Origin of the sequence: Methylocystis bryophila (assembly GCF_027925445.1) — a bacterium.
Classification (GTDB): domain Bacteria; phylum Pseudomonadota; class Alphaproteobacteria; order Rhizobiales; family Beijerinckiaceae; genus Methylocystis; species Methylocystis bryophila.
Window position 1 is genome coordinate 1,640,776 of record NZ_AP027149.1, and the last position, 111,416, is coordinate 1,752,191.

A 111,416-nucleotide genomic window follows, 5' to 3' on the forward strand; every position below is an offset into this window, starting at 1 on the left:
GACGAGATCGGCCATGAGCGTCGGCCATTGCGCGAGGAGATATTCGCCCGTGACGCAAGCGGAGGCCGTGCAGCCGGGCGGCAGGGGCGCATAGGAGCCGGCGAAGGCGCCGGCGATGAAAAGCGCGAGGCCGCACAGGAAGAGGGAAATCGCCGTCGACCAGCGAAGAAGTTGGACTAGGCGCATCGTCACCATGCCGGCGTCAGAGTTTGGCCCACGCCGATGAAGCTCGGGCTCGCGAAGTCGATGAGATAATTGCTGCCGCTCCCGCAGAGCGGATTGGCGTAAGCATTCCCAGACAGGCCGGCGTTGGCGACGACCGTGCAATCCTTGTTGGCGACATTGTGAGCGAAGAGATGCACATTGGCGGCGCCCCAAATCGTGACGCCATTGCCTTGCGCCTGCGCGCCGAGGCTCACCGTCGGATTGGTCGCCGTGTTGGGGTCGCCGGAAAGAGGAATGTCGATCTGGTTCGCCGCGCCGGGGAGATTGGTGTTATTGACGGATAGGATCGGCGCGCTCGCGATCGTGATGGTGCTCGCCGAGGCCGCGCAATAGTTGAAGAAGGTCGAGCCCCCGGCCGGATAGGCGCCGTCCGTGTAGCAAAAGCCATAGGACTTCGTTCCGCTCGTCGTTCCGCCGAGATAGAAGCTCGGGATATTGCTGTCAGTGAAAAACTGCAAAGCCTGCTGTTGCGCCGCCGTGACGTTCGACGCGCAGGACATGCCGTTCGCGCCGGGCGCGACGCAGGGCTGGCTCGGCGGCATTTGGAACGTCACGCGCACGCCGTAATGCGTTCCGTCCATCTGCGACGGCGTCAACCGCGTGGCCTGGATCATCGCGAAGGGCGGCGTGCGGATGCCGGCCCGATACCAGCTCGCCCATTTCCCCATATAGGCGCCGACGATGGCGTTCCCCTGCGGCTCTTGGTGGACGGAATCGCTTTGGTAGGTTCCGACGAAGCTCGGCCCCGTCGCGACGAAGCGGCGATCGGCGAGCGCTTCTGTCACCATCGCCGCATCGACGACGAACTGAAAGAATTTCTGGTTGCTGCCCCAGTTCGACGAGGACGGCGCCGGCGCGAAAATCGGCACGCCGGCCGGGTCTGGCGCGTCGGAGACATCGGACGCCGTGAATTGCGCGACCATCGACTTCAATTCGGCGAGATAGCCGGGATAGCAGGGCGAGAGATAGATCGTATCGCTGACGGCGCCACTGGCGAGGCTGTTCGCCTGCAAAGTGATCATCGTCGATGCCCAGGAAGTCGCATAGCCCAGGAAGGCGCTCGTCGTCGCATCATAGACGCACCATCCGGCGACGGATTGCGAAACGCCGTTGAGGGTTTGCGGCGACGTCGTGACGAGGAATGTCGCCGCGGTCGTCGAGGGCGGCGTCGCGCCGACCGTGGCGCTCGCCGCCGCCGCGGCGCTCTCGCCAAGGCGCAGTGGAACGCCGCCGAGCCGATAGGCCCAAGGCCCTGTGAGCCCGGGGAGCGCGCTTGAAGAACTCTGCACGGCGTTCTTGATGTATTTTTGCGCCGTGACGAGATTGGCCCAGTCGTTATTGCCGCCCGGGGCAAGAATGTTGGGGAGCGAGGCAGTCCAATCCTGGCCGCCATGCGACATATTCTCGGCGACGATCGCATTCGGCGCGGCCCAGCCGGTCATCGCGATATATTGCGCGACGAAGCTCGACATCGGCGTCTCGATATAGAAGCCGCCGTTGCCGCAGTTCGTCGCATAGGCCAGCTCTTTGAGTGGCGTGAAGCCGAACCAATAGGCGGTGCTGAGCGGCTTCGAATTCGTGCAGTTCGTCGCCGGATCGAGCGTCTCCCACATGCCGCGCGGGCCGAGCAGCGGGGTTACGTTCGCCTTTGGGTAGATCATGAAGGCGTTGGAATTGATGTTCGACCCCGTGAGGGAGGTCATGAAGATCGTTTCGGTTGCGATCGCGCAAGTGAGCGGGCCAAGCGCGATGGAGACATTGGTCGCATAGACGCCGTTCGAGCCGTTAGGGCCTCCATTCGTTCCAGAGACGAACGCCGTCGTCATAGGATTAGAGCCAGGCGCTATGCCGGCAGCGGAAATAGCGCTCCCCGGGGCGCCGGCGATGATGGGCGTGCTGGTGATGTAGTTGACGACAACTGAAAAGCCGGCGACGTTGCCAATGTTTCCGGACGCTGCGGAAAGCGAGTTCCCGATTCCAAATCCGTTTCCCGCCGTGGTGATAGCGACCGCTGTCACCGCACCGCCAAAAACAGTGATTGTGGCTTTGGCGTTGGCGCCGGAGCCCCCGGTAAGGGGCACATTGGCGTAGGTTCCGTCCGTCCCTCCAGAGCCGCCAGTTATGGCTCCGAGCCCGGCCGTCGAAAGCGGCCCTGTTATGCCGCTGATTGTGACCTGGCCGCCGCCTGTCGTCGAAAACTGGCAGGTTTCGTAGAGGAAGGTCGTGCCGGGCGCCTGCATCGTCGACTGGCCGTAGCCGATGAAGGTCAAGGCGGTCGGCGGATAGCTCTGCGCGCTGGCCGCGAGGGCGAGCAGAGAGAACAGGGCGGCGAGCGCGCCAATCGCGAACTTCTTCATGCGACACGCTCCCTAGTAGCCGATGCAATCTGCGTAGAGAACGTCACTGTTCGCGCCGGTCCCCGCTTCCGTCAGCGTGGCCGATGTTGTCGAGTCCCCCGTCTGCGTGAAGGTGCTCGCCGGCGTCGTTCTGTTTTGCAGGTGACACACATAGCCATTTGCCGAAGCGGGCAGACCGCTGATGATGATCGTCTGCCCTGCCGTGCATCCCGTCGCCGTCGTGAGATGTCCGACCGTCGCGCCGCCCGTCCAAGCCGATCCCGCGCACGTTCCCGTCGTGAGGGTCGGCGCCGTTCCGCCCGATGCTTGGAGCGACGCGAGCTGCATCGTTCCGTTCTTCGCGCAGCCCGTGCTGGAGCCGACTTCGACGACGCCCGCCGCTTGACGGCATAGCGTCGTGTCGATGGAACCCGCGACCGGGACCGACCCGCTGGAAATCCAGCCGAATATGTTCCCGGCGGCCCCTTCAAACGCGGCATTTCCCTTATTGACGCACCATGCCCCGGTAAAGCAGACATGCGCAGATCCGTTATAGCCAAGATTGATCGTGCCCGAATAATACAGCCCGTAGTCCAGGACGATGTTCGCCACGGCAGACGTCGGCCCGACGAAGAGGCCGAAATTGCGCTGCGTGATCGACCCGCCTGCGTCGCCGGTTCCCGACCCGTTTTTCGTGACTTGCAGGACCGCAGTCGGCGTGTTGGCCGCCTGATTGTTGGTCAGGACGATAGACGACGTGAAGCCTGCAAAGACCTGCTCGCTGTTCGTGGCGCAGGCCGTGAGGCAGTTGCGATAGACGTCATAGGCGAAATTGGTCGTGTCGACCGTGAATTTAGAGTTTTCCTGCAGGACGCCGGTCGTCGCGGCGCTGTCAAACATAAGCGCGCCTGCCGCCGCGCCACCGCTCGTCGCCGTCGAGCCGATCGTGAGCGACGTTCCAGAGCCGGAGCAAGAGCCCCAAGAGGGCGCGGAGCCGTTGCTCGTCAAGCAGGCGCCGTTCGCGCCGATGGCGAGGCGAACCGCCGAGCCCAGCGTGCCGCCGATGATCAGATCGCCCGCCGTCGTCATGGGCGAGAGGGCGTTGAAGGCGGCGAGCGCCGTCGTCTGGCCGCTGCCGCCATTGCCGATCGGCAGCGCCCCTGTGACCGCCGAGGCGAGGTTGATGTTCGTGAGCGTGTTCGACGCGCCCGAGATCGTCTTGTTCGTGAGCGTCTGCGTCGCGGCCGCGCCGACGAGCGTGTCATTCGCAGCACTCGGCGGCAGCGAGAAGGCGAAGGAGCCCGTCGTCGATGCGAGGATCTGGGAGTAATAGCTCGCGCCATAGATTTGCAGCGTGCCGGGATTGCTGGGATTGCCGACGCCGATCACGAAGCCGTTGATCGTCAGGCCTGGGCAGGCGCTGATCGTCGTTCCCGCCGTGAGATAGCAGCCCGCGTAATATTGGGAGCCCGAGGCGACCGTGCCGGAACCGCCGCCCCCGCCGCCGGGGGCATAGGCGCCGCCCTGTTGCGCGAGGACAGGCGGGGCGAGCAGCGATAGGAACGCCGCCGCGAGAAGAAGGAGTTTCCTCATCACTGCACCTGCCCGGAAATGAAGGCTGTAGTGGAAGCCGTCTTGTTGAAGGGGCCGGTCGTCGAGAAGACTGCGACGATTCCGGACGCGAACGCCAGTGGACTCGGCCAAGCCATATTGAGCGCGCCATTGGCGGCGATCGGATAGACCCATTTCGGCGTCACCGCACCATCGGCTGGAGCGGCGGTCGCGTCGAAGAGCAAGAGCCAGCCCGAGACGGTCGACGTCGCCATCAGACTCAGAAGATTGCCGGCAGAGGCTTTGAGCTGAAGCGCAGACGCCGCGGACGAAGTGACGACTGGCGCGAGCGCCGCGCTCTGGACGATCGGCGTTCCTGATATTGAAACTGCCCACGCGCCGCTTTGCGTCACGCCGCCGATGATGTTCGAGCCCGCTGGCAAAGCGGGCAGCTGTCTGACATTGACGAAGAGCCCGTTGCTCTTGTCGCCATAGGCGCGATCATAGGTCGCGCCGTTCCACAGCATCAGCGCTTTGACGGGGATGCCGGTGGCGCTCTGGGCGTCGCTTGAGACCGCGCGCGGCCGGTCATAGCTCGTCCCGTTCCACAGCAGATCGACCGAAGCCTCGAGCCCCGTCGTCGGCATCGCGTCGCCGGAGACGGAGCGAAGGCGGTCGATGCTCGCGCCGTTCCACAGGCCGCAACTCTCAAGGACGACGTTTTGCGGCGCGCAGCCGTCCTGAGTGGCGGCGCGCTCGATGTAATATTTCGCCGAAACGGGATCGTAGAGCGCTTCCTCCCCGACACTGACGCCGGCAGGCGTGAAGCCGTTGAGGCCGGGGCCGGCAGAGGCGAAAATGTCCCAGGCGACGGCCGCGCCGTTTGCATGCGGATTTGCCAGCGCCAATTGCAGCGGAACGGAGAGGGAGCCGATCGTGAAGCTCTGCGAGACATAGGCCGACTCTTCTGCGCCTGCCCCCGCATCCAGACGAATCTGCTGGCCAGGATTGAGCCCGACCACAGCGTTGAGCGTGATCGATGTGACGCCCCCCGCGACGGCGCCGTTGAGGGTCGAGCCGCCAGCGCCCTTGCCTTGCAGGTTGCGCGCGCGATCAAAGGCAAGTCCGGAAATCGCGCCTGTATTGGTGAGCGGGCCGCCGCCGTTCCATTCATATTCGGCTGCGACGGCTGTTCCGATTCCCGAGGCGCCGTCCAGCTCGCCAGCGGCCGACCGCTCCATCTCGACGGTTTGATTTGGCGCGTTGTAGAAATAGGCTGCGCTCGCGGCGATGCCGGCGGGCGTCGAGCCGTCGGGGATCGTCGCGTCGCGCGCCTGATTATAGCCGAATGCGTAAACGGCGACGCCGGCCGAGTGGCTGTTCTTGAAGACGCCATTGACGACTTTCGTCGCTATGTTCACCGCGCTCAGATATACGAGCTCCTGATTGAGGCCCGTGTCGACGACGAGAGTCGAGCCCGCTTGAAGCGAGGTCGTCACCCCGCGGTTGGAGAAGTTCACCGCGGCAAGGGTGACGTTCTGCGGCGAAGCGGAGCCTGTTATCGCGCCGCTCGTCACCGTCGTAGCCAGCGGCGGTCCCGCGAGCTGTTGCGCGCCGGCGGCGACGCCGACGGCAGGCGCGCCGTCCAGGCTCGTTTCGCGCTGGCGATCGAGATTGCCCGAGCCGTTGACGAGTTGCGCAACGCCGCCGGTGTTGAGCCCGTAAGTCGTTGCGCCGAGGGTCTGGTTGTCCGTGTTGTGGAAGGCGAGAACCGCAGATTGAAAGCCGGTCGTGGGGTCGGTGATGACGTCCGGCAAAGGCGAGGTTTTCGATGGGGCGCGTAAATTGCCGGAGCCGTCGATGAACCCGAGTTCCGTAGCCAAGCTCGGGGCGGTCGCGCCCGTGGTTCCGATCGAAGCGTTGGAGCCGCCGCCGCCCGAGCTCCCGCCTGAAAGCGCGAGGCCGAGGCCCGATCCGCCCGTGATGTTGAGGCTCGTTCCGCCGCTTGCCGCGATTGCGGCGATATAGGTCGCCCCACCGGGCGCGAAGGGCAGGGCGCCGCCAGCAGGCACTTCATCGCCTGCGCTCGTCGCCACCACGCCGCTGCCGCCGAAGGCGACGAAGGCGGGCTGGGCGCCGGTGTTGTAGACCATGACGGTCACGCCGGCCGGCAGCGCGACGCGTGCGCTGGTCGTGGAGACAGAAAGCTGCGTCGTATTGCCGTTCGGCGCGAAATTGGCGTTTGAGCCGCCGCCGCCCGAGAAGGATGTGATTTTGGCTCCGGCGCCATCCTCGATCACGACGCCTGTCGTGATCGATCCGTCGGGATTCTTCCACTGCATCAAGGGCTCCTTATTGAGCACGCGCGAGAGCAGCGCGCGGGAGATCGCGCGCCGACGTTTCTTCTGTTGTGAACGAAGGGTTCGTCGATTTAGGAAGAGGCGACGCTCGGCATGAGATAATGGATCGTCATGCGGACTTGGCCGCCCGTGAAATTACCGCCTGCCGCCGTGAACAACACGGACGTTGCTGCGTAATAGGGATTAGGGCCGATGAGGCCGAGATTCGTCGAGCCTGCGCCTATGCCGAGAGACGAGCCGAATTGCGAAGGGTTGCCGGAAACGCCACAGCTGTATGACGTTGCGCCGGTGATGGTCGTGACGACTCGATTGGAGACGGCGAGCACGATTGCGCCGCTGGGGATTTGAACCGTCGAGGCGGTCGTCGCGCCGGAGAGCGACACGAGCTGTTCAAGGCAAGCGATGCTGACCGCGCCGCCATGCGGCGCCTGCGCGAGCAGCGAGTTGGCGCCGAGCGTGACGACCTCGGAGAGCTTCGCGGCCGGAAACCCGCCGGCGGTCGCGCCATCTTGCAAGCAAAGGCGGTTGTTCGTCGTGTCGACGACGACCTCGCCGGGCTTGCCCGTGAAGGCGGCGACATTTGCGGCGTTGTCGCGCCGCAGTTGAACTTGCGTGCTCATCAGATGACGCTCCCCAGATCGATGGTCGTATAAGCCGCTCCCGACACCGTGCCGAAATCGTCAAAGAGGCTCGCGGCGACGCTCGCTTGACCCCAATCCTGCGCCTGACCCAGCAGCAGGGAGGTCGCGATCGGCCCGACCGCGCCGCCGCCGCTCGGGGCATAGCTGTAAAGGGCGCAGGTCGAGAGATCCTGCAGCCCGCCGCCGAACACGTTGAAGCTTTGGAACTTCAGATAGAGGGTCTGTCCGACGAAGTCGCTCGGCAGAGCATATTGCACGACCGCGCCGTCGAGACGCGCGAAGGGCGCGCCGATCGCATGCGCCGAGGGCGTCGTGCCGTACATGCCGCGCGGCAGCCCTGAGAGCGCGTATTTGCTCGCAGCTGTGAGCGTGGCGGTCGTATAGCCAAGGAGCTCGCCGTCGACGAGGCAAAGGGTCTGTCCAGCGAGGGCCGCCGCCTGCGTCGCGCCGCCCAGCGCGCCGGCGCTCTCGGTCAGATCGACGGCGAGCGAGCTCGTGCCGTCATATCCGCTCGCGGACGGCAGCGGCGCGGTGAGGAAGCCTTGTCGAAGCGGATTTTGGATCGTGACGAAGCGCTGATAGGTGGTGTTGTCGAGCGAAGCCCAGACCACGCACCCGCCCCAATTGGCGTCAGGGACGCCACCCGTTCCGCCCGAGGCGCCGAGCCAGATTTCGGCAACATTGTTGGTGACCTGCGGTGGCGGCTCGAAGATGAGCGGCGTGTTCACCGCGGCGGCGGCGACCCCCATGTTGAGCGAGGCGCCGCCCGCGGCGCCTGTCGGATTGGGCGCTGGCGTCGAGACGCCGATCACGAGCTCCTCGGCGAGAACCGAGAGCTTGCCTTGGTCGTCCTCTTCTATCTCGACGATGCGCACCGGCGCGCCGGTCAATCCGAGATTGGGATCGGAGAGCGTGACGACATCCATCGGATCGAGCAGGCAGAACTCCCAGGAGAGATCGAATTTGAACTGCGCGCGCACATAAAGGCCGCGCTGCAAGATTGTTTGGGCGATAATCGACGCGACTTTGAGATCGCAAATCTCATGCGCCGTGATCGTCGAGCCGACCCGCAGACCGAATTGCTCGATCATCGACTGGTCGCGCGCCTCGATCGGCGTCGGCTGATATTCGGGCAGGCCTTGCCCGCTCGTGACGCCGGTGCGATTCAACGCTTCGACGCGCAGCAGATTGGGAAGCGAGAAAGGATCGACGCGCGTCGACTTGATGGGATCGACGCCAGGGCAATAAACGAGATCGTCGTCATCGAGCGCGAAGGCCGGCGCCACATTGGGGACGTAGGCGCCGCCATTTCCGGTGACCGATTGATCGCCGTATGGAATGAAACGTAGGCGATCCCCGGACCAAACCGCCGCCGTGTTCAAGAGCTGCAGCCAGCGCGTCAACACGCTCGAGGCCGTCTCGACCTGATTGATCAAAGGACTGAAACAGAGTCCCAACGCGCGGCAATAGCTCTGCAGCGACGCATCGCCGCCTGCGCCAAAGAGCGTCGTGGCGTCGATGTTGGCGCCGGGAAAGCCCACGCCATATTGGTCATTGACGAGAAAATCGGCGACGACCTGCGCCGGATCGGCGTCGAGGCCGTTCGCGCCGGTGCCGAAGAAGACGCCCTTCACCTCGAAATTGAGCGTGCCGATGCTCGCCGATTGTCCGAGGCCAAAATTCGCCGCGCAGACATAGGCGAGGCCGGGATAGGAGAGACTCGCGCTCGGATTGCTTGCCGCGAGATAGCCCCAGGGCGATTGCGGCGTCGCGCCAGGAAAAAGCGTGAGCCCCAGCGAGGATAGTCCCGAGCCTCCTCCCGTGACGACACCATTTGCGCTCGAATAGGCCGATCCATAAATCGATTGGCCCTGATAGACTTGGTTCACTCCAACGATTGGGCCCTCGCAAAGCGCCATCATCAAATCGGCGCTGTATGTCCAGCCGGAGATTGACCAAGTGTATCCGTGGCCGCCCTTGGAGCCGCTCAGCGCGCCCCCTTTGCCCGTGACAGGCGTCGGCGAATAGACGGGGTTTGCGCGAAAGTTCGCGTAATAGATGATGTTGACGGCGAGCTTGTTCATTCCCCACAGCAGCGGAATGGGCAACACATTCGTCGCCGTCTGCAACTGCAAGCCGGTGTAGCTCGGCCAGATCATCGCCGAATTCGGCGAGGATTTCTTTGCGGCGAGAAAGCTCATTTGCCGACGCCCACGAGGCTTGCGAAAATCGCCTTGTCCATTCGTTCTCGCATCATTGCGTTTCCGCTCACGACTTCCTCGAGCACGACGCCTGCGGGAAAGGAGGCGTGCACGACCGTGAGTGGCGCAGGGCGGCTCACGATCGCGCCGTGGCTATAGCAGCGTCCAACGCGAAAGAGCATCACGTCGCCCGGCTGCGGCGTCTCGACTTTGATGGCGCGTGATAGGAGCGCGTCGAGGTAGCGTTCTTCGCCGCGATGCAAATGCCAGTCATGAGCATAGGGGCGCGGGTCGAAGGTCTCGACAACGCCCAAATCGACGAAGACACGCACGAGCAGCATGCCGCAATCACAACCGACGCCCTTGATGTCGGCGCAATTGTGATAGGGCGTGCGGATCCAGCTCTTCGCCTCGGCGACGATTTTTTCGCGCATGAAGAGGTCCTGCTGGGTTGATGCTTCACACCGCCATCTGCGGCGGCGGAACGAAGGGAAAGCCGCGGAAATTTGCGATGTTGTTGAAGCGCGATTGGCAAGTTCCCTGCGTGTGGTCGCAGCCGAAATAGACCGTGAAGGCGTCGCCGCTCGCGGGAGCAAAAGGCAGCGGATAGGCGAGCGTCAGCGAGACGCCGGTCGCGACGAGCTTTACTGTCGCGGCGACCCCGGCGTTTGTCCCCGAAGAAAAGAGGAGCCTGCCTTGCGCATGCGCTGCGAGCGCCGATGCGCAAAAGATGCGGCTCGCGGTCGAGCCCGCGCCGACGCTCGCTTGCGTCGAAAAGGCCCCTGCAGGCAATCCACAGATCGAGTCATAGAGCGTGTTCTGGCAGGTCGCGCCGAAAATATTGCGCGGCATGTCGACGTCGAGCAGCACGAGCTCATTGGCAACGGTGATTTTCGCGCGGGTGCGGCCCACCTCGTCGATCGTCGAGATGCGGCCATAAAAAAGCGTGACCCCACCCACGAGCGTTCCGCCGATGAAATCGGAAAAGAACACGCGGTCGCGGCGCACGCGTGCGCCGTCGAAAGCGCCATCGCGCAAAGAGACCAGAAAGGACGCGCCGCTCGTCAGATCCCCCGGACGCGCCGCGATCGAGATCTCTTGCCGATCGACGTTGAGGCCGATCGTCGCACGATATTTGAGGCCCGAGACGAGCGGCCCGTCGGCGCGAAAGAGCTTGCCGCCATAGAGCACTGGAACGTCAGCGTTGGTGTAAGTCAGCGCGAGGCCGTTCGCCTGCGTGAAGGAGAAGCAGTCTGCGAAGGAGATGGTGAGGTCTCTTTGCGCGCGCGCCGCGGCGAGAAAGGACACGAGTGCGGGAGAAGCGGTCTTCATGGGCGCAGACTTCGGAATTTGACGCTTTTCGACGACCATAGATTTTGCATGAAATTCTCGAGCTCCAATGTGTCGTCCAGGAATCGGCATTGGAAGGCGTAGGAGAAGCTCGCTGCGATCTGCACGCCGGCGCCGGGCGGCATGGAGAACTCCAAGATGTTGGGAGGAACGAGGCTCCAATTCGAGGCGGCGCCGCCATTGAGCATGACGGCGGAGATGGCCGTCGCATAGGAGACGACATCGGTCGCTGCGCCGACGCTGCGCACGAGCCTGAAGGCTGTCGTCGCGCCGTCGCCCACGGCGATGGGCTGATGGATCGCCATATTGTCGTTGGGGTCGGTGTAGAGAAAAGTCCCGAAGGCGCCGCCGCATTGCAGATAAAGACCCAGAAGCGCTTGCAGCGATTGTGCGACGAGCCCGGGATTAGTCGTTGCGTCGGCGGCGAGGCCGTCGAAGCCGACCTCGAACTCATAGACGCCGCCATAGAGCGCGCTTCTGACGGTCCTGCCCGATTCATGCTCGGCGATAAGAGAGACGGCGATCGGTCTTTTGGTCGCAAAGCCTTGGCCCGGCAATGCTGGGAAGAGGAGAAGGGTCATGTTGCTGCCGTGATCGGTTGCAAGCGCCGCGTCCTGGGATCAGAGAGCAGCGGATCGCCTTCGGCGTGACTGGAAGTGAATTCGTCGAAGCGCGCGCATGTCTTCGAGGACGAGTCCAGCGCCAAGGGCGCGGCCGCCGGTCAGATGCGCGCCGTTAGGCCTGGCTCGCGAAATCGTGCAGGGATAGCTGGGCGCCGAGGTCAGCGGGCGGATCGGTCGTCGAGGGAGTCGAACACGGATCGCATTGTTTGCAGAAATTTCGTCGCGCTTTTCCTCGAACCGAACCGAAGCTCGGCGCGGGTCTTGCGCCAAATGCTGCTCAAGTCCCCGTTGCTGTATTTGCCGCTTAGCAGCTCATCGAGATAGGCGCGAACCAGCTCGCGTTGCGCAGTGGATAGATCCGCGCTGCAGCAAGTGGAACGCCAAATTGACAAAATACTCCTTTGAGATCGCAAAGGGCCGCCGTCATTCAGATGATGCGCTTTGATATCCGCGTGCGAGGCCGTTTAAGTCTTCAATCGCAGATCGGATCAACCGAAGGAACGCCGCAGGGTTCCCTTCCTGATCGGTGAGTATGGATACTCTTGCGCCCAATGCGTTGGGCGGTGGCGTCAATGAGCAGAGGGACGGGTCAAATCGTCAATCATCGATCGAAGCCCTCGAAGAAAGCCGGCTGCGTTTCCTTCGTCTTCAGTCAGGATCGAAACACCAGCGCCGCTCTTACGCCAAATGCGCTCCAGCTGTTCGTCCTTATACTGACCGCTCAGCAGCTCGTCGAGATAGGCGCTCACCACCTTGAGTTCCGCAGCCGATAGATTGGCGTTGGAAATTGCGGCTTCGACTGCTTGTTCTCCAGTCTCATGGCCCCAGAAGCAGTCCTGATGAAACCAACGGCAGAGGGTGACGAATTCCTTCGGGGTATGCATCGTTTCAGTCCTCCGGATTGATCGGGAAGGCTGTGAAAATCCTGAATCCCGATGAAAACGCCAAAAGTGTCCCGTATGGTCGCTTGCGCCCCCGATCTCGGCTTATAGCCGCGCCGCAACCATCTGGGCGCCAGCGTCAATGGGTAGAGCGGCGGTCCAAGGCGTCAATCGCCGATCGAATCTTTCGAAGAAAGCGAGCTGAGTCTCCCTCCTGACCAGAGGTGATTGAAACGCCGGCGCCGGCCGTACGCCAGATGCGATGCAATTCCTCGTCATTATATTTTCCGCTCAGCAATTCGCTCAGATAGGCGCTGACCACGTTGAGTTTTGGAACGGAAAGATTGGCATTGGAAAGCGCATCATCGATGACTTGCTCTGCGGTCTCGTGACCCCTGGTTACGCCCGGTTGAAACCAAATGCACAGCTCGACAAATTCTTTCGGCATTGCTGTCACGTCAGTTCTCCGGATTGATTGGAAAGGCGGCAAAAAATCCTGAATCCTCTGCTCGATTGCGAATCGTGTTTCAGCACGACGCGAACGCCAAATGTGTCCCGAATGGTGGGTTGCGCCCTCAAGTCCGGCTTGTAAGATTCATAGCCGGTCGGCGACTTGAACCACGACTCGATCTTCGCGCCTCCTACTCTCCCAGTGGCCACGTCATCTACGACGGAAGCATTTTGCGCGAGAGTCGAATTCACAAGCTTGTTTGCTGCCGCCAAGGACGAGAAGGAGCCAACGCGGTCCTCCCAAACGCCGATCCCCCGAAAACTCATTGTGCTGCTTTCCGAGTCACGAATCAAATATTCCCGACTCTTGCCGACATGATCGCGAATCGCGTGCCCTCCGTGCGCGCCCCCTTCCTCCTCGGCAAGATCGACCAGGGATTCCGACTTCGGTCGGAACTGCCCACCTTTCCCGTCCGGCGTTCCCGCAGGATAGCCTGGATGCTCGGGATCGTCGGGAGAGGCCTTGAGCAGCCGGATTTCTAAGAGCGCCGTCGCGCATTTTGCGAGCGCGTCCAGTGAATGCTCCGGAATTTCCGGCAGGCGGAGGAACACGGCGGCGATGCAGGCGCGCGCGGGGTCGCCCTCGTTGAGCGCTTTGGCGACCGCGCCGATCCCGTCCATTTTCGACGAGATGTCGACCGGAAAGCCGTAGCAGCCTTCGAGATCGCGGTTGAGATCGGCGACTGAACGCGGCGCAAAGTGCGCTGCGACGCTAGCGGGATTGATCTCGAGCAGCGGCGCCGGGCCGACGAAGAGGCCCTCAGGGCCGCAGAAGACTCCGCGATCATCGGGGCACTTCGAGAGCGTGTGCGCGCGAACGAACATCAGAAATTCCGCTCTTTGAGAAAGGAACGCCGCGCCTGCAGCGACTTACAATTTCACCGTGATCAGCTTCACGCTTTTCAGCTCGAAGAGCTGATAGGCGAATTGCTCGAGAACCAGCGCGTCTTCGGCAAAGCGGCAGAGCCAGAGCGCGACGCCGTCAACAGCGACCGGCGCGCCGCTCGCCGGCGGCGCCGAGAGTGTCAGCACCGGCTGATATCCGGCAGAGAGCGTCCAGCCGCCGGCGGGAAGCGGCGAGCCATTGACGCGCACGGCAGAAACACTCGCGACACCTGCCAGTGGCTCTGTGAAAGCGCCCGTCGTGCGCTGCATTTGGAAAGACGTCGTGACGCCGTCGCCCACGCCGACAAGCTGGCTTTGCAAAGCGGCAAGGCCGGGCGGTTGAAGCCAGAAGGGCTGCGTCTGGCCCTGCATCGTCTCGAAGAAGCCCATGATCTGCTGGAGCTCCTGATTGACCGAGTCGCTCCTCAAAAAGTCGTAGATGAGCTCGACCTCATAGAGCGGCCAGCGCATGTGCATGCGCCGCGCCGATTTCCCGGAGGCGCGTTCGAGCGTGGCTGTCGAGAATTTGGGCGTGACCTTCGTCGACCATCCGAGACCCAAGAGCGACGGAAAGGACGCGAAGGGGCCATAGCTTGGCGGCGGAGACGGCGTGGGCGTCGGCAAGGCGGGAAGCTTGCCGTTGAGCCAATGGCCATAGCGCCAATTGCCCGCATCGCCCCAAATGTCCATGCGTAGCGGGAACTCGGGAAGCGGGCGCGCATCCCAGCACCAGGCGAACATCAGATCGGTCGCGATCATTTTGACCCCGCCGCCTGATGTCTCGTTGTTCGCGGACCAATAGCTGTAGAAGGCCTGATGCGCGAGGAGAGCGAGTCTGTTGTCGACGAGCGGCGCCTTGTCGGCTGCGTTCCAGATCGACCAAAAGGGCGCGCCGCCGCTCGAAGCGCTCGGGTCGAAAAATCTATTGGGTTGGTTCACGCATTTGTCGACCGTTGGAAAGCCATATTCGAGAAAGCAGACGCTTTTCGATTGCGGCGTCCATTGCGTTTGCGGACCGCGCGGAACAGTTCCCTGCCCATCGCCATTGTCATAGACGGCGCTGTGCGCGTTATTCCACCACCAGCGGATCTGCTTGAAGGCGAAGAGCTGCTGACCCGCGTAATAGACGCTGCGCGATTGCGTCAGACGGTCGCCTTGCGGCGCCGAGACCCATTGCAGCGTCCCATTCGGATCGAGGGTCTGCGCGACCGCGTAGCTCGTGTAGAAGTAATCGAATTTCTCGCCCCCCTCGATATTGGCTTGCAGATAGGCGAGCGTGTCGATGTCGGGCGAAGAAGCGAGCGCGATTCCTCGTGTCGCAGGCGCCGCGACAGGCCAGGAGGAGGGCGCCGGCGCTCGCCAATTTTGCGCGTCCAATCCGCCGTCGCCCGTCGTCCAATCTGCGAGCGGCATGTAATTGTCGAAAGAGACGAGATCGATATTGCTCGAGGCGTAGAGACTGTCGAGATGGGGCCAGATGCCGGAGACACCCGCGCCCGAATGCTGCGCGCCCATCCACTGCGTCCAGTCCGGCGAATAGACGATCAGATTTTCCCGCGTAGCCAGGTTTTTGGCGAGCCCGGCGGCGTCGAAGATGGCGCGGCAATCATTGGCGAGCGCGATCAGGCCCGCGACGAAGGGATAGTCCCACACGGCGTGACCATTGGCGTCGCTCGTCCCGGCAGGGGTCCAGGAGGATCCGCGGATCGCCTCCAGGCCGCCGAGTTCCGAGCCCATCGCGAAGAGCGAGACGCCGCCGGCGAGCACGGCGAGATGGGCGTAGTGCAGCACAAAGCGGCGATAGGTGAAGTCGAGCACGCTCCCCGAGTAATGCACGGTCAAATTCGTCGCGTCACGCGTGAACATCGCGGGCGTCGCTGAACCCAAAAAGCTCGCGACGGCGCTGCTCGCGGCGCTGGAGACATCCGGGGCGTAAGTGACGCCTGCGCGCCAGGGCTTTCCGGGCAGATCGACGCCGAGGAAGAGATAGAGCGCGACATTGAGCCCGCGCGCTTTGATCGCCTGAATACAGCGAACGATCGACTGATCGGACGGCGTGCCGCCATAGGCGGCGTGGACGCCGTCGGGTCGGCTGATCGGCATGAGTCCCGCGGTGGCAATGGTAACGTCGCTGACGCGCCAGCTGTCCGCTCCGCCTGCCGTCGGCTCAAAAGCTCCGCCGATGAATGTCGAGGAGGGGTAAATCTTGCAACTGGCGGCGTCGAGCGAATTGGCGATCCATTGCACGACGACGGCGACGCTCGCGCAATTTGGGAGTGTCGCCTGCAATTGATCGAGCGCGAATTCGACATCGGTCTTCGTCCCGCCCGGCGCGTGATATGTGTTGATCGGCGCCATGGCGCCGCCAGGCTGCTGGCCGCTGTATGCGACCGTGTCATAGGTGAACTCGCCGGTCGCGGGAATTAGGTTGATTGCGCCGATATAGGGGAAGCTCATGCCGGATTGAGCCCTTTCATCCCGAGATGCGCGCCGTCGCGCACATGCGAGGCCATCGCCTTCATGATCGTGCGTCCATTGCCTTGCAGGAAGCTCGCGACGCCCTGCGCATCGAGCGCCTGGATGTTGAAATTGACGGGCGCATGCACCTGCGACGCGCTCGCGCTTCCAGTCGCGCCATTGGCGATCAGATTGCGGAAGGCGTCGCCTTGCGCGGCGGTCATCACCAATTCGTTCTTATGCACCAGGGCGAGCTGATCCTGCGGCACGCTCCAGGCGCCGATGTCGAAGCTCGCGATCGACGCGGCGCTCGCCACTGTCGCTTCCGCCGCCGCCGCGGGACCCGCCGCCGCGGGCCCGAGCATAGGCGCGAGAAAGCCGAAGACGCCGGCGAAGGCTTCTGCCGAGGAGGCGAGAATGCTGCGCACGACCGCAGCCGCTTTCTCTGCGCTTTCGGCCACGGCGCCCGAGGCCGCGCTCGCCGTGCGCTGCGCCGTGCCGAGCTGGGTCGCCGCGGTCATCGTCTCCTCGCCGAGCACATGCGTCGCGATGTTTTTGGCGATCGTCGCCGCAAAGCTCGCGACCCACCGCGTTCCCATGTCGACGAAATATCCGACCACTGAGAGCGCCATCTGACGTTGCGCCTCCCGGAAGCTCGTCGTGTGCTGGAGCAGACCCATGGTTGAGGAGCTCATGGAACGGCCGATCCGGTTGCCGAGATCCTGCCAAATCCTGTCCTGCTCCTCGGCCGAACGATAGGAAAGCTGCAGCATCTGGCGTTCGTGCGAGGCCTCTAACGTTGCGAGCCTGTTCAAGGCCTGCTGCCTTTGTTGCAGGGAGAGTCCGTCGAGCTGAGCCTCTTGCTCCATGAGCGCGCGCCGCGCCTGATACTCTTCTTCGGTCGCTTGTCTGACGAGCGCGATCTTTTCGCCCTCGCTGATGCGCTTGAGTTGCGCCTCGCCATCGTAGATTGTCTTCTTGGTTGCGAGCTGCTCTTGCAGCAAGCGGATCTCTCCATCGAGCGTCATCTTGACGAGTCTCTCCTGCTCTTCCGTGTCGGCGCCGAGCTTCGTCAATGCTGCGGAGGCCGGGCCGAGCGATGCGGTCAAGCCGTCACTGACGCCTTTGCCGATTTGCGAGAAGGCGTTTGTTGCGGGGGCCGTCTTCTGCGCCGCCTCGCCAATTCCGTCCGAGAGCTTCTTGATCTCCGGCGTCACGCCGCCGAGCGCGCCGCGAAGCTCGCTCAAGCCGTCTTCGAAGTCGCTCGTGTCGGCGCCAAAGCGGATCGTCACCTCATCGGCCATGTGGGCGGCTCCTTCTGTGCTATTGGAGAAGCATTTGTTGGGCGATTTCGCAGAATCGAAGGAAGAGGCCTAAATCTTCCCGCCCGGGAACATCGCCTTCAGCGTTCCCATCGCATCCGTCGTGTTGGCGGCTGGCTTATAAACGCCGAGCCCCACCGCGATCGCGCGCATCAACATCGGCGGCGGCGGAAACTCGCGCCAATAGGCTTGGCGCGCGAAGAGGCGCGGGAAGGTGAGTTCCGCTTCGAGCACGTCGCTCCAGGCTTCTCCCGAGCACTGGCAATAATGCGCGATCAAGCGGTCGAAATGTTTGGGGGAGCCGTCGAAGCTTTCGCCGTCTCCCCTCAGGCCTCCCCCGCGGGAGCCTCAGCTTCCGCGGGCTTGAAGAAGCCCGTCTGCCGCGTCACGACCGCGAGCGCGGCGATGAGTTCCGGCGTGGAGGCGGGAAGGTCCAGAAACGCGTCGCGCGAGAGGCGCGGATAGGCGCGCGTCAGCGCCGCGTATACGACGTCGAGGATCGCGTCGAACTCCGCTTCGGAGAGCTGCGCCGCGCCCTCGGCGGCGCCGTTCTGCAAATTCTGCAGCACCGGCATGAGTCGCATCAGCGCCGGGACGACAATGCGCGCCTGGCGCATCGCCAGCACGGGCACGAACCATTCGCGCCCGGCGAGCGTGACGACGGCGGCGTTGGCGCAGTCGATCTGAGGATCGGGGCTCATAGACACCTCAAATCGCCGTGTTGATCTCGCCGAGATTGTTCGAGGCGTTGGCGAAGGCCTCGAAATCCATCTCGGGTATCGTGAAATCCTCAAGCTTGCTGGCGAGGCCGAGCTTAGAGGAGATGCAGGAATAGAGTCGCACCGACCATTGCGCGCCGGCGATGTTCGGATTGCTCTGGTAGAAGTCGATCTGGAATGTCGGCGCAACGCCCATGAGCTTGTTGCCGATGACGGCTTTGGAGCCGGCAATCGACTGCGTGTAGCTGTAGGTGATGAGCACCGCCTTGCCGCTGTCGGCCGCGTTGAACGTGTAGACGCCGGCCGCGACGCTATATTGTCCCTGCGCCGGACTCGAGGCCACTTGCGTCAATTGCAGGCCGCTCGCCGCATAGGCGACGCCGAGATTCTGGTCGAAGGAACCGGCGTTGGCTGCCGTCGCCGTATAGGGCGAGGCCGCGGCGACGCTCGCGCCTTCGTTATAGGACCAGAGCTTCTGACCCGTCGTCGGCGCATTGCCGAAGAAGATCTGATTCAAGGTCGGGCCGTCGATATTGGCGAATTTCGCCTTGCCGGAAATTTTGCCGGCGCCGCGCGCGACGGCGACGGGAAATTGGAACTGCCCCATCAACTGCTTGACCGAGAAGCTGAAGTCGACGGAGACGTCCTGCAGCGTGCCGAATTGCAAGGGCGACCCGCCCGTCGGCGTGCCGATCAGGACGCCGGCGCCGAAGGCGAGCGAGGTGTTGCTGGACATGCTATGACTCCTTGAGCGTGCGAACGGTGGAGCGGGAGGAAAGGCTCAGATCGCGAGGATCTTGAGGGGAACCCAAAGCAGGCCGTCGCCGTCGAGATCGCCGGGATCCTTGAGGACCGCGCCGTCGATGCGACAATGCGAGACGAGCCCGCCGAGCGTCTGGCGCGAGCCGTTGACGGGCCTTAACGCGGCCTCCAACGCATCCAGGATCGTGTTGAGCGCAATCGCCGGGATCGTATTTTTGTCGCCCGCGTCGATATAGACAAAGAGATCGACGGCGAGCGTCGTCTTCGCCGGCAGCGCCTCGTTCTGATAGGATTGCTGCTCGCGATGCTCGGCGACGAAGAGGGCAGGGCGTTGCGATTTCGGCACGTCGGACCAGAGCTTCAAGCGCCGCGACACGGACACGAAGCCGCTCTGCCCATTGACGGAGAGCGCGAAGCGCGTCCCCGCGAGCAAGCCGACCAGCGCCGTCATCACAGCCTCGCGCGCGACATTCATGCGCTTAATCCTTCCTCGACCGCCTCAGACAACGCGGCCGCGATCTCGTCCTGCATCTCGTCAAGCGCCGAGCGCATGTAGCTGCGCTCGGGCAGATCCATGACGCGAGCGAAGGCGCGAATGAAGATAGTCTTGGGCGCGATCGCGCGGCCGAAGGCTTCTCTGATCGCGCGGCTATGCGCTGAGACTCTTTCTTCGCCCGCGAAGCCGTATTCCTGCGCGGCGGCATATTTTGTCCTGGCGACGAGCGCGGCGGCGGAAGGCGCGAGCCTCACCTCGATCGAATCGCGAAGCGTCCCGCTTTTCGCCTGCATTACGGCGCCGGAGAGATTCTCCTTGATCTTTTGCTCGAGACGCGCGGCGAGGTCCTCGATCTTGCGGGCGAGGGCCGCGCGCATTGCATCCGGAAGCTTCTCGAAGCGCTGCTCGAGCGCGTCGACGCCTTCGATCTTGACGCTGAGCATGATTCAATTGGCGATGATGCGGCGAAAATTAACGAGCGACGCGAGAACGAAATCCGGAGCAGCCCGATTCTGATAGGCGGTCGTCTCCTGGCCGCCGAGACTTCGACTGGAGACGCCGATGCGGTCCTTGTAGCGATAGCGGTCGGCGACCCATTCGAGCGCGCATTGGGCGAGATCGGCGGGGATGTAGCCGTAAGAGAGGGAGAGCATTGCGCCGGCGTCCGCGGCGGAAAGGCTATAGGTTCCGCTCGCCGCGTCGACGCTATATTGACCCGCGCCCGGATTGGCGGCGACCGCGTTCAGTGACACGCCATTCGCATAGGCGACGCCCGTATCCTTGGCGAAGACGCCATAGGGCGAGAGCGCCGTGAGCTGAAAAGGCGCCTGCTGCGGCGCGACTTGAGTCTCTCCGATGATTTCGTAGCCGGCGCGGTACGAGACGACGACGTTCTGGCGACCTTTATGGAAACGATAAGGGCCGCGTAGAAAGAGCTGCTGCATGGCGCCCGGAGGCTGATCGTCCGCCTGCTCCAGCACATAGCCCGGCGCCGTTTCAACGCCCGCGACCATCAGCGGCGCTGGCGGAATGAGCTTGCCGTCGACGACGACCGCGCTGATCGAACCGACGGGCCAGTTGCGCAGGATAAGACTGTCGCGGCCGGAGCCGTCATAGGCCTCGGTCACATTGGCCGGGAGCACGAAGGAGCGGTTGATGTAATTGTAGATCGCCCGGCTGATCTGGGTGATGAGCCCGCTGAGCAGCGCGTCGTCGACGGATGAGGTCACGCCCAGCCAGCTCTTGACCGTCGCAAGCTGCACGAGATCGCCCGTCGTCATGACCAGTCGCTCCATTGATACGAGGATCGGGATTCGGGGAACATCCCCTTTGCCTCATCCGATTGGTCATTTGAGCCATCGGGATCAGGCGCCGGCGCTCCGCTCGACTGCGTTCTGGTCGCCAGAATTGGCGCCTGACGCGGTGGTGAAGCGGCCGGCTTCATCGTGAAAATGGTTGTATTTGCCGAGCGTCCCTTCGCCCGCCGCAAGCTTCGGCAGCGGCGCCGGGCCGCTTCCCGTCGTCACCAGCAGCGCGTTGGCGGCCTCGCTCTCGACCGGCGCCGCGCCAAGCTGCGCGCGCGCTTCGTTGCGCGTCAAAATCCCCGCCGCCACATAGCTCGTCAGTATCTGCGCCTGTTTGGCGCCGTTGATCTGCGCGTCCTCGCCCCAGGCGAATTCGAGATCCTCCTCGCCAAAATCCTCGACGAGCACGCGGTCGCCGCACCAATCCTGTATAAGCAGCTGCTTGTCGCTGAATTAATCAATCTATCACGGCTTCAATGCTTCACGGTTCCCAGAGCCAATTGCACCTGTTCCGGGGTCACCGTGAACCAATCAATGGTGTTTCCGTCGGCATCAAAAAACTCCACCTCGTAAGCCGCCGTTGGTTGCTCGTGTACGTCGATGATCGCGCCGCGGGTTCCGGCCTTCAAACCTTTTTCTGGTAAGTCTACGGCCAGCACGACCGACTCATACAGCGAAAGGAGCATTGGATCAGTCCCAGGCAAGCGCGCACGTTTCGTCACCGGCGAGAATTCCGGCGTACGGAGGGGGGAAGGTGAAGTTTGGACCGCCATCAGGATGGAATTTTGTACCTGTCGTATAACTCCTGCCGTTCTCCTGGCGCCATAAAGCGCAAGTCGTTTTGTTTCATAGCTTCGAAGGCCTGTTTTGCCGCAGCTATGATCGCCGGCCACTCCGGCGTGGCCATATAGCCCTTGTCAGACAGCTTCTTGCCATATTTGGCGAAGAGCGCGTCTATCAAGTCCATCACCGTCTTGATGCGATCGGCCTCGCCCTCTTCGAACAACAAGGCGCCAACGGCCGAGCGGGGTCCGTCCTCGAAACTGCTATCGTCGAAGAGAGCGTGGATCACTTCATCGAAGCAATCATATGCTTCATGCCGTACCCAACATCGCTCTTGATGTTCTCGATCGGCCAAAGCCTCAAGATTGCCTAAGACGTTCATGCGCATGTCGGGGAATCTGATGTTCGGCATGGTGGAGACCTTCAATCTCGCTCGCGGTAGCTCGTGTGCCTCAGGGTGCGACTGGAAACTAAGTCTGTGCGTCGTCCTGTAAGAGATGCTCGTCCGTCTCCTTTTCGCTCTCGGGCGTGAACGGGCCGCCAAGGAACAGTTCCTGCGATTCCGTGAGCGCGATTTTGGGGAGATGCGCGATCAGCCGATCGTATGTTTGGACTTCTATCAAGCTCCACTCCAGGAGAGCAGCCAGATAACCCTTCCACAAGAGCACTACCTCAATTGAGCCCTGGCGCCACTGAAGATGCCTAAGGAGACGATTGCTCAGTTCCTCTTCGGTAGGCAGGCAAACAATCTTCTTGTTCACAGTCATCTCAGTTTCGGTTCCTTCGCCTGGAGGCACAGTTTCGCCACATCGTCGGGCGGGAATTCGACGCGTCGCCCCTCGCGAAAGCGCTCGTGAAATGCGTCCGCCCTCGGTGGTGACGACGCGCAAGAATTTATTTTGCGTCAGGTGCTCTCCGATGAGAAGCTACTTATATTCGCCAGAGGCGATCAGCCTGTCGCAGTAAGCGCGCCATTCGGGAGACCAACGGCTCGACTCGCCAGGACCATCAGGAACCACGCCCTCCCGGATCGCTTGGCCTAGCAAATGCACGTGAAGCCAGGGGTCGCGATGCATCTTTTCAACGACTCCCGGCTCAAACAATTCAGGCAGGTATCGCCTCACGTGCGGAAAGCCATGCTGCATCTCTTCGTCGAACACGTGTATGAAAATCTTTCCCTCGTCCTCCAAGCGGTCGACTTCTTGGCGTGTGAGATGGTCAGGCGCAAATGCGCGGTAGAAGTCGTCGCCGGCGCCGGAAACGACACCTTTGGGGTTCGCCGCTGCGAAGCGGTTGTATAGTAGGTCAAGCTGTTCCGGAGAGAGGTACAGCACTCGACTCGGCCTCACCCCAAAGAACCGCGACCAAATCTTCGGCCCTTCGCGTTGCGCTAGAGGCATGGCTTCAAATTCCCGCCCGCCGCCGTAGCCGACGCCGAGGATGTCGAACGTATCGAGCCCGAGCAAATTGAACATATGGCTCATCGGTCACCTCAAAAGTGGGCTTAATCTGATCAGGATCTTCCCTCTGGAGTCCACGACCACGATCGACTTCCCGGCAGCCTCTTCAGGGTCGAAAGGAAAGTCTCTTATCGCGCCTCGAACCGCACCACTGGCTGTGCCTTCCGGCGCCTGAACAGCGATAATCGTGCTCGGCTGCTTTGAAACCAGATCGTTTCGGATTAGTCTCGGGATAGCCTTGACGCTATTCGCAACTTTTATCTGAACGCCGGTCACCGGCTCCTTGGTCTCGACGTCCCTGTAATCGACGTCCGGCCCTGGGGCGCCTTTACCTCCGGGCCTATCGGGCGCTGTCCCGGTCGGTTGCGTCGTTTCCTCGATCGTTTCAAGAGCCTCGCGTGTAAGACCCGGATGCTCGTCCAGGATAATACTTCTACACTCGAATGGTTGGCTTCTCGCTTTGATCGCTGCGTTTCTTCTCGTCGTCGGGCTTTCGATCTCCCGGGTCTGGCGCGCCCGCCGCTGCGGCCGGGGGCACGCCGATGAGGCTCTCGGGGATATTGCCTTCGGTGAATGCGTCAGCGTGAAGATCTGGCGCTTCAGCGCGATATTCGCAGTCATCACGATCTGCTCGACAGGCGAGAAGCCGGACGCGGCCCGGGCGCAGATTGCGCGGCGCATAGATCAGATCGCGCGCCGTCGTCGCCGATGAAGGCCTGCGGCGTGCGTCCCCAATCGTCGGTGACGCGCTTGATCGTGGCGCCGCCGAGCGGATGCAGCGCGACGAGCGAGCGCGTCCTGTGGTGTCAGCGGCAAGAGGCCCTGGTTCACGTGAGCCAGGGGGGAGACTGTAGGGTTGCCACTGTAGCCCACGCCGACGGGCGAGCGCCGAGATTTCGACTAGACTAGTGACTCACGCCAGCGGAGCGCAGCATCTCGCCAATTTCAGCGAGCTCCGCGTCGACTTTGGGGTCGGATAGCGCCGAGGCGTCGTCGCCGAGCTTCAACAGGACGCCGGAGCGATAGGGGATCGCCTTTCCGATGTCGTTGAACACCTCCATGATTTTGGGATCTCGAGTGTAATTCAACCAGCCGATTATGTACTTTGGAAGATGTGAGTTGCTCTCTCGGGAAAGCTCACGGGCCTGACGGTTCCCAAAAACAACACACTTCATTGGATCGAAGGTGTCTATGAAATAGTTAAAAATGCGGAAGACGATCGTCGGATCGGACCAGTTCGAATTTTTTTCACCTTTGCCGTAGAAAGGGATACGAATAACGTAAACAGAGTTCTCTCTGGAGATGCCATCCCGAAACCCCGCCGCTTGTATGCTGAAGGGAATGCTTTTCCATGCGTCTTTATCGTGATGAATGTCGGAGAAGGTTAAGCTAAAACCATAGGGTGAGCGGGAATCAGGTGTCAGCTTCCAGTTATCCGGATCATTGTCATTGAAGTATCGAACGTCATCATAACTTTGCAGGGCGTGCATGAGCACTTCTTCGAAGTTGGAAAGGTCCTCCGCGATGGGCATATCATCGGTTTCTTCGGTGCAGCCATTGACCATGAAAGGACGGCGCCAAGGAGAGATCCTCTCGAAGTCAAGAAGCACCTTCTTTGCGTTTTCGATCGATTGCCGCGCGGTTAAGGACCTGCCGAAACCGGAGGCCTGGATGACCATCGCGTCGGGATAGGACTCGCTCATTCTGTTCTCCGATGACTAGGGTTTGAAGAGCTCTACAATGATGCTCTCGATCTTTGCATTGTCGAGTAGGTCCTGAACCCGCAGAACGCGCTCGTGTGTCGGGAGTCTCCAAACAACCCTTGTCCCGTCTGCCGCCTCAATCTGCGCCCTGGCTTGTCTGATGACAGCATCGCGAGAGAAACTTTTGTCGATCGGCCATTTGTTCCAAAATTTCGCGTCGATCAAAGTGTTAGTCGCCGGATCGTATCCGTCGAAGCTCGTCGAGCCAGACGCAGCCCTGTCGTTCGCAACATTATAGACCCGACCCTGGGGCGCGCCAGTCGCCCTTTGTTGATAGGCTGCCTCCTCAGGCGTCAGACCTTCGTTGGCCTCAGCCCACTTGCCAGGCCCGCCATCCGAGGCGCCGATTTCGTAGCTTTCTTTTCGCGGAGTGCGGTCACTGGCGTCATCCTCGCGTCGAGAACCTTCTGGATCGTCCGGACCGGGATCAGGCACCGCTGCTGCGGCGCCTGATGCTTTCGGTTCATTGACGGGGGCGGGCGGAGCCTCGTGCTTTGAGGAGTCTTCGGATGGGCTCGAAGGGAAGAGTGGCGGCGCAGCACCCCGCGCAGAGCGAGGGGAATTCGCCCAACTTTGATAAGCTCGATAAGCGCTTGCCGCCGCAGCGGCGGCGGCGACCCCGACCGCGGCCGCGGCCGCGGCTGCGGTCGCGGGTTCCACTTGCGCCACCTGCACGTCCTTGGTCTTGGGGTCGTTGTTGCGCATGTTTGGCGCGGGCGAGACGCTGCTCGCGCCGGAGGCGGTGGTGAAGCGGCCGGCTTCATCGTGAAAATGATTGTATTTGCCGAGCGCCCCTTCGCCGGCCGCAAGCTTTGGCAGGGGCGCCGGACCGCTTCCCGTCGTCACAAGCAGCGCATTGGCGGCGGCGTCTTCAACGGGCGCTTGCCCAAGCTGCGCGCGCGCTTCATTGCGCGTCAAAATCCCCGCCGCGACATAGCTCGTGAGTATCTGCGATTGCTTCGCGCCGTCGATCTGCGCGTCCTCGCCCCAAGCGAATTCGAGATCCTCCTCGCCGAAATCCTCGACGAGCACGCGGTCGATGAGCCGCTTCACCCATTTGAGGATCGGCCACAGCCCTTCCTCTTCGGCGAGCTCCTTCTGCGTCTCGCCCGTCGCGCGATTGAGCTGATGCACGAAAGCCTGCGGCGAGACCGAGAAGGCGTAGCAGACGACGCGCGCCAGCCATTCGTCGAAGAGATTTTTTAGCTCCGGCTCCTTCGTCTGAATGAAGGTTTTCGCGACGCCGCCGGGCACGAATTTGGCGCGCCGCCGCGCCGCGAGATCGCCGGTGAAGTAAGCGTCCCAATAGTCCTGAAAATTCTTGATCTGATCGGGCGTCCAGCTCTCCGGCACGCCGATGAGGCTTTCGGGAATATTGCCTTCGGTGAAATGCGTCAGCGTGAAGATCTGGCGCTTCAGCGCAATATTCGCCGTCATCACGATCTGCTCGACGGGCGAGAAGCCGTAGACGCGGCCGGGTCGCAGATTGCGCGGCGCATAGATCAAATCGCGCGCCGCGTAATCGACGGCGGGATAACCTTTGAGCACCTGCTGATAGGCGCAAGGATGAACGAGCGCGCCGTCGTCGCCGATGAAGGCCTGTGGCGTGCGTCCCCAATCGTCGATGACGCGCTTGATTGTCGCGCCGTCGAGCGGATGCAACGCGACGAGCGACCCGTTGCGGGCGCGTTGCTTCCAGAGCGTCGGGGCGTCGATGACGAGCAGGTCCTCGAGCAGCATTCTGAGCCAGGCGGAAAAAGCGTGCTCGCCGTCCGGTCTCTGGAAGAAGCGCGTGAGTTCTTTGATGCGCACGGCGCCGGGACCTTCGCACCCGTGGCGCGGACGCAGCGACCAGCTCATTCGCTCGATCTGATCCTTGCGCGTCTCGATGACGAGGCGCAGCAGATCATAGGTCTCTGCGAGCGCGCGCAGATCGTGAAAGGTGATGGGCTCGAAGGCGCGCGGGCTGACGGCGATATTATAGCCCGAGGGAAAATCGAAGCCGCGTCCGGCTACCTCTTTCGGCGCGATAGGCGCGAGCGGCGTCAGCGGCCCGAACCAGCCCGCCGCATCGGCCGCGCCGCGCGAGGACATGAATTGCGCCTGTCCGTAAGAGACCGTGAGGTCTTGCGGCGAGAGCGACCATGTCGGGCGCCCGGCTTGGCGATCGCGCGCGCTCATCGGCGATCGCTCCCGGCGGCGCCGTTCAGCGCCTGGCTTACTTGCGGCATCGGTGGGGCTCTTTGCGGGGAGAGGTGGGGGGTCGTGTTCAGCTTTCGCCTAAGCGTCAGCGCTGGTGGCGGGATAATCCGCGAAGTCGCAGTGCGCCTTACATCTCTTGGCGGAGCATTGTCGGCGAGACGGATCGGTTTTTGTCAATGACGGCCCGAAGGGCCGCCGCCGAAGGCGGTGCGCCATAGGGCGTCCTCTTGGACGCCCGTCATCGATGACGGGCTATGGCGCATCATTGACAAAGCCGACCGCTCGCCATGCTCGCCGCCATGAGATGTAAGCCGCTTCAGAGGCGTCGGCTCGGTGCGCAGGCAGAGACTGTCATTCGCCTAGGTGGTCTTCGTCTCGCTCGCGAGACGCCGGTAGAAATCGATGATCGCCGAGCCGTCGGCGGGCGCAAAGACGAGCTCCGAGACGGCCCAGACCAGCGCATCCACGCGATCGGGCGAGAAGCCTGCCGAGGCGCGGTCGAAATCCGGCGTCATGAGGCACATCTGGTCCTCGAGCTTGGCGAAGACGCCGATGTGGCGCGCGCGGCCTTGTTCGTAAAGCGCGGCGACGGGCTCGGCGCGCGTGAACTTGCCGCGGCTCGCGCGCACGGACTTCACGCGGATGTCGGCGTCGACCTGGCGGATCACCGCCTCGACCATCTCGCCGCCATTATTGACCTCGGCGACGATCGCGTCGGCCTCATAGCGGCGCGCGGCGGAGATGGCGCGCTCCGCCCATCGCAAAGGCGTGTCGCCCTGCGAGGTCAGATCGGCGAGCACGCAGATTTCCTTCTCGGCGCTCAGGCCCGCGACGACGATCCCACATTCGTCGGCGCGTTCCGACGAGCTTGCCGGCGGGTCGATCGCGACGACGATGCGCGTGAGCTTCGGCGGCGCCGGCCGATAGGCGGCCTCGATCATGGCGCGCGTCCAGAGCGCGCCGGGCGTGTCGAGCAGCAACTCGGCTTCGAGCTCCTGTCGGCCGAGCCTTGTGCCCTCATAGGCGCGCAGAATCTTATGCGCAAAGGCTTCGGGAAGATTGGCAAGATTGGCGTAAGTCGCGCTCTTCGTCGTGAAGGTCAGCGGGCTCTCGAGCAATTCGCGCATGAGCTTCGTTGGGCGCGGCGTCGTCGTGATCACCGCTTGCGGCTTGTCGCCGAGACGCAGGCCAAACACCGCCTGATCCCAGGCTTCCGGATAGCGCCAGGCGGCGAGCTCGTCGCACCAGAGCTTGGCGTGCTGCTTGCCGCGCAATCGCTCGGGTGACTCCGCCGAGAAGAGAAGCGTCTTGGCGCCGTTTGGCCAGTCGAGACGATTGCGCGCCGCGACGAATTTCGGCCGCTCGTCTTGCGGGCAGATGTTCAATATCCCCGATTCGCCCTCGACCATGACGTCGCGCACGTCGTCGGCCGTCGCGCCGATGATGTTCACATGCGCGTGGGTCTTGATCCAGCGCCGCACGGTCTCGGCGCCTGTTCGCGTTTTGCCGCAGCCGCGCCCGCCGAGCGGCAGCCAATAGACCCAATCGCCCGCGGGCGGGAGCTGCTCGGGGCGCGCCCAAAATTCCCACAGATAGGGAAGCAGCGCCGCTTCTTCCGGCGAGAGCCGCGCGATGAATTCCGCGCGCGCTTCTTGCGGCAGTCTGGCGAGGTCAGAGGCGCGGATCACGGGCGGCGGAGACTGTCTTGGAGTCAGCGAGATTCGTCGCCAGCGGATGGCGTGCCCGCGAGCCGCGCCGCCATGGCGTCGAGCTTTTGCTGCAGGATCGTTTTCGCGTCGGCGCCGGACTCCGGCGGCGCGGGCGGCAGCGCGCCGACGCCGAGCAGTTTGGCGCGGCGGTCGAGAATGGCGAGCACTCGGTCCACGGCGGCGTTGTCGCCTTTGAGCGCCTTGGCGTGCAACGCTTCTTGCAGCTCGGCGAGACGCGCCAGCTCTCGGGCGCGAAAGTCGTCGGAGATCTCGGCGCCGCCCGACGGCGCGCGCTTCATGATCGCGATGAGCCGCGCGCGCGAGATGGGCTTGAAGCCCGCGGCCTTGAGCGCCTTTTCTATGCTCTGCGCGGATTGGCCTTTCGCCGCGGCCTTGAGGATGCGCGCGTCGCGCCGCGCGCGGTCCGTAGATTTTTGCGTCGCGGCGAGCTTCGTCATGACGTTGGAGAGGCCCCCCAAGCCGCAGAAATGAAAAAATCCGGAAGCATCAGCCCCGGGCGCATTTCTTGATGATGATGTTTTTATACCGCAGCAGCCCACGCGCGTCAAGCGGGAAAATCAAAAATCGTCGAAAAATCCGCGTCGCTCTTCCGGAATGTTGTTCTTACACATCAAATCAGCGCGATCGCCGAGACAAGCCGCCCATAGTCCTCCTCTCCGCGATGCACGCTGCGGCGATAGGAGAAGCAGCTTTCCTCATGGGCGTAGGTGCTGACGCGAATGTTCTCGAAGGAGGCGACGCCGGCCTGGTCCGCCCGCATCTCGATGAAGGCCGGCAGGTCGAACATGGCGTGGCCCGGTTTCGGCGAAGGCTTGAAGAAGCGTCGGAACCCTGCGTCCTCGGCGGCGAAGCGCTCGACGAATTCGGGTCCGACCTCATAGCTCTCGCCGTCGATCATCGGTCCGAGCGCGATGCGGATTTGGTTTCGCCGCGCGCCGAGCCCCTCCATGGCCGCGAGCGTCGCCTCGATCACGCCATAGAGGGCGCCCTTCCAGCCGGCGTGGGCGGCGCCGATCACGCCCTCCGCCGCGTCGACGAAGAGCAGCATGCCGCAATCGGCGCCGGTCACGCCCAGCGCGAGGCCGCGCGCGCGCGTCGCCAGCCCGTCGCAACGCGGCCGCGCCTCTAACGCCCAGGGCTCCGAGACGGCGAGCGCTTCCGCCGAGTGAATCTGATAGGGCACGAGCAGACGTTCGGCGGCGACGCCGAGCTTTTGCGCCATGCGCGACTTATTCTCCTCGACGCGCTCCGGGGCGTCGCGCGAGCCGACCCCGCCGTTGAGCGAGGCGTAGACGCCCGTCGAGACGCCGCCGCTGCGGCCAAAGAACCCATGCGCGAGGCCGGGCAGGGCGAGGCTTTCGGCTTCGAAGGCTTGCAGAGAGGCCGTCAAGACTCGATCTCCGCGAATCCGGGCGGATCGGGCATGTCCGGGTGGGTGACCGCCATCACCTTGAAAAGATCGCCCATGACCTCGCGCGGGTCGCCCGAGCCGGTCAATCGGTGGAGGGCGGAGTCGATGTCCGCCTTCTGCCGGTCATTGGCCCGGCCGCGCAAGGCCGCGGCGCGCCGCTCGATCCCGATCTGCGTCAGAAAACGGCCCTGCGTGGTGGGGCCCAGCACCTTCGCGCCCTCAGCCCTTGCGGCGCGAGCGAGAGCCGCAAAGTCCACATGCGCGGTCAGATCGGCCTCGCCGGGAGTCGTCAGCGGATCGACATAGGCGTGGCGCGAAACGGCCTGCAAGCTCTCGCCGAGCGTCGTTTTCGTGTAGCCGTAATCGATGATGAGCGCCGCGCCGCCGTCAGAGGCGATGCGCTGGGCGATCTCCGCCATCACATTTTGCCCCACGGGGCTGATCTCGATCATCGCGTGCAGCGGGGCGTTCAGCGGCAGGTCCGGTTCGACCCCCGGGGCGAGGCCGAAGGCGAGACGTCGTTCGCGGTTAAGGCCAACCACGCGTTCGCGCCAGCCCGGCGCGGTCCGCACGAACTGGCGCACCGGCAGCGCGTCGAAAAATTCATTGGCGATCAGGAAGAGGGGGCCGCGCGGCGCCTCGGCCAGCGTGTCGCGCCACTCGATCGGGATTGTCTCCCCCGCCAGGGTCTCGCGCTGAACCTGCCGCAGCGCCGGGCTGGTCTCGACGAGATCGACCGCGAGTCTCTCGCTCAGGCCCGGCGCGACGCGCAGCGCCCGCAACACATCCGTCATCAACGTGCCTCGGCCAGGGCCGAGCTCGACGAGCCGCGCCTGTTGGGGGGCGCCGCAGAGCGACCAGGCGTCGGCGAGCCAGAGGCCGATCATCTCCCCGAACATTTGGCTGATCTCCGGCGCGGTGATGAAATCTCCCAGCGCGCCGAAGGGATCATGCGTCATGTAATAGCCGTAGCGGGGGTGTTGCAGGCAGAGCGTCATGTAACGATCGAGCCGCAGGGGGCCTTCCCGCTCTATGGCGGTCGCGATTTCGTCGCCGAGCGCGGTCATGCGAAAACACTCCGGCGCCGCAGCGCGAAGCCGATGAGGAGCAAGCCGGCGATCGCCATGGGAAGCGACAGCGCCATGCCCATCGTCAATCCATTGCCGAGCGCCTCCTGATCTGGGTCCGGCTCGCGGAAGAACTCGCAGAAGGTGCGGGCGAGGCCATAGCCGAGGCAAAAAATCCCCGTGGCCAGTCCCGGCCTCTTCAACGCGCCGGCGCGCAGCGCCACCCAGAGCACGAGCCCCAGCGCCAAGCCTTCGAGCCCGGCTTCATAGAGCTGGCTCGGATGGCGCGGGAGGTCTCCCGCGGCGGGATCGGGAAAGACCATGGCCCAGGGAACGTCGGTCGGCCGGCCCCAAAGCTCCGGCTTGATGAAATTGGCGATGCGACCGAGGAAAAGCCCGATCGGCGCGGTGATGGCGCAAAGATCGCCGACCGTCAGCACCGGCAATCCTTGGCCGCGCGCGAAGAGCGCCATGCCGACGGCGGCGCCGAGGAACCCGCCGTGAAAGGCCATGCCGCCCTTCCAGAGCATAAAGGCCTCGAGCGGATGCTGAAAAAAATGGTGGGGGTCGTAGATGAGCACATGCCCGAGCCTTCCGCCGATGATGACGCCGAAGGCCACATAGACGATCAGATCGTCGACGCCGATCACTGAGGGCCGCGGTTGATCCTTGCTCCAAAAAGCGTCGCGCACGACGATGAAGCGCATGTAAGCCCAAGCGAGGACGAAGCCGCCGATATAGGCGAGCGCGTACCATCGTAGAGGCAGGCTGCCGAGCCCGAAGGGCAGCGGCCCGATGTCGATCGCGACGGGGTTTACAACCGGAAAGGGAAGAATCAGCACTGACATCAGATTCCCGGGCGGGTAAGACGCGAAAGGCCCGAGATTCTTTAGCCGCTCCCCGCGCCGATGTCATGTGGGCCGGCGAGGGAGCGGCGGGGGTGGTCAAAATCTCACGCTTTGCGCCCAACAGCCACGAGAGTGGCATGCCTGCGCGCGAGACTTGTCGGCGGCGAAACCTTCGCCACGGAGGCCTGCGTCATTGAAGCCGATGCGCGTGTGGCGCTCTCTGTGATCGCGCAGCCTTTGCAGAGGTGACAAATTTTGAGGAAAGATCATCCGAGCTGAGGCTTAGCCGGTAAATGCCGGTCGATTTCAACTTCGCCGCGCGACGGGGAAATAAGTGAATTCGGCTGTTGTGACGAATCGTTCTCTCAGCGAGGCTGTGTTGCAAAGATGTCACGCCGAAACTCTTTTTTAGGACGAAATCCTCGTCCGCGTTTTCGAATTCCAATTTAATTGTATACCACTTTGCCCGTCCGTTTAGTCTTCCACCCTGGTCGGGCGCAACAGCAAAGAGGCGCACCAGTGGCCCGCGCAGGGTCTGCTGAAGCTCCTCCAATCATGGAGTATTTCAATGAAGAAGCAGGGAATAGCGGATAAAATTCGCGTAATTGCCACCGCAGCGTTTGGGGGCGTCGCCGTTATCGGAGGCCTTTCAATCCATCCTGCATACGCAGGGGGGCCCACGCTAACCGCTCAAGGCATCGCGGATGGCTTCCAACTCTCGACATTCGCGACAACCAATCCGGGGAACACGGGCTGTTGCGGCGGGCCGTTCGGCATCGGCGTCAATGGCCAAGGCAACGTTCTCGTCGGCACGGGCTCCGGAGCCTTGTATGTCTTCAAGGACGTCAATGGCCAGACTCCAGGCTCGGCGCTCTTCACGCAAAGCTCGAGTAGCTTCACGAGCGCATACACGGCGTCAGGCGGCGTCGTCTATGGTGGGGTTGGAGGACATTTTGCGTCGTTCAATCCCGACGGCACAGTCGCAAACCCAAATGTAGTCCCGGGGGCTTCCCCTTACCTCGGCATGTGGACGAACCCGGTGACGGGCGACATCATTTCCACCAGCGGGCAGGGATTGATCGACATCAATCCAACGACCGGAACTTTCCGCGTCATCAATGGCCAATTCGGCGACGGTGTGTCCGTCTCCCCAGACGGCAAGACGGCTTACTTGGCGCAGGGCAGTATCAACGGATATGATATCGCGACGGGCAGCCTGGTGTATAGCTCACCCTCCATCAGTGGCTCGGATGGCACCGGCGTGATCAGCGGTGGAAAATTCAATGGCGATATCGTGGTCAACACCAACTTTGGCGAAATCTATCTGCTGGATCCAACCACAAACACCACGACCCTGATCGCCACCGGAGGCACGCGCGGCGACTATACGCAGGTCGACCCCACCAACGGCAGCTTGTTTTTAGATTACGCTGACGTCGTTGATCGCCTGACCTGCCCGGGCTGCTCCTTTGTGCGCGCCGCTCCCGGCCCCGTCCCGGGGACAGGCCTCCTGGCCTTGGCTTTCCTGGGCCTCGCCGGGGTCGCTGCCCGGGCGCGCCGCCGGCTCAACGGCTGACGCCGAGGCCGACCGCAATTCTTTGAAACCCGCGCCGCTCGAAAACCTCCGCGGCGGCGCGGGGCATGCATGAAGCTGGATCGGCGCAGCCGCTTAATGACCGCTTATGGCGCATTCCTGCCTCCAGCAGGGGCCCGCTTAGGGCGTCTTACAGGGCGCCAAGCGTTGCATTAATCCCCAGAGCTGAGACCCGGCCCGTCATGCCCGCGCTTGTCGCGGGCATCCACGCCGTGACGCCTCATGGCGCTCGGGGAAGGGGCTCTGCCTTTCGATGGTTGCTTGTTGCGCAGCGGCGGCGCGGCTTGGATGGCCAGGACAAGCCCGGCCATGACGCGACCCAGAGCGACACTCAAAGCGTTCCGCCGCCTAACGCGCCTCGAAATGCTTGGAGAGCTTGAGGCCCTGTCCCTGGTAATTGGAAAGGCCCGCTTCTCCATACAGGGCTTCAGGAACTTGCAGCATCGGCTCATAGACGAGGCGGCCGATGGCCTGTCCGTCCTCGAGGATGAAAGGCACCTCTCGGCTCCTGACCTCCAGCACGGCGCGCGCGCCCGGCCCGCCCTGCGTCGATCGGCCGAAGCCGGGATCGAAGAAGCCTGCATAATGCACGCGAAACTCGCCGATCGCGGCGTCCATGGGCGCCATTTCGGCGGCGAGATCGGCCGGAATCTGAATGCGTTCGCGCGAGGCGAGAATGTAAAAATCGCCGGGATCGAGGATGAGCCGCTTGTCCGGGCGAACCGGCAGGCTGTCCCAAAAGTCCTCGACTCTGTAGAGCCCGATCTTGTCGAGATCGATGACATCCGTGTGCTTTTGCGCCCTATAGCCGACGACGCCCGCGGCGAGCGGCTCGGAGAGATCGACGCGCAGCACGACGCCGTCGCGAAGATTTAAGGGACCGTCGACGAGGGCCGCCTGCGCATGCACACCGGCGAGCGCCTCGTCGGAAAGCGCGAAGCTCGTCTTGAGCGGCGCGTCGGGATCGTGGCGGCGAAAGCGCAACTGGTTGAGCTTGGCGCCCGCGCGGGCGCGCACGGAAAAGGACCGGGGCGAGACCTCGGCATAGAGCGGACCCCGATAGCCCCGCTCGACGAGGTCGAAGCGCTCCGCTCGGTCGGCGATGAGCCGCGTGAAAATATCGAGCCGCCCGGTCGAGCTCTTGGGATTGGCGGCGCCGGAAACGCCCTCGGGCAAAGCGAGGTCTTCGAGGAGCGGGATGACGTAAAAGCAGCCGCGCTCCAAGACCGCTCCGTCTCCGCCAAGCTCGATCTCGTCGGATTTGAGCTGCGACAGCATGTCGGCCACGCTGCGGCTCGGCCCGGGAAGAAAGCTCGCCCGCACGCGATAGGCCTTGGGACCCAGGCGCAAATCGAGGCTCGCCGGCTGAATCTGGCTTTCAACGAGCGGTGCGGCGGCGCGGATCGCCCCGTCGCGCATGAGCTCCCCAATCTGTCCGCCCGATAGGACGCCGGCGCGGATAGGCTCGACCCTTTGATTCAATTCGTCCCCGATGTCTTGTCACCCAAACGGTTCCGCTCGAGCGGAAAGCGCGCTAGCGGCTGCATAGCACGGAAAGCCTCAGCCGTGGCATAAGCCCCCGCCACTCATCTCCCACAGACTCTGGTCCCATGATCCGCATCGAAAACGTCAGCAAGCAGAACGGCCATCAAATCCTGTTCATCGAGGCCTCGGCCTCGCTCCTCAAGGGCGAGAAAGCCGGGCTCGTCGGGCCGAACGGCGCCGGCAAGACCACGCTTTTCCGGATGATGACCGGGCGGGAAGCGCCGGACGAGGGCCAGATTGGCGTCGATCGCGGCGTCACGATCGGCTTTTTCAGTCAGGATGTCGGCGAGATGGCCGGCCGCAGCGCCGTCGCGGAGGTGATGGACGGCGCGGGTCCCATCAGCGGCGTCGCCGCCGAGTTGAAGGCGGTGGAGGCGGCGCTGGCCGATCCTGAGCGCTTAGACGAGATGGACGCGTTGATCGAGCGTTATGGCGAGGTGCAGGGGCGCTTCGAGGAGCTCGGCGGCTACGCGTTGGAAGGCCGCGCGCGGGAGGTCCTTGCCGGCCTGAACTTTTCTGAGGAGATGATGGACGGCGACGTCGGCGCGCTCTCGGGCGGCTGGAAGATGCGCGTCGCGCTCGCCCGCATTCTGCTCATGCGCCCGGATGTGATGCTGCTCGACGAGCCGAGCAACCATCTCGACATTGAGAGCCTGATCTGGCTCGAGCAATTCTTGAGAGGCTATGACGGCGCGCTGCTCATGACCTCGCATGATCGCGCCTTCATGAACCGCATCGTGAACAAGATCGTCGAGATCGACGGCGGCTCTCTCACGACATACTCCGGCGATTACGAATTCTACGAGGCGCAGCGCGCGCAGGCGGAACGGCAGCAGCAGGCGCAATATGAGCGCCAGCAGGCCATGCTCGCCAAGGAGATCAAATTCATCGAGCGATTCAAGGCGCGCGCCTCGCACGCCGCGCAGGTGCAGAGCCGCGTCAAGAAGCTCGAGAAGATCGAGCGCGTCGAGCCGCCACGACGACGCCAGACCGTGTTGTTCGAGTTCCAGCCGGCGCCGCGCTCCGGCGACGACGTCGTGACGCTCTCCGCTGTGCATAAGGGCTATGGGGCGAAGCGCATCTATGAGGGGCTAGACTTCCAACTGCGTCGCCGCGAGCGCTGGTGCGTGATGGGCGTCAATGGCGCTGGCAAATCGACGCTGTTGAAGCTCGTGGCGGGCGCCGCCACGCCGGACGAGGGCGGGGTCGCGCTCGGGGCGAACGTCAAGATGGGCTATTTCGCCCAGCACGCGATGGAGCTTTTGGACGGCGACCGCACAGTGTTCCAATCGCTGGAGGATTCTTTTCCGCAGGCGGGGCAGGGGGCGCTGCGCACGCTCGCGGGCTGCTTCGGCTTTTCCGGCGACGACGTGGAGAAGAAATGCCGCGTGCTGTCGGGCGGCGAGAAGGCGCGGCTCGTGATGGCCAAAATGCTTTTCGATCCGCCGAATTTTCTCGTGTTGGACGAGCCGACGAACCATCTCGATATCGCGACGAAAGAAATGCTGATCCAGGCCCTGTCGAGCTATGAGGGCGCGATGCTCTTTGTCTCGCATGACCGGCATTTTCTGGCGGCGCTCTCCAACCGCGTGCTGGAGCTGACGCCGGAAGGCGTGCACAAATATGAGGGCGGCTACACGGAATATGTGGCCCGCACGGGCCAGGAGGCGCCGGGCTTGAGGGGGTGAGGGGATTGGAAGGTCCATTTTCCGCCGACCGACCTTTAGGTAGTATGTGTAAGACCTAGAGCGTCATCGGGCGGAAATGCCCAGGGGCGTCCGCAAAGCCGGTACGAATGCTCAACGTGAGTCGCCATTTCGAGGCGCTGCAAATGAATGAAATCAAAGCTTTTGTCGGACATAGTTTCACAGCGGACGACAAAGACGTCGTTGACAGATTCACGGCAATATTCAACGAGATCGAAAAGTTGCATCCATCATTCTCTTGGGTGCACGCAGAATCTGCAGAGTCATCAGGCATTGATGAAAAGGTATTAGCGCTATTTTCAGAAAAAAATGTTTTCATTGGAATATGCACAAAACGAGAATGCGTCGTTCCAATCGATTTTTCACTGAAAGATCACATTTTGAGTCGATTGACGAACAATACTCCGACGTGGAAAACATCGGATTGGATCATTCAGGAGATTGGTCTAGCTATAGGACTAGGCTACAAACTCATTCTTTTAGTCGAATCAGGCGTGCGGCTCCCAGGTGGGCTTCAGGGCAGCGTAGAATATATTCCCTTTGAGCGCGCGGCACCAGAAAGGAGCTTTACGAAGCTTGCTCAGATGATCAGTAGTATTGCTCCATCAAAAATGGTTGTTGAGAGCGTTGCCGCCCAGTCAGCTAACGAAAGTGAGCCGGCTGCAACGCCCCCATCCAACTCGGATTGGAAAACCCCGAAGCCTGAGTGGCGTCTTCAAGATTATCAATTCGCATTTCGGGGTGCGCTCGTTTTCGGCGACAAGGCCGCTGAAATTGATCTCGATAAAAAATATCTCGCAACAGCTGAGGTGAACGAGGACGAAAATCGTACTAAATGGGTGGCATTCCGTGAATATGAGCGTATTCTGTTTGGAACAAATGGAAGTATTCAAGTTTTAAAGCAATTATCCGAATCAAATCCTACATGTGCGGCCGTTTTCGAGTATTTGGCAAAATCTTTTCTGGAGTTTCGTCAATTCTCTGATGCGTCAAAATATTTTAAGATAGCTTCTGATCTCGTAATGGATCAGAAATCTAAAGCTCGGTTGTTCGGTGATTCTATCGTGATGCTGGCGAAGGCGAAAGCTGAAAGCTCGGAGATAAGTGTAGCTGTTGAAAAACTTAAAGAGTATATTTGTGAAAACGAAATAGATAAATATGAGCTGTTTGTTGTTATGAGGCGGCTCGCGGAGGTAAATAGACAGAGCTACGAAGAAATAGCATATATGCAGTTGATGTTAGAGTGCGACCCTTCAGACACAAAAACTAGATTTTTGCTGGCTTTTGAGCACGCTCAGCTAGGAAATGATGAGTTAGCGGTCTACCACTATAATATGATTCCATTTGCTGACCGTAATCCAATAACCTGGAATAATCTAGGAGTAGCTTTCGACAAAATAAAGCTCCCCGCGATGTCTGTGGATGCCTATCGGATGGCGCGCAAATCGGGCGAAACTCTTGCGATGAGCAACCTTGCCTTCAAGTTCCTATCTGCGGGGTTCCTAGCTGAAGCAAAAGAAGTCATCGACGATGCTATGAAGCGCACGGAAATACATGGAAATATACCGCGCGCGCTTACTCTTCTGAAAGAGCAAGAAGCAAATGAATCTAAATTGTTGGAAGAGATAATTGAGAGAAGCGCAAAAGTAAATGCGTTCCTGATAAATTATGGATACGCGATTTTTCGTAAACCGGCTCGTAGCATGGAGGGCAGTTGGAAAGATATAAATTGCGAATTGCGTATTAGTATATTAGGAAAGTCTCTGTCTGCTGAAGGGCGTTATCAGAAGAGTATCAATGCATTTGGCTTGGGCGGGCTGGTGGTTCCCGGGCTTATCCATCCGGCTCCGGAGACATGGATCGTTGAGTATGTAGGTACTGTACACGGTTCTGCTGTTGAAGCAATGCAATATACATATAAAGACGGAGATCAGCCAAGCTTGTTGTCCCGAGCTAGCACCGGTAGGAAAACGTTTCTAATACTTTCTGAAAATGAAATGGAGTTTCAATGTATGATCGATCTAAATGAGCAAGTAAAAAGCTTTAGCCGAATTTCCAGAATAAGCTGAGTTTAAGAACGCTTAGGCTATCCTGCCTCCCGAGCTTCGCCGCCACAAGGATCATCCCCCTGTCCGCCTACGACTTTTCCGCGCAACGCCTCTTCGTCGAGGACGACCTCACCGAGGGCGCCCGCGTCGCTCCCACTCCAGATGCGCAGAACTACCTTCTCAACGTGCTGCGGCTGCGGCAGGGGGAGGCGATTCTGCTCTTCAATGGGCGCGACGGGGAGTGGCGGGCGCGGATCGACATGGTCTCGAAGCGCGCGGCGGCGCTTCGCGTCGAGCAGCGGCTGCGTGAGCAGACCGCGCCGGGCTACGTCCACTATGCCTTCGCGCCGCTCAAGCAGGCGCGCCTCGACTATATGGTCCAGAAGGCGACCGAGATGGGGGCGGCGCGGCTGACGCCCGTCTTGACCAAACGCACGCAGATGCGCCGCGTCAGCGCCCATCGGCTGCGCGCCAATGCGATCGAGGCGGCGGAGCAGTGCGGTCTGCTGACGATCCCGGAAACGATGGAGCCCCTAGAGCTCGACCGCTATCTCGCGGCGCTCGAGCCGGAGCGTGTGCTGGTCTTCTGCGACGAGGACGCGCCCCTGGCCGATGCGCTCGCGGCGCTACGCGGCAAGCAAGCCGAACTTGGCGCGCCCCCTCCGCTGGCCGTGTTGATCGGTCCGGAAGGCGGCTTTGACGAGACGGAGCGCGCGATGATCTTAGCTCGCAGCAACGTCCTGCGGCTTTCCCTTGGCCCCCGTATCCTGCGCGCCGACACGGCGGCCGTGGCGGCGCTCGCGCTGGTTCAGGCGACCCTGGGCGACTGGCGGTAGCGATTTTCCGCTTCGACACGATCCCGCCAGTTTTTTCGTCTCGAAAATCGTTGGACGCCGCGGGTCGGGCGGAGACACTTTGTGTCTGGCCGCATTTTCGCCCGCTATCGCGCGTTAGAGTGAATCCAAAGCACGGATGTCGGCCCTTTGGGCTGACGCAACCAGGGTCGGCGCCAATGCGAGCTCTCTCTCGACCGACACGCGCTCCAACGGGCGGTGGCGCATGGATTGGCGTTGCGCCGATTCTCGCGCTTTGCTTGTGCGCATCGGCCTCGGCGGAGCCGGTTGCTAAAAGCAACCATTGCGCCGTCCGCGGCCCCGATTATGCGCCAGTCGCGGGCGGAGAGCGTTGCGTTCGGATCGGCGAGCATGTGCGCGCGGATATGGCTCATAAGACCGAGAGCGCTCCGGCCCCGCTGATGGGGAACTCCGGCGGCTTGGCGCGCGCCGTCGCCGATGGGGTCAAAGGCGTTTCAGACTCACTCGATAGGCCTGCGGCTCCCGATGCGCGGCTTTATCGACGATGAGATTCTCGGGCGGAAACCGGTTTTTCGCACGGATGGCGCTCTAAACTTTTGGAATCGATCACGCTGCGTTCAGCGGGCTGAACGCAGCGTGATCTCGAGCGCGATGCGAAAATCGGTCAGCCCCAGGACGCCGCCGTTGCGGGCCCCAGATTCATCATCCGTGCAAGCTTCCGGATGGCGCGAACCGCGAACATCAAAGGCTGCGGAACGGGCTGACGAAGGAACGCGACCTTGCGGACATATTTGTCGACGCGCCACACGGCATGCGAGCCGGCGCGGAAAAGCGCGTGGTCGCCAGCGACCAACGTCCGCTCCACCCCATTATCGTCTCGAATGGTCACCGAGCCCTCCAGGATGTAGACGGTCTCATCGATATCATAATACCAATTGAATACTCCCGCGGTGCAGTCCCACATGAAAGTATAACTGGATCTGTCGAGGCTTTGAGAGACGAGAAAATTTCGCGTTTCCGGCGCGCCTTCGATCACCCAAGCCGGGTTGATCGGCGCCGGCCTCCACTGCACCTGCTCTCCCTTGAACAACTCAACATCGCTCATGCAGCGATCCTCTCCTTTTGGATTTAACCACAAACTATATGCGAGGATCGGCGCGCTTCCCAGCCTCTTGCCGGCTCGATCAGGAGAAAAGCCAAATGTCGCGGCTATCGGCGGGAACCATATAGATTATTTTTTTCGGGCGCCGCCCGCGTCGGGATTTGCGAGTGCTTGTGGCGGCCTTTTTAAAACTATTCCAATTTTTGGATGCGACTGACGCTCTTGCTGTCGAGCCCTCCCATTCCAATGGCGACCGGGCGCTGCGGCTGAAGCGCTTGGAAGCCATTTCAGCGGTCATTGAGGATGGGGAGCAATGCCCGGCGCCCTTGGCGGCAGTCGATCTTCGGGCCGTGGTCATGCAAGCTCAGTTTCAGAGCCTGTCTCGGAAGAGCGCGAAGCGGTTTCCGGTCAGGGCATGACCTCAGTATTTAGAGCAGCACACACTCCTCGAAGCTCGGATCGACGCTTCTTCCCCAGCGCCCGTTGTAGGCTTCCAGTCTTTCGACCGCGAGCGGACGGCCCGTTTCTGCGATGGCTTCGAGAGGCGCGAGGTAGACGCTCTCATCGGCGCCGTTCGCGGCCCGCAGCGCTCGGCGCTGCAACCCGCCTCTCGCCAGCGCCAGCATGTCGAGGGCGACCTCGCGCAGCCCCCGACCCTTGATTCGACTCTGAAGCGCCTGGAAAGGGACCACGGCGCGCAGCTCCTCGCGCTCCTCCCCGGTCCATCCGGAAGCGAGCTCCAAGGCGCCGTCGAGCGCCGTTGCGTCGTAGAAGAGCCCGACGAACAAAGCCGGCAAGGCGAGGATGTGCTCGGCGGGGCCGCCATCGGCGCCGCGCATCTCGAGATAGGTTTTCAGGCGCGCTTCCGGGAAAATCGTCGACAAATGATTCGCCCAGTCGGAGATCGTCGCCCGCTCGCCCGGCAATTGCGGGAGTCGTCCCGCCAGAAGATCGCGAAAGCTCGCGCCGGCGACATCGTGATAGACCCCGGCGCGTTTCACGAAATACATCGGAACGTCGAGCGCATAGTCCACATAGCGCTCGAACCCCATTCCGTCCTCGAAGACGAAAGGCAGCATGCCCGTCCGCGCGGCGTCGGTGTCGCGCCAGATGATGGAGCGCTGGGAGAGCGCGCCGGTAGGTTTGCCGTCCATGAAGGGCGAATTGGCGAAGAGCGCCGTCACGACGGGCTGCAAGGCGAGGGCCGCCCGATACTTCCTCACCATGTCGGCTTCGCTCGTGAAGTCCAGATTGGCCTGGATCGTCGCGGTGCGAAACATCATGTCGAGACCGAGCGCCCCGACTTTCGGCATATAGGCCGACATGATCTGGTAGCGCTGCTTGGGCATGACGGGCGTCTCGGCGCGCGACCATTTTGGGCTGGCGCCGAGGTCGAGAAAGGAGACGCCGAGCGGCTGCGCGATCGCGGCGACGGCGCGAAAATGCGCGTCGAGCTCGACTTTCGTATCATGCAGGCTGTCGAGAGGGGCGCCGGAAAGCTCGAATTGCCCGCCCGGCTCGATCGAGATCGCCGCGCCGCCCTCGGGATCATAGAGTCCGATCGGCTGATCGCGATCGAAGATCGCCGTCCAACCGAGCGAAGCCTCGAGGCCCTCGATCAGCGCGCGAATCCCGCCATTCTCATAGGGGACCGGCGCGCGCGTTTCTTTATAGAAGCCGATCTTCTCGTGCTCGGTCCCGACCTTGAGGCGGGAACTCGGGTTCTTGAGGCCGGACTCGAGCCACTCCACGAGCTCCCGACGCGACGAGATCGGCGTGGCGTCGTCTGCGTCGCGGGCCATGTCTTCCCTTCCCTCGAAAATCGGAGACCTTGCAAGAAGGCGCCCGGATCCGTGCAGGGACGATCGATCCCCCAATGCCGATGAGCCGGTGACTTGCCGCAAATCCCGCCTTCGCGCAAGCGGGGGTTGCGAGCGTTCAGGCGCCCTTGTCCGGTCCCATCACGTCGCCGTCGCCATGCAGCACGCGGGCCACGAAACTTTTTGCGAGCGCGGAAACAGTGTCGGAGCGGGATCGGGCGGACAAGACGCCTGCGGCGACGCCCAAAGCGGCGCCTATGAGCGAAGCTTCCGCGACAACAACGAAATGGGCGCTTCCCGCCACCAGAATTGTCACTGTCATGCCGAGAAGCCCGCCGAGCAGCCCCACCACGGCGTCGCGATCCTGGGCGCGGGGCCACAGCGCGAGCGCGGTGACCGGCGTCCCCGCCGCGGCCGAAAGTCCGAGCGCCAGCACGAGCAACGCCTTCGCGTCGAAGAGATTATGCGCGCTCGCCAGATAGCCCGCCGTTGTTATCAGCAGGAGCGCCAAGCGCGTCGTCGCTAGCCTTCGGCTCGTCAAATCCGTGCCGCCCCGCAGCCTGTAGACCGCCTCGTGGCCGAGCGCCGTGCCAAAAGCCTGGAGGCCAGCCGCGGCGAGAGCGAGCGCCAGCGCGATTTGCGCTGCGGCGAGCAGCCCGGAGGCGGCGGCGCCCATGCGTTCCATCGCGGGCAGGCCCGTGACGAGAAAGTCCTCGCGCGGACGAATGTCGGCTGCGCCCAGCGGCGCGCCGGCGGGCAGTCCTTTCTCGGCGCAGGCGCGTCTGGCGCTGGCCGGATCGGGCGCCCGGGCGCCGCAAATCGTCACGAGCCCTCGCGCGCTGGCCTGATAGACTGCCTCGGGCAGGCGTTCCGCCGGTTGGCCGCCGGTCTGGCGCGCAAAGGAGAGCGTCGCCCCGCCGACCACGGCGGCGACGAGCCAGGCGAAGATCCAGGTCCAGGCGAGCGCGGCAAAACCCGCGCTGCGCGTGCTCGAAGCCCGCGGCGTGACAATGGCGGGCGCCAGCAGCGGGGCGAGCATGGCGAGCCCGAGCATCACGGCGAGCGCCGTCACAAACTCGGCCCCAGGCCCGAGCGACGGCGCGAGGACGCCCCAGCCCTGCAGCTTTGCTCCTATTTCCGGCCAGCTCCCGCCGTCGCCGCCGACGAGCGGCGAGGCGCGATGAAGCATGAGGCTCAACGCCGGCCAACCGAAGCCGATCAAGCCCACGGCGCCCGCTGCGCAGGCCGTCCAGATCGCGCCGAGCATTCCTCCTGGGCCCGCGATCGCCAGGACGGCAAGCGCGACGCAGGCGGCGGCGAACCCACGGCCCCCGCCCCACAGGCCGCTGAGCACGTCCACCGCCGTCTGCTGTCCGGCCAATGCGACGAGCTCGGAGGAGACGCAGGCCAGAGCGATCACGCCGAGTCGGGGCGGGAGGCTCGGGAAACGGGCTGCGAGCACGCCCGAAAGCGAGAACGCGCCGGTCCTGCGCAGCATCGGCCCCAAAATGCATCCCGCGAGCGCGACGCCGGCGAACATGCCGCCGGCCACCCCAAGCCCCCAGGAGCGCGCCGCGAATTGAGGCGCGAAGGGAAGCATCAGGCCGGCGCAGAGGGCCGCGAGAGAGAATCCGGCATATTCGGCGGGCACGGAGCGACCGGCCGCGTAATAATAGGAGATCCGCATCGAGTGCAGCAAAGCGCCGAGGGTTCCGAGCGCAATGATCGTGAAATAAGGCGAGAGCGCGCTAACGAAGCCTTCGGGCGCCCCCATTCGGTCGAGCAAGCCGATGAAGGCGTAGGCGACGGCGAAGACCGCAGCCGCAAAAGCGACCCGCATTTCGAGCTTTTCCCGTTCGCGAGCGCGATTATCTTCGAGGCTATGCGTCATGCGCGGACTTGTCCTTTCAGGGCGACGTCGAACTTTAGCGCGCTTTCCGCTGGAACGGAATTGTTCGAGGAACAACGGGCAGTCGCGGTCGATTCGCGGAGCCGAAGGGCGTTCGGATCACAAAATTTGCGCGAAGGCCCGAGGCTTGCTCCAAGCCGCGGGCCGGACGAAAGGAGACATCATGCCGGAGACTTTCGCGATCGTGCTCGCCACCGCGGCGACCGAGGCCAAGGGGCGCGACATTGCCGTCGCGGCGCTCGAGGCGCGATTGGCGGCTTGTGTTCACATGCATCCGATCACGAGCTGCTACGTCTGGAACGGCGCCCTATGCGAGGAGAGGGAAACCGCGCTCGCCTTCAAGATTCGGGATGAGGACTTCGCGGCCCTCTCCGCCCTCATTCGATCGATGCATGATTACGAGATTCCGGAAATCCTGAAAATCGCGGTGGCTGACGGCGACGCAGCCTATCTCGAGTGGCTCGCGCGGGTGACGAACCGTCCGGCTCCGTGTTGACGACTTTCCCCTTGCGGCCGACGACCGCGCGCTTTAACCGAGCGTGCATGGGAGTCGTCGATCGCTGGAACGAGGCGAGAAGCCGAATCGACCGCGCCGCGCGCGAGAGCGGACGCGATCCAAAGACCGTCACGCTTGTCTGTGTGACGAAGACCTTTCCGAGCGACGCGATCGTCCCGTTGCTCGAAGCCGGCCAGCGCGTTTTCGGCGAGAATCGCGTCCAGGAGGCAAAAGAGAAATGGCCTGACCTGAAAGCGCGCTACCCGGGAGTCGAGCTGCATCTGCTGGGACCGCTGCAATCCAACAAGGTCAAAGAGGCGATCGAGACTTTCGACGTCATCCAGTCCCTCGATCGCGAGAAAATCGCCCGAGCGCTCAGCGTCGAGCTCGCCAAAAGCAACAAGCCGATGCGTTTCCTCGTGCAGGTCAACACGGGCGCCGAGCCGCAGAAGTCGGGCGTCCTCGTCGAGGAGGCCGACGCATTCATCGCGCTGTGTCGCGACGAGCTCGGCCTGCCTGTTCAGGGCCTCATGTGCGTGCCGCCCGTGGACGAGCAGGCCTCGCCGCATTTCGCGCTGCTGTCGACGATTGCGGCGCGCAACGGGCTCTCCGTCCTCTCTATGGGCATGAGCGCGGATTTCGAGCAGGCGGTCGAGCTCGGCGCCACGCATGTGCGTGTCGGCTCCGCGATCATGGGAGAACGCGACTGAAGCGCATATGCCGCGGTTTGAAAGTGCGCTCAGCCGATGACGAGCTTCGCCCCGCGGGCGAGGCGCGGCGCGAGGCGCGCCATGTCGCGGGCGCGCAAGGCGACGCAGCCCTCGGTCGGCGCCAGATCTTGCGTCGCCATGTGAAAGAAGATCGCGCTGCCGCGCCCGCGCGTCGCAGGCCTAAGATTGTAATCCAGCACGCCGACAACGTTATAAAGCGCGTCGCCGCGCCAAAGCGTCTCGCAGCGAAAGCGCGAAGGCGCCCGCAAAGGGCGATTATAGAGAAAGCTCTCGGGGTCGTCGCACCAGAGGTCCAGTCGGCGAATCTCTCTCGCTGGAACGCGTAATCCGTCGCGACGAAGTCCCAAGGGCCGATGCAGAAAGCACAGGAGCCGCCAAGCGCCGAACGGCGTTCCGCCATCTCCCTCTCGTTTGGTTCGCACGAGGCCTGCGCGCCCCAGCGCGCAGCGAAAAGTCGCGCCGCCGGCGATGAGCAGGCCTTCGTGCGGCGCGCCGCCGAGCTTGCGCGCCACGATCACGCGGCGCAGTCCGGTCCGAGGGGAAACGCGTGGCTTTTTCTGCATTTGCTCTTGCTCAAAGGATTGGCGCCAATCTTGATGCCAAGAGGGCTGGCCTTCAAGGGCTTCCGAATCCTACTATCTCTCACGGGACCAGATTTTGGGACGCCGTCGCATCGGGGAGCTTCAACAAGGTCATGGCGTTCGACATTCTTCTCGCTGGCGGAACCGCGTTGCGGGAAGCTCTGGGCGAGCTTTTCGCCAGGGAGTCAGCCTTCACATTGCGCGAGGCGGCGACCGTTCAGAGCGCCTTGGCGGAGATCGACGCCGCGAGCCCCGATGCGCTGTTGGTTTCCGATGATTTCGGCGAGGAGGACGCGGGCGCCTTGCTGCGCGCAGCGCGAATCGCGGGTTTTGGAGGGGCCTCGCTTTGGCTCGTGAAGGACGAGCAGAGAAGCAAAGCGGGTTTCGACGCGACGATACGCCGGCCGTTGCGCTTCAACGATTTGCTGCTCACGATCACCAAAATCCTCGAGCAACTTCCGTTGCGTCCCTTAAGGCGCGCGCTCGGCGAGCATAGCCTCTGCCTTGGCCGGCAAAAGCTCACGGCGCCGAATGGCGCGAGTCTGCTGCTGACCGAAAAGGAAATCGCTCTTCTGCTTCGCCTTTCTCGCGCAGCAGGAAGCGTGGTGGCGCGGGACGTATTGCTGCGCGACGTTTGGGGCTATAATGGCGCCGTTGTGACGCACACTTTGGAAACTCACATTCATCGACTGCGACGCAAGCTCGAAGGCATGAGCGGTCGCACAGGGCTGCTCGTCACCGATCAGGGCGGATATCGGCTTTGTCTCGAGCATGATTGCCCGAGCGACGAAGAGGCGTCGCCGCTAGAGACGAGAGGATCCGAAAATCATGGCGCTCGGTAGAGAAATCGATGACCTTCTGGCCATCGAGGTCTTCGCCGTCATGGAAGACGCGGCCTTGAAGGGGCTTCTCTTCGGCGCCGACACGCGCTTGCTGCGCGCTGGAGACGTATTGTTTCGCCGCGACGAGACGGCCGATGGCGGCTATCTGCTCGTCAAAGGCTCCGTCGCGGTGGAGGCTGGCGAAACTGGCCGGCCGGCGGATCGGATCGTGCATCCGGTGGCGCTGCTCGGCGAAAGCGCGATGATCGCCGCGACGAAGCGACCGGCGACGGCCTTTGCTCGGGAACCGTCGACAGTGTTGAAGATTTCCCGCGGGCTCTTCCGAGAGGTGCTCGAGTCGCATCCGCAAACCGCGCTGCAGGTGCAGCGGTTTTTTCAAGACCGGCTGAAGGATTTCGTCGAGACCATGAAGTTTGATCCTTGAGCGGAGGCGGCGCCGCCACGGCAATCGGGTGAACGGTTGCATCCCCGCCCTCATCCTGAGAAGCCCGCAAAGCGGGCGTCTCGAAGGATGGGCAAGAGGGGAATCCGGCGAGATTTCGCGAGTCCTCATCCTTCGAGACGGCTCCTACGGAGCCTCCTCAGGATGAAGACTCGCGAGCGGGCGGCTTCACCCGATCGCCCTGCGGCGCCGCGGGCCGATATTGACAGGCCGCTCGCCGCTGACTAGAGGAAACGGCCCACGGCGCGAGGCCTTTTGGGGGATAGTTCAACGGTAGAACAGCGGACTCTGACTCCGTTAATCTTGGTTCGAATCCAGGTCCCCCAGCCACGTAACTCAGCGCTAGATTTTTATTTCTTAGGTTTCCTCGGCTACCAGGAAAACGCCCTTTTTTCCGAGCCTTAGCCCTGGGGCAGATCAACACGCGCGCAAGAGAGACGCCAAACGTCAGAATTCGAGTCGCGAAGGGGCGCGGGGTCTCTGGAGGCGGTTTTGGCGTCGACGGATGTAGAGCCTGCTCGACCGATTTTGTGGGAACTTTAGCCGACGAAGCCGAGAAAAACCCGCTGCTCTTTCCAGTCGTGCGGCAGGTCCTTGCTGAGATGCAGGAGGCGGGTAGGGGTCAGCTCGAGGGGCTGGCGGCCCTCCATGAACGCCCGCACAATGTCAGGCGCCAGATAGGATAGTCTAATCAGCGAGGAGAGACGCCCGCGGGAGATCCCGAGCCGCTCGATCATCGCCTCGATGCTGTCGTCTGGGCCTGACAAGAGCTGATGGCGGAGCGCGAAGGCTTCCCCCACCAGGTCGACAAGGCCTGCGTTGACTTCAGTGGCGTCGCGGTTCTGGATGACGAGGCGTTTGCCTTTGCCGGCGCGTTGCAGCTTCGCCTCGATCGATAGCACCACTGGATCAAGATCAAGCGGTTGGCTCGTCTCTCCCGCCTTCAACGCGGCGGCAACCTTCGCCAGACTGAGACGGATCTCGATCCGATCGATGGCGACGCTGACTCGCTCGACGATTTCTCGCACGAGGCTCGCCAACTCGACCGGCGGCATAGCGAGCCATCGCTGGGAAAAATGAAGAGCGCTACGCAGGGCGGCATCCAGCAGGCGCACATCAAGATCGAGCAGCGCGAGCGCGTCGGCGACTTCGGTCCTCGACGAGAAAAACGCCCTCAGCCGATCAAGCGCCAGCCCCTCGATATCGCCTGCCGGGACGCGCATCCCTTTCCGAGCTTGCGTCCGATCGTCAGCCAGAAGCGACGCCGAGACATAGTATGGGCGGCTCTCCGATCGCGCTAGCCGCCGCCTGTTCGATCGATTGACGGCGCTCGATGCGGTGCGCGAGCTGTCGGGACGGCCGAATTTTCGGCTTTACGGATTGTGAGGGGTCATGGGCCGGTCCAGGAGCAGCGAACGCGAAGAACCGTTCGACGTCGAGCTTGGCGATTTGTCGAAAGCGGCGCGCTGGCGCGAATGGATGCTACGCGTCGAGGCGGCGATCTTCGCATCGCCCGCTCCGACGCCGCGCGAAAGCCTCGCCCGACTCGTCGGCAAAGATTGCCGGCTCGACGACCTCATCGACGATCTCAAAACGGAACTGCGCGGGCGTCCCTACGACCTCGTCTTCGTCGCCGGCGGCTTTCAGCTGCGCACCAAGCCGCGCTTCGCGGGCGCAATCCGCGCCGCGAGCTCGGGCGAATTGCGCGACGCCGGCGCGCCAGACCTCACGCCGACCGAGCTCTTGGCCGTCACCGCTATCGCCTATCTGCAACCCGCGACTCGTGCGGACGGCTCGCGACTGGCCGGCAGGGAGATCAGTCGCGACGTCATCGGCGCACTGAAGCGTCATGGTCTCATCGACGGGAGCTTACGCGCGCCGGAGCCAGGGGCGCCCTTCGCCTATGTCACGACGGGGAAATTCCTCGAAGTCTTTGGACTCGCGTCCTTACGCGAACTGCCTGATATTGATCGCCTCGAAGACGAGGGGCTTTTACGAAGGCCGCAAGTAGACATCGATGGGCTTTGGGGCTTGGCCACGGCGACGCGCTAGCCTTCGACGAATCAGAGCTCGGCTGAATTAACCGGAATGGTTGAGACATACTCACCTATGCGTATGCGGCTAACGGACAGGATCATCCGTCGATATTTTCGCCGTGGTCGCACTGGCATTTCCCCCGAAAGGCGAACTTGAAACAAAACGAAATGAATCGAGCAAATTGACGCCTTAAGAGAAGGCGAGCTTGGCGGCCAAGGAGGGTCGTCGAGGTGCCGGTCGGAAAGGGAGTAGCAGCACGGCGGGCGTATCCTGAGAAGTTGGGCGACGCGCTGACGCTGTCAGGTAAAACCGTCGCACTAGTATATCCCGCTTGGCATTCCTGTGGGACGCATCAAGTCCTGGTCGGCCAGACAAGGACTTACAGACGGCTTGGAGCAAAGGTAATTTCCATCGCGCTCATGGACGCCATTACGCCCTCGTCTGGCAGAGGCGCACGTTGGAGGGATTACAGATCAAAGAGTCGCGATCTCGCCGTTGACCAGAGGCACGAAACCTCCGCGCGATTCTCGGACTTTCTCACAACGGCGCTTTTAAAGGACGGTTGGTGGCCGCTGATCCACGGCGATCAAGCCACTTGGCTGCTGGAACTGGCAAGACGTGCGCCTTTGCCCGCTGGGCTTAACGTAGACGAGATCGATCTGATCCACGCCAACCATTTTTTCGTGTTGCCTTTGGTGGAGAGGATGCTCGAGAAACGCCGCGTGCCCGTCCTGCTTGACACTCACGACATACAAGCACGGCAGTACGAATTGAGGAATAGAGCCGAATTCTTCATCCCCCCGTACACTCGCTATGATGAGATGCTCGCAGTCGAACTTGATTGGACGAGGCGAGCCGACGTTTGCGTTCATATAAATGCGGAGGAGCACGCGACCTTCTCTCGGCTTCTGCCAACCTCGCGTCATGAGCTGATTTACCCGTCGATAGCTCCCGCGTCCTCACATGAGGCGATCGGCAGTCGGGCCATGTTGGTCGCTAGCAACAACGCGGCGAATTACCTGAGCGTGCGGTGGTTCCTAAAGAACGTTTTGCCGCGGGCGCCTCAAACGCCGGTCTCGATCTTGGGCGACATCGACAAGGGCGTGAAAAGAAACGATAGGAAGCTTTACGAAAAGCACCGAGATCTCTTCAAGGGTCGGGTCGGCGACATACAGGCCGCCTATGCAGATGCGGCAGTTGTCCTCCTTCCAACGACAGAAGGTCACGGCCTCTCGATCAAGACAGTAGAAGCCATGTCAACCGGATTGCCGTTGGTGGCGACGTCGATGGCATTCAGGGGGATGGGGATCGATCCTGCTCGGCTTCGCAACGTGTTCATCGCGGACGACGCAATCGCATTCGCCACCGCCATGCTCCGCGCCATGGGAGAACGAGGCGATCCGATTGCGAGCGATACCCGCGCGCTATACGAAGAGAGATTTTCATCCGACGGCTATGCGAGCCGCCTTGGAGAAATCGCTATTAAGCTGATGGGAGCAGTGTCGAAAGACGGATCTCTCAGCCCACGACGCTCCCTTGCCCGTTACGATGAGCAGGAGCGGCTCTCAGAAACAACACGAAACCAAATCGCCCCAGTCCTGTCCAAGCGGCGGCAGATATCGAAAGCGAGGTAGAGCCTGCCTGAATGCAATCGAACCGACTGCAACTGTCGGCCCACGGCGGCAGGCAGGACGAAGGAGAAACGGAAATGAAGAGACCTATATCCCTGTTCCTCGCGTTAAGCGCAACCTGCGGCGCTGCACAGGCTGCAGATTTGCCTTCCCGTAAATCCGCTCCGCCCCCATATCTAGTTGCGCCGGTTCCGACTTGGACCGGATTTTATGCGGGCGTGAATATCGGAGGAGGAGTGCCGGTTTCGGGAACCGGTGGCGTGCTGGGAGGCGGTCAGCTCGGTTACAATTACCAGTTTACACCACTGTTTGTAGCTGGTCTCGAAGCCGATTTTCAGGGGTCAAGCATAGGAGGAGGATCTTCTTCCTTTGGAGGTCCTATGGGAGGCGAGCGCCGTAGCGTGGACTGGTTCGGAACGGTTCGCGGACGCGTGGGCACGATTGCTATCGATCCGAAATGGCTCATCTACGGGACCGGCGGCTTTGCCTATGGTGGAAACGGTAGCGCGGAAACCGGCTGGACAGGCGGGGGCGGCGTTGAATACGCCTTCGCTCCAAATTGGTCTGCGAGGGCGGAATACCTCTTCGTTGATCTCTCCGGCGGGGGTGGTTACGGACCGAATCATAGCAACAACAGAGGCTTCCACGTAATCAGAGCCGGTCTCAACTACCGCTTCGATCCCTTCACGTCTTCAACGTGGGCAAAGAGCTTCTAACCCGTCTCTAAGAGCTGAAGGACGCGTCTCCGGGCTCGTCCTTCACCCGTCCCATTGGCGTGTCTCGACATCTAAAAGCCATGGGTCGCGACGCCGTCGGGCTGCGGAAAGCGGCCGCATGGGGCGGGAACGTTTAATCCAAGAGAGCTCCTGCAGGCGCCCATGTATCGACTTGCATTGATCATGTTCGTTAACGAGCGGGGCAAATATCTCGGCATCATCGCAGCCCTTTCCTTCACGGCGTTCATGATGGCGCAACAGCCAGCGATATTTTTTGGCATCCTCTCCCGCACAACGGCGGTGATCACCGAGCTTCCGCTGGTTGATCTGTGGGTGATGGACCCGAAAGTGGAGAACGTCGACGATCCAAAGCCGCTCCCCGATACGCAGCTGTATCTGGTCAAAGGCGTGAGCGGCGTCGCTTGGGCCGTTCCATTCTATCGCGGTTCGATCAGAGCCAGGCTGTCCGATGGCAACTTCGTCGTCTGCCAGCTCATAGGCATCGACGACGCGACTTTGATCGGCGGCAGGTCTCCGGCCTACCGGCTCTAGGTCCTGACCAAGATGGAGCTAAGAGCGCTCTGTCCTCATAAAGCACTGGCGTCGAGCGCCGCTTTTTGAATCACCGACACCGTTTCACCGCCTGGATTTCGCCGTGGAAAACGCCCCAATAATCAACTCTGGGGCGAGGAATAGTCTTGCGCCGCCGGAGCGCTTCACTTTTGCGTTCTCGTCGCCGTATGGGTCGTGTCCGCCGCCGACAACCATGTACATGTCGGTTCTACCGGGCTGTTTACACTTGGTCGCTCGGAACAGCACGACTGGCCGACCGTCACGGGTTCTTTCATCGATCGGTACGCTGACGAGCCGCGCGCATTGGCGGCGATGCAGCAGCGCATCGCCCAAGTGAATAGGGCTCCATAATGAGCCAAGCTGAAGGTTGGCGCCAACTCCACCTTTGGTTGGCATTACCGGATCTTCTGTGCCGTTCACAACCACGATGCGGCTCGGAAATGACCGACAGCTTTCGCCCACAGCCTCAGGCATGGCGCTGGAGATCAGCGCTATTCCCTCGAATAGAGTGGGATGGTCGCACACGGTCTGCAGTCCGATCATTCCACCATTTGAATAACCCGCGACAAAGATCCCTCTTGGTCCGTAGCCGCGTGCGACCAACGCCTCCCGCAGCTCCAAAACATACTCCTCGTCGGAACGATCATCCGTTCCGTTGAGCCCATTGTAACGCCATAGCCCGTCTCGGCTGTTTCCAAAAATCACGCTGAAGCCCGTTTTCCGCGCCGCAGTGGCGAAGCCAGAAGTCGCCAACGACAGGGCCGCGTTCCCCCCGCCAGAATGCAGAAAAATCAACACCGGCCCACGCACTCGATTAGCAACTAAGATCGCCGCGCGGCCATTGCTGAGCTGCAGGTTCTCCGGCGAGGGAGCAGCTTGTGGCTCGCTTTTACTGGAAGCCAGCGAGAGAGGGACCTGCGCCTTGCTTTTGCCGAAAGCCGGCGATGCCAAAATTGCAACTGCAACACAAAGCCCAGCGAACAGCCTCACCTTTGTGAGCGCGATTCTGGCGCCCTGCCTTGAAAGCTTCCTCAATCTTGGCAGGTCAAGGAAATGCGGGGCCACAGCCAGCTCTTCGGACGGCGGTGCAAGCCTCGCAAGCTCCAGGAGCCTTATGGCTTCGTCGCCGTCGGTTAACCGCGACCGGCCATTCTTCACGGGCGACATTCTGAAAAGGTCCACGATTGTCGCAGACTGTTCGCATTTCTTGTCGGCGGCGAGTTCGCGGTTCTTCGCTCTGCAATCGCCCCAGCCCGCGCCCTTGCACATGGGGGGCGTGACAGCGTCCATGAAGGACACAGCCCAAGCTTCATACCGCTTATATGCCCTCAGCTGACTGTCAAAGACTCGTTGCGTTCCGCAGGAAGGCCACACTGCAGACGCTACGGCGACGGCTTTTTCGAACAGCGTCGCGGCGTTGTCCGTTTTCTTAGGATACGATTGCCGCGTTGCGCCCCTGTTTTCGACTGACACCTGGACGACCCTCCTTGGCCGCCAGGGTCGGCTTCTCTTAAGGCGTCAGTTTGCTCGAATCATTTCGTTTTGTTTCAAGTTCGACTGTTGGCAGAAACACCCGTGCGACCAGACCGCCTCCGGCCCTCTCGTCCAGTTCGAGACGACCGCCATGAGATTCAACGATGGCGCGCGTGATCGCAAGGCCCAGTCCAAAACCTTCTCTAGCGTGAGAAGAAGCGTTTACGCCTCCCCGCTCGAAAGGTTCGAGCATGGCCTCTCTCTTCTCAGCGGGAATGCCCGAGCCCTTATCAACGACCTCGACAACCGTCCACCCGTCCTTTTCAAACAACTTGATTTCGGGACTACTCGCGTATTTCACCGCATTGTCGAGGAGATTGGAAAAAGCGCGTTCAAAATCGTCGGGATTGCCCATAACGTTAGTGTGATCGACGCCGTCGTAGCGCGCATCGGCGCCCAGGTCGGTGAACTGGTCGACGACCGCTTGCAACAGGGTCGCTAAATCGAACAGTACTGTTTCCTGCCGGGAGCCGCCGCGCAGGTAATCGAGGCAGCCGCTGACCATCGCCTCCATCTGGTCTAGGTCGCGCAAAAGCTTCGTCTTCGTGTCGCCGTTTTCGATATGTTCAGCCCGAAGCCGCATGCGCGTGATTGGGGTTCGGAGGTCGTGGCTGACGGCGGCCAACATCCGCGTCCGTTGGGCCGCCATCTGGGAGATGCGATTTCGCATACGGTTGAAGGCCCGTGTTGCCTTACGAACCTCTTCTGGACCGGTTTCAGGCAGCTGCGCCGGTTCTTTGTCGAGACTGAAAGTTTCGGCTGCATTAGCGAAATCCGTCAGCGGTCGCGTGAGCGACAGCGCGGCCCACAAGGAAAAGACGAACAGACTGACGGCGACGAAGCCCATCGTGACCAGCGCGAACTTGTGCAATCCAGGTCTCGCTGCGACGGCGGTGAGCATAATCCGCTCGCCGTCGTGCAGCGATCCCATCAATCTCTCACCTTCTTCGTCATGGACAACCCCGAGTTCGACCCCGGCGGGCAGACGGGAGTGGAAATAGACTGGGCGAGCGCCTGTCGCCGCGGGGCCATCCGGGGTCGAGAGCGAGACGTGGAATCTCGGCAGACTCGCGTTCAATGCGACGGTGATGGCGGGCCTCTCCGTGGGAGACGCTGCATCCAGGGCGGTTACGGCCGCCACGACAATCGCGGCGCCCTCGTCCCTCGGATCCCCGGGACGGGGTTCCGTCAGGAGCAGGATCAGCGTCGTAGATACGTGGAACAGTCCGACGCAGAGCAGGAGAAGAAGCCCCAACTGCACATTGATATTTCGGAAGGAAGGGATCCTCATTGGGCGCTCACCTTCGCCGTGAACGTGTAGCCCATCGACCGCACCGTCTGGATTAACGCGGGATCGCGCGGATCGGCCTCGATCTTTTGACGCAGCCGGCTAATCAAAATGTCCACGCTGCGGTCCGTCGTCGAAGCCGATTTCAGTTCGTCGCGCGAAAACACTTTTCCCGGGTTGCGGCAAAATGTCAGCAACAGCTCGAATTCCGCGCTCGTCAAGATCACCCTCACGCCCGTCGGCCCTGACAGACGTCGGGCGGCCAGGTCCAGGACGAAACCCGAGAAGCAATATTTGCCGACCCCCTCGGGCGGCTCCGCATCTGGCGCAGTACGACGAAGCACGGCGCCGATCCGCGCCAGGAGCTCTCGCGGGATGAAAGGCTTTACGAGATAGTCGTCTGCGCCAAGCTCGATGCCGAGTATCCGGTCCGTATGTTCCCCACGTGCTGTCAGCATGATCAAGGGCGGACCTTCAGCCTTACGCAAGCGTAGGCAAATCGAAAAGCCATCCTCGCCAGGAAGGTTTATGTCGAGCACGATAAGATCGACTTTTTCCTTCGCGAGAGCTTCGTCCATTTCCTTGCCATTCCTGGCAAGCCTCATCTCGAACCCTTGATCGGTGAGGTAATCTGAGACGAGAGATCGAATGTCCTCGTCGTCTTCTACGATGAGAATGAGTCGCTTCTTGATCTCGACTGACGCAGGCTCTTTCAAAGCCGGGACCCCTTTGCCGCGGCCCCGATTGAACCGCGACTTGCGAGAGAGCCTTAAGCGCCGAGATGTTAAAATCTGGGCGCTGACATTTCAATTTGTTGCTGGCGGCGCTGGGGGCTGGGCTTTTCTCGATTTACAGGAGTCTTCCTCACTTTCTGTTGCGCCCTTGCTCGATCGGGAGCAAGGCTATAGCTTGGTGTCGATTGGCAGCTCAATCCGGGAGGATTGGGCTGATTTGCGGCATTTCAAAGGGTCTGCGTCACTTTACGTGCTTGCCTAGCCACTGCGGGGGGGGCACCAATCGTAGTCGCGCCAGTCGCAGCAGACGGCGGCAAGGACTTTGCCTTCTCGTCGATTGCGCGTCGGCCTAAGACGAAAACGCTCCGAGCCCTTCCGGCGCCGCTTTCGACCGAGCCTTCCGGCCGCGCGCCAAATTCGCTTGCGAGGATTTTCGCGCGGCAGCGATTGGCGGCCGCTTCAGGCTCGCGCCAATGCGCTTGCGCGTCGCTCGGCAATTCGCATTGTCTTTTCTGCGATGCGATCGTCCCGCGTGCCCTTGCGACTCGCTTGTGTCGAGAAAGACAGCGCTCGAGGCTTGCGAGCGCGCCGCCCTCTGCGTCATCATCCTGTTATATCGAGCCGGCTTCGTCGCAGCGGAGAGCGCCAACAACCGCCATGATCCTGAGCGACGCTCGGCTGTGGCTCGGCGACAATCGATGCGCTAACATGCGGCCGTCCCATCGCAGTGGAGCCAACGGGGAGGAGAAGAGGTCTATGCAGATTCATGACAGCCGCCGTCGGAGGAATGCGCTTCTCATCAAGAGGTCGGGGCGGCGCGGCGGGTTTACGCTCGTTGAGATGCTCGTCGTTTTGGGCATTCTCGGTCTGATCGTGGGCCTCGTGGGCCCGCGCGTGCTGAATTATCTTTCGGAGTCCAAGGTCAAGGCCGCGCAGATTCAGATGGAGAATCTCGCCAGCGCGGTGGATCTCTACTACCTCGACAACGGCCGCTATCCCTCAACGGAAGAAGGACTCGGCGCCTTGGTCCGGCGTCCGCCGAGCGCCGTGGCTTGGAACGGCCCCTATCTGAAAACCAACGGCGTTCCCAAAGACCCCTGGGGTCACGAGTATCTCTATCGCACGCCGGGGCAGACGACTCCTTATGACATTGGCTCGCTCGGACCCGAAGGTCGGGAGGGCGGCTCCTCGGCCTTGGCCCGTAAGCAATAGGCGTTTTCGCCGCGCGCGCATCATCGGCTGCAGTTGTTCAGCGAGAAGGCGTGCGCGCGACGCGCGTCTCGAAGGCGTCCGCGACGCGCTAGATCACGCTGCGTTCAGGGGGGTTCGCCTGAACGCAGAAAGCGTGATCGATTTTAAAAGTGTAGAGTTCGATTTTTCCGAAAAACCGGTTTCCGCTTATTCGAAGCGCGCTCTTGTGGTCGTGGATGCTTCCTCTGCCGCGCTTGGTTGACGCGCGATCGGTTTTCGATTCGTCCACAGAGTCTTCCAAACTCAATTTCTTATTCACAGCATTCGACACGTTCAGCTCCGCACCATCTTTGCATCACAATTCCGGTAGAGACTCCGCTCGTCAGACTCAGAGAAGCGATGTCTTGATCATGTCGCTTGGGCAGCCGTCCAGCGGCGCGTTCAATCGCGTCTGACGCATGTACGCAAGAGAGCGAAGAGCGGCCGTGAGCAAAGCACAAGCCTTGAGCGGGGAGTTGATCGATTTGAAGAAGGCGCGCTTCGACCGTTCGAAGCGGCCGTCCTTTGAGCACGCCCCGCGCGACCATGCGCGTGTCGAAACCGACGGAACGGATCAGCCCAAACCGATCAAAGGTTTGCACTGGCCTGTCGCCTCGCTGAATAAGACGATTCGTGATGTGGAGAGTCGCATCACGAAAGAGCTTCGGGACGGCATTGCAAGCCATGATCCGGCTCCGCTGCTTCACGACCTCAAGACGGAGGTGACACAGGTTCAAAGCCGGCTCGACAAGCTCAATGAACGGATCGAGCTGCTTTGTGCGCCCCCCGCTCGTCGCTCGGATCGTGAAGTCGTCAGCACTCCGCCAAAGGACGTCAACGCGCTTGAAATTCTCCTCGTCGAGCTCGCCGAAAAAATTGATACCGCGATCACGGATCGACCGATGGGCGCGGGCGTTTTCGCGTCCGCAGATACACTGACGTTAATGGAAGAACGCCGATACCCGTCGACCTTGATCGGTTCCTTTGGTCAGGGCGAGGCGACGTTCAGACAAGACATCGCTGAGTTTGGCCCATCCGCCGAACGCCTTTCCGACGGGCCGACAATCCAAGACATGGGAATGAGCTTCGCGCAAAGGCCCGTTTTTCGCGCCGAAACTCAGTCTCGCGCCTTCCATGCGCGGGTCAAATGGACAATCTCGGATCGGGAGGCGACGACGCCGGGCTCGGTTCGCACCACGCTCATGGAAGCCGCGCGTCGCGCCATGCAGCGCAGCGTCGTCGAGATCAAATCGATGCAGGGTCGAAGCTTCCCGGACCACGAACTCTGGGCGGGGCCTGATGCGGAAGGAACGCGCCCGAGTCGGACGCCTTGGCGCGACCGGCTCTCCGGCATGCCGTCGCTCCCACGCACGGCCGTCTTCGGCATCGCGGGCGCGCTCCTCGTGTTTGGCGGTTATTCGCTCTCTCGCCCGGGCGCCATAGGCTCGAACGTCGCGTCGCCCAAGGCTCCGGAGAGGGTTTTGATGGCGGCTTTCCCTCTGAGCGTCGGTAGATCCGAGGCCCCAATCGGAGGTCTGAGCTTTGGGATGGACCGGGCCAATGCGGCGGAATCCCTGACGCCGTCGCTCGGCAGGGGTCTCAGCCGCCCCGAGACCGAGAGGTCAGGCGGCTTCGGGTCAACGGCGCCGCTCCAATATTCCGTCGCCAGGCTTCCCGTCGACGATCGGGCTTCGGCGGCTGGGGGCTGGAGCGCTTGGGATCCCCAAAAGTCCGAGGGCGCGCCGAATGTCGGATCGAATACGAGCGAGGCTGACGTTCGGGCATTGGCGGCGCAGGGCGATCCGCGGGCGCAATATGAGCTGGCGACGCGCTTGTTGATGCGGCAAGAAAAGGGTCCTGATGCGAAAGACGCTGCGGACTGGCTCGAAAAAGCGGCCAGTCAGGGCTTCGCGCTGGCGCAGCTCCGACTGGGAATCCTCTACGGAAAAGGCGTAGGCGTGAACCGCGACTATGCGGCTGCCCGCAAATGGTTCCAGGCTGCTGCGGAGAACGGTAACGCGCTTGCAATGCATAATCTCGCCGTTCTCATCAGCGATGGTCATGGACGCAAGCCCGACCCCGCAGCGGCGAATGCTTGGTTCCGCAAGGCTGCGGAACTCGGCGTCCTCGACAGCCAATATAATCTCGGGCTCGACTACATGCAGGGCCTCGGCGTCGAAAGGGATCTCGTTCAGTCTTATGCTTGGTTTGCGACGGCCGCGGCGGCTGGCGACGCCAAGGCGAGCAGAAAACGCAAAGAGGTCGCCGCGCTACTCGATCCCGAAGAGCTCGACACCGCGCGGATACTGGCGGATCGCCTCAAGCAGAAGCAAGCTTCCTTGCCGGCCGGAGACTGAAGGTCAGGCGAGAGCGGCTCTCCTGACCGGAAAACCGCTTCGCGCTTTTCCGACAGCGCGCCTGCAACATGCACGCGACGAGGGCGGGGCGCGGCTTCGCGCAATCCTTGCAAAATTGCGAAATTTTCCTGCTACACTGTTGAGAAGCAGGGCGGGGGAGGTTCTCGATGACAAGGATTCTTGCAGGGCTGAAGACGGCGCTCTTGCTGGCGACGCTCTTGCTGGCGGCGCTCCTGGCTGACCTGTCGGTCGTCGGCTCGGCGTCGGCGCAGCCGGATGTGCATCGCTATGTGCGCTGGAAGCGGAATGGGCAGCTGGACTATCGCCGCCTGCTGCAGCGCTACGAATGTGTGTCCTCTTTCGCCTCTTGCGGGCGCGCCTATGGCTATCCCTATTCCCAAAACGGCGGGCTGAGACAGCCCCGTTATTTCTACCAGAACACGCCCAACGGCGTCGTCATCGATGGACCCTATTATATTGGCTCGCCTTACGATCTAATATTTTGAAGCGTAGTCCAGGTCATCGGCGTCGAACGCGGGATCGCGGAGCTATATTGCAAAAGTTAAAACTTCTGGAAACGGTTTGTCGAAAGACCCGTCGATCGGTTTAACGATCAATTGCATCATGCGACGCACAATCGCATAGGCTAGTTACTGCGTAGCTCCCGCTGGAAAAGAGCTCGAGCTTGGCGCTCTTGCCGCTTAATCGATTCGACGTTAGAGAATACTGACGGGCTTCCTGTTCTTGGAGGCGCCGAATTGGGAAGAAAACCCAAAAATGGGGGGACACAAGACTATGAAATTCAAAATGCTATTGGCGGCCACGACGGGGGCTTGTCTGCTTTCTACAGCGGCATTCGCGACCGCTGCTCCGACTCCGCTTCCGGCCTCTTGCAGCGGGCTCCCGACTCATGACCAGCTCGCCGCGCAGCTCAAGGCGGCGGTCGGAGTTGCTGGCAATGGCGGCCTCGGCTTCAACATGTGGGCGACCGTCGTCGGCAATGATGGCGCCGTCTGCGCTGTCGCCTTCTCGGGCAATGCCTACACGGATCAATGGCTCGCGAGCCGCGTGATTTCCGCTCAGAAGGCGGCGACCGCCAACAGCCTGAGCCTCGCGACCGTGACGGGAGCGAGCTCGGCGGGGAATCTCGCGCTGGCGAGCGGCAATCTTTACTCGGCTGACCGCGAGGGAGGCAGCCTCTTCGGCCTCCAATTCAGCAACCCCGTCGATCCGCTCGACGCCTATCACCAGGCCGGTCAGCCGGGCACGACGCCCGATCCGACGACCTTCGGCACGACGAGCGATCCAATGCTCGGCCTGCCGATCGGCGGCATCAATGTTTTCGGCGGCGGGCTCGCGCTTTACAATGCCGCTGGTCAAAAAGTCGGCGGTCTCGGGGTGAGCGGCGACACGTCATGCACCGACCACTATGTCGCGTGGCGAACGCGCAACGGCTTGAAGCTCGACTATTTGAAGACGGGGCACATCGCCGGTCCGGCTTCGCTCTTTGCGGGGGACGCCACCCATCCGGACAACCTGATCTTCGACATTCCCAACAACACGCAGAAAGTCGGTCCGGGGCATGCTCCGATCGAGGGAAACAACGCCATCAGCCCGAGCGGCTTTGGCCATCCGCAATGTCTTAATCAGCCGACCGGCGCCCTCCCAGTGGTGGAATGACGGCGTCTGAACTTTCGGCCGCAGCGATCGGCTGCGCCTAAAATTGGGGAGGCGGCGATCCGCCGCTTCCCTGCCTTTTCAAGAATAAGCGTTCCGTTGAGGCGTTTTCGATCTTACTGGCGCGCGTTTGGAGAGTTCAGGCTCGAACGCGCCTCTCAAATGGCGACATAAACGTCGCAGCCATAGTAGGAAACGGGATTGCCCAATTCGTCGGAAATCTTGTTCCAGCAGCGCCCGACGCCCTCAATGCGACGGTAAACGAAAGTGCCATCCGGCTCGTCAGCGACTTCGTCGTGGACATGACGGACGCCCAGATAATTGAAGTAGGAGATCGCTACGTCTTCTCGGCAGCGATAGAGGACATGCCGATCGAGCACATAGACGGAATTTTTGTCCTTCGCCTGGCTCACGCACCAGGAGTAGAACTTCAACCCATCCGGCCGCACGTCAATGAGCGCTCTCCCCGGCGCCGGCATCGAAAGCGCCAGAGCGATCGCCAGTGCGAGCGTCGCGGATTTATGCATCGAACCCCCCTGCAGCTCCTCGAAAATTAACCATCGGCTTCGCGCACGGCAACAGATTTCTGGCGACAGCGTCGCTGGATCCCTCCACGAGCGCCTTGACAAAATGGTGACGCGCTGGCGTGCTGCCTCGTCAAGGCCCGCTCAGCGACTTTGGCTCACATGCCCGCACTCTCACGTTTGGTTGCTTCGTCGCGTCGTCGGTGGCGTCGACTCGGATCGCGCGCGCTCGCCATCTTGCGCGCGGAGGAAGGCTGCCGCGCGCATACCCATGTTCTTTGGCTCGGCCTAGCCGGCGCCGTCGTCCTGGGCGTGCAGCATGAAACATTGGGTTGGTACGCGGCGGCGAGCGTCGCGCTTTTTTGTGGGCTCTGCGTCATCGTTCTCTTCGATGTCGAATATCTGGTCATTCCGGACGGCCCCCTGCTGTTCCTGTTCGCAGCGGGCGTTGCGACCACGTGGCTCGGCGCGCCCGAAGAATTATCGTCGCGGCTGATCTGCGCCTTTGGCGCCTGGGCCGCGCTTCGTCTTTTCAGCTTGGGCTATGAGCGGTGGCGCGGCTTTGCCGGGCTGGGGGCCGCCGATCCGAAGCTTTTTGGAATCGCAGGCCTTTGGCTCGGTCTCCAGGCGCTTCCGGGATGCCTGTTGATTTCGGCCGTCTCCGGCCTGATCTCGGCGGCCGTTCTCATGCGCGAGCGTCAGTCGATCGATGAGAAGCAACCCATTCCCTTCGGTCCCCATCTCGCCCTCGGCCTTTGGCTATCCTGGACCTTGGGTCCGCTCGAAGGCGGCTGAAGCCATAGAGCAATGTCACGGAAAAGTGCGAAGCGGTCTCCGGTCAGGACATGCTCTAAGTTTTTGATTTAGCACGATTCCTTATCGCTCGAACGATTCCGTTGGAGCGGGAAAAAGGCGCCGGTCACCGCTGACGAAGCGCGACCACGAAAGAAACGTCCACCGTCCGCCCCGAGATTTCACCGGCCAGCCGCACGGCGATGAGCAGCGGCAAATCCGGATGGTCGATCCATTGGTCCGTCCAAACCGGCGGGCGGCCGTTCTCGACTTCGCCGAAGTAAGATAAGCGGAAATTGGCGGCCGCGCGCAGAACCGACACGCGATTCATGGAGTCTCGCGGCGGCTCGAGTCCCTGGGACGGCCGAAACACGCTGCTCCAGAGCGCCACATCCTCGCCAGGGCCTTGCGGGCCCGCGATCTCCGTCAGAATCAGGCCGCCCCATTGCGCGCCGCCCTCGCTGAGGGCGACGAAGCGGCAACTGTCCGGAAGCCCGCGGAAGGCGGCGACTTGCCCGCCATTGGCTCCGGGGAGGCGAATGGAGGCGGCGCGCGCCAATTGGCCATTGATCGCGCGGGCGGCCTCTTCGATCTCGCTCACGGTCTCGTAGGTTTTCCCCGTCTCCCAGGCGCGTCTTCCCATGTGCAGGCCGCCAAGGATCGCCGCGACGATCATCGAGAGCAGCGTGATCGCGAGCAGCATCTCGAGGAGGGTAAAACCCGAGCGCGGGCTAGCGCGTTTCCCACTCGAGCGGAATCGTTCGAGCGATAAGGAATCGCGCCAAATCCAAAGGTTGGAGCATGTCCTGACCGGAAAGCCGCTTCGCGCTTTTCCGTGACATGCTCTATGACTCATTTCAAAGCCTCACGCGTCGAGATGATTTTCAGGGTCGTCAGCGTCAGGCTTTCGCGCGCGCCTTCCTGCGAGCCGGGCCGTCGGATCGTCAAACGCAGCCAAAAGCTTGCGACCTCGCCGGTTCCCGTCAACGACTTGATCGTGACATAGGGGTCGATTCTCAGATTCCAGAGCAACCCGTCATCATAGGCGCCAGTCGTCTCTCCCTGCGCGATCGGACCCTCTATGCCGACGGCGTCGAGCTGCGACTGTCCTTCCCGGGAGGCGCGCAACAAAAAATCCGCCCGGCTCTCGTTCCGCGCGCCGCCGCTGAGCGTCGCCATGAGCTGAGACATCGCGAGCGCCAGCACAGCGAAGGCCGCAAGCGTCTCGATGAGCGTGAAGCCTCCGCGGCGGCGGATCAGGAGACGTCGCACCGTGTCGCTCCGCTGAGCCAGTTGACTTGAATGGTCGCCCGATTGTTGCCGATCTCGAGAGTAATGTCGCCGCCGGTGGAGGCCCCGCTGGGAAAAAACTTCAACCCCGCGTTTCCGCCGAAATCTCGTTGACCCTTGGCGATGGAAATCTCAATGCGCATTTCCGCCGGCAAGAGTGTTTCGCGAACGCTCGGGGAAGAATAGCTTTTTCGCGCAAGATCGAGAACGAGCGTCGCCTCCTCATTGGCGGAGATCGCACGTGCGCGCGTCGCGCGCAGCGCGGCGCAAAGTCCCCGCGCTGCGCCTTCTAGCCGCAAATGCGGGGCCGCAGGACGCACGAGTTGCGTCGACAAGCCGGCAAGCAGGCCGATGATCGCCAGCACCGCGAGCATCTCGAGGAGCGTGAAGCCCCCGCGTTGTCGCAGCATCTGTGGCCGGCGCCGGTTCACTTCGTGGCCAACTCGTTGATTCCGAGCACCGCGTCCATCACGGTCATGATCAGCCCGCCGACCACGACGGCGATCAAAATGGTCAGCGTCGGCGTGACCAAGCCCATCACCCGTTCAATCGAACGCTCTGTCTGTTTCTCGAACATCGCCGCGACTCGCAGCAACATGGCGTCGAGCTTCCCCGTCTCTTCGCCCAGGGAGACCATCTGCGGGACGACTTTCGGTATGGCTTCGATGCGGCCCAGCGCGCCGCTCAGACTTTCGCCGCCGCGCACCGCCTCGATCGACGTCTCGATCTCTGCGCCAAGATGACGGTTTGACACCGCCGTGCGCCCGCACTCCAACGCCGGCAACAACGGCACGCCGGCTTTCAGCAAGGAGCCGAGCGTGTGGGTGAATCGAGCGGTTTCGAGCTGCGAGCTCAGCGCGCCCACAAAGGGTATTTGCAGGGCGCGACGATCAATCGCCATCATCCAATGCGGTCGCTGGCGCGCGGCGCGCCAAAAGAGGAAAAGGCCGGCGACCACGAGAAAGAGACCGAGGGCCAGCAATTGCCAATTGGCCTCTGCGTCGAGGATGAACTTCAGACCGGAAGGAAGAGGACGGTTGTTGTCGAGGAAGATTGGCGCAATGTTGGGGACGAGCGTGGCGAGCACGATCCCGGTTGAAATGATCGCGAGAGTGATCAGCATGGCCGGATAGACCAGCGCGCTGGTGATCCGAGAGCGCAACTCCACCCGACGCTCCAGCATGTCGGCGAGATCGCCCAGGGCTTGACCGACATTGCCGATGGTTTCTCCCGCCCGCACGACATTGATATATTCTGACGAAAATACGTCGCTGCGTCCCGCAAGCGCTTCCGAGAGCGAGGCGCCGCTGACGACGCGCCCCAGAATTTCCTCGGCGAGTTCCCGCAGCACCGGCTTGGGGATTTGCGCCGCGAGAATGCGGAGGCCATGATCCAGCGGGATGTCCGCCTGCTCGAGCGTTGCGAATTCCCGGGTGAACGAAGCGAGCTCGCCCAGATTGGGCGTGCGGCGACGGTTGATGGGGTTTGTGAAGGCGCTGCGTCCGACCTCTTTGGTCTCGAAGGGCGTCAGCCCGCGCCGCCACAGAGCGTCCTCAGCCTCCTCCATTGCGTCGGCCGCAATCTCTCCCTCGACGAGATCGCCAGCGGCGGAGTAGGCGCGGTAGCGAAATGTCGGCATTCTAATCCATCCGGGTTACGCGCAGCACTTCATCAATGCTTGTTTCGCCACGCCAGGCCTTGCCCATGCCGCATTGATACATCGTCGTCATGCCGGCGCTGCGCGCGCAAGATTCGAGCGCCGATTCGGGCGCACCCTCGCAGACGAGTCTCTGCATCGTGTCGTTCATGAGCAAGAGTTCCGCAATCGTGGATCGACCGGAATAACCTGAATTGCGGCAAGAGGGGCAGCCTGCCGGAGCGCGCAGTCTTTCCTTCTCGCGCGTGAAGGCCTCGCCGGCAAAGCGCTCGCGCCATTGCGTCTTGGGCTCGAGAGGGGCCTCGCAGTGCGCGCAAAGCCGTCGCACCAACCGTTGCGCCAGCACGGCTTTCACCGTCGACGCGATCAGATAGCTCTCGACGCCCATGTCGACGAGGCGCGTGATCGACGACGCGGCGCTGTTCGTGTGGAGAGTCGAAAACACCAAATGCCCGGTAAGCGAGGCCTGAATCGCGATTTTGGCGGTCTCCGCGTCGCGAATTTCGCCGATCATGATGACGTCCGGGTCCTGGCGCAAAATCGCGCGCAACGTGTGCGGAAAATCCAGACCGATCGCAGGCTGCACCTGCACTTGATTGACTCCGGCCAGCTGATACTCGACCGGATCCTCCACCGTGAACACTTTCACCTCAGGCTTGGTGATTTCTTTGAGAGCCGTGTAGAGCGTCGTCGTCTTGCCGCTGCCCGTCGGGCCCGTCACGAGCACGATCCCATTGGGATTGCGCATGGTCCTGCGCAGCGTGTTGATGGTGTCCGGCTCAAAACCCAAGGCGTCGAAATCGAGCGTCGTCTGAGAGCGGTCGAGAATGCGCAGAACGATGCTCTCGCCATGAGAGGTGGGAATCGTCGATACGCGAAAATCGATGTCGACGCCCCGGATCGCCATCTTGATGCGCCCGTCCTGGGGCAGGCGCCGTTCCGCGATGTCCAGACGCGCCATGATTTTTATGCGAGACGTGATCGCCGCCTTGAACCCCGGAGGCAAGGTTTCGGTGGCGCGCAGCACGCCGTCGATACGAAAGCGCACGACGACCGACTCCAATGTGGGCTCCACATGAATGTCGGAGGCGCGCGCTTCGATCGCGTCGGCCATGATCTGATTGACGCGGCGAATGACAGGCGCTTCGTTGGCGATGTCGCGCAATCGTTGTAGATCGAATTCGCTCGCGGCCTCTATGTGCGCTTCGTCGGCGACGAGAGCGAGACCCTGGGATTTCTTGCCATAGAGTTCCGCCCACGCCTTCTCGAACAACGAGGGACTCAGCAGACGCAGCTCGAAGTCGAGCCCCGTCGAATAGATGAGCGCGTCCACGGCCTCGAGATCGAGCGGATCGGTCAACGCGAGCGCGGGCCTATCCTGGTCGACGAAGAGCGGCAGGATCGCGGCTGCGCGCAAGAATGTTTCCGGTATCTTATCGGTCAGGACCGGCTCGAGTGGAAGCCCTCGAGGCTCGAGCACGGGAATGTCGAGAAATTTGCCCAAATGCGTATAGAGGTCGGGCTCCGCCACGAGACCGAGCTTTGTCAGCACGCGGTCGAATCTCTCGCCGCTCTGCTTCGTCGCCCGTTGCGAACGTTGCAGCGCGAGCTCATCGAGGGCGCGCGCCTCGAGCAAAAAGGCGCCGAATTCTTCGGCGAAAGCGCCGCCTGCCGCCGCGAAGCGTCGCTGCGCGGAAGATTGCGCCTTGGAGGATCGAGAACCCTGCATTTGCATTTCCCGCAACTCTTTATCCGAGACGGCGGCTTTCTATCGCTTCTAGCGCGATTTCGGTTCCAATGGAATCGTTCGAGCGATAAGAAGCCGCGCCAGATCAGAACGCCGGAGCAAAATCCCGACTGCAGAGGCCTCTCAACTTTTGCGTAAATTTGCTCTGAGAGTCCCGTGACAGGCCTAGCGTCATCAAGATGCCGTTATTGAAGGTTTTTTCTAAGGCAAAATTGAGGGTTTTGTCTGTGCTCGGCGCGCGGTGCGCGCCGCTCTAAGGAGACGCAGCCCACATCGAGCAAGCGAGGACCAAGACCGGATGGGTCGCGAAGCTTCTGTCCTATTGTCCGCTCGCAAGGGCTGCGGCGAGGGTCTTCGAAGCGACTCCGCCTTCGAAGAGAAAGCCTGATGACGTCGCAAGCTCGCGCTCCCTGGAACAAGGACCTTTTCACGGTTGCGCTGCACGCCAGCGGCCAAAAGATTTGGCGGCTTTATCGTCGCGAGTTCTTTGCGCTGTTTCCCCCGGCGACGGTCGCCTGGTTGCTCGATACTGGGGATTGCAAGCTCGTCATTCGCGCCAGGGACGGCGAGACGGAGTTTCGCTTCCAGAGCGGCCCCTCCGAGACGCTTTCCTTGCCCCTCGCTCCAGACGAAATGCGTCGAAGCTCTCTCGCTCGGGCCTTGACCGAGCGCGGGCTCTCTCGCGAAGGGACCAAAGTGTTCCTCGAAATCCCTCGCGACGCTTTCTTTGTGCGCCGGTTCGACATTCCGGCGGCCGCCGAAGCGAATCTGGCGCGGCTCCTGATTGCCGATATCGAGCGTAAATCGCCGTTCCGTCTCAGCGATGTCGTTCATGGCCACACCTTGCAGCGAAAGCCTGGCGCGCCGGACAAATTTGTCGTCAATTTGTGGATATTGCGTCGAGACATCGTTTCGCGGGTCATCGAGGCCGCGGGGGTCGCCTGGGGGGACCTCGACTTTGTCATGCCGGCGAACGACGGCGGCCAGGCAGAAAAAGGACCCATCATCCCGCTCGCTCGGGGAAGCGAGCCTTCGCATTGGTTCCGCAATGTCGCGCTCGGACTTTGCGCGGCCACCATCCTTTTAAGCTTGCTGGGCTCGCTCGCCCTGATCTGGCGCATCGGTCAGGCGGCGGGGGCGCTCGACGCGGAGCTTGCGGACGTGAACGCGCGCGCGACGAGCGTGCGCAAGATGGCTGATCAGGCCGTGGCAGAGAGTCGCCTGCTGCAAACATTGCGCGCAGAGCGCGCCAAGGGACCCGGCTTCGGCGATTTGTGGGAGGAGATATCACGAATTTTGCCTGACGGCGCCTATCTGACCGAGCTGCGCTTGACGGATGGGAAGAACGATGAGCGTTTTGTCGATCTCGTTGGCCTGGCGGAATCGGCCGTTGGCTTGCCTGCGCTATTCGAGAAGTCGCCGATCTTTACCGACGCGTCCTTGACCGCGGCGATCACGCCAAATGCGGCGGACAAGCGCGAAGCCTTCTCGCTGCGGGTCAAGATCAAGCGTCGCGGGGCGGTCGAAGCGAAATGATCACGCTCAGTAGGCAACAGCAGTTGTGGTCGCGCCGCTTCTTGTTCGTGACCGCCAACCTTCTCATCCTCATCGTGGCCTATCTCCTCTTCGTCGCGCCGATCGAAAGCATCGTGGAGGAGCGGGCGGACGCGCTGGCGCAACAGCAGGCGACGCTGGCGCGCTATAAATCTATTTCCAGCCAAGAGGCCGCGGTCCACGCCTTCGCGAACCAGGTCGCGGAGAACAATGCGCATGGAGAGCTTATTGGCGGCTCGAATCCGGGCATCATCGCCGCCAATTTGCAGGCGCGTCTGAAGACGCTTTCCGAGAGCGCGAATGTCTCGGTGAAATCCATACAAATGCTGCCGCCTAAGAGCGTCCACGGCATAACGCTGGTCGGGGCGAGGCTTGACGTTTCTGGCGCCACCGAACCGCTTCACGCCCTCGCCCGCGCGTTGGAGGCCGAGACGCCCATGTTGTTCGTGATGGCGGCGTCGCTGCGTGGCCAGGCGGGATTCTGGGGAAGACCGGCCGAAGACGCGAACAAGACGGACCCGACCATCGAGGCGCAATTCGACGTCTACGGCGGCGCCTTGGGGAAGGAGCAGCCGTGAGGGATTTGCGTGCGACGCCGCTTCTCGAACGTCTTTCGGCTCTGACCAAGTCCTGGCGTCTTTCGTCCCCCCTATCGCCGGAGATCCTTGCGGGTCTTTCGGCTCTGGCTAGGTCGAAGCGTCTCCCTTCCCCCCTCTCGCCGCTATTCCTGGCTCGCGTTTCGGCTTTCGCCAAGGCGAAGCGCCTTTCGCCCCTCATGCTGGCGACGTTGAGCTTGCTTTCCGTCACGACGACGCTCTCCGCGCTTTTCTTCCTACGCGCGCTGATCGGTTGGGATCTGGTTGCCCCTTCTGCGATCGCCGACTGGCGGCCCCCATCCGCATCCTTCCTCAATTCTTCCGAGTCGAAGGCTCCGCCCACGGACACCGAAACTTTAGCCCGGCCCGTCTTCGCAAAATCGAGGCGTCCCATCCCAAAGGCCGCCGCGACCCCGGCGCAAGAGACACAATCCGCGGGTCCGCCCCCCGCGGTGACGGTGCAAGCCCTCGTGCTCTCGAGCGGCGGGTGGCGCGCCTATCTCGCGGGCCGGGGCGACAATAAAGGCGATTGGTACCAGACCGGACAGATCGTCGATGGATGGACCATCTCGGAGATCCACGCCACCGACCTGACCTTGAAGAGCGGCGAGCGGACCGAGATTCTGTCGCTCTACCCCGAGACGCCGGCCTCGGCCGAAGGCGAGGCGAAGCCCTCGCCGCTGGGCGCGTCCGGGGCGCTGCGCGGCCCGCCAGGCCTTCCGCCAGGCCCGCCGCCGGTGGAGCCGAGGCTGGACAGACGGAGGTGAGAAGGCCGCGGAGCGCTTCGAGGCGACAGCGCTCCGTCAACTTTTGCGGAATTCGTTCCAAAGACCGATTTTAAGGTTTGCAACTTTGCAGCGCATTCTGGCCGCTGCTGGCGGCGGCCCGCAATTCGGCGAGGTGGCGCGGGGCGCCGGCCCGCAGCTCATGCAGGACGAAGGGACCGTTGCCGGTCGGCCTGAAATCCACGATCGCGTCCTTGGCGCCGACCTGTCCGTTCGCAGACAGCGTTTCCGCGTGAACGAGGAATGTCGAGGCGCCGCCGCCTTGACCCGCAGATTTGAAGGTTTGCGGAAAGCGCGCGTCGTTTCGGTCGAGATTATTGGGAAAAGGGTTTTGCTGGAAATCGCGAACATCTTCCGCCGAAAAACCGGCGAGCGCCGCAAAGAGCGCCGGTGGGGCGGCTTTCGGGTCGACGCCGGGTCGATAGGAATAAACGGTCGCCACGCGCAGGAGCTTGGAAAAAAGCGCCGGATCGACGCCCGTGACCTGATCAAGCTCCAAAGTGGTGGCAAAGAGCGCATGCTTGGCGTGAAACGGCCTGCCGGGATCGTCCGGCTCGTCTTTTTCAGCGCCCGTTCCGATGGGCGGCTGCGTGCGAAAATTTATGATCGCGTCGGTCAAGGCGTTCGCCGCGCTCATTTCCAGCCCCAGCCCAACGAACGTCGCGTTCAAGATTTGCGGAGTCGAGCTGTTGAGATCGATCTTGCCGCTCTCGTCCTCGATCGCGACGGCGACGGCTATTCCGTCCAGGGAGCAGAAAATGGGCTTGCCATCATGGACTGCCTGTTGATCGTGCTGCTCCTGCTCGGAAAGCAGCGATAAAATCGCCATGTTGACGGCGGCGTCGGCGGAAAAGCCCGCCTGCGCCGCGCCGGCGATGTTGGAAGCGGTCTTCAGGCGCAAGCTGCTCGTCGTCGCAAAGGACAAGATCAGCAAAGTGATGATGCTCAAGCCCCAAACGACGGTGACAAGGGCGAAACCCCGCTTGCGTCGCAGCGAAGGCGCTTTCGTCTGTGCCGGCGGCGCGCCGCTCTTTGAACGAAACATCATCGCCTCGTCGCGCCGCTCGCTAGGAACAGAGGCGCGCGTTCCGCTTTTGACTGGCTTCGCCGGGAAGCAGGAATCCCAATCATGACCCAAGCAGCCAAGCCTTGATAGCTTTCTTTTCGTGACCTCGCCAGCGCTTGGGGCTCATGATGTCTCCTCACCGTGCCCCAAGGTGAGCATTAGGCGGCCACAGGCCAGGTAGCCATGAATTGATCGATCATTTGTTGAATTTCCTTCCCACTTGCACCCGAATGGGCTTCCACTGCGATGCCCCAGATCAGCGTCACGACGAGGCGGGCTGTGTCATCCGCTTTCCAATCGCCGGGAAGTCCGGTTTCGGTTTGCTGATCCGCCGAGAAGCGCTCTGTTAGGCGCGTGCGCAGAGCGGCGCGTCCTTGCGCCCACTCCGTGCGAAATGGGTGATCGTCGCAGATCGGCAGTGAGTTGTTGAGGATCAGGCAGCCAGGAGCGTGATCTGGACTAGTGTGAAGTTCGCCAAAGCCGGACAACAAGCGCTCCACGAGAGATCGCGAGTCAGTTTCCCGAAAGGCGCGCTCGACGATCTCGCCTTGACGCTCAAGATAGGCGTCGACGATCCGGCGAAACACACCGTCCTTACTGCCGAACGCGAAATAGAAGCTGGGCGCGCTGATCCCGATGGCCTTGGTCAGATCACCGATCGACGTCCCGTCATAGCCGCGGCGCCAAAACATGTCGGCCGCGATATTCAGCGCATGGTCAATGTCGAATGTCCTGGGTCGCCCCACCCGCAGCTCTCCTGTAATATATCGGACGCTAAAGAATCGCTTGACGCCCGAGGCGGCATACTTTAGCGTTCGATATAGAATGACGGCTCGCGATGCGCAAGCCGTCAAGTCCATGGGGGAAGCTATGAAGCACTATCTGCTCGAAGGAAAACATCTGGTCCCGTTCGCCGAGTTGCAGAATCTCCTGCCGGAGCATCACGCCTACCTCCAAGCCGGCTATGACAGCGGCCACTTCCTGTTTTCCGGGCCACAAGCGCCACCGGACGGCGGCATTCTGGTCGCCCGTGCGAAGAATCGGGAGGAACTCGACGCGTTGCTCGCCTCCGAGCCGTTCGTCCGCGAAGGGAAGATGGTCTTTACCCGCGTGACCGAATTCGACGCGGCGCAGTTCCAACCTTCGCTCTCAAGCTGGTTCTCCGGTTTGGCGGAGTGAGCCATGCGAAGTTTCTCGGAAATCGTCGAACTCGCGTTGCAATCCCATTCCCCCGAGGAAATGGCCATCGGGTTGCTGAGCCTACGTCCAAGGCCGCCCTCCGAAATTGCAAAGATGGGAGATGATCGCGTATTGGCGCTGATGGCGCAGCGCATCTTCTCCGCCGGATTCTCCCGAAAAGTCATCGAAGCCAAATGGCCCTCCTTCGAGGAGGCTTTCTGGCGTTTCGCACCTGAGCGCTGCGCGGGGCTCGACGAGCCTGATCTTGACGAACTCTTGGCCAACAAGGCGATCGTCCGCAACGGCCCCAAGATCCTGGCTATTCGCGACAATGCTCGCTTCATTCTGGGACTTGCCAAGCAAAACGGTTCAGCGGCTCGCGCCTTCGCGCAATGGCCGGACGATCGATATTTCGAGCTCATCGATCTCTTGCGCCGCGAAGGCAGCCGTCTTGGCGGCGACACAGGCATGCGCTTCGTGCGCGATCTGGGCAAGCCAGCGCTAATCCTGACGAAGGACGTCAACGCCGCCCTTATCCGAGAGGGCGTGATCACCTCGCCGCCCACAAGCCGCAAGGCTCTCGAGGCCGTGCAGGCGGCTGCCAACGCTTGGGCGGCAGAAAGCGGGTTCAATCTAAGCGAAATCAGCCGCTACCTCGCCTGGAGCATCGGGCTCTCTGCAAGGGTGTCAGCGCACGTTTGAGCAGCACGCGGTCATTCACTGCACGGATGAAAAATCAGGAGCCTATCATGTCCCTCAATGCGCAAATTCAAGATCTTGTAAAGGCGTTCCGCACGTCGTTTTCGCCAGAGCTGAACGCGCTGGTCGAGCGAGGCGCCGGTGAGATCAGCGCGATGCCGATCGTGGAGAATGCGCTCAAGGCAGGAGACAAGGCGCCCGAATTCAGCCTCCTGAATCACCATGGCGAGCCGCGAAGTCTCATTGACTACCTGAAGACTGGCCCACTGGTGTTGACCTTCTATCGCGGGCTGTGGCGCCCCTACTGCAACCTCCAGCTCAACGCGTACAACAAGGGTTACGCCGACATCAAAGCGTTGGGCGCAAACCTCGTCGCCATTTCCTCGGAAGGTCCCCAATGGCGCCGAGGCCATCAAAGATTCCAACCTGCCGCAGGAGACCAAGGACACCATCATCGGCGCTCCAGACTTCGACGTTCTGCATGACGCCAATACCGAGGTCGCCAAGCAATTCGGCGTCGCTTTCGTCCTGCCTGAGACGCACCGGCAACTGCTGCACACATTCAACGTGAACGTCGAAAAAGCTAACGGCGACAGCACCTATGCTTTCGCCGATCCCGCCACCTACATCATCGGTCGGGATGGCGTTATCGCCTGGGCCTACATTCCCAACAACTATCGTAAGCGCGCCGAAGTCTCGGAGATTTTGAAGCAGCTTCGTCTGCTTGCGGCAAGGTAAAGAACGCCGCCTCGGAGCATGGAAGGCGCGGCGTCGCCAAAACAGCGAAGAGAGCGCCGTGTTCTCTGCGCCTCGAGCTGAGTGATCAAACGCGCTCTGCCTAATGACAGCGCGAGATAAAATGACAGCGGATCGATATGACGACCAAACAACCGCTCGCAATCGTCGCCCGGCCGGATTACCGGTTGCAGTTTGCGGTTGAGAAGTCGTTCGGCCGCGGCGACACTGAGCCGTTGGCGCGCAATTTTGCAATCGACGTCATGTCACCACAATCCGAAGAGTCTCGCTCAACCGCACGCGTTTCCCGAGTTGGCGGCGGCGCGCCGCTTACAGTCAATCTCGGGACGCCAGCAGCGGCCAGAAGAAGAAAATCCGACAGCGCCGGATGTGCATCGATGAATGCCCGCGCTGCCGCCACCGTACCTCACCTGTCGCGCGTCGGAGAAACTCCAGGGGTCATTCGTCACCGGCGACGTATCGCTGTATCGTTTTGCCCACCTCGGCGACGATGAACTCGCGTGACATTGTGACGGCAGGCGGAAGCTTCAACACGTAGCGACAAAGCGCGAGGCCCAAGAGTTGGCTCGCCACCAGCCCCGCACGCTCCGCGGCATAAGCGTCGGCGCCCGCGTATTTGAGCGCCGGCATGACCTGGCTCTTGAAGAGCTCCCGTAGCTTCTTTGCGGCGTGTTCGTTCGACGCCGCAGAGCGCAGAAGGATTGCGAGGCCGCTATTGCCCCGTTCGCCCTCCCAAACGCGCAGAAAATGCCGCACCAAAGTCGTGCCGATCGCAGAGCGCTCAACGGTTCGCAAGTCAGGCAGCATCAGATCGAAGGTAGCGACGCGCGCGAACAGCGCATCCTTGCTGTCGAAGTAACGGATGATCATGGCCGGATCGATACGGGCCAGGGCGGCTATGTCCCGAAGGGTCGTGCGTTCATAGCCATTCTTGGCGAACAGCGCCTCAGCGGCGGCAAGGATAGCGGCCTGGGTGCGTTCGGATTTCGTCTGTGTCGCCAAAACCTTCATGCCGAATAATGCCAACGCGTGTTGACAAATGCAAGGCGCCCATGCATAAGTCACCATATGTTGACTTATGGGGCGGACGATAGGCCCAGAGACATCGAGGAGGGTTGCCCGTGAATCAGGCGTTAGCTGTTACCCCCCAATCGCTCACTGTGCGGGACTTCGCGATCGGAACGGGGATTGCCGTCGCCATGGCGGCTTTATTTGTGTGGTTAAGCTCGGGCTGGTCTTTAATCGCCACATTCATTCCTGGTGTCGTGTCAGCTTGGGCAGTCTTTTCATGGTTATACGCGCGCAGGATTGAATTGCCAGAAGCCGAGACATTCATTCCAGCTTTCTTCGTAGTGCTCGCGATTCAGTTTTTACATTTCAATGAGGAGTACATTACCGATTTCCGTAGCTTCTTTCCGGAGCTTTATGGCGGCGCCCCCTTTAGCGGCGCGCTCTTCGTCACTATCAATATGGTATCCTACAGCGTGTTCGCCATCGCATGCCTCGCAGTGTTTGCTTGGAGGCGCAGCTTCTTGCTTATGCCCGTGCTGTTCTTCGTGGTCTACGGAGCGATCGGCAACGCGATCTCGCACACGTTTTGGGTCATCGACGCCCAAGCCTATCGGCCGGGATTTGTGACGGCCCAGTTCTTTTGGCTCGCCGGCCCCTGGCTGTTGCGAAAGCTTCTGGGCAGCTGGCGCGCCACGGCAGTCGCCATCGCCGGTTTTGCTTCGATGCTCGTGCCGCTACTCAAATTGCTGGCGGTTCACTGAGGGCAAAGCTGAGGGGAGCGCCTTTCGACGTCGGAAACTTCTGACTTGCTAGCGCGTCGGCGAGATTCATTCAAAAAGCGGGTCGCCGATTTTCTGGTTACGCTCGATGGCGCGCGGAATGATATCGTTGATGTCTTCGCTAATAATACTGGCGACCATGTCGTCGCTCGTTAGATGTGCTCGGGCATCAATAATGGGATTTTCGGGCTCCCGGCAGATGGACGGCCTGTGCGTTTTTCCGGGATTGCGATCTGGCGCGTCGAGAACGGCAAGCTCGCCGAAGGCCGGATAGAACGTGCTGGTCTCGAAGCCTACAGAGAATTGACTGGCGGTTAATGTGTGGGGCACACTTCGCTTCTCCGCCCTTCTTTTGCTCGCGACCAGAAAAGGGAAACGCCGTAGATGCGAGCGCCATTCTGCGCAATGCTGAGTTAGGCGATCACGTCACAGCAAAAAAGCCCGTAATGCGCGCCAGCTTGCCGTCGTCACTGAGCTCGGCAAAGCTGACGCCGGTCCCGATGACCGATTTGTCGCCGCCCACCATGTTCCACTGGGCGAGCGTTCGGCCATGGTGGCCCGCCGCTTCTCGAATTTCGAATCCCGCGCCGGGCAGGTTGGTTTGGAAACCCGCCATATATTCAGAAAACGCGGGGATGCCGGTGAGTGTGACATGAGGGTCGGTGTAGCTGACTTCCGCAGCGACCGTTTCGGCCAAGCGGCCTAGCCGCTCGGTCTCAGGCATGGACCAGCTCTCAGCATATCGATCCCATAGCGCCTTGGTCATAGTCGTCCTTTCAAGTTGTCGAACTCAAACGCGATCATCTCGGCCAGCCGGTCTTTGGGATAGCCGCAGCGAATCAACACGAGCACGCCCTGGTAAAGCGCGAGCAGTCGGCGAGCGGCCGGTCTGGCGTCGCCGCTTTCGGGCGATAGCCGTTCGAGGACCGCGGCAAAGGCGTCTTCCTGCGCCTGAAATCCGCGACGCAGATCGACGAGCGCTTCGGATTGCCCAGGCCCCAGTTCGACCGCCGTATTGGTCAGTAGGCAGCCATAGGATCCACCGCCGGGCTCGTCGAGCAGCGTCATGAAGAGATCCCGCAACCCCGCGAGGGGATCTTGCTGCGCCAAGTGCTCGGTCAAGCGTCCGCTGACGACCGTGTCGACGTAACGCGCCAGCGCCAACCGGAAGATTGCCTCCTTGTCGCCGAAGCTGTTGTACAGGCTGCCCGACGAAAGGCCTGTTGCGTTCTCAAGCGCTTTGATCGAAGTCCCGCCAAACCCGGTATGGCGGAAGGCTTCGACTGCGGCGTCGAGCGCGGGGTTGACTTCAAATTCGATAGGGCGGGGCATCAGGGCTCATTCTAAATTGCTGATTCTAAAATACGTGATTTAGAACCAACCGTCAACCCACAATGCGCCCTGTCTCTGGTTGGCGTCGAACCCCAGCCGCGCGGCGGGTCGAATCTTGCAGCCTTCGCACGCCCCGTGCGGCGCTATTCGGCCTCGCAAATATCAGACGCCGAATACCTCAGCCCGCGCGTTTCGCTCTCAACCACGCAGCGACATCGTCAGCGCTGCGGTCGGGTGGGAAGACCGGATAGAAAACATGCTCAATTCGTCCACCCGTCACAATCATGGTCAGACGCTTCAGCATCCGCCCGGCGCTTGTCTCGAAGGTCGGCAGCCGCATCGCGCTCGCGAATGAGAACGCGCTGTCGGAAAGCAGGGGAAAGGGCAGGTGGAGCCGGTCCGCCGCTTCCTTTTGGTACTCCGTCGTTTGGCCGGAGAGACCGAAAAGATGATCCGCTCCGAGAGCCTGAAGTTCAGCGTGATGATCCCGGAAGGCGCAGGCCTGCGGCGTGCAACCGCGAGCTCCTGGCAACATGTCCCAGCCGTCTGGCAATGGAACCCCGGGTCGCCCTGTCATCGGATAGAGATAGATCACCGACGTTCCGGCGAGAGCCGATAGGTCGACAGCCGACCCATTGGTCGCTGGCAAGGCGACAGAGGTAATGGGCAGTCCTTTGAGATGCGCGGCGGCCCCATCATCCACTGGCGAGGGGATAGCGGACCAATCGACCGACAAGAGGTTTGTCATTCCATAACCTTTCCAGTTTTGAATTAATCGCCGTTCCAAATATGAAGGCTGCCTATCGCGCTCCCGGCAGCGCCGGGACACCATGCGCTGACTTTAGGCAGCCATCAAAGACCCGCTCAGATCCAGCAGTTCGTCAACGCTCCACTGATCATAGGCGTGCGTTCCGTAATGGACGGCCTTGACTGTTCCGTCGGAGGCGATGAGGAATTCCGCGGGAAGCCCGGCAACCCCGCCGTTCGGCAAGCCCGATATCCGCGGCTTGTCTTTCCGAAGATTGCCCTTCAATGAAGCCGCCCAGGCTTTGAGGGAAAGAAACGCAGAGATCGAGCTTTCGACGCCATATTTCCGGTACAGCGTCTTGGTCGGATCGCCGATGACATCGAACGGGAAGCGCCCCTGATAGGGCAGAAGCTCGCCGTCGTTGGAGTGAAAAACGACGACCTCGCGGATCCCCGCCTCAGTGAGTTCCTGATGCCGCGCGATGATCGACTGAAGGTGAAGATTGCAGATCGGGCATCCCGCGAAACGTCTGAACTGGACATGCGTCCATAGACTGGCCTCCGCCGGAACAGAAACGTCATTTCCATGGATGTTCTTTGTTGAAAAAGGCGGAAATGTCTGACCGCCGACGATTTTGCGTCCCATAGTCCTCTGCCTGTCTTCTTGCCGTCGGTCCTGTCGCGGCTGGAACAATTGCATCAGTCGGTTCAGCCTGCCCTCATCGCGACGGCTGAGCGGTGTCGCGGCTGTCCCTCCAATATGACCTATGCGCGGATTCGTAGAAGTGTGATATTTTGCCTTTCAGAAATGCGTTTTCCGTATGAATGACCGATTTGCTTCCCTGCAGCTCTTCATTCGCGTCGCGCGCAGCGGCAGCTTCTCCGCCGCCGCGCGCGCGATGGGCATGACGCAACCGACGGCTTCACGGACCATCGCGGCGCTCGAAAGGCAGATCGGCGCCAAGCTGCTTTCTCGCAGCACCCGCGCCGTTACCCTCACGGACGCCGGCCTCGATTATCTCGCCCGGAGCGAGGCGATCCTTGCGGCGCTCGACGAGGCTGATCATGCGGCGCGCGGCACCGGAGAATTGCGGGGGACATTGCGGGTGGCGATGTCGCCCTCCTTCGCGATCCGGACTGTTTTCCCGCGCCTGGCTCGCTTTTCCGAGCGACACCCAGACCTTCGGATCGAATTTGCGCTCTCGGACGCCAGACACGACCTTATCGGAGACTCCGTCGACGTGGCCGTCCGTATCGGTATCCTGAACGACAGCACAGCCCTCGCGCGAAAAATCGGGACTGTCCGGCGTGTGCTTGTCGCCTCGCCCGCTTATCTCGCGCGAACGGGAACGCCACGCATTCCTTCCGATCTTGCCGGGCACGCGATCATCGTCGGACCGGCTGGCCAGGGTTCGGAAGCCTGGTCATTCCGCAAGGAGGGAAAGACAATGTCCATCCGCGTTCAGGCACGACTGGTGATTGACCTGAGCGAAGCGGCCACCGCGGCGGCGGTCGCGGGCTTGGGTGTCGTCTCTACCGGAGCCGGAAGCGTTCAGGCCGAGGTTGAACAGGGCGCCCTCGTGCGACTTCTCCCCGACTGGGAGATTGGCGATTCGGATATCCACACGATCCTTCCCGCCGGTCGGGCCGCCAAGGCGTCGGCGCGCGCTTTTGCAGCGTTCATAGCTGCCGAGATCAGAGAGATCGAGATGTTCACCATCTGAGGCCAGAAACCAGGCCCGCTTCCTGTGCGTTGAGAATGCGCCCGGGCGCCCCGTCTCCCTTTCTGCGCGGGTGGCTGAAAAGCAGAGAGCCCGGCGCGGGGCCGGGCTCTCGAGAATTGCCGATGCTTTGCGCGCAAGAGCGGGCGGCTTTCGCCGCGCCGCGTCTTTGGGAGCACTCGAGCGTCGCTCCGTCAGTCCCTGGAGTCGAAGGCTACGCCCGGAAGCGCCTGAGTGCCTTCCTGCTGCACAGCTTGCAGGGCGTGCGGGTTGAGACCCAAGGCCCGCAGAATGGTCGGCGCCACCTGCGCGGTCTGCACCGGGGAGGTGATCGTGGCCGGACGCAGGTTCGGGTTCGAGAGCAGCATCATCACATTGGTGTCGTCATGCGAGAAGCCGCCGTGCTCGGCATGCTTCTTGGAGCTGCCGGAATAGGTGACGCCGATATTGGGGGTCACAATGATATCCGGCGTGCGGGGATCGCCGCCGTTCTTCGGCAGGCCGGGAGCGTTGAACATCTGCGCGATGCCGGGCCCGGAAAAGATCTGGCCGACGCCAGCGACATTGGCCGAGGTCGGCGACGCGCTTTCGAGCGTGCTCACCGCCGCGGCCGTGGCGCAGCCCTGCTGAGTCTGATCGAGCCAGAGCAGCGAGACGTCATCCTCGGTCGGCCCGATGCCATTCGGGTTGTTCGGCGACTCCGAGAACGGCAGACAGTTGGCGAGGATTGTGGCCGGCGAGGTCGTGATCGGGCTGCCCGCGGGAATCCCCACGCCCTGGTAGCGCGAGGTGTCCACCGGGCTCTGGCCGTGCTTTGCCGTGATGACGATCAGCGTGGAATGATAGTCGCCCGTTTTCTTGAGCTCGGCGACCATCTTGCCGATCGACGCGTCGACGAACTGGATCTCGTTCGACAGCAGGGACGAAGGCGTGCCCGCATTGTCCGTGTAGCCGCCGCTTGCCGACTTCGTGATGAGCTTCTGACCGATGCTGACGGCCTGGAAATTCATGCCGAAGATGGCCGGCACCGGCGCGGGCTTCGAGCCGTCATGCCGCTTGCCGTGGATCTGGTTGAGGATGGCGTTGACCTTCAGCGTGTCGTAGCACTGAATGTTCTTGAAGCCGCCGGTGTAGTCGCTCGTCACGCCATCCGGCAACGGGGAACAAGCCGTCCCATCCGGCAGCGTAACCGGCAAGGGAACGGGTTTGGAGTTGATCTCGGGCGAGTAATAGTCGTCGAGATTGCTGCCGTTGCCGGGACCCGCAACGGACGAATAGGACGGGTGCTTGTCGGACCAAGCCGTGTAGCCGCCGGCCTGATGAATCACGCCGAAGATCGTGTTGGTCCGCACGAAGTTCCAGGGATAGACCGGGCGGCAGCCGTTGAAGGGATCGCGCGGAAGTTTCGTCGCATCGATCGACGCGATGCCGCCGTCCTGGCCGGCAGCGGCGCCGCCGTTGAGTTGGGACTGATCAAGATCGATTCCCTCCTCGTATTCGGTCGTCGTTCCGTTCGGCGTGTTGGGGTTGCAGACCCCGCCCGCCACGCCATTCCCCGTGGTGTTCTGGGGCGGAGCCAGGACGCGATCGTAAGCCACGTCGTAGTAGGCGCCCACAGTGCGCGGCGATCCGCCGGACACAATGGCCATGAGTCCGGGAAAGGAATCGGACGGTTTCGAGGTCGAGGCCTCGAGATAATTAACGCCCTTAGCCGTCAGCCCGGCGAGATTCGGACAGGTGGAATTGCTCGCGCAATTGATGAAATCAAGGGCGTGCATGCCGTCAATGCTGATGAGCAGCACGTGGTTGATTTTTGTGTCATCGTCGGCGCGAGCTGCGCCCGCAGCGACGGCCAGTGCGGCGACGCTCGCAGCAAGTATATGTTTTTTCATAGATATTACCTCCCTCTCGGCTTGAGCCGAAGTGTTTGCCAAGACCCCTTAGGGGGAGGGGTTTACCGATTTATGACACCCCGGTGACGCTGACCGGACGGAGCTCGAGCCGTCTTGATTGCCCTCGATTTTTCCGTGTCTTGGTCATCGCGAGAGAAGCCACGTCGAGGCGAAAATGGCGCTCAATCGCGCGCAAGCTGCATTGGTGAAAAGATCGGCGCCAGAAGATTGGAGCCGCTCCGAGGGGCCTAACATTCTGAAAATCATGTGACGAATCATGAACGGGCGTGAAAAGCCCCATCACGCCCGGTGAGCGCGCCGCCAGATCGTTCGCGCAAAGCCTGAACTCTGTCACAATGCTTATCTACGTGGTAGCTGATGCGGAGCCTTTGTCCGGGTCCGACGCCAAATGGGTTGCTTGTGAGCAGACGTCTTGTGAACGCTTTCCTGGCGGCGGTATGCCTCGCGGCTGCAGGCTGCCAGACGACGGGCGAGCCTCCTGTCGCCGAATGGAGCGTGGAGCCCTCGAACGCCCCACCTGACCACTCCCCAATGGGCGGAGGGGCCGTTAGCCGCGGCGGCGCCGTGACGAGCGCGCGTGGCGGCAACGCGGCTCTCGTCGTGCCCGGAAGCGGGCGTTTCATCGGCCGCAGCCAAGGGCTGAAGGGCGAAGCGCCCGATTCGGGGGAAGACAAGGTCACGCTCAATCTCGCCAATCTGCCGATCGCGCAAGCCGTCAAGGTGGTGCTGGGCGACATAATGAGTGTGAATTACGTCATCGACCCACGTCTCGACGGCAAGATCACGGTCCATACGACGCAGCCGGTGAGCAAGACGGCGGCCCTGGAGCTATTCGAATCGGCGTTGCGCGTGTCCGGCGGCGCGGTGGTGCAAGCAGGGGGCGTCTACAAAATCGTGCCGCTCGACCAGGCGGGGGCGGCCGGCGGAAATATTTCGACCGCGGCTGCCGACGCGACGTCGGTCGGCGAGAGCACGCGGGTCATTCAGCTCCATTATGTCGCGGCGTCGGAGATGCGCCGGCTCCTCGAGCCGATGGCCATTCAGGGCGGAATCGTCTCGGCCGACGACGCGCGCCACACGATCACGCTGAGGGGCTCTCCACAGGACCTTGCGACGCTCGGCGACGTCATCGCGACCTTCGACATCGACACGATGCGCGGCATGTCCTTCGCCCTCGTGCCGGTGAAAAGCGGCGATCCGGACGCGATCGTTGAAGACTTGCGCAAGGTCTTCGGAGCGGACGATAAGGATGGGCCGATGAAGGGCATGGTGCGCTTCGTCAGCAACAAGCGTCTCGCCTCGGTCTTGGTGATCTCGGCGCAGCCGGCCTATCTCAGCCGGGCGCAGACATGGATCCAGCGGCTCGACGCGCGCGCGCAAGGAACGGAAAAGCAATTTTTCACCTACCGCGTGCAGAACCGGCCAGCCAAGGAGATGTTGCAGGTTCTGACCTCTATGTTCGGCTCCGACAGCCGGAGCGGAAGCAACACGGCGCCGCGCTTCGGTCAGTCCTCCGCCTCCTCCTCTTCCTCAGGCGATGACAGTGGGCAGAGTTCTTCGAGCTCGTCGACTTCAAGCCCGCTCGGCGCGCTATCGGCCTCAGGTCCCACGGGCGGCGGACAGATCGGCGGCAGCGCCTCGAGCGGCGGCGCTTCCTCAGGGCTCGGCGGGGCGTCCAGCGGCGGGCTCGGCAGTCAGCCGGGAGGCCCCAACGGCGCCGCTGGTTTTTTCGGCGCGGGCGTGACGAACACGTCGAGCGATCAGGGGTCGAAGGGCCCTGGCACCGTGTCGCTGGGAGAGGACGGCCGTTACAAGGTCGGCGTCGACGAGGCCAAGAACTCGCTCGTCGTGATGGCGACGGCGGACGACTATAATAAAATGTTGCACGTCATCGAGGCGCTCGACGTCCAACCCAATCAGGTCTTCATCGAGGCCACGATCGCCGAAGTCGCGCTCACCGACGAGCTGCATTTCGGCGTCGCCTGGTTCCTGCAAAGGGGACGTAGTGCCGCGGGTTTTGGCGGGCAGGCCGTCACTTCGACATCGACTACTTCAACGACATCGACATCGACCACCTCTACCGTCAACACCCTTCTTGGCAACAACAATATTTCCGGCAGCAACTTGATCGGCGTCCCCCTTCAGAGCGTGTTTCCGGGCTTTTCCTACGCCTTCACCTTGGGGAGCGCAGTCGCGGTGATCAATGCCCTCAACGCGATCACCAATGTGAACATCCTTTCGACACCCTCGCTGACCGTGTTGGACAATCGCCAGGCGACGCTGCAAGTCGGCCAAGAGATTCCCGTCAACACGCTGCAGAGCGTTTCGGCGATCGGCAACACATTCAATTCCCAGTCCTATCTGAACACGGGCGTGATCCTGGCCATTACCCCGCACATCAGCGAGAGCGGTCGGCTGATGCTCGATATCAATCAAGAGGTCTCGAACACCGTGCCGGGCACAGGTGGGAACGGCAACAACCCCACGATCGACCAACGCAAGGTGAAGACGCAGGTTTCCGTGACCGATGGAGAATCGCTCGTCCTCGGCGGTCTCGTCCAGGATCAACGCTCGAAATCCGCCAACCAAATTCCGGTTGTCGGAGACATCCCCATCGTCGGCAGCGCGTTCAAGGATAAGGACGATCAAATCACCAAGACAGAGCTGATCATCATGATCACGCCGCATGTGATTCGCAATCAGAGCGAGGCGCGCCAGATCGCCGAGGAATATAAGCGCAAGCTGTTAAGCGTCTCGACAAAAGCGATCGCCAGGCCTCACGACATCGAGCAATCCACGCGACGCACTCTGCTCGACGACACGGCGGTCAGCCCCTGGATTGTCGACCGGGTCACGCGCTGAGCATTCGTTGCGCCGGCGGACGAGTCCCGGCGCGATTCAGCCGGAATGCCGCGTTGATCTCGCGGCGGCGGTCAGCTTGGCTCCCGCTGTCGAATCCTCATCCATGCCCCGCAGCTCGAAGACGCTGAACCAGCCGCTTGCGTCAGTCCAAAAGCTGCCGACACGCCAACCCCCGGCCTGCGCCAGTTCGGAGAATTGCTCGATTGAGAATTTGTAGGAATTTTCCGTGTGGATGCGCTCTCCTGCACGAAATTGAAAGCGCTCGCCCAGAACTTCGACCGTTTGCTCCTTCACGCTTACGAGATGCATTTCGATGCGGCCGTTGACCGGATCATAAATCGCCTCGTGACAAAAAGCCGAAACATCGAATGTCGCGCCGAGCTCGCGATTGGCGCGCGCGAGCAGGTTGAGATTGAAGGCGGCCGTGATGCCCGCCTTGTCGTTATAGGCCTCGATCAGCACGCGCGCATCTTTCTTCAGATCGACGCCGACGACGAGCGCGCTGCCCTCCGCCAGGGTCCTGCGCATCGCGCGCAGCAAGTCAATCGCCTCGCAGGGAGCGAAGTTGCCGATCGTCGAGCCCGGAAAGAAGCCGAGCTGCTTCATTTGCGCGACGTCCTTCGGCAGCAGCACGCCATGCGTGAAATCGCCGAGAATGGGCCGCGTGTTCAGCGTCGGATAAAGCCGGTTGAGACGTCTTCTTGCCTCGTCGAGCGCGGTCCTCGAGACGTCGATCGGCGCGTAAACCGAAAGCCTCGGCAGCCGCGCCAGAAGGATTTCGGTCTTCCGGCTGGACCCCGAGCCGAATTCGATGAGCGCGCCGCCTCCGACGAGGTCCTTAACAATTTCGCCGACATGCGCTTCGAGCAGCGCGATCTCCACACGGGTCGGATAATATTCGGGCAGGCGCGTGATGTCCTCGAAGAGCTCGCTGCCGCGCGCATCGTAAAGGAATCGGCAAGGCAGGCTCTTTCGCGCTCTCGACAAGCCCTCGACAACGCAAAGCGCGAAGTCGCTTTCGCCGTCGCGCCGTCGCGTCGCGCGCTCGACCGCTGGGCGCATTCTCAGAGGTCCTCCGCGAGGCGCAGGCCCATGAATTGCCAGCGCTGATGCGGATAGAAAAAGTTGCGATAAGTCGCGCGAGCATGTCCTTTCGGCGTCACGCAGGAGCCGCCGCGCAGCACGTGCTGGCCAACCATGAACTTGCCGTTGTATTCGCCAAGCGCGCCCAGCGGGGGACGATATCCGGGGTAGGGAAGATAGGCGCTGCCGGTCCACTCCCAGACGTCGCCGAACATCTGTCGAGGCGCGCCCGCCACGCTTGAAGGGGCGGGCAGGGGGCGGAGCGCGCCGCTGGAAAGGTCGTTCGCCGCCTCCGGCGCGCGTCGCGCCGCGATCTCCCATTCGAATTCGGTCGGCAGCCGCCTCCCCGCCCAACGCGCGAAGGCGTCGGCCTCGTAATAGCTCACATGCGCGACGGGAGCCGCCGGATCGAGCCGTGTCATTCCCTGCAGCGTCATCGCGCGCCACTCGTCGTCGCGTTGTTCCCAATAAAGCGGCGCGCGCCAGCCTTCCCGATTGAGAGCCGCCCAACCGTCCGAAAGCCAGAGCGACGCCGCCTCATAGCCCTTGTCCAAAACGAACTCCAAGAACTGCCCGTTGGTTACGGCGCGGTCCGCCAGTGCAAAGGGATGGATCAAGGTCTCGTGAGCCGGGCCCTCATTGTCCCATGCGAAGCCCTGGCCCGCATAGCCGATGCGTTCGACCCCGCCGGCGTATTCGATCATCCAGCCCCGCTTCGCCGCAGTGACTTTCTGCGGCTGCGGCTGCCCGTAGCTCGGCCGCAGCGGATTGGCGGCGAAAAGAGCAAGCACGTCCGTCAGCATCAATTCCTGATGCTGCTGCTCGTGGTTGATCCCGATTTCGAGCGCCGAAGCCGCCGCATCATCCTCGTCGAGCCCAAGCGCAAAGAAAGCTTCCAGCGCGACGTCGACATGCTCGCGATAGGCGCGAACGCTCTCGAGCGAAGGCCGGGTGAGGACGCCGCGCTTGGGTCTGGGCTGGCGCGGACCGACTTGCTCGTAATAGGAGTTGAAGCAATAGCCGAAAGACTCGTCGAAAATGGCGTAGCCCGGCATACGCGGGGCGAGAACGAAAGTTTCAAAGAACCAAGTGGCGTGAGCGAGGTGCCACTTGGTCGGGCTGGCGTCGTCCATCGCCTGCGCAACCATGTCCTCCGCGGTCAAAGGCGCGGCAAGCTTAACCGAGAGCTGGCGGGTCTCCAGAAGGCGCGTGCGGAGACTACTCGACGCGCGCTGATCCGAATTAATGTCGGAGGCCAATTGAATCATTGCGGTTCTCGCCGAATGGAGCGCTTTTTCTGAACGGTTGATCGCAATGCATATAGGGCCATCTTCGGGCAAGCACAGCGGAGCTGAAATTTGCCCCTATGGCTAGGTTAATCCGACTATAGTTGTTCCTTGTCTGTCGTTTCCCTGCCCCGGGAGGCTACCGAGACCCAAATGATAAAGCTGGACAAGGTCAGCAAGTCATACGACGCGTTGCGCGTGCTCGACGACGTGAGCCTAACGCTGGCGCAAGGCTGCACGACGGCCGTCATGGGGCTCTCGGGCTCGGGAAAATCGACCCTGCTCGCGCTCATCGTCGGGTTAGAGGCGCCCGATCAGGGGGAAGTGAGGATCGGCGACGATCGCATGGCGCCAGCCTCAGCGCTGAACCTGCGGCGCCGCATGGGTTATGTCATCCAGGACGGTGGCCTGTTCCCGCACCTGACCGCCAGGCGCAACATCGAGCTCATGTCTCGCGAGTTGGGTTGGCGCGCGGCGCGTCGAAGCAAACGTCTGCAGGAACTCTGCACGCTGACGCGCTTCCCTGCGGAAGCCTTGGAGCGCTACCCGGCGGAGCTCTCCGGCGGTCAGCGCCAGCGCGTATCCTTGATGCGGGCCCTGATGCTGGATCCGCCGATCCTTCTTCTCGACGAGCCGCTTGGCGCGTTGGATCCGATGACGCGCGCCAGACTGCAGGAGGATCTCAAGTCGATTTTCCGAACGCTGAAGAAGACCGTCGTTATCGTCACGCATGACGTAAGCGAAGCGGCCTTTCTCGGCGACACGATCGTCTTTCTGCACCAGGGTCGAGTGCTGCAGCAGGGATCCTTCCGTGATCTCATCGCCGCGCCCGCGGACCCCTTCATCACCGAATTCATCAGAGCGCAGGCCTCGCGTCTCGCGACGCTCCGCGAGATCGCGTCGACCTTACGGGAGCCGGCGCCATGAGCCCGCGCGGCGCAATGCTCCTATGCTGCTTTCTATGCTTGCTATTCTGCCGGGCCGACGCCGGTGCTGCGGCGACCCCCGAAGAAATAGTCATCGGCTCGAAGAAGTTCACCGAGTCGGTCATCCTTGGGGAGATCGCCGCCAAGCTTTGCGCTTCGACCGGGGCGAGAACCGTCCTCCGCCAGGAACTCGGCGGAACGCGTCTGCTTTGGAGCGCCCTTCTTGCTGGCGAGATCGACGTCTACCCCGAATATGCCGGCACGCTTAGGCAAGAAATCCTCGCAGGCGAGGACGTCTCGGACGAGGAGGCGCTCGCGCGCGCGCTTGCGGCGCGCGGTCTGAAAAAAAGTAAGCCGCTCGGTTTCAACGACGCCTATGCGCTGGGCATGAGACGTGAGGCGGCGAAACGTTTGGGCGTCGTCCTGATCTCGGATCTCGCGCGCCATCCCGAGCTGCGGTTTGGGTTCAGTGACGAGTTTTTGAACCGCAAGGATGGCTGGCCCGCTCTGCAAGCCGCCTATGGGTTGAACGCGGCGCAGGCGATCGGCCTCGATCACGACATCGCTTACAAAGGGATTGCCGCAGGAAAGATCGACGTCGTCGACCTCTACACGACGGATCCCGAGATCGGTCTCTATGATTTGAAGCTCCTCGAGGACGATCGCAAAGTTTTCTCCGACAATGAAGTTTTTCTTCTCTACCGCGCCGATCTTCAGCAAAAAGCGCCCAAGGCTTTGGGCGCGCTGTTGAAACTGCAAGGGCGTATAGACGATGCGGCAATGATCGCGATGAACAAAGCCGTCAAAATCGAAAGACGCAGCGAGGACGAGACGGCCGCTCACTTTGTGCAAGAGACGTTTGGGATCGCCGAGAGCGCACGGCGGGACAGCCTCGCCTCGCGGCTTCTCGCTCGCACGCTCGAACATCTTCGGCTCGTGGCGCTATCGCTCGGTCCAGCGATCATGGCGGCGGTCCCGCTCGGCGTCATCGCCTTTCGCCGTCCCCGGCTTGGTCACGCGATACTGGCGCTCGCCAGCGTGCTGCAAACCATCCCCTCACTCGCGCTGCTCGTCTTCATGCTGCCTCTGTTTGGCCTAGGGCCTGAGCCGGCGATCGCGGCGCTGTTCCTTTACAGCCTGCTGCCGATCATTCGGAACACGGCCTCGGGCTTGCAGAGCATTCCGGCTTCGATCCGCAACTCCGCGATTGCGCTCGGCCTGACCCCGACGCGGCGTCTGCTGCTCATCGAGCTTCCCATCGCCGCCCCCGCAGTGCTCGCGGGAATCAAAACCGCGGCAGTCATCAATGTCGGCACGGCGACGCTCGGCGCGCTGGTCGGCGCCGGCGGCTACGGGCAGCCGATCTTCACGGGCGTGCGGCTCGACGATTTCGGCCTCATCCTGGCAGGCGCGGCGCCGGCGGCGGCGCTCGCCTTGCTGGTGCAGGGAGTCTTCGAGCTCGCCGAGAGGCGCCTCGTTCCGCGCGGCCTGCGCGCTCCCGACCGCTCCGCGGTTGCGGTCTCGACAGATCCCGATTCGCCGCCGAAGATTGGACAAAAAACGACCCGGCCGACCGGATAGCGCGTCCTCAGCGCTTCCCCAGGCGCTCACACTAACTGGTTGGAATTGGCGACCCCGCGCAATTTCGATATTTTTTGTGACAAGCGCCTGTGGCAAGGCGCACATTGTCCGGGAGCGACGCGCCAATTTCGCGTCTGACCGCGAGGAAAGAACGCGCAGGCGAGTCGCGATTCCGAAAAGAAAAGGCCTGAGAGCACGATGAGTGGGATCCATCGCGAGCTGGAGATTAAATTCTCCACGGACTTGGCAGGCCTCAAGGAAGCGTTGGAAGCCCCAGCCCTCGGCGGCGCTCCCGGCAAGCGCATTGGCTCCCGCAGCCTTGTCTCGACCTACTTCGATACGCCGGACCATATCCTCAATGAGCGGCGGATCGCGGTGCGTGTGCGACGAGTCGGGCGCGCCGCCCCGCTTGTTGGGCTAAAGTGGCTCCCCACATCGCGCGGCGACGCCTTCTCTCGCGGCGAGGTCGAGGCGCGCGGGCCTGGAATCATGCCGGATTTGGCGTTGTTTGGGGAGGAAATTGCGACCGAGCTGGGAGAGATTATTGGAGATCGCCCGCTCGAACCGCAATTCGAAACACGAATTAAGCGCCGTACGCGTCTCGTCAGCGCCGGAACGGCTCAGATCGAGATCGCCTTCGACGAAGGAGAAATCGTCGCCGGCGATCGGCGCGCGCGCGTCATCGAGGTTGAGCTCGAGCTTAAGAGCGGAGACGCATCGGAGCTATACGATCTCGCCGCGCGCGCGGTCCAGGCCTTGCCGTTGCGCCTCGATGTGACGAGCAAGTCAGAACGCGGGTTTCGGCTCGTCGGCGGCGCGGTGGCTGCGCCGGTGAAGGCCCGTGACCCCATATTCCCGCCCGGCGCGACGTTCGACGACGCGATCGGGAGCGTCGTTGGCAACACGCTGGCGCATTTTCTCGCCAATCTTGCGTCCTTGCGCGAAAGCGACGATCCGGAGTCGATCCATCAATTGCGCGTGGCGCTCCGGCGTATGCGCTCCGCCCTCGGCATGTTCAATCGTCTGAGGCCAAGCGCCGAGTTTGACGCCTTTCGCGCGGAGGCCAAGCGCATTGCGACGGCTCTCGGACCCGCTCGGGAATGCGACGCTTTCGGCGATTTGCTCGCTGCGGGACCGCGTCGGGCGTCCGCCGATGGAGCGGTATTCGGCGGGATCGAGTCCGCGCTTTCGGCGCGCCGAGAGGCTTTGTACGCCGAGGCGCGCCAGCTGATCGACGCCAAGGAGACGACGGTCTTCTCGTTGAGGCTGCAAGCATTTCTGACTCGCCGCGGATGGCGGAACGCTCCGGGCGAGCTGGCTAGTCTAACGACGCCGGTGACGCAATTTTCGTCCGAGACGCTCGAGCGCTTGCGAAAGCGCGTCTTGAAGCGCGGGAAGAAGCTCGTCATGCTGCCGGACGCCGAGCGCCACAAGGTTCGCATCGCGCTCAAGAACCTGCGTTACGCGGCAGAGTTCTTTGGCGGATTGTACGAAGACTCTGGCGGCTGTCGCAGCTATATCCGGACCGTCGCGCGGCTGCAGGACATTCTGGGCGCGCACAACGACGCCGCGGGCGCCCAGATGCTGCTGGACGGGCTGGGGGCGCGCGCTGAGCCCGGGACCGCCTTTGCGGCGGGCGTCGTGCTGGGCTGGTGCGAGCGCGACGCCGAAGTGGCGGATGCGGAGCTGGGCGAGGCCTGGCGACGGTTCAAGCGTCTCGATCCGTTTTGGCGGTAGAGCATGTCACGGAAAAGTGCGAAGCGGTTTTCCGTGACATGCTCCAACCTTTTGATTTAGCGCGATTCCTTATCGCTCGAACGATTCCCTTCGAGCGGGAAACGCGCTGAGAATTACGAAGGCGTGCTCCCGGCCGCCCGGCTGACACACGCGGAGCGCGCCGCGCATCGACTTTCGGAGAGGCTTCGCCCAGGCCCCGCGGGAAGAAAACGCGTCGCCCGCCAGCCTAAGCTTCGCGTTTACTTACCGAACCGGGTCAGGAAGTTATAGCCGACGAGCCCACCGAGGCCGGCTCCGACGACCGCAGCCACCGGACCCGCGACGCCGAGCCCCATGATTCCGCCAAGGACAGCGCCGACCGCGCCGAAAATATACTGGTTCTGCTTTTGCTTCGGTATTTCAGGAATGTTGCTCATGACGCTTGGCCTTTCCTAGCGCGCGGGACGCTCGTTGGCCGCGCGTGATATCTGAGAGAGAAATCAGCAGATGATCTTGAGCCGAGCGTCGCGCCGTACAAACACGCGGTTCGAAGGAAGGTTGCGCCGATCTCGCGTTTTTTGCGGCGCCTGCGGCCTGCCACGGCGCGAGGGCCGCAGGCCACGGGGCGCTCAATCGCGCCGGAAGGGCAGGGCCTCCTCATAGTCCTCGATCATTGCCGCGACGGCCTCGCGCTCGCGGGCAAGATAGTCGGCGACGGCGGCTTGAAGCCTCGGGTCGACGAATTCATGTACGGAATGCGTTGCGACCGGACGGTAGCCGCGCGCGAGCTTGTGCTCGCCCTGCGCGCCGGCTTCCACGCGCTTGAAGCCATGACGGATCGCATAATCGATCGCCTGGTGATAGCAGACCTCGAAATGCAGGAAGGGCCGCTCCTCGAGCGCGCCCCAATAACGGCCATAAATCGCGTCGTCGCCCAGAAAATTCAGCGCGCCGGCAATATAGTCTCGATCCTTGCGCACCATGACGAGCAGGACGCGATGCGGCATCGAAGCGCCGATCTCGTCGAAGAAGGCGCGGGTGAGATAGGGCCTTCCCCATTTGCGCGCGCCGGTGTGCATATAGAAGGCGAAGAAGGCGTCCCAGTGCCTTTGTTCGATGTCGGCGCCGGTCAAAAGCTCGATCGTGAGATCGGAGCCCTGCGCTTCCCGGCGCTCGCGCCGGATGGTCTTGCGTTTGCGCGAGGACAGCGCGTCGAGAAAGTCGTCGAAATCGCGATAGCCCTCGTTTGAGAAATGGAACTGCTCTCCGGCGCGCTGGAGAAAGCCCTGCTTCGCGAGCGCGCTCGCTTCCGGCTCCGTCGCGAAGGTGACGTGCAACGACGAGGCGCCGCAGGATTTGCATAGATCGCGCAGCGCGTCGATAAGCGCCGCGCGCGCGGCGTCGGGCGCGTCTTTTTCCAGCAGCAGCCGCGGACCCGTCACCGGCGTGAAGGGAACCGCGACCTGAATTTTCGGATAATAGCGCCCGCCAGCGCGGCCATAGGCTTCGGCGAAAGCCTGATCGAAGACATATTCGCCGAGACTATGCGCCTTGAGGTAAGCCGGCGCCGCGGCGAGCAAGCGGCCCTTCTTGTCCTCGATCAGCGTATGCGCCGGCGCCCAACCGCTTCGCCCTCCGACAGAGCCCGATCGCTCAAGCGCCGAGAGGAAAGCATGCGAGACAAATGGATTGTGGCGCTCGTCGGGATCGCGCCCGGCGTTGGCGCAGGCGTCCCAGGCGGCGGGATCGACGGATGAGAGCGAAGACGCGCAACGCGCGGTGAATTCGGCGGCCATCGAACCGCTTGCCTCGAGAGGAGCAGGCCCCTCGCCGAGGCGAGGGGCCGCGCGTGCTATTTCACCGCCGCGTCATAGAGTTCCTCGACATAGGCCCAGTTCACCAAATGATCGAGGAAAGCCTTGAGATAGTCGGCGCGGCGATTGCGATAGTCGATGTAGTAGGAATGCTCCCAGACATCGGCGACGAGCAGGGGCTTCGCGCCGAAGACGAGCGGGTTCTCGGCGTTGGCTGTCTTGCGCACGGCGAGCTTGCCGTCCTTGATTTCGAGCCAGACCCAGCCCGAGCCGAACTGCCCCAGGCCCTGCGCCTGGAACTCTTCCTTGAACTTGTCGACCGAGCCGAAGGACTCGACCAGCGCCTTCTCGATCTTGCCGGGAATGGCGCCGCCGCCATTCGGCTTCATCCACTTCCAATAATTGGCGTGGTTGTAGTGCTGCGCGACGTTGTTGAAGATCGGAACGTTCTTCCCGTGCGAGGCGGTGATGATCTCCTCGATGGGCTTTCCCTCGAACTCCGTGCCCTTGATGAGATTATTGGCGTTGGTCACATAGGTCGCATGATGCTTGTCGTGATGATATTCGAAGGATTCGCGTGAAAGATAGGGTTGCAGGGCGTCATAGGCGTAGGGAAGAGGCTCGAGCGTGAAGGTCATTGCGATCTCCTGGAATGGGACTAGCGCCTAGCAAGGAACGCGCCGACGCTGCCCTTTTCCTAGGGCGGAGACGCGGCCGGGACAATATCCTCCTCGGCCATCGCCGGTCTTTAGAGCGCGTCCCAACCGGGAAACCCCTTCGCGCTTGTCGCATCGGGCTCTACGGCGTCGCAGTCGCCGGCCAGCCGCGCAACAGCTTGGCGCGCACGACGAGGTCCGACCACTCCGGAGCGGTGTAAGCGTGCGCAGACGCCGCCTGCTTCTGCGCGCAAATGTCGTCGGAGGGGCCGTTTTGCGCCGTCTTGGGACCGTCGACAAAAAAATAAATGACGTTCAGCTTCAGCACCGAGCGCAACTGGTCTGTGACCGTCCCCCGCTTGTGGGCGTAGACGCCCCAAGCCTTGTCGTTGGCCGGACCTCCTGCCCCCGAGGGTTTGAAGCCATAGGAATAGTCCCCTTCGCCCCGCACGAGGTCGAAGCGAATGAAGCAGAGCTTGCCCGAGGGCGGCGGCAGCGCCACGAGCTCGCGCGTCACGACGACGTCCTGGCCGTTGTAGCCGACGTCGTAGGCTACCGGATAATGCCAAACCTCGACGGCGCTGAAATGCTGCGAGAGCTCGGCCTCATCCGGATCTTCGGCTGCGGCGGCGGGGCCATAGGTCCAAACGCCAAGGGCGAGCAGCAGGGCGCCCAGAACCCCCGTGAGCGGCTTAGCGCGTTTCCCGCTCGGACGGAATCGTTCGAGCGATAAGGAATCGCGCCAAATCAAAAGATTGGAGCATGTCCTGACCGGAAAACCGCTTGGCGCTTTTCCGGGACAGGCTCTAGCGGATAATCGCATGATGACGCGTTTCCTGTCTGGGCGACCCGAGCGGATGTTCCGCGCGGGTCGCGAGGTTCTTCAGGCTTCTCGGGCCGAGAGCGGCCCCGGGGACGCTGCGCCTTTCTTAGCGCGCTGAGAGAGCATGAACCAGAGGAAGCCGCAGAGCCCCAGGAAGGCGACCCCGTAGAGGATGTATTCGATCATCCCCATCACGGAATAGAGGCCCACCGTGAAGGGAAAGCGCGAAACCCAGACATTGCCGAGGTCGTCCGAGACCGTCACGATGCCGACGTAATGACCCGGCTCCTTGAAGTCGTGCTCGAAGGTCATCGAGCCGTTTTGATAGACTTTCGGCGCCCTGTAGAAAACAGTCGCCGCCTCGATGTCGGCTTTCTCCCTCTCAGCGCCGACATCCTTGATGACACGCACCCCGATCGCCATGTCGCGGAGATCAGCGGATACGGCCGTCAGACCAATCACCGTCGGGCCGGTTTGTGCGATGTCCTCGCAGAACTCCTGCTCTTCGCCGGTCCGTTGATAGCCGACGAAGTGCATAGTGCTGGGACCGATTTTCAACACACACTCGTCTTGCTCGAGCTTTACGCCGCCGTGCGCTGCGGCCATTTCTGGCGTCATCAACGCAATTCCGAGGGAAATTGCGAAAAATACACCAGCGGCCCGTAGTATGCCCATCCCATCCCTCCTTGTCTTCCCGCCTCGAACGCGACGGTCATGGGGATCGATGTTGTGATTCATCGCGAGTAATGCTATGAGGCATCATGCCACAATTGAACATTGCGAACTCAATACAGTCGCTCGCTTGGGCATAAGCTTCGCCATTGCGAAGGCGGCTCGCCTCGCAGTAAAGCCGGGCGAGCGACGCCACGCTTCAGACTTCATCCTGGGTATTGTCGATGCAGGGGTGGGGCGGAAGGAATAGGTGAGTTCGATCATGCGACGCAACATCGCCCGATGGGCGTTGACTTTACTCGGCTTCGCGCTGGCGGTCGGCGGTGCGACGGCTATGCTGCGCGGCTGGGACATCGTGCAGGTTGAGCGCGGTTGGAGCCAATTCATCGCGGGCGCCGCAGCGCTCTCGGGCGGCGCGATCGTGATCGCCCTGGCCGAAGTCGTGGCGCGTCTCGATCGACTCCTCGCGGCAAGCGCTTCGATGGCCGACGCCTCGGCGAAGCAGGCCTCCGCGGCCCAGGCCGAGCCAGAAGCCCCGTCCCCGCACGAGCGCAGAGCCGCGCCTCCGCCGCCGCCTCAGAGTGAGCAAAGAGCCGCGCCCCCACCGCCTCAGCCTGAGCAAAGAGCCGCGCCGCCGGCCGCGTCCGCGCCTCCGCTCGCCGCTAGCGCTATGCCGGATCCGATGCCCGAGTCTCGCCAGCCGGCGCCAGCGCCGGCCGCTGCGCTTGCGCCGCCCACGCCTCTTCGTCCGCGCCGAGAGGAAGCGCCGGCTCCGATCGCCGCGCCGAAACGCCAAGCGGCCGCGCAGCCGCCGCAGGATGGAGAGGAGCCGCGCGAGGTCGAGCGCTACCAGTCCGGCGGTCTGACATATGCAATGTTTTCAGACGGTTCGGTGGAGCTGCGCTCGGAAACGGGCGCGCAGCGTTTCTCCTCGATCGAGGAGCTTCGCGCGATGCTCGCGACGCAGGAATAGCGAGTCGGTTCAGACTTCCAGCACGATTGTTGTCGGGGCGTGATCCGAAGGGCGCTCCCAACCGCGCGCCTCGCGCAGCACTTGCATTTCTCTCAAGGCGCCGCCGAGCGTGGGGCTCACCCAGATGTGATCGAGCCGTCGGCCGCGGTCGCTCGCGGACCAATCGGCCGCGCGGTAGCTCCACCAAGTGTAAAGCTTCTCCTCGGCCGGAACGAAGCGCCGCAGCGCGTCGACCCATCCGCCAGCGTCGAAGGCCTTTGTAAGCTTCTCGACCTCGATCGGTGTGTGACTCACGACCTTGAGGAGAGCCTTGTGGCTCCATACGTCGTGCTCGAGCGGGGCGATGTTGAGATCGCCGGCGAGGATGACGCGCCCTTGCGAGACGCCTTCATCCCTTGTCCACTCGCGCATTTCGTCGAGAAAATCGAGCTTGTGAGCGAATTTCGGATTGATCTCGCGGTCGGGCTCGTCGCCGCCGGCGGGGACGTAGAAATTGTGTAGCCGCAGGGGCTCGCCGCCCACCTTCACTTCAGCCGCGATGTGGCGCGCGTGGCCGGCCTTGCAGAAGTCGCGCGCGCCGAGCGGCTCCAAGGGATGTTTCGAGGCGATGGCCACGCCGTGATAGCCCTTCTGCCCGTTGATCGCGAGGTGGGGATAGCCGAGCGACCGAAAGTCGGAGGCGGGGAATTCGGCGTCGCGGCACTTGGTTTCCTGCAGCAGCAGGACGTCTGGCGAGTGGCTTTTCAGAAAGCGCGCGACGAGCGGCATGCGCAGCCGCACGGAATTGATGTTCCAGGTGGTGATTTTCATCAAGCGATCTCATTTGGCGAAGCCTCCCTCGAACTTCGCCCAGGGACCCCATCGCGCCGCAGTTTCCACCCTAGCCAATACAAGGACGAAGTCCCGAGGCCAAGCCGACAAAACGAAACCCCAACGCAGTCGAGCGGCGAGGCTCCAGTCTTCTACCGGTAGCGGCGATTGATGGTTAGTACATGCAAGTCGAACTCGCAGGAGCGACGGCGAGTTCGATCTTCTCGCCCGCGAGCGCAAACTCTCCTTAATCGAGCTTCAACGCAGTCGAAACGCCGTTTTCGTAAAGCTCGAAGGAAATGACATAGAGAGCCGTCTGGTCTTCCTTCGTATCGGCGTCGAAATAAGAGATGGAGACTGGCCAGCGCCGCATGTTCTTGAGCGCGTCGACTTGCGCCGCCTTTGCGGCGGGGGGAGTGGAAAGAGCGTTGCCGATCGTCGCCGTCGTCCGAAAAACCCTCCGTCCATCTTCCGCGCCGTCATAGACAAGCGCCTCCAGGAGATGGCCGCCTGCCTGCGCCGACGCCAGAAGGCGGCGCAAATGCGAGGAAGGGAACAAGGCCTCCGCCGCCAGATTCGCTTCCCGAGGCGCAGGGTTCTGGAGCCTGACCGACAGAGGCTGGCCGGAATCCTTCCGGGCTTCGCCGCGCACGTGGTCGGCAGGGTCCCTATTGGCCCTTTGCTCGATATCGAAATGATAGTTTTTGCCGTCGCCAGCTTCAAAGGTCGCGCTGCGGAGAGAGGAAATTTGCGGCGCGCCTTCCGATGACCGAAGTTCTGTAACCTGGCGGATTTTCTCCACATAGCCTTCGCATTCGGAGCCCGAGAATTCGAATGCGATGCGTCCTCGCGCCGAGGCCGGAGCGTTCCCGCCTTTCGCTTGGGCGAGCGAGAGGTCGTAGACGGCGTGGTAGGCCGTAAGGCGAGGCAGCGCGGCAATCGCCGCGTCCTGGATGACGTCCTTCGCGCGAGCCGAGGGCGACAGAAGGGGCGCGGCGCACACCAATAACGCGCCAATTACGCGTTTCAAGGCCATGAGAGTCCTTTCTTCTTTTGACCGTTTTCGCCCGCCCGCGCGCCTCAACGAGAGCTAAGAGGCGCGTCTTTCTGAGCGCATGCGAGAGATTGTGAAGCCTCCCGCTCAAGATGAGGCGAGAGGCGGCGGCGCGTCTTAGGCGACGGGTAAAAATGACAAAAGTTCGTCTGTGACACAAGCTTTGCCGCCAAAATTACCAGAGAACATAAAGTCAATTTTAGCTTTAGCGAAACCTCTCCATCGCCGCTTGCTCAATTTACGTATTAACCACAATGAAAAGATTGTTTGTACGATTCCGTACGTAATCATAATTGTGGAGTTTATGAAAGAAAACAACCCAGAACATCGTGTTCACTTATAGCTAATATCACATTCCTATGACGACCATAGGGCTTGAACGTCACCGTATGCAAAGATCCTGCTGACAATTATTCTGTGTAGCATTGACAATATCGTCTTCGACGCAAGTTCAACAGCTAGCCCTTGGCGAGAGGTTGGATAGTCGTCGCGAGATGTGTGCGGCCCCATTCCGGCTCGGAGGGCTATTGGCCTGTGGAGGTTATGATGACCCTCAAACGGTTGAATGCTCTTCTGGTGGTGACTGCGCTGTCCATTGGAGCCGTTGTTGCTTTCTCGACCCCGGCCGACGCGTATGTACGGGGTTGCGGCTGGCGTACGCACTACGGCGTGCACTATGGCTGGCACAGGGGTTGGCACGCGGGTTGGCATCGTGGCCCAATCGTGGCTTCTGACTACGCCGCCCCGGTCGTAGCCAGTGACTACTTCGCGCCCGCGCCGGTCTACACCTCAGGCTGCCGCAGGCCTGTGGTCAGCGCTTGTGGCTACGGCGGTGGCTACGGCGGCTGGGGAACTTACGGTGGCTATGGCGGCGGCGGGCTCTTTGGCGGGCTGCTGCCTTTCTAAGGCGGTCTGGGCAAGGGGACCCAGAAGCTGGAATGGGACTTCTAAATGGGGGCGCCGTCGCGAAGCCGGCGCCCTTGGTTTTTTGAGTCGGCGTCGGCTTCTGTACAAATATCGCGTTGCGTCTGCGCGAATTTAGCTCGAGGCTTTCTCGCTCTTGTCTCCGAACAGGAAGGGCGCGACGTCCTTCACGCCCGGCGCCTTCTCCGCGCAGAAGGGAGTTGGCCGGCACACCGCCATCGCCGAGAGACCGACGCGCGCGGTGAGCAGGCCGTTCAGCACGCCTTCGCCGAGCCGCGCCGAGAGCTTCGCGGCAAGCCCGTGGCCGACCAGCTGCTGCAAAAGCGAGTCTCCGATCGCCAGTCCGCCGGTGATCGCGAGATGCGCGGCGACTGAGCGCGCGAGCTTGAAAAAGCCGAGGAGACCCGGACGCCCGCCGTAGATTTCGGCGATACGCCGCATGAGAGCGATGGCTTGGGCGGCGACGAAGATCACGTCGAGGATGGCGCGCGGGCTGATCGTGACGACGAGCGAGACGCGCTTTGCCGCCGCTGCGATTTCCCTCCGCGCCAGGGCGTCGAGCGGCGCGATCAGCGTGCGTTCGGCGAAGTCGATGAGATCCTTGCCGTCGATGATCTCCTCCGACAGCGATTTCAGTCTCGCGCGCGCCTGCGCCGTGTCGGGGCGGGAGACATAAAGATCGCAGAGCTCCGTGATCCTCGCCCGCGCGGCTTTCGCGTCATTGTCGCCGCGCGCCGCCGCAAGGCCGAGATGCAGCTGCGCGATGCGGTTTTGCCGAAGCATCGCGCGGATCTCGCGCGTGAGAAGGATCAATGCGGCGATGACGAGCGTCGCCGCGAGCGCCAGGCCGAGCGTCCCAAGCAGCGCCGAACGCGCGAACAGCCCCTCGACGAGCTCGGTCACCCAGAGGGTCAGCGTCAGCGAGACGAGGCCGGTCAGCGCCGACCAGAAGAGCCCCGGAATGGAGAAAGCCCATTTGCCGAGAAGGCCCTTCGCCTGCGCCTTTTCGGTCGCCGCCTCCTCCGCATCGGGGTCCGCGGGAAAATCGCCGGCGACAGAGGCGAAAATATCTTCTTCGGCCTCGAGCACCTTCGCCGCGAAAGGCCGCGGCGTCTCGACGCCCGGGCCCGGGCCCGGGGGAGGCGTGACGACTTTCTCCCCGTCGAGGCGGAAGGCGCGAGGACGGGGCGGTCGACGTTCCGGCTCAGTCATACGCTTCCCCTGTCGCTCACGAACCCAGACGAGCGGCCAAACGAATCCGCTGGGCGGGCCCCTTGCGTCTTATCTATCCTTTTCGCGCGTGAAACGGGAGCCTCGAAACTGCGCCGCCGCCGGCGTCCGAATTTCTTTGGTGGAGACCGAGATAGATCGACGTCCTTCACGCCGCTGTTATCAAAAAGCGTCAAGAAACCCGCGCCGGCATAGAGGCGATTCGGGGGACTTTCCATGAACCGCAACTTTCCCTGCGCATATGACATGGAGCTCGAGGACGTGCGAGAGTGGGCGCAAAGCCGCGAGACGGCGCTTCCGGTCGCGGTGGCGATCTGGGCGATTGCCGACGGCGAGCGCACCCCGCAGCGAATCTGGGAAAAGCCCACGCCATCGGAATGGGATCAGGTCACGATGGCGCTCGATGAATATTTGCGCCACGGCGATTTCTCGCGCTCGCCGGACGGGCTGTATAAATGGGGGCTCGACCACGTCAGAAACCTCGCGCCCTGCTGAGGTTGTCGCTAGAGCCTGTCACGGAAAAGTGCGAAGCGGTTTTCCGGTCAAGACATGCTCCAACCTTTTGATTTGGCGCGATTCCTTATCGCTCGAACGCTTCTGTCCGCGCGGGAGACGCGCTGGGGGCGTAAGGCGCTCGGCCGATCCTGCCCCTCGACGAGAGGGCGCTCGACTCCATTGAGAGAAAGCGCGGCCGAATGGAAAACGGGACCGACATGAGAACCGTGCTATTCCTGTGCACAGGAAACTACTACCGCAGCCGCTTCGCGGAGGAGCTGTTCAACTTCCGCGCCCGGGCGGATTGCGCCGGATGGGCCGCTGCCTCGAGGGGCATCGCTGTCGACCTCGGTCACGCCAATGTCGGGCCGATAGCGATGGCGACGGTGAAGGCCCTGCGAGAGCGAGGCGTGGCTTTTGAGCGTGGCGACGCGAGAGCGCCGTTACAGCTGCAGATCGCCGATCTTGAAGCGGCGGACCATATCGTCGCGTTGAAATACGCGGAGCATTTTCCGTTGATGGGAAAGCGCTTCCCATCCTATGTCACAGCGCAAGAGGCGCCTCGCATCGAATATTGGCGCGTCGATGACGTGGACGCGATGACGCCTGACGAAGCGCTGCCGCTCATCGAGGAGGAAGTCGATGGCTTGATGCGGCGGTTGAGAGCCGCCTGACGTCGGCGACGACGAGGCCCGCCTGCTCATTAAAGCGCGGGAGGCTATGGGACGGGACCCGCGCGCCAAGTCAAAAACCTAGAGCATGTCCTGACCGAAATACCGCTTCGCGCTTTTCCGTGACAGGCTCTAGGCCTCCCCGCCTCACGCGAATTCCATGATCACCGCGTCGACCGCGAGGCTGTCGCCCGGCTTGGCGAGGATCTTCTTGACCGTCGCATCGCGTTCGGCGCGCAGCACGTTCTCCATCTTCATCGCCTCGACCATGCAGAGGGCTTCGCCCGCCTTGATCTCCTGGCCCTCCTTCACGTCCATGGTCTTGACGAGGCCCGGCATCGGGCAGAGCAAGAATTTGGCGGCGCCCGTGTCCTTCTTCTTCGGCATGAAGGCGGCGAGCTCCGCCTCGCGCTGCGTGTAAACGCGCGCTGCGACCCCCACGCCTTGATGCGAGAGCTCATAGCCGTTCAGGATCGGCCGGGTCTGCACGAAGACAGGCTTTCCGTCGACGGAGCCTTCGAAGACAAGATCGCCGGGGCGCCATTGCGATGTGACGCGATGCTGGCGCTCCTCTTCTCCGGCGAAGCGCACGAGCAGATCTTCGTCCTGAGCTAAGACCGAGACGAAGAAGCGCTGGTCGCCCAAAAGGCAAACGCGGTTGCGCTCAAATTGAACCGGCGCGCCGTGCCTGAGTTGGCCGGAGACCTGGCGTTTGCGCTCATTGCCGATGTGGTCCATCAAGGTCGCGACGCTCGCCAGCTGATGCGCGAGCTCGCCTTTGGGCTCCTGCGGCGCGAAGCCGCCCGGATATTCCTCCGCGATGAAGCCTGTCGAGAGCTCGCCGGAACGCCAGCGCTCATTCATCATCAGCGAAGAGAGGAAAGGAATGTTCTGGCGGATGCCGTCGATCACGAAACGATCGAGCGCGTCGGCCTGCGCATTGATCGCAGCAAGCCGGTTCGGCCCATGCGTCACCAGCTTGGCGATCATCGGATCGTAATGGATCGAGATTTCGCGGCCCTCGGTGACGCCTGTATCGTTACGCACCGTGATCCCTTCCGCGCTTTCTTCGTGCGGGGGGCGGTATTTGACGAGCCGGCCGATCGACGGGAGGAAATTGCGGGTCGGGTCTTCCGCATAGATGCGGCTCTCCACGGCCCAACCCTTGATGGTGACGTCCTTCTGGCGAAGTTCCAGCGGGAGGCCCGCCGCGACGCGGATCATCTGCTCGACCAAGTCGATGCCGGTGATGAGCTCGGTCACCGGATGCTCGACCTGCAGACGCGTGTTCATCTCGAGGAAATAGAAGCTCTTGTCCTGGCCGGCGACGAATTCGACCGTGCCGGCTGAATCATAGTCGACGGCCTTGGCCAGCGCCACGGCCTGCGCGCCCATCTCTGCGCGCGTCTTTTCATCCAGCAGCGGCGAGGGCGCCTCCTCGATGACCTTCTGGTTGCGCCGTTGAATCGAACATTCGCGCTCATTGAGATGGATCACGTTCCCGTGCTTGTCGCCGAGCACCTGGATCTCGATGTGTCGCGGATTGACGATGAACTTCTCGATGAAGACGCGGTCATCGCCGAAGGAGGAGGCCGCTTCCGAACGCGCCCGGGTGAAGCCCTCGACGACCTCATCGGCCTTATAGGCGATGCGCATGCCTTTTCCGCCGCCGCCCGCCGAAGCCTTCAGCATGACGGGATAGCCGATCTCATTGGCGATCTTGACCGCCTCCTCGCCGTCCTTGATGACGCCGAGGTGGCCGGGAACGACATTGACCTTGGCTTTCGCGGCGAATTTTTTCGACTCGATCTTGTCGCCCATCGCTTCGATTGCGCGCGGATTGGGGCCAATAAAGACGATTCCCTCGTCCGCGAGCGCCTTGGCGAAGGCGGCGCGCTCGGAAAGGAATCCATAGCCCGGGTGAACCGCCTCCGCGCCCGTCTGCTTGCAGGCTGCGATAATCTTGTCGATCAGCAGATAGGACTGCGCCGCCGGCGGCGGCCCAAGATGGACCTTCTCGTCGGCCATCTCGACATGCAGCGCGTCCTCGTCCGCGTCCGAATAGACCGCGACGGTGGCGATGCCCATCTTGCGGGCAGTCTTGATGACGCGGCAGGCGATCTCGCCGCGATTGGCGATCAGAATCTTACGAAACATGCGTGATTAACCCTCAGGCTTTGGCTTCAACTTCCTCGTCGGGTCGCTTCGCCTGAACATGATCGACGATGCCGAACTCCTTGGCCTCTTCCGCCGACATGAAATGATCGCGATCGAGCGTCTTCTCGATCAGGTCATAATCCCTGCCCGTGTGCCGAACGTAGATTTCGTTCAGGCGCCGCTTGACCTTCAAGATGTCTTCGGCGTGGCGCTGAATGTCAGAGGCCTGGCCCTGGAAGCCGCCCGAGGGCTGATGCAGCATCACGCGCGCGTTCGGCAGCGCATAGCGCAGCCCCGCCTCGCCGGCGCAGAGCAGAAGCGAGCCCATCGACGCCGCTTGGCCCACGCAGAGCGTCGAGACCTTCGGCTTGATGAACTGCATCGTGTCGTAGATCGCGAGCCCCGAGGTCACGACGCCGCCGGGCGAGTTGATGTAGAGAAAAATCTCTTTCTTCGGGTTTTCCGATTCGAGGAAGAGGAGCTGCGCCGTGATGACCGACGCCATGTGGTCCTCGACGGGACCCGTCAGAAAGATGATGCGTTCGCGCAGCAGGCGCGAGTAGATGTCGAAGCCGCGCTCGCCGCGCGACGTGTTCTCGATGACCTGCGGGATGAGGTACTGGTTGTAAGTGTCGACCGGATCACGCATCGCTTTGAACCTCTCGTTCCTCTGGCCGCGCCGCGCCGGCCATCGCCCTCCCCGCCGTCGCGCCGTTCAGCAAGGAACGGCGCAGCCGGCGTTGTGCGACGGCCCGATGGAGCGCTGAGCCTGGCTCCCTCGCTCCGCAATGTCCGTTCCAAGAACGGGCGCCCGCCGGGGCGCATCAGGGCGGAAAAGGGCTGCGGAGGGCATAAAGTGGAGCAGAGCACTAGTCACATTTGGCTCCATCGGCAAGTCGCAAATGGGAGCGCCGCCGGCCTCATCGGCCCATGGGCAGGTGGGCGAAGGTCCAGAGCCGATTGATCGCGAAAGTAACGAACATGATGAGAATCGTCGTCAGGAGCTGCGCCGGCAGGTAGGGCGCGCCGAGGCGCTCGACGAAAAGGCGCATCAAGACAAAGGTGAGGCCGAAGCCGATCAGCGCGACCAAAGCGAAGCGCCAGACGGCCTCCCGGTGCGGGCGCTCGCTCGCGAAAGTGTGGCGGCGGTTTAGCCGATAGGAGACAATCCCGCCGATGACATAACCCACGAGCGCCGCCCGCACAGGAGGGACGGCCGCAAGCTCCACGAGCGCGACAAGCGCCGAGTAATGCGCGAGCGACGCGAAGACGCCCACGAGCGCATAGGTCGACAGCTGGCGGGGCAGGGTCATGCGAAGGGCTCCGGCGCGATCAGGCAAATCTCCGCGCGCCCATTTCCGCGGAGCGTGCGAGCGGAGCATCGATGTCTTTAAGTCGCACGCGTCCGCTCGAAAAGACCCTTCCTCGACGCCATGGGTTTTGTGGCTTGTGCCGCGGTGCGATTGTGGGCAAAGTCGTGACGTTCCCGGCCAGCCGGCTCGAGCGCGATGCGAAAAAATGGAAACCGGTTATTCGCACAGATCGCGCTCTAAGCTTTTAGAATCGATCACGTTTTCTGCGTTCGGGCGATTCCCCCGAAACGCAGCGTGATCTCCTGAAACCGCCACGAGGGCGGACGAGGCGTTGGCTTCGACAGCGCGCTCAAAGAGGAGTTCTTAAAGCTCTTCCGCTTGCGGGCGCTCTCGAAAGGGCGGCTGCTCCCGAGGGATAGATTTCACATGCATGATGCGGACACGTTGAACGCGGGTCTTTCCCAGGCGGCCACGAACCGCTCGTCGTCGACTCCGCCGATGGGCGAGGGTCCTGTTCGACGCGTGATGATCGCCGTCGACGGGTCGCAAACCTCTGATCGCGCGGCGCGCTGGGCGGCGCTTTTCGCCGATCTCTACGGCGCCGAGCTCCTCGTCGTGCAAGTGATCGTCCCGCAGGATCGAAGCGCCTCGACGGCCAGCGCCGCCGATCACGCGCGCGCCGACGCCGCCCGCGCCGAGCTTCCAGCCTATGCGCGGAGCCTCGCGGGCGAGCGCGGCCGGGGGCTGGTGTTCATTGATCCGGACCCGGCGGGGGCGATCATCGCCGCCTCCAAGCAAGAGGCCGTCGACGTGCTCGTCGTCGGCAATCTGGGCATGACGGGACGGAAAGAGTTTCTGCTCGGCAACGTCCCGAATCGAATCAGCCATAACGCCCGCTGCACCGTGATTATTGTGAACACGGCGCGGGAGGACGCCGCGCCGAAGCTCGCGCCCCGCGCGGTTGAGGAGGAGCCCCCGCAGCCCCGGCGCGCCGCGCGCGGCGCAAATATCGCTGCGATCGCCGCCAAGCACGGGCTCAGGGAGCTTTTCAACAGGCCCGACCCGGACGGAGCCACCGGCCGGCGACGGCAGGCCAAACGGCTGCGCGCCGCGCTGGAGGAGCTCGGGCCGACCTTTTCCAAGCTCGGGCAAATCCTTTCGACGCGCCCGGATCTCCTGCCGCCGGAGTTCATCTCCGAGCTCGCCTCGCTGCAGAACAAAATGCCGCCGATGAGCGAGGCCGAGGTCGTCTCGGTGATGGAGAAGGAGCTCGGCGTTCCCTGGGAGGACGTGTTCCACGCGATCGAGTCGAAGCCCCTCGCCGCCGGCACCATCGGCCAGGTGCATCGCGCGACGCTCGTCGGCGGCGAGCGAGTCGTCGTCAAAGTCCAACGGCCGTCCGCCCGCGGAGAGATCGAGCAGGACCTCGCGCTCTTCGAGGCCTTCGCGACGGAAGCCGGAGGTCGCCGGCGCCTGCAGAAAGTCATGGACGTCAAGAGCGTGTTTCAGCAGCTCTCGCAATCGCTGCAGCGCGAGCTCGATTTTTCGCAGGAGGCGGCCAATCTCGAACGCATGGCCGAGGTCGTCGCCTCTTATGACCGTCTCGCCGTTCCCGCCGTCTACAAGAGGCTTTCGACGCCGCGGCTTCTGGTCATGGAGGAAGTGCAGGGCGAGCCGGTCGCCCATGCGCCGGAGGGCTCCAATCGAGCGGCCGCCGCGCGTCAGCTTCTCGAGAGCTTCTATAAGCAAATCGTCGTCGACGGATTTTTCCACGCCGATCCGCATCCGGGCAATTTGATGTGGTGGAAGGACCGCATCTATTTTCTCGACCTCGGAATGGTGGGCGTGCTCGACGGCGACCTGCGCGAGCAGCTCATGCTGCTGCTCATGGCCTTTTGGCAGGAGGACGCGCAGTTCTTGACCGACGTCACCTTCATGCTCTCCGGGGACTTCGACTCCTCCCGCCTCGAGCCTCAGCGCTATCAGGCGGAAATCGGCGGGCTGATGGCGAAATATCGCAAAGCCGGCCTCGCCGAGATGCAGATCGGTCCGATCCTGCAGGAGATGACCGGGATCGCCATGAGCCATGGCGTGCCGCTGCCGGCCTCGCTTACCCTCGTCGGCAAGGCGTTCGCTCAGGTGCAGCTTGCAACGGCGCAGCTCGACCCGACGATCGACCCCTTCGACGTCGCGGGACAGTTTTTGCAGCGCGCGATGCTGAAAGCGGCGCGGGAGAAGCTGAGCACGAAGACGATGCTCTACGAAGCCCAAAAGCTCAAAGTCCGCGCCGCCCGCTTCTTCGAGACGGTCGAGAAGCTGATCGGCGCGCGGCCCGGGCAGAATCTCGAGGTGAAGTTCCTCGCCCATTCGCTCGAGGAAGGCGTGCGGCGGACGGGCCGGCAACTCACCTTCGGGATGATTGCGACCGCGAGTCTGTTTTCTGCAGGCTTCACCGCCGGCTCGCCGGAGCATTGGCCGCCGATCGCCTTCGGGCTTGTCGGCGCGGTTCTGACGCTCTTCCTGCTCGTCGATATGGCGCGCGGACGGTGAGTCTGAGGGCATTGAGCACGACCCCAGGCCACGTCATGGCCGGCCTTGTGCCGGCCATCCACGCCACGCCGCCGCGCAGACATTCAGGCCCGCCTATTTCTTTGAGCGCCCGTTGAGGCGTCAGCGCGTGGATGCCCGCGACAAGCGCGGGCATGACGGGGCGAGAATTTCCCGGGCTCGGCAAATGCCTCCTCACCCGCCTCGTAGCGCCAACCGCTCCAACGCCCAGGCCGGAAGCTGCATAACGACGCCGACGAGCGCGCGTTCAACTTTATAGAGCAAGGCGCGCAGGCGGCGGGGCATGTGTTCTCCATGAGTAAACTGCGTAATGAGCGCGCGCCGCCTCTACCTGCGCCCCAGCGACGGGAAGCAAGGGCTGCCGCGCGCTTTGCGGAAACCCCACAATATCACCTCGAGCACGTCCAAGCCTCGCCTTTGCCGTAGGAGCGGTCGGCGCTTCCCCTGTCATCTACTTGATATTCGATTATTTTCAGTAAGGTATAGCTGCCGTCGAAACCTGCGAAGGCGTCGTGCATGTGCAGCAACACAACGGAATATTACGCAAAGTGTGATGAAACTGCTGCGAGCTGACGCTCAAATCAGCACGCGCTCCACCTCGTCGAGGGTCACTTCCTCCGCTCTTCGATCATAGAGCTGCGTTGTGCGCGTCGAGGCATGGTTCGCCATCTGCGCGGCGCGCTCAAGCGTGCCGCCGTTCTTCAGATAGGCGGTGACGCCCGTGGCGCGAAAGGTGTGATTGCTGACGCGCGTGGTGATTCCGGCGGCTTTGGCGCGCCGCTGTATCATCGCATAGGCGTTGGCTTGGGGCAGGGGATTGCCGGTAAGCTGGCCGGTCGCGCGGCTGTACGTCTGAAATAGCAACGCCTTCGGCCCATTCGCCAGCCCCGCGCCGTAGATATATTCGTGAAGGTAGGCCTCTAAATTATGATGGCAGGGCATGGCGTGTTGCTTGCCGCCCTTCTCGTGCAAGCGCACCCATAGCCGCCGGTTCTGCGCATACACGTCATCAACGCGCATGCCGATCGCCGCCCCGATGCGCGCAAAGGAATAGACCATGAGGCCGATCAGCGCGCGGTCGCGCAGGCCGATGATGGTCGTCGCATCAATCGCGTCGATGAGCTGCCGAGCCTCCTGCGGGTCGAGCACGGGCGTCTTGCCGCGCCGCACGATGTGACGCGGCCCGCGCACGGCGCTCGCGGGATTGGTGGGCATGATTTGGCCAACGACAAGCCAATCGAACAAGTGGCGCAGCGCCGCGAGGCGCAGTTTGGCGGTCGGCGCGGAGCGCGCCTTGGCGAGCTGCTCGATATAGGCGGCGACATGCACGCTCTCGACCGCCGTGATGTTTGTGACGCCGCGCGCCTCCAGCCAATCGAAGAATTCGACGGCGGCGCGCGCATAGGCGCGGCGCGTGTTCGGGTTGCGGATGTTGGCGGTGAAGAATTCAAAGAAGCGATAGGAGGCGCGCTCGCCGACGGCGGCGATGAGGGCAGGGGCGCGGTCGCCGATTATGAGGACGAGCTGATTCATTTTGGCTTATCCGTCTTTGCCCACTCCGCCCGCATGTCTCGAAGAGTACCGATCCTCTTGTAGCCATCAACGATAATTCTGACGCCAGCGAAGAAGCCGATGAACCCAGCGTAATTTGGTTGCTGGATGCTGTAGCCCGCGACCGCAGCACCGAAGAGGATTTCACCGGGCGCATAAAGAGGATGGGCGAGGAATTCTCGAAATCCGAAAAGGACGCCCGCTAGAATTAAACCGCCAATTCCAACCAAGATATTCGCATAAGGACGATGCGTGACCGCAGCTTCGGCAATTCCTTTTACGATCGTTGGAACATCGACATGGAAGCTAGCTATCACGCCACCAAAGAACAGCAGCTGAAGGGCTACGGCAATCAACGTTGCAACCGCTCCCATTTCAGGGGTGGGCGCGGGCGGATTCCGTTTACGCTCCTCCTCCATCTCCGCGACCACGTCTCGGAGCGATTGTCGTAAGTCCGCACCAGCCATTTAACTCTCCGACAACATGTATGATAAAAGACATTATCATATATTTAGAGCCAGAGCGAAGCAAGAGATGACGCGGCGAGGTCTGGATCGAGGAGTTAGGCCTTGGTCTTGGCCTCTTGAACGGACGTTGGGGCACCCCACATAGGCACCGTCAACGAAATAGTCGGAGCGTGTCTGGGAGACCACCAACCGGACGACAGGTAAAAAAACTCCCAACCGCTGGCCTAGCGCGCGTGCCGCCTACACCAAGGGACCCACGCGCAGCAGACAGGAGACCACCATGAAAATGGTGCTCTTTGTCGAAGCCAGCCGGCCGTGCGGTAGGGTCTATCGCGTCGGCGTCGGGTGCGAATTGCCCCCAGCGCTGGTATCGACCCTAATCCTTGTGATCGCGCGGCTGTTCTGAAGGAAAAGGCACTCCGGCAACGGGGTGCCTTTTTCTTTGAGGAAGCGCGAGGGCCGCATTTTCGTGCCTATCTTTTGCATAGCGCAAGCCTCTGATTTTTAAGGCTCCGGCGCGCGTCCCGAAAGTCTTGAGTTCTGCACCAATGGAAAGGTTTACCACCCTGTGCCGTGATGTCCAGCACCGAAGGTTGTGCTATGGACGCTTGGGACGCTTGGCGCGCCCGTTTACCAAAACAACCGACTCGGCCGTTACGTTTTGTCGGGTCATCAACTCGGGCGTTTCCTCTTCCTGGATTCCTTCCAATATTATGGCTGCCTTCCCTTGATCAAATGCATCCTTCACCGAGCGCCCGAACCCTATTGCGCGATAGAAGGAGGCCGCAAAGATGATAGCGGCATCATCACCAATCGCGTGCGTCATACCGATTGCACAGTCGATCTCTGCCGTGATTGCCTCAGCCTGCGGTCGCGAAAAACACGCATTCAGGAGGACAATACGGATATTATCCTTGAGGGTGCGGAATAGACCGATTAACGCCTCCTTGCTCACGGGCTTGGCGTTGCCAAGCTTGTCGAGCAAGATAATCTCTTCCGCCGGACTGCCGTGACCGCTGAAATGCACGATGTGCGGCTTGTGCTGGTTGAGGGACTGAAGCAGGTCATCTGGACGAACCGCCCACTTGGTAATGAATTCCAAGGAGTCGCGAAATTGAGCGGCACGGATTTTTTCTTCAATCTCCCGCGCCTCTTTAGTAAGGCTCAACTCAGTTGTGCCATTCGGATTAGCAGCGAAGAACAGGATCTTGATTTTTTCCATGATTTCCTTGCCCTCTGATCGCATGTATGTTTTATATGCTTGCAAAGTCCTAAATATGTATTTTTTTGTCAGACGGCAACCATCCTCAAGACACCATTCTTCCTCGATAATAGCGACAGGAGCGTCACGACGACTAGCCAATTGTTCGAGTAAACGATTAATCTTCTGAACATCTCTCTCTTTCGGCGGCATTCAAAAAAACCCGGCACTCTCTTTAGAGTGCCGGGTATATCACCGATATCCGTCGGAGAAAACGCTACGCTAAGATGGCGTCTTCCCCCTTTCGGGAAATCAAGGTTGATTCAACCTCAACCTTTTTGCGCTGAACGACTCTCGGCTGGACGACTCTTGCTGGATGCCTTTTGCGCTGGGCACCTATAAGAGCGGGAGTCTGGATTTCCTTGTAGGTCTTTCCAGCTTCGTCGACAGCGGCGATAATCCTGCCATTTTGAGCTTCTTTCGCCGCCCACCCAAGCAACATCAGAGCATTTTCGACGACATCCTTCTTAGTCTGAAGGTCGCACATCCGCATTAGCGTCTCCACGAGTTCGTCGTGGGTCTCGCTCAAGTCCAGATGAAGGCGCGCCATTGATAATCTCCCGTCTTGGCTAGGGTGAAGCCTCCAATATAACCACTTCCTCTGTGGGAGGGTCTTGTGGGGCTTCCCCTTCGCTCTTTGATAGCAACTCGATCACTTGCTCAAGCGTCTCAACTTTAGACATCACCCGATCTTTACGAAACCCTTGCAGCGAACTTTCGGTCTCCATGACCGCCTCCGACGTGTCTTGGCGATGAGCGTGGACATTATAATATCCCCCTTAGGTTGGAGCTTAAGCTTGAGCTTGACTTGCCTGAGCTTTAGCTAAGTGCTTCACTCGCCTCTCTGAGGCTGCGCGCATTATGGACAAAAAATGCGCATTGTCAACCACTTTCATGCGCATGAACAGCGGCGCGCGTTTTCGCAAGGGGTTACGCGGAATCGAGCGCGGTAGGGACGCAAGTTACCGTCAGCCGATGGCACTGTTGCATTGCCGGAAAATCGGCCGAAGCGAGCCGAGAAGCGCCCACAAAATCAGTGGCCGATTTTGAGAATTTTCGCCCAAACCGGCTTAATGCAACA

General features: G+C 62.0%; 109 protein-coding genes, 1 tRNA gene and 1 pseudogene (1 of these 111 running past the window's edge). 37 read left to right on the forward strand and 74 right to left on the reverse strand.

Annotated features, from left to right (window positions below):
* The 33 genes from QMG80_RS07660 to lgt form a co-directional block, all read right to left on the reverse strand.
* Positions 1-186 carry the 5' portion of a hypothetical protein gene (locus QMG80_RS07660; RefSeq protein ID WP_158658794.1) on the reverse strand. Its footprint begins 696 nt before the window's first position, so 186 of the gene's 882 nt are visible here — the first part of the coding sequence; it begins with the start codon at positions 184-186; its stop codon lies off the left edge, out of view.
* Positions 187-188: 2 nt separating this feature from the next.
* Entirely contained in the window at positions 189-2,582 is a 2,394-nt protein-coding gene (locus tag QMG80_RS07665) for a hypothetical protein (RefSeq protein ID WP_085772281.1), read from the reverse strand.
* A 12-nt stretch (positions 2,583-2,594) separates the two neighbouring features.
* Positions 2,595-4,154: a hypothetical protein gene (locus QMG80_RS07670; protein ID WP_085772282.1), complete on the reverse strand. Its 1,560-nt coding sequence runs from the start codon at positions 4,152-4,154 to the stop codon at positions 2,595-2,597.
* Positions 4,154-6,454, reverse strand: coding sequence for a hypothetical protein (locus QMG80_RS07675; RefSeq protein ID WP_085772283.1), 2,301 nt, complete (start codon positions 6,452-6,454; stop codon positions 4,154-4,156). Before QMG80_RS07675 ends, QMG80_RS07670 begins: the two co-directional genes overlap by 1 nt.
* Positions 6,455-6,543: 89 nt before the next feature.
* Positions 6,544-7,092: a hyaluronate lyase N-terminal domain-containing protein gene (locus QMG80_RS07680; protein WP_085772284.1), complete on the reverse strand. Its 549-nt coding sequence runs from the start codon at positions 7,090-7,092 to the stop codon at positions 6,544-6,546.
* Positions 7,092-9,314, reverse strand: coding sequence for a phage tail protein (locus tag QMG80_RS07685; RefSeq protein WP_085772285.1), 2,223 nt, complete (start codon positions 9,312-9,314; stop codon positions 7,092-7,094). The genes QMG80_RS07680 and QMG80_RS07685 overlap by 1 nt, the downstream gene beginning before the upstream one ends.
* Entirely contained in the window at positions 9,311-9,748 is a 438-nt protein-coding gene (locus QMG80_RS07690) for a C40 family peptidase (RefSeq protein ID WP_085772286.1), read from the reverse strand. The genes QMG80_RS07685 and QMG80_RS07690 overlap by 4 nt, the downstream gene beginning before the upstream one ends.
* Before the next feature lie 25 nt (positions 9,749-9,773).
* Entirely contained in the window at positions 9,774-10,646 is an 873-nt protein-coding gene (locus tag QMG80_RS07695) for a DUF2163 domain-containing protein (protein WP_085772287.1), read from the reverse strand.
* On the reverse strand, positions 10,643-11,245 hold the full coding sequence (locus tag QMG80_RS07700; protein ID WP_085772288.1) for a DUF2460 domain-containing protein: 603 nt from the start codon (positions 11,243-11,245) through the stop codon (positions 10,643-10,645). Before QMG80_RS07700 ends, QMG80_RS07695 begins: the two co-directional genes overlap by 4 nt.
* 611 nt (positions 11,246-11,856) lie before the next feature.
* Positions 11,857-12,171: a hypothetical protein gene (locus QMG80_RS07705; RefSeq protein ID WP_085772290.1), complete on the reverse strand. Its 315-nt coding sequence runs from the start codon at positions 12,169-12,171 to the stop codon at positions 11,857-11,859.
* 136 nt (positions 12,172-12,307) lie between these two features.
* Complete coding sequence (locus QMG80_RS07710) at positions 12,308-12,625, reverse strand: hypothetical protein (protein WP_158658795.1); 318 nt, start codon at positions 12,623-12,625, stop codon at positions 12,308-12,310.
* Positions 12,622-13,503, reverse strand: a complete 882-nt coding sequence (locus QMG80_RS07715; protein ID WP_085772292.1) for an RNase A-like domain-containing protein — start codon at positions 13,501-13,503, stop codon at positions 12,622-12,624. Before QMG80_RS07715 ends, QMG80_RS07710 begins: the two co-directional genes overlap by 4 nt.
* Before the next feature lie 45 nt (positions 13,504-13,548).
* Entirely contained in the window at positions 13,549-16,020 is a 2,472-nt protein-coding gene (locus tag QMG80_RS07720) for a baseplate megatron protein TIM-barrel domain-containing protein (RefSeq protein ID WP_085772293.1), read from the reverse strand.
* A complete protein-coding gene (locus QMG80_RS07725) occupies positions 16,017-17,324 on the reverse strand; it encodes a hypothetical protein (RefSeq protein ID WP_085772294.1) in 1,308 nt (435 codons plus the stop codon). Before QMG80_RS07725 ends, QMG80_RS07720 begins: the two co-directional genes overlap by 4 nt.
* A gap of 69 nt (positions 17,325-17,393) precedes the next feature.
* Positions 17,394-17,621: a hypothetical protein gene (locus tag QMG80_RS07730; protein WP_085772295.1), complete on the reverse strand. Its 228-nt coding sequence runs from the start codon at positions 17,619-17,621 to the stop codon at positions 17,394-17,396.
* Between the two features lie 47 nt (positions 17,622-17,668).
* Complete coding sequence (locus tag QMG80_RS07735) at positions 17,669-18,043, reverse strand: hypothetical protein (RefSeq protein ID WP_085772296.1); 375 nt, start codon at positions 18,041-18,043, stop codon at positions 17,669-17,671.
* 7 nt (positions 18,044-18,050) lie between these two features.
* The gene (locus tag QMG80_RS07740) at positions 18,051-18,797 is read right to left on the reverse strand and encodes a hypothetical protein (protein ID WP_085772297.1); all 747 of its coding nucleotides are present in this window, start codon (positions 18,795-18,797) and stop codon (positions 18,051-18,053) included.
* 45 nt (positions 18,798-18,842) lie between these two features.
* Entirely contained in the window at positions 18,843-19,298 is a 456-nt protein-coding gene (locus QMG80_RS07745) for a hypothetical protein (RefSeq protein ID WP_085772298.1), read from the reverse strand.
* Entirely contained in the window at positions 19,295-19,762 is a 468-nt protein-coding gene (locus QMG80_RS07750) for an HK97 gp10 family phage protein (RefSeq protein ID WP_085772299.1), read from the reverse strand. The genes QMG80_RS07745 and QMG80_RS07750 overlap by 4 nt, the downstream gene beginning before the upstream one ends.
* Before the next feature lie 3 nt (positions 19,763-19,765).
* On the reverse strand, positions 19,766-20,599 hold the full coding sequence (locus tag QMG80_RS07755; protein WP_245299934.1) for a phage head-tail connector protein: 834 nt from the start codon (positions 20,597-20,599) through the stop codon (positions 19,766-19,768).
* A gap of 84 nt (positions 20,600-20,683) precedes the next feature.
* Positions 20,684-21,031 (reverse strand): hypothetical protein, encoded by a 348-nt coding sequence (locus tag QMG80_RS07760; RefSeq protein WP_085772301.1) that lies wholly within the window; start codon positions 21,029-21,031, stop codon positions 20,684-20,686.
* A gap of 65 nt (positions 21,032-21,096) precedes the next feature.
* The gene (locus tag QMG80_RS07765; RefSeq protein ID WP_085772302.1) at positions 21,097-21,309 is read right to left on the reverse strand and encodes a DUF4926 domain-containing protein; all 213 of its coding nucleotides are present in this window, start codon (positions 21,307-21,309) and stop codon (positions 21,097-21,099) included.
* Between the two features lie 86 nt (positions 21,310-21,395).
* Positions 21,396-21,833 carry an SCO4402 family protein gene (locus QMG80_RS07770; protein ID WP_158658797.1) on the reverse strand — a complete coding sequence of 146 codons (438 nt, stop codon included), beginning with the start codon at positions 21,831-21,833 and terminating at the stop codon, positions 21,396-21,398.
* 43 nt (positions 21,834-21,876) lie between these two features.
* A complete protein-coding gene (locus QMG80_RS07775; protein WP_158658798.1) occupies positions 21,877-22,029 on the reverse strand; it encodes a hypothetical protein in 153 nt (50 codons plus the stop codon).
* A 303-nt stretch (positions 22,030-22,332) separates the two neighbouring features.
* Positions 22,333-22,890: a hypothetical protein gene (locus QMG80_RS07780; protein WP_085772305.1), complete on the reverse strand. Its 558-nt coding sequence runs from the start codon at positions 22,888-22,890 to the stop codon at positions 22,333-22,335.
* Between the two features lie 3 nt (positions 22,891-22,893).
* Entirely contained in the window at positions 22,894-23,487 is a 594-nt protein-coding gene (locus tag QMG80_RS07785; protein ID WP_199768979.1) for a hypothetical protein, read from the reverse strand.
* A 284-nt stretch (positions 23,488-23,771) separates the two neighbouring features.
* Positions 23,772-24,569 carry a hypothetical protein gene (locus tag QMG80_RS07790; RefSeq protein ID WP_085772308.1) on the reverse strand — a complete coding sequence of 266 codons (798 nt, stop codon included), beginning with the start codon at positions 24,567-24,569 and terminating at the stop codon, positions 23,772-23,774.
* 15 nt (positions 24,570-24,584) lie between these two features.
* Positions 24,585-26,810 carry a phage portal protein gene (locus QMG80_RS07795; protein ID WP_085772309.1) on the reverse strand — a complete coding sequence of 742 codons (2,226 nt, stop codon included), beginning with the start codon at positions 26,808-26,810 and terminating at the stop codon, positions 24,585-24,587.
* 380 nt (positions 26,811-27,190) lie between these two features.
* Positions 27,191-28,519 (reverse strand): DNA-packaging protein, encoded by a 1,329-nt coding sequence (locus tag QMG80_RS07800; protein ID WP_245299935.1) that lies wholly within the window; start codon positions 28,517-28,519, stop codon positions 27,191-27,193.
* A 23-nt stretch (positions 28,520-28,542) separates the two neighbouring features.
* Complete coding sequence (locus QMG80_RS07805; RefSeq protein WP_085772310.1) at positions 28,543-28,998, reverse strand: hypothetical protein; 456 nt, start codon at positions 28,996-28,998, stop codon at positions 28,543-28,545.
* A gap of 173 nt (positions 28,999-29,171) precedes the next feature.
* On the reverse strand, positions 29,172-29,951 hold the full coding sequence (locus QMG80_RS07810) for a purine nucleoside phosphorylase YfiH/LACC1 family protein (protein WP_085772311.1): 780 nt from the start codon (positions 29,949-29,951) through the stop codon (positions 29,172-29,174).
* Positions 29,948-31,039, reverse strand: a complete 1,092-nt coding sequence (locus tag QMG80_RS07815; RefSeq protein ID WP_281926280.1) for a class I SAM-dependent methyltransferase — start codon at positions 31,037-31,039, stop codon at positions 29,948-29,950. Before QMG80_RS07815 ends, QMG80_RS07810 begins: the two co-directional genes overlap by 4 nt.
* A complete protein-coding gene (gene lgt / locus QMG80_RS07820) occupies positions 31,036-31,887 on the reverse strand; it encodes a prolipoprotein diacylglyceryl transferase (RefSeq protein ID WP_085772312.1) in 852 nt (283 codons plus the stop codon). The genes QMG80_RS07815 and lgt overlap by 4 nt, the downstream gene beginning before the upstream one ends.
* Before the next feature lie 568 nt (positions 31,888-32,455).
* Here lgt and QMG80_RS07825 point away from each other — a divergent pair.
* Positions 32,456-33,463 carry a hypothetical protein gene (locus QMG80_RS07825; protein ID WP_085772313.1) on the forward strand — a complete coding sequence of 336 codons (1,008 nt, stop codon included), beginning with the start codon at positions 32,456-32,458 and terminating at the stop codon, positions 33,461-33,463.
* 366 nt (positions 33,464-33,829) lie between these two features.
* Here the strand turns inward: QMG80_RS07825 and QMG80_RS07830 are convergent, their stop codons facing one another.
* Entirely contained in the window at positions 33,830-34,963 is a 1,134-nt protein-coding gene (locus QMG80_RS07830; RefSeq protein WP_281926281.1) for a 2'-deoxycytidine 5'-triphosphate deaminase, read from the reverse strand.
* 128 nt (positions 34,964-35,091) lie between these two features.
* On the opposite strand from QMG80_RS07830, the gene QMG80_RS07835 reads away from it, so the two are divergent.
* The 3 genes from QMG80_RS07835 (at position 35,092) to QMG80_RS07845 (ending at position 39,616) form a co-directional block, all read left to right on the forward strand.
* Positions 35,092-36,714 carry an ABC-F family ATP-binding cassette domain-containing protein gene (locus QMG80_RS07835; protein WP_085772314.1) on the forward strand — a complete coding sequence of 541 codons (1,623 nt, stop codon included), beginning with the start codon at positions 35,092-35,094 and terminating at the stop codon, positions 36,712-36,714.
* Positions 36,715-36,857: 143 nt separating this feature from the next.
* Positions 36,858-38,801 (forward strand): tetratricopeptide repeat protein, encoded by a 1,944-nt coding sequence (locus QMG80_RS07840; protein ID WP_158658799.1) that lies wholly within the window; start codon positions 36,858-36,860, stop codon positions 38,799-38,801.
* A 59-nt stretch (positions 38,802-38,860) separates the two neighbouring features.
* Positions 38,861-39,616 (forward strand): 16S rRNA (uracil(1498)-N(3))-methyltransferase, encoded by a 756-nt coding sequence (locus tag QMG80_RS07845; RefSeq protein ID WP_085772316.1) that lies wholly within the window; start codon positions 38,861-38,863, stop codon positions 39,614-39,616.
* Positions 39,617-40,259: 643 nt separating this feature from the next.
* Here QMG80_RS07845 and QMG80_RS07850 read toward each other — a convergent pair.
* From QMG80_RS07850 to QMG80_RS07860, 3 genes are all read right to left on the reverse strand, one after another.
* Complete coding sequence (locus QMG80_RS07850) at positions 40,260-40,700, reverse strand: cupin domain-containing protein (RefSeq protein ID WP_085772318.1); 441 nt, start codon at positions 40,698-40,700, stop codon at positions 40,260-40,262.
* Positions 40,701-41,125: 425 nt separating this feature from the next.
* A complete protein-coding gene (locus tag QMG80_RS07855) occupies positions 41,126-42,499 on the reverse strand; it encodes a glutamate--cysteine ligase (protein WP_085772320.1) in 1,374 nt (457 codons plus the stop codon).
* A 136-nt stretch (positions 42,500-42,635) separates the two neighbouring features.
* On the reverse strand, positions 42,636-44,408 hold the full coding sequence (locus QMG80_RS07860) for an SLC5/6 family protein (RefSeq protein ID WP_085772321.1): 1,773 nt from the start codon (positions 44,406-44,408) through the stop codon (positions 42,636-42,638).
* Between the two features lie 181 nt (positions 44,409-44,589).
* On the opposite strand from QMG80_RS07860, the gene cutA reads away from it, so the two are divergent.
* Complete coding sequence (cutA, locus tag QMG80_RS07865; protein ID WP_085773746.1) at positions 44,590-44,922, forward strand: divalent-cation tolerance protein CutA; 333 nt, start codon at positions 44,590-44,592, stop codon at positions 44,920-44,922.
* 47 nt (positions 44,923-44,969) lie between these two features.
* Positions 44,970-45,632, forward strand: a complete 663-nt coding sequence (locus QMG80_RS07870) for a YggS family pyridoxal phosphate-dependent enzyme (protein WP_085772322.1) — start codon at positions 44,970-44,972, stop codon at positions 45,630-45,632.
* Positions 45,633-45,661: 29 nt separating this feature from the next.
* Here QMG80_RS07870 and QMG80_RS07875 read toward each other — a convergent pair whose 3' ends face one another.
* Positions 45,662-46,216: a L,D-transpeptidase family protein gene (locus QMG80_RS07875; protein WP_085772323.1), complete on the reverse strand. Its 555-nt coding sequence runs from the start codon at positions 46,214-46,216 to the stop codon at positions 45,662-45,664.
* On the opposite strand from QMG80_RS07875, the gene QMG80_RS07880 reads away from it, so the two are divergent.
* The 3 genes from QMG80_RS07880 (at position 46,201) to QMG80_RS07890 (ending at position 47,848) form a co-directional block, all read left to right on the forward strand.
* Entirely contained in the window at positions 46,201-47,076 is an 876-nt protein-coding gene (locus QMG80_RS07880) for a winged helix-turn-helix domain-containing protein (protein ID WP_158658800.1), read from the forward strand. The two genes, QMG80_RS07875 and QMG80_RS07880, sit on opposite strands and share 16 nt — an antisense overlap.
* Positions 47,063-47,500 (forward strand): Crp/Fnr family transcriptional regulator, encoded by a 438-nt coding sequence (locus tag QMG80_RS07885; RefSeq protein WP_085772325.1) that lies wholly within the window; start codon positions 47,063-47,065, stop codon positions 47,498-47,500. Before QMG80_RS07880 ends, QMG80_RS07885 begins: the two co-directional genes overlap by 14 nt.
* Positions 47,501-47,774: 274 nt before the next feature.
* Positions 47,775-47,848 (forward strand) — tRNA-Gln (locus QMG80_RS07890).
* Between the two features lie 209 nt (positions 47,849-48,057).
* On the opposite strand, the gene QMG80_RS07895 is transcribed toward QMG80_RS07890, so the two are convergent.
* On the reverse strand, positions 48,058-48,741 hold the full coding sequence (locus tag QMG80_RS07895) for a hypothetical protein (protein WP_085772326.1): 684 nt from the start codon (positions 48,739-48,741) through the stop codon (positions 48,058-48,060).
* Between the two features lie 70 nt (positions 48,742-48,811).
* On the opposite strand from QMG80_RS07895, the pseudogene QMG80_RS07900 reads away from it, so the two are divergent.
* The 5 genes and pseudogenes from QMG80_RS07900 to QMG80_RS07920 all read left to right on the forward strand — a co-directional run.
* A pseudogene (locus QMG80_RS07900) lies at positions 48,812-48,904 on the forward strand (DUF1403 family protein); the annotation flags it as partial.
* Between the two features lie 6 nt (positions 48,905-48,910).
* Positions 48,911-49,570 carry an SMC-Scp complex subunit ScpB gene (gene scpB, locus QMG80_RS07905; protein WP_085772327.1) on the forward strand — a complete coding sequence of 220 codons (660 nt, stop codon included), beginning with the start codon at positions 48,911-48,913 and terminating at the stop codon, positions 49,568-49,570.
* Positions 49,571-49,785: 215 nt separating this feature from the next.
* Positions 49,786-51,189 carry a glycosyltransferase gene (locus tag QMG80_RS07910; protein WP_085772328.1) on the forward strand — a complete coding sequence of 468 codons (1,404 nt, stop codon included), beginning with the start codon at positions 49,786-49,788 and terminating at the stop codon, positions 51,187-51,189.
* Between the two features lie 74 nt (positions 51,190-51,263).
* Positions 51,264-51,902 carry an outer membrane protein gene (locus QMG80_RS07915; protein WP_085773748.1) on the forward strand — a complete coding sequence of 213 codons (639 nt, stop codon included), beginning with the start codon at positions 51,264-51,266 and terminating at the stop codon, positions 51,900-51,902.
* 162 nt (positions 51,903-52,064) lie between these two features.
* Positions 52,065-52,454 (forward strand): hypothetical protein, encoded by a 390-nt coding sequence (locus QMG80_RS07920; RefSeq protein WP_085772329.1) that lies wholly within the window; start codon positions 52,065-52,067, stop codon positions 52,452-52,454.
* Between the two features lie 84 nt (positions 52,455-52,538).
* On the opposite strand, the gene QMG80_RS07925 is transcribed toward QMG80_RS07920, so the two are convergent.
* From QMG80_RS07925 to QMG80_RS07935, 3 genes are all read right to left on the reverse strand, one after another.
* On the reverse strand, positions 52,539-53,765 hold the full coding sequence (locus QMG80_RS07925) for a hypothetical protein (protein ID WP_158658801.1): 1,227 nt from the start codon (positions 53,763-53,765) through the stop codon (positions 52,539-52,541).
* Between the two features lie 220 nt (positions 53,766-53,985).
* Positions 53,986-55,299 carry an ATP-binding protein gene (locus QMG80_RS07930; protein ID WP_085772331.1) on the reverse strand — a complete coding sequence of 438 codons (1,314 nt, stop codon included), beginning with the start codon at positions 55,297-55,299 and terminating at the stop codon, positions 53,986-53,988.
* Complete coding sequence (locus QMG80_RS07935) at positions 55,296-56,012, reverse strand: response regulator (protein WP_085772332.1); 717 nt, start codon at positions 56,010-56,012, stop codon at positions 55,296-55,298. Before QMG80_RS07935 ends, QMG80_RS07930 begins: the two co-directional genes overlap by 4 nt.
* A 774-nt stretch (positions 56,013-56,786) precedes the next feature.
* On the opposite strand from QMG80_RS07935, the gene gspG reads away from it, so the two are divergent.
* From gspG to QMG80_RS07955, 4 genes are all read left to right on the forward strand, one after another.
* Entirely contained in the window at positions 56,787-57,242 is a 456-nt protein-coding gene (gspG, locus tag QMG80_RS07940; protein WP_085772334.1) for a type II secretion system major pseudopilin GspG, read from the forward strand.
* A gap of 464 nt (positions 57,243-57,706) precedes the next feature.
* Positions 57,707-59,617 (forward strand): tetratricopeptide repeat protein, encoded by a 1,911-nt coding sequence (locus QMG80_RS07945; protein ID WP_158658802.1) that lies wholly within the window; start codon positions 57,707-57,709, stop codon positions 59,615-59,617.
* A gap of 167 nt (positions 59,618-59,784) precedes the next feature.
* Complete coding sequence (locus tag QMG80_RS07950; RefSeq protein ID WP_085772337.1) at positions 59,785-60,123, forward strand: hypothetical protein; 339 nt, start codon at positions 59,785-59,787, stop codon at positions 60,121-60,123.
* Positions 60,124-60,412: 289 nt separating this feature from the next.
* A complete protein-coding gene (locus QMG80_RS07955; RefSeq protein ID WP_085772338.1) occupies positions 60,413-61,297 on the forward strand; it encodes a heme-binding protein in 885 nt (294 codons plus the stop codon).
* A 155-nt stretch (positions 61,298-61,452) separates the two neighbouring features.
* Here QMG80_RS07955 and QMG80_RS07960 read toward each other — a convergent pair whose 3' ends face one another.
* Positions 61,453-61,821 carry a hypothetical protein gene (locus QMG80_RS07960; RefSeq protein WP_085772339.1) on the reverse strand — a complete coding sequence of 123 codons (369 nt, stop codon included), beginning with the start codon at positions 61,819-61,821 and terminating at the stop codon, positions 61,453-61,455.
* A 234-nt stretch (positions 61,822-62,055) separates the two neighbouring features.
* Between QMG80_RS07960 and QMG80_RS07965 the strand changes: the two genes are divergently transcribed.
* Positions 62,056-62,613 (forward strand): prepilin peptidase, encoded by a 558-nt coding sequence (locus QMG80_RS07965; RefSeq protein ID WP_245299936.1) that lies wholly within the window; start codon positions 62,056-62,058, stop codon positions 62,611-62,613.
* 124 nt (positions 62,614-62,737) lie between these two features.
* On the opposite strand, the gene QMG80_RS07970 is transcribed toward QMG80_RS07965, so the two are convergent.
* The 5 genes from QMG80_RS07970 to QMG80_RS07990 form a co-directional block, all read right to left on the reverse strand.
* Positions 62,738-63,397 carry a PulJ/GspJ family protein gene (locus QMG80_RS07970; RefSeq protein WP_281926437.1) on the reverse strand — a complete coding sequence of 220 codons (660 nt, stop codon included), beginning with the start codon at positions 63,395-63,397 and terminating at the stop codon, positions 62,738-62,740.
* A 65-nt stretch (positions 63,398-63,462) separates the two neighbouring features.
* The gene (locus tag QMG80_RS07975; protein WP_245299938.1) at positions 63,463-63,882 is read right to left on the reverse strand and encodes a prepilin-type N-terminal cleavage/methylation domain-containing protein; all 420 of its coding nucleotides are present in this window, start codon (positions 63,880-63,882) and stop codon (positions 63,463-63,465) included.
* Positions 63,867-64,310, reverse strand: coding sequence for a GspH/FimT family pseudopilin (locus tag QMG80_RS07980; protein WP_102938107.1), 444 nt, complete (start codon positions 64,308-64,310; stop codon positions 63,867-63,869). Before QMG80_RS07980 ends, QMG80_RS07975 begins: the two co-directional genes overlap by 16 nt.
* Positions 64,311-64,327: 17 nt before the next feature.
* On the reverse strand, positions 64,328-65,539 hold the full coding sequence (locus tag QMG80_RS07985) for a type II secretion system F family protein (RefSeq protein WP_085772344.1): 1,212 nt from the start codon (positions 65,537-65,539) through the stop codon (positions 64,328-64,330).
* A gap of 1 nt (position 65,540) precedes the next feature.
* Complete coding sequence (locus QMG80_RS07990) at positions 65,541-67,286, reverse strand: GspE/PulE family protein (protein ID WP_085772345.1); 1,746 nt, start codon at positions 67,284-67,286, stop codon at positions 65,541-65,543.
* 405 nt (positions 67,287-67,691) lie between these two features.
* On the opposite strand from QMG80_RS07990, the gene QMG80_RS07995 reads away from it, so the two are divergent.
* The 3 genes from QMG80_RS07995 to QMG80_RS08005 are packed head-to-tail and all read left to right on the forward strand — an operon-like array spanning position 67,692 to position 70,221.
* Positions 67,692-68,840, forward strand: coding sequence for a PilN domain-containing protein (locus QMG80_RS07995; protein WP_085772346.1), 1,149 nt, complete (start codon positions 67,692-67,694; stop codon positions 68,838-68,840).
* A complete protein-coding gene (gene gspM, locus QMG80_RS08000; protein ID WP_085772347.1) occupies positions 68,837-69,436 on the forward strand; it encodes a type II secretion system protein GspM in 600 nt (199 codons plus the stop codon). The genes QMG80_RS07995 and gspM overlap by 4 nt, the downstream gene beginning before the upstream one ends.
* Positions 69,433-70,221: a hypothetical protein gene (locus tag QMG80_RS08005; protein ID WP_085772348.1), complete on the forward strand. Its 789-nt coding sequence runs from the start codon at positions 69,433-69,435 to the stop codon at positions 70,219-70,221. The genes gspM and QMG80_RS08005 overlap by 4 nt, the downstream gene beginning before the upstream one ends.
* A gap of 70 nt (positions 70,222-70,291) precedes the next feature.
* Here QMG80_RS08005 and QMG80_RS08010 read toward each other — a convergent pair whose 3' ends face one another.
* Both QMG80_RS08010 and QMG80_RS08015 read right to left on the reverse strand, forming a co-directional pair.
* The gene (locus QMG80_RS08010) at positions 70,292-71,284 is read right to left on the reverse strand and encodes a type II secretion system minor pseudopilin (protein ID WP_158658803.1); all 993 of its coding nucleotides are present in this window, start codon (positions 71,282-71,284) and stop codon (positions 70,292-70,294) included.
* Positions 71,285-71,463: 179 nt separating this feature from the next.
* A complete protein-coding gene (locus QMG80_RS08015) occupies positions 71,464-72,051 on the reverse strand; it encodes a TetR/AcrR family transcriptional regulator (protein ID WP_158658804.1) in 588 nt (195 codons plus the stop codon).
* Positions 72,052-72,175: 124 nt separating this feature from the next.
* Between QMG80_RS08015 and QMG80_RS08020 the strand changes: the two genes are divergently transcribed.
* The 4 genes from QMG80_RS08020 (at position 72,176) to QMG80_RS08035 (ending at position 73,921) form a co-directional block, all read left to right on the forward strand.
* Entirely contained in the window at positions 72,176-72,484 is a 309-nt protein-coding gene (locus tag QMG80_RS08020; protein WP_102938108.1) for a YciI family protein, read from the forward strand.
* Between the two features lie 3 nt (positions 72,485-72,487).
* Entirely contained in the window at positions 72,488-73,186 is a 699-nt protein-coding gene (locus tag QMG80_RS08025; RefSeq protein WP_085772352.1) for a DNA-3-methyladenine glycosylase I, read from the forward strand.
* 47 nt (positions 73,187-73,233) lie between these two features.
* Complete coding sequence (locus QMG80_RS08030; protein WP_158658805.1) at positions 73,234-73,668, forward strand: redoxin domain-containing protein; 435 nt, start codon at positions 73,234-73,236, stop codon at positions 73,666-73,668.
* A gap of 82 nt (positions 73,669-73,750) precedes the next feature.
* A complete protein-coding gene (locus tag QMG80_RS08035) occupies positions 73,751-73,921 on the forward strand; it encodes an alkyl hydroperoxide reductase (protein ID WP_102938109.1) in 171 nt (56 codons plus the stop codon).
* 456 nt (positions 73,922-74,377) lie between these two features.
* On the opposite strand, the gene QMG80_RS08040 is transcribed toward QMG80_RS08035, so the two are convergent.
* Positions 74,378-74,950, reverse strand: a complete 573-nt coding sequence (locus QMG80_RS08040; protein ID WP_102938110.1) for a TetR/AcrR family transcriptional regulator — start codon at positions 74,948-74,950, stop codon at positions 74,378-74,380.
* A 110-nt stretch (positions 74,951-75,060) separates the two neighbouring features.
* Between QMG80_RS08040 and QMG80_RS08045 the strand changes: the two genes are divergently transcribed.
* Entirely contained in the window at positions 75,061-75,711 is a 651-nt protein-coding gene (locus tag QMG80_RS08045; RefSeq protein WP_158658806.1) for an HXXEE domain-containing protein, read from the forward strand.
* A gap of 66 nt (positions 75,712-75,777) precedes the next feature.
* Here the strand turns inward: QMG80_RS08045 and QMG80_RS08050 are convergent, their stop codons facing one another.
* The 5 genes from QMG80_RS08050 to QMG80_RS08070 all read right to left on the reverse strand — a co-directional run bounded on the left by QMG80_RS08050 (position 75,778) and on the right by QMG80_RS08070 (position 78,454).
* Entirely contained in the window at positions 75,778-76,059 is a 282-nt protein-coding gene (locus QMG80_RS08050) for a hypothetical protein (protein WP_085772355.1), read from the reverse strand.
* A 91-nt stretch (positions 76,060-76,150) separates the two neighbouring features.
* On the reverse strand, positions 76,151-76,453 hold the full coding sequence (locus tag QMG80_RS08055) for a nuclear transport factor 2 family protein (protein WP_158658807.1): 303 nt from the start codon (positions 76,451-76,453) through the stop codon (positions 76,151-76,153).
* 38 nt (positions 76,454-76,491) lie between these two features.
* The gene (locus QMG80_RS08060) at positions 76,492-77,061 is read right to left on the reverse strand and encodes a TetR/AcrR family transcriptional regulator (protein WP_085772357.1); all 570 of its coding nucleotides are present in this window, start codon (positions 77,059-77,061) and stop codon (positions 76,492-76,494) included.
* A 178-nt stretch (positions 77,062-77,239) separates the two neighbouring features.
* A complete protein-coding gene (locus QMG80_RS08065; protein WP_085772358.1) occupies positions 77,240-77,809 on the reverse strand; it encodes a peroxiredoxin in 570 nt (189 codons plus the stop codon).
* A gap of 93 nt (positions 77,810-77,902) precedes the next feature.
* Positions 77,903-78,454, reverse strand: a complete 552-nt coding sequence (locus QMG80_RS08070) for a peroxiredoxin-like family protein (protein WP_085772359.1) — start codon at positions 78,452-78,454, stop codon at positions 77,903-77,905.
* Positions 78,455-78,629: 175 nt separating this feature from the next.
* Here QMG80_RS08070 and QMG80_RS08075 point away from each other — a divergent pair, with 175 nt between their 5' ends.
* Positions 78,630-79,532, forward strand: a complete 903-nt coding sequence (locus QMG80_RS08075; protein ID WP_085772360.1) for a LysR family transcriptional regulator — start codon at positions 78,630-78,632, stop codon at positions 79,530-79,532.
* 191 nt (positions 79,533-79,723) lie between these two features.
* Here the strand turns inward: QMG80_RS08075 and QMG80_RS08080 are convergent, their stop codons facing one another.
* Complete coding sequence (locus QMG80_RS08080; RefSeq protein ID WP_085772361.1) at positions 79,724-81,421, reverse strand: alkaline phosphatase family protein; 1,698 nt, start codon at positions 81,419-81,421, stop codon at positions 79,724-79,726.
* Between the two features lie 420 nt (positions 81,422-81,841).
* On the opposite strand from QMG80_RS08080, the gene gspD reads away from it, so the two are divergent.
* The gene (gene gspD / locus QMG80_RS08085; RefSeq protein ID WP_245299939.1) at positions 81,842-84,304 is read left to right on the forward strand and encodes a type II secretion system secretin GspD; all 2,463 of its coding nucleotides are present in this window, start codon (positions 81,842-81,844) and stop codon (positions 84,302-84,304) included.
* A 36-nt stretch (positions 84,305-84,340) separates the two neighbouring features.
* Here gspD and egtD read toward each other — a convergent pair whose 3' ends face one another.
* Entirely contained in the window at positions 84,341-85,366 is a 1,026-nt protein-coding gene (egtD, locus tag QMG80_RS08090; protein WP_085772363.1) for an L-histidine N(alpha)-methyltransferase, read from the reverse strand.
* A 2-nt stretch (positions 85,367-85,368) separates the two neighbouring features.
* Positions 85,369-86,655, reverse strand: a complete 1,287-nt coding sequence (gene egtB / locus QMG80_RS08095) for an ergothioneine biosynthesis protein EgtB (protein WP_085772364.1) — start codon at positions 86,653-86,655, stop codon at positions 85,369-85,371.
* Between the two features lie 171 nt (positions 86,656-86,826).
* Between egtB and QMG80_RS08100 the strand changes: the two genes are divergently transcribed.
* From QMG80_RS08100 to QMG80_RS08110, 3 genes are all read left to right on the forward strand, one after another.
* The gene (locus tag QMG80_RS08100; RefSeq protein WP_085772365.1) at positions 86,827-87,600 is read left to right on the forward strand and encodes an ATP-binding cassette domain-containing protein; all 774 of its coding nucleotides are present in this window, start codon (positions 86,827-86,829) and stop codon (positions 87,598-87,600) included.
* On the forward strand, positions 87,597-89,180 hold the full coding sequence (locus QMG80_RS08105; protein ID WP_102938111.1) for a glycine betaine ABC transporter substrate-binding protein: 1,584 nt from the start codon (positions 87,597-87,599) through the stop codon (positions 89,178-89,180). The genes QMG80_RS08100 and QMG80_RS08105 overlap by 4 nt, the downstream gene beginning before the upstream one ends.
* Before the next feature lie 198 nt (positions 89,181-89,378).
* On the forward strand, positions 89,379-90,917 hold the full coding sequence (locus QMG80_RS08110; RefSeq protein WP_085772366.1) for a CYTH and CHAD domain-containing protein: 1,539 nt from the start codon (positions 89,379-89,381) through the stop codon (positions 90,915-90,917).
* 239 nt (positions 90,918-91,156) lie between these two features.
* Here the strand turns inward: QMG80_RS08110 and QMG80_RS08115 are convergent, their stop codons facing one another.
* The 5 genes from QMG80_RS08115 to QMG80_RS08135 all read right to left on the reverse strand — a co-directional run bounded on the left by QMG80_RS08115 (position 91,157) and on the right by QMG80_RS08135 (position 94,864).
* Positions 91,157-91,333, reverse strand: coding sequence for a hypothetical protein (locus tag QMG80_RS08115; protein ID WP_199768980.1), 177 nt, complete (start codon positions 91,331-91,333; stop codon positions 91,157-91,159).
* A 192-nt stretch (positions 91,334-91,525) separates the two neighbouring features.
* Entirely contained in the window at positions 91,526-92,692 is a 1,167-nt protein-coding gene (locus QMG80_RS08120; RefSeq protein WP_085772367.1) for a GNAT family N-acetyltransferase, read from the reverse strand.
* A gap of 56 nt (positions 92,693-92,748) precedes the next feature.
* Positions 92,749-93,348, reverse strand: coding sequence for a superoxide dismutase (locus tag QMG80_RS08125; protein ID WP_085772368.1), 600 nt, complete (start codon positions 93,346-93,348; stop codon positions 92,749-92,751).
* 160 nt (positions 93,349-93,508) lie between these two features.
* Positions 93,509-94,117 (reverse strand): hypothetical protein, encoded by a 609-nt coding sequence (locus tag QMG80_RS08130; RefSeq protein WP_281926299.1) that lies wholly within the window; start codon positions 94,115-94,117, stop codon positions 93,509-93,511.
* Between the two features lie 132 nt (positions 94,118-94,249).
* Positions 94,250-94,864, reverse strand: coding sequence for a hypothetical protein (locus QMG80_RS08135; RefSeq protein WP_085772369.1), 615 nt, complete (start codon positions 94,862-94,864; stop codon positions 94,250-94,252).
* Between the two features lie 247 nt (positions 94,865-95,111).
* Between QMG80_RS08135 and QMG80_RS08140 the strand changes: the two genes are divergently transcribed.
* A complete protein-coding gene (locus QMG80_RS08140; RefSeq protein ID WP_158658808.1) occupies positions 95,112-95,834 on the forward strand; it encodes a hypothetical protein in 723 nt (240 codons plus the stop codon).
* Positions 95,835-95,843: 9 nt separating this feature from the next.
* On the opposite strand, the gene xth is transcribed toward QMG80_RS08140, so the two are convergent.
* Entirely contained in the window at positions 95,844-96,644 is an 801-nt protein-coding gene (xth, locus tag QMG80_RS08145; RefSeq protein ID WP_085772371.1) for an exodeoxyribonuclease III, read from the reverse strand.
* A gap of 247 nt (positions 96,645-96,891) precedes the next feature.
* On the reverse strand, positions 96,892-97,680 hold the full coding sequence (locus QMG80_RS08150) for a cell envelope integrity EipB family protein (protein ID WP_245299940.1): 789 nt from the start codon (positions 97,678-97,680) through the stop codon (positions 96,892-96,894).
* 741 nt (positions 97,681-98,421) lie between these two features.
* Between QMG80_RS08150 and QMG80_RS08155 the strand changes: the two genes are divergently transcribed.
* Entirely contained in the window at positions 98,422-98,604 is a 183-nt protein-coding gene (locus tag QMG80_RS08155) for a hypothetical protein (RefSeq protein ID WP_158658809.1), read from the forward strand.
* Between the two features lie 132 nt (positions 98,605-98,736).
* On the opposite strand, the gene QMG80_RS08160 is transcribed toward QMG80_RS08155, so the two are convergent.
* The gene (locus tag QMG80_RS08160; protein WP_085772372.1) at positions 98,737-99,834 is read right to left on the reverse strand and encodes a YcjF family protein; all 1,098 of its coding nucleotides are present in this window, start codon (positions 99,832-99,834) and stop codon (positions 98,737-98,739) included.
* 234 nt (positions 99,835-100,068) lie between these two features.
* Between QMG80_RS08160 and QMG80_RS08165 the strand changes: the two genes are divergently transcribed.
* Both QMG80_RS08165 and QMG80_RS08170 read left to right on the forward strand, forming a co-directional pair.
* Entirely contained in the window at positions 100,069-100,347 is a 279-nt protein-coding gene (locus tag QMG80_RS08165) for a hypothetical protein (protein ID WP_085772373.1), read from the forward strand.
* Positions 100,348-100,565: 218 nt separating this feature from the next.
* Positions 100,566-101,021 carry an arsenate reductase/protein-tyrosine-phosphatase family protein gene (locus QMG80_RS08170; protein WP_085773752.1) on the forward strand — a complete coding sequence of 152 codons (456 nt, stop codon included), beginning with the start codon at positions 100,566-100,568 and terminating at the stop codon, positions 101,019-101,021.
* A gap of 144 nt (positions 101,022-101,165) precedes the next feature.
* Here QMG80_RS08170 and QMG80_RS08175 read toward each other — a convergent pair whose 3' ends face one another.
* The 3 genes from QMG80_RS08175 to QMG80_RS08185 all read right to left on the reverse strand — a co-directional run bounded on the left by QMG80_RS08175 (position 101,166) and on the right by QMG80_RS08185 (position 104,488).
* Positions 101,166-103,175: an acetyl-CoA carboxylase biotin carboxylase subunit gene (locus QMG80_RS08175; protein ID WP_085772374.1), complete on the reverse strand. Its 2,010-nt coding sequence runs from the start codon at positions 103,173-103,175 to the stop codon at positions 101,166-101,168.
* 13 nt (positions 103,176-103,188) lie between these two features.
* The gene (locus tag QMG80_RS08180; protein ID WP_085772375.1) at positions 103,189-103,824 is read right to left on the reverse strand and encodes an ATP-dependent Clp protease proteolytic subunit; all 636 of its coding nucleotides are present in this window, start codon (positions 103,822-103,824) and stop codon (positions 103,189-103,191) included.
* 271 nt (positions 103,825-104,095) lie between these two features.
* Positions 104,096-104,488 (reverse strand): GtrA family protein, encoded by a 393-nt coding sequence (locus QMG80_RS08185; protein WP_085773753.1) that lies wholly within the window; start codon positions 104,486-104,488, stop codon positions 104,096-104,098.
* Positions 104,489-104,914: 426 nt separating this feature from the next.
* Between QMG80_RS08185 and QMG80_RS08190 the strand changes: the two genes are divergently transcribed.
* Complete coding sequence (locus QMG80_RS08190) at positions 104,915-107,038, forward strand: AarF/UbiB family protein (protein ID WP_199768981.1); 2,124 nt, start codon at positions 104,915-104,917, stop codon at positions 107,036-107,038.
* A 594-nt stretch (positions 107,039-107,632) separates the two neighbouring features.
* On the opposite strand, the gene QMG80_RS08195 is transcribed toward QMG80_RS08190, so the two are convergent.
* The 4 genes from QMG80_RS08195 to QMG80_RS08210 form a co-directional block, all read right to left on the reverse strand.
* Positions 107,633-108,589, reverse strand: coding sequence for a tyrosine-type recombinase/integrase (locus QMG80_RS08195; RefSeq protein ID WP_085772376.1), 957 nt, complete (start codon positions 108,587-108,589; stop codon positions 107,633-107,635).
* On the reverse strand, positions 108,586-109,074 hold the full coding sequence (locus tag QMG80_RS08200) for a hypothetical protein (protein ID WP_085772377.1): 489 nt from the start codon (positions 109,072-109,074) through the stop codon (positions 108,586-108,588). The genes QMG80_RS08195 and QMG80_RS08200 overlap by 4 nt, the downstream gene beginning before the upstream one ends.
* Positions 109,075-109,672: 598 nt before the next feature.
* Positions 109,673-110,488, reverse strand: coding sequence for a CHAT domain-containing protein (locus tag QMG80_RS08205; protein ID WP_158658810.1), 816 nt, complete (start codon positions 110,486-110,488; stop codon positions 109,673-109,675).
* Positions 110,489-110,552: 64 nt separating this feature from the next.
* A complete protein-coding gene (locus tag QMG80_RS08210; protein ID WP_085772379.1) occupies positions 110,553-110,885 on the reverse strand; it encodes a hypothetical protein in 333 nt (110 codons plus the stop codon).
* Positions 110,886-111,416: the final 531 nt, after the last annotated feature.

What these genes read in the sequence shown, in the direction of transcription:
- QMG80_RS07665 (WP_085772281.1), bottom strand. Translation starts at nt 2,582, where the DNA reads ATGAAGAAGTTCGCGATTGGCGCGCTCGCCGCCCTGTTCTCTCTGCTC.
- QMG80_RS07670 (WP_085772282.1), bottom strand. Translation starts at nt 4,154, where the DNA reads ATGAGGAAACTCCTTCTTCTCGCGGCGGCGTTCCTATCGCTGCTCGCC.
- QMG80_RS07675 (WP_085772283.1), bottom strand. Translation starts at nt 6,454, where the DNA reads ATGCAGTGGAAGAATCCCGACGGATCGATCACGACAGGCGTCGTGATC.
- QMG80_RS07680 (WP_085772284.1), bottom strand. Translation starts at nt 7,092, where the DNA reads ATGAGCACGCAAGTTCAACTGCGGCGCGACAACGCCGCAAATGTCGCC.
- QMG80_RS07685 (WP_085772285.1), bottom strand. Translation starts at nt 9,314, where the DNA reads ATGAGCTTTCTCGCCGCAAAGAAATCCTCGCCGAATTCGGCGATGATC.
- QMG80_RS07690 (WP_085772286.1), bottom strand. Translation starts at nt 9,748, where the DNA reads ATGCGCGAAAAAATCGTCGCCGAGGCGAAGAGCTGGATCCGCACGCCC.
- QMG80_RS07695 (WP_085772287.1), bottom strand. Translation starts at nt 10,646, where the DNA reads ATGAAGACCGCTTCTCCCGCACTCGTGTCCTTTCTCGCCGCGGCGCGC.
- QMG80_RS07700 (WP_085772288.1), bottom strand. Translation starts at nt 11,245, where the DNA reads ATGACCCTTCTCCTCTTCCCAGCATTGCCGGGCCAAGGCTTTGCGACC.
- QMG80_RS07705 (WP_085772290.1), bottom strand. Translation starts at nt 12,171, where the DNA reads ATGCATACCCCGAAGGAATTCGTCACCCTCTGCCGTTGGTTTCATCAG.
- QMG80_RS07715 (WP_085772292.1), bottom strand. Translation starts at nt 13,503, where the DNA reads ATGTTCGTTCGCGCGCACACGCTCTCGAAGTGCCCCGATGATCGCGGA.
- QMG80_RS07720 (WP_085772293.1), bottom strand. Translation starts at nt 16,020, where the DNA reads ATGAGCTTCCCCTATATCGGCGCAATCAACCTAATTCCCGCGACCGGC.
- QMG80_RS07725 (WP_085772294.1), bottom strand. Translation starts at nt 17,324, where the DNA reads ATGGCCGATGAGGTGACGATCCGCTTTGGCGCCGACACGAGCGACTTC.
- QMG80_RS07735 (WP_085772296.1), bottom strand. Translation starts at nt 18,043, where the DNA reads ATGAGCCCCGATCCTCAGATCGACTGCGCCAACGCCGCCGTCGTCACG.
- QMG80_RS07740 (WP_085772297.1), bottom strand. Translation starts at nt 18,797, where the DNA reads ATGTCCAGCAACACCTCGCTCGCCTTCGGCGCCGGCGTCCTGATCGGC.
- QMG80_RS07745 (WP_085772298.1), bottom strand. Translation starts at nt 19,298, where the DNA reads ATGAATGTCGCGCGCGAGGCTGTGATGACGGCGCTGGTCGGCTTGCTC.
- QMG80_RS07750 (WP_085772299.1), bottom strand. Translation starts at nt 19,762, where the DNA reads ATGCTCAGCGTCAAGATCGAAGGCGTCGACGCGCTCGAGCAGCGCTTC.
- QMG80_RS07755 (WP_245299934.1), bottom strand. Translation starts at nt 20,599, where the DNA reads ATGACGACGGGCGATCTCGTGCAGCTTGCGACGGTCAAGAGCTGGCTG.
- QMG80_RS07765 (WP_085772302.1), bottom strand. Translation starts at nt 21,309, where the DNA reads ATGCTCCTTTCGCTGTATGAGTCGGTCGTGCTGGCCGTAGACTTACCA.
- QMG80_RS07780 (WP_085772305.1), bottom strand. Translation starts at nt 22,890, where the DNA reads ATGAGCCATATGTTCAATTTGCTCGGGCTCGATACGTTCGACATCCTC.
- QMG80_RS07785 (WP_199768979.1), bottom strand. Translation starts at nt 23,487, where the DNA reads ATGACTGCGAATATCGCGCTGAAGCGCCAGATCTTCACGCTGACGCAT.
- QMG80_RS07790 (WP_085772308.1), bottom strand. Translation starts at nt 24,569, where the DNA reads ATGAGCGAGTCCTATCCCGACGCGATGGTCATCCAGGCCTCCGGTTTC.
- QMG80_RS07795 (WP_085772309.1), bottom strand. Translation starts at nt 26,810, where the DNA reads ATGAGCGCGCGCGATCGCCAAGCCGGGCGCCCGACATGGTCGCTCTCG.
- QMG80_RS07805 (WP_085772310.1), bottom strand. Translation starts at nt 28,998, where the DNA reads ATGACGAAGCTCGCCGCGACGCAAAAATCTACGGACCGCGCGCGGCGC.
- QMG80_RS07815 (WP_281926280.1), bottom strand. Translation starts at nt 31,039, where the DNA reads ATGACCGCGCTCGGCGACGAAATCGCGACCGCCATAGAGCGGGAAGGC.
- lgt (WP_085772312.1), bottom strand. Translation starts at nt 31,887, where the DNA reads ATGTCAGTGCTGATTCTTCCCTTTCCGGTTGTAAACCCCGTCGCGATC.
- QMG80_RS07825 (WP_085772313.1), top strand. Translation starts at nt 32,456, where the DNA reads ATGAAGAAGCAGGGAATAGCGGATAAAATTCGCGTAATTGCCACCGCA.
- QMG80_RS07835 (WP_085772314.1), top strand. Translation starts at nt 35,092, where the DNA reads ATGATCCGCATCGAAAACGTCAGCAAGCAGAACGGCCATCAAATCCTG.
- QMG80_RS07840 (WP_158658799.1), top strand. Translation starts at nt 36,858, where the DNA reads ATGAATGAAATCAAAGCTTTTGTCGGACATAGTTTCACAGCGGACGAC.
- QMG80_RS07850 (WP_085772318.1), bottom strand. Translation starts at nt 40,700, where the DNA reads ATGAGCGATGTTGAGTTGTTCAAGGGAGAGCAGGTGCAGTGGAGGCCG.
- QMG80_RS07855 (WP_085772320.1), bottom strand. Translation starts at nt 42,499, where the DNA reads ATGGCCCGCGACGCAGACGACGCCACGCCGATCTCGTCGCGTCGGGAG.
- QMG80_RS07860 (WP_085772321.1), bottom strand. Translation starts at nt 44,408, where the DNA reads ATGACGCATAGCCTCGAAGATAATCGCGCTCGCGAACGGGAAAAGCTC.
- cutA (WP_085773746.1), top strand. Translation starts at nt 44,590, where the DNA reads ATGCCGGAGACTTTCGCGATCGTGCTCGCCACCGCGGCGACCGAGGCC.
- QMG80_RS07870 (WP_085772322.1), top strand. Translation starts at nt 44,970, where the DNA reads ATGGGAGTCGTCGATCGCTGGAACGAGGCGAGAAGCCGAATCGACCGC.
- QMG80_RS07875 (WP_085772323.1), bottom strand. Translation starts at nt 46,216, where the DNA reads ATGCAGAAAAAGCCACGCGTTTCCCCTCGGACCGGACTGCGCCGCGTG.
- QMG80_RS07885 (WP_085772325.1), top strand. Translation starts at nt 47,063, where the DNA reads ATGGCGCTCGGTAGAGAAATCGATGACCTTCTGGCCATCGAGGTCTTC.
- QMG80_RS07895 (WP_085772326.1), bottom strand. Translation starts at nt 48,741, where the DNA reads ATGCGCGTCCCGGCAGGCGATATCGAGGGGCTGGCGCTTGATCGGCTG.
- scpB (WP_085772327.1), top strand. Translation starts at nt 48,911, where the DNA reads ATGGGCCGGTCCAGGAGCAGCGAACGCGAAGAACCGTTCGACGTCGAG.
- QMG80_RS07915 (WP_085773748.1), top strand. Translation starts at nt 51,264, where the DNA reads ATGAAGAGACCTATATCCCTGTTCCTCGCGTTAAGCGCAACCTGCGGC.
- QMG80_RS07920 (WP_085772329.1), top strand. Translation starts at nt 52,065, where the DNA reads ATGTATCGACTTGCATTGATCATGTTCGTTAACGAGCGGGGCAAATAT.
- QMG80_RS07925 (WP_158658801.1), bottom strand. Translation starts at nt 53,765, where the DNA reads ATGGACGCTGTCACGCCCCCCATGTGCAAGGGCGCGGGCTGGGGCGAT.
- QMG80_RS07930 (WP_085772331.1), bottom strand. Translation starts at nt 55,299, where the DNA reads ATGAGGATCCCTTCCTTCCGAAATATCAATGTGCAGTTGGGGCTTCTT.
- gspG (WP_085772334.1), top strand. Translation starts at nt 56,787, where the DNA reads ATGCAGATTCATGACAGCCGCCGTCGGAGGAATGCGCTTCTCATCAAG.
- QMG80_RS07950 (WP_085772337.1), top strand. Translation starts at nt 59,785, where the DNA reads ATGACAAGGATTCTTGCAGGGCTGAAGACGGCGCTCTTGCTGGCGACG.
- QMG80_RS07955 (WP_085772338.1), top strand. Translation starts at nt 60,413, where the DNA reads ATGAAATTCAAAATGCTATTGGCGGCCACGACGGGGGCTTGTCTGCTT.
- QMG80_RS07960 (WP_085772339.1), bottom strand. Translation starts at nt 61,821, where the DNA reads ATGCATAAATCCGCGACGCTCGCACTGGCGATCGCTCTGGCGCTTTCG.
- QMG80_RS07980 (WP_102938107.1), bottom strand. Translation starts at nt 64,310, where the DNA reads ATGCTGCGACAACGCGGGGGCTTCACGCTCCTCGAGATGCTCGCGGTG.
- QMG80_RS07985 (WP_085772344.1), bottom strand. Translation starts at nt 65,539, where the DNA reads ATGCCGACATTTCGCTACCGCGCCTACTCCGCCGCTGGCGATCTCGTC.
- QMG80_RS07990 (WP_085772345.1), bottom strand. Translation starts at nt 67,286, where the DNA reads ATGCAGGGTTCTCGATCCTCCAAGGCGCAATCTTCCGCGCAGCGACGC.
- QMG80_RS07995 (WP_085772346.1), top strand. Translation starts at nt 67,692, where the DNA reads ATGACGTCGCAAGCTCGCGCTCCCTGGAACAAGGACCTTTTCACGGTT.
- gspM (WP_085772347.1), top strand. Translation starts at nt 68,837, where the DNA reads ATGATCACGCTCAGTAGGCAACAGCAGTTGTGGTCGCGCCGCTTCTTG.
- QMG80_RS08010 (WP_158658803.1), bottom strand. Translation starts at nt 71,284, where the DNA reads ATGTTTCGTTCAAAGAGCGGCGCGCCGCCGGCACAGACGAAAGCGCCT.
- QMG80_RS08020 (WP_102938108.1), top strand. Translation starts at nt 72,176, where the DNA reads ATGAAGCACTATCTGCTCGAAGGAAAACATCTGGTCCCGTTCGCCGAG.
- QMG80_RS08025 (WP_085772352.1), top strand. Translation starts at nt 72,488, where the DNA reads ATGCGAAGTTTCTCGGAAATCGTCGAACTCGCGTTGCAATCCCATTCC.
- QMG80_RS08030 (WP_158658805.1), top strand. Translation starts at nt 73,234, where the DNA reads ATGTCCCTCAATGCGCAAATTCAAGATCTTGTAAAGGCGTTCCGCACG.
- QMG80_RS08040 (WP_102938110.1), bottom strand. Translation starts at nt 74,950, where the DNA reads ATGAAGGTTTTGGCGACACAGACGAAATCCGAACGCACCCAGGCCGCT.
- QMG80_RS08055 (WP_158658807.1), bottom strand. Translation starts at nt 76,453, where the DNA reads ATGCCTGAGACCGAGCGGCTAGGCCGCTTGGCCGAAACGGTCGCTGCG.
- QMG80_RS08060 (WP_085772357.1), bottom strand. Translation starts at nt 77,061, where the DNA reads ATGCCCCGCCCTATCGAATTTGAAGTCAACCCCGCGCTCGACGCCGCA.
- QMG80_RS08065 (WP_085772358.1), bottom strand. Translation starts at nt 77,809, where the DNA reads ATGACAAACCTCTTGTCGGTCGATTGGTCCGCTATCCCCTCGCCAGTG.
- QMG80_RS08070 (WP_085772359.1), bottom strand. Translation starts at nt 78,454, where the DNA reads ATGGGACGCAAAATCGTCGGCGGTCAGACATTTCCGCCTTTTTCAACA.
- QMG80_RS08075 (WP_085772360.1), top strand. Translation starts at nt 78,630, where the DNA reads ATGAATGACCGATTTGCTTCCCTGCAGCTCTTCATTCGCGTCGCGCGC.
- QMG80_RS08080 (WP_085772361.1), bottom strand. Translation starts at nt 81,421, where the DNA reads ATGAAAAAACATATACTTGCTGCGAGCGTCGCCGCACTGGCCGTCGCT.
- egtD (WP_085772363.1), bottom strand. Translation starts at nt 85,366, where the DNA reads ATGCGCCCAGCGGTCGAGCGCGCGACGCGACGGCGCGACGGCGAAAGC.
- egtB (WP_085772364.1), bottom strand. Translation starts at nt 86,655, where the DNA reads ATGATTCAATTGGCCTCCGACATTAATTCGGATCAGCGCGCGTCGAGT.
- QMG80_RS08100 (WP_085772365.1), top strand. Translation starts at nt 86,827, where the DNA reads ATGATAAAGCTGGACAAGGTCAGCAAGTCATACGACGCGTTGCGCGTG.
- QMG80_RS08105 (WP_102938111.1), top strand. Translation starts at nt 87,597, where the DNA reads ATGAGCCCGCGCGGCGCAATGCTCCTATGCTGCTTTCTATGCTTGCTA.
- QMG80_RS08110 (WP_085772366.1), top strand. Translation starts at nt 89,379, where the DNA reads ATGAGTGGGATCCATCGCGAGCTGGAGATTAAATTCTCCACGGACTTG.
- QMG80_RS08115 (WP_199768980.1), bottom strand. Translation starts at nt 91,333, where the DNA reads ATGAGCAACATTCCTGAAATACCGAAGCAAAAGCAGAACCAGTATATT.
- QMG80_RS08120 (WP_085772367.1), bottom strand. Translation starts at nt 92,692, where the DNA reads ATGGCCGCCGAATTCACCGCGCGTTGCGCGTCTTCGCTCTCATCCGTC.
- QMG80_RS08125 (WP_085772368.1), bottom strand. Translation starts at nt 93,348, where the DNA reads ATGACCTTCACGCTCGAGCCTCTTCCCTACGCCTATGACGCCCTGCAA.
- QMG80_RS08135 (WP_085772369.1), bottom strand. Translation starts at nt 94,864, where the DNA reads ATGGGCATACTACGGGCCGCTGGTGTATTTTTCGCAATTTCCCTCGGA.
- xth (WP_085772371.1), bottom strand. Translation starts at nt 96,644, where the DNA reads ATGAAAATCACCACCTGGAACATCAATTCCGTGCGGCTGCGCATGCCG.
- QMG80_RS08150 (WP_245299940.1), bottom strand. Translation starts at nt 97,680, where the DNA reads ATGGCCTTGAAACGCGTAATTGGCGCGTTATTGGTGTGCGCCGCGCCC.
- QMG80_RS08160 (WP_085772372.1), bottom strand. Translation starts at nt 99,834, where the DNA reads ATGACTGAGCCGGAACGTCGACCGCCCCGTCCTCGCGCCTTCCGCCTC.
- QMG80_RS08165 (WP_085772373.1), top strand. Translation starts at nt 100,069, where the DNA reads ATGAACCGCAACTTTCCCTGCGCATATGACATGGAGCTCGAGGACGTG.
- QMG80_RS08170 (WP_085773752.1), top strand. Translation starts at nt 100,566, where the DNA reads ATGAGAACCGTGCTATTCCTGTGCACAGGAAACTACTACCGCAGCCGC.
- QMG80_RS08175 (WP_085772374.1), bottom strand. Translation starts at nt 103,175, where the DNA reads ATGTTTCGTAAGATTCTGATCGCCAATCGCGGCGAGATCGCCTGCCGC.
- QMG80_RS08180 (WP_085772375.1), bottom strand. Translation starts at nt 103,824, where the DNA reads ATGCGTGATCCGGTCGACACTTACAACCAGTACCTCATCCCGCAGGTC.
- QMG80_RS08185 (WP_085773753.1), bottom strand. Translation starts at nt 104,488, where the DNA reads ATGACCCTGCCCCGCCAGCTGTCGACCTATGCGCTCGTGGGCGTCTTC.
- QMG80_RS08190 (WP_199768981.1), top strand. Translation starts at nt 104,915, where the DNA reads ATGCATGATGCGGACACGTTGAACGCGGGTCTTTCCCAGGCGGCCACG.
- QMG80_RS08195 (WP_085772376.1), bottom strand. Translation starts at nt 108,589, where the DNA reads ATGAATCAGCTCGTCCTCATAATCGGCGACCGCGCCCCTGCCCTCATC.
- QMG80_RS08200 (WP_085772377.1), bottom strand. Translation starts at nt 109,074, where the DNA reads ATGGCTGGTGCGGACTTACGACAATCGCTCCGAGACGTGGTCGCGGAG.
- QMG80_RS08205 (WP_158658810.1), bottom strand. Translation starts at nt 110,488, where the DNA reads ATGCCGCCGAAAGAGAGAGATGTTCAGAAGATTAATCGTTTACTCGAA.
- QMG80_RS08210 (WP_085772379.1), bottom strand. Translation starts at nt 110,885, where the DNA reads ATGGCGCGCCTTCATCTGGACTTGAGCGAGACCCACGACGAACTCGTG.